98 protein-coding genes and 4 tRNA genes (2 of these 102 cut by a window edge) are annotated in these 114,067 nt (G+C 61.0%); 56 read left to right on the top strand and 46 right to left on the bottom strand.

Annotation, left to right across the window (positions count from 1 at the left end; genetic code table 11):
* The 10 genes from BLU46_RS27515 to BLU46_RS27470 all read left to right on the top strand — a co-directional run.
* Positions 1–1,321, top strand: partial view of a monovalent cation/H+ antiporter subunit A gene (locus BLU46_RS27515; RefSeq protein WP_093208076.1) — the final stretch only. The gene continues 1,601 nt to the left of window position 1, outside the view; only the last 1,321 of its 2,922 coding nucleotides appear in the window; its start codon lies beyond the left edge, outside the window; it ends in the stop codon at positions 1,319–1,321.
* Positions 1,321–1,665 carry a Na+/H+ antiporter subunit C gene (locus tag BLU46_RS27510; RefSeq protein WP_003192163.1) on the top strand — a complete coding sequence of 115 codons (345 nt, stop codon included), beginning with the start codon at positions 1,321–1,323 and terminating at the stop codon, positions 1,663–1,665. The genes BLU46_RS27515 and BLU46_RS27510 overlap by 1 nt, the downstream gene beginning before the upstream one ends.
* The gene (locus tag BLU46_RS27505) at positions 1,662–3,344 is read left to right on the top strand and encodes a monovalent cation/H+ antiporter subunit D (RefSeq protein WP_003211748.1); all 1,683 of its coding nucleotides are present in this window, start codon (positions 1,662–1,664) and stop codon (positions 3,342–3,344) included. The genes BLU46_RS27510 and BLU46_RS27505 overlap by 4 nt, the downstream gene beginning before the upstream one ends.
* Positions 3,341–3,829, top strand: a complete 489-nt coding sequence (locus BLU46_RS27500) for a Na+/H+ antiporter subunit E (protein ID WP_017476996.1) — start codon at positions 3,341–3,343, stop codon at positions 3,827–3,829. Before BLU46_RS27505 ends, BLU46_RS27500 begins: the two co-directional genes overlap by 4 nt.
* Positions 3,826–4,104: a K+/H+ antiporter subunit F gene (locus BLU46_RS27495; RefSeq protein ID WP_003211751.1), complete on the top strand. Its 279-nt coding sequence runs from the start codon at positions 3,826–3,828 to the stop codon at positions 4,102–4,104. The genes BLU46_RS27500 and BLU46_RS27495 overlap by 4 nt, the downstream gene beginning before the upstream one ends.
* The gene (locus tag BLU46_RS27490; protein WP_003211753.1) at positions 4,101–4,469 is read left to right on the top strand and encodes a Na+/H+ antiporter subunit G; all 369 of its coding nucleotides are present in this window, start codon (positions 4,101–4,103) and stop codon (positions 4,467–4,469) included. Before BLU46_RS27495 ends, BLU46_RS27490 begins: the two co-directional genes overlap by 4 nt.
* Positions 4,470–4,574: 105 nt before the next feature.
* Positions 4,575–5,510, top strand: a complete 936-nt coding sequence (locus tag BLU46_RS27485; RefSeq protein ID WP_093208073.1) for an alpha/beta hydrolase — start codon at positions 4,575–4,577, stop codon at positions 5,508–5,510.
* A gap of 115 nt (positions 5,511–5,625) precedes the next feature.
* Positions 5,626–6,555 (top strand): tetratricopeptide repeat protein, encoded by a 930-nt coding sequence (locus tag BLU46_RS27480; protein ID WP_172834553.1) that lies wholly within the window; start codon positions 5,626–5,628, stop codon positions 6,553–6,555.
* A 134-nt stretch (positions 6,556–6,689) separates the two neighbouring features.
* Positions 6,690–7,442: a 3-oxoacyl-ACP reductase family protein gene (locus tag BLU46_RS27475; RefSeq protein ID WP_093208068.1), complete on the top strand. Its 753-nt coding sequence runs from the start codon at positions 6,690–6,692 to the stop codon at positions 7,440–7,442.
* Positions 7,443–7,472: 30 nt separating this feature from the next.
* Positions 7,473–8,060, top strand: coding sequence for a TetR/AcrR family transcriptional regulator (locus BLU46_RS27470; RefSeq protein WP_093208064.1), 588 nt, complete (start codon positions 7,473–7,475; stop codon positions 8,058–8,060).
* Positions 8,061–8,068: 8 nt separating this feature from the next.
* Here BLU46_RS27470 and lepB read toward each other — a convergent pair whose 3' ends face one another.
* The gene (gene lepB / locus BLU46_RS27465; RefSeq protein WP_093208061.1) at positions 8,069–8,737 is read right to left on the bottom strand and encodes a signal peptidase I; all 669 of its coding nucleotides are present in this window, start codon (positions 8,735–8,737) and stop codon (positions 8,069–8,071) included.
* Positions 8,738–8,897: 160 nt separating this feature from the next.
* Here lepB and BLU46_RS27460 point away from each other — a divergent pair, with 160 nt between their 5' ends.
* A complete protein-coding gene (locus tag BLU46_RS27460; protein ID WP_093208058.1) occupies positions 8,898–9,449 on the top strand; it encodes a dihydrofolate reductase family protein in 552 nt (183 codons plus the stop codon).
* Positions 9,450–9,704: 255 nt separating this feature from the next.
* Here BLU46_RS27460 and cysS read toward each other — a convergent pair whose 3' ends face one another.
* Positions 9,705–11,093: a cysteine--tRNA ligase gene (gene cysS / locus BLU46_RS27455; RefSeq protein ID WP_008432427.1), complete on the bottom strand. Its 1,389-nt coding sequence runs from the start codon at positions 11,091–11,093 to the stop codon at positions 9,705–9,707.
* A 20-nt stretch (positions 11,094–11,113) separates the two neighbouring features.
* Entirely contained in the window at positions 11,114–12,814 is a 1,701-nt protein-coding gene (locus BLU46_RS27450) for a glutamine--tRNA ligase/YqeY domain fusion protein (RefSeq protein WP_063028688.1), read from the bottom strand.
* Between the two features lie 246 nt (positions 12,815–13,060).
* Here BLU46_RS27450 and BLU46_RS27445 point away from each other — a divergent pair, with 246 nt between their 5' ends.
* Both BLU46_RS27445 and lpxH read left to right on the top strand, forming a co-directional pair.
* Positions 13,061–13,564 (top strand): peptidylprolyl isomerase, encoded by a 504-nt coding sequence (locus BLU46_RS27445; RefSeq protein ID WP_017476987.1) that lies wholly within the window; start codon positions 13,061–13,063, stop codon positions 13,562–13,564.
* Complete coding sequence (gene lpxH / locus BLU46_RS27440; RefSeq protein WP_063028686.1) at positions 13,561–14,310, top strand: UDP-2,3-diacylglucosamine diphosphatase; 750 nt, start codon at positions 13,561–13,563, stop codon at positions 14,308–14,310. The genes BLU46_RS27445 and lpxH overlap by 4 nt, the downstream gene beginning before the upstream one ends.
* Positions 14,311–14,440: 130 nt before the next feature.
* Here the strand turns inward: lpxH and BLU46_RS27435 are convergent, their stop codons facing one another.
* The 7 genes from BLU46_RS27435 to BLU46_RS27405 form a co-directional block, all read right to left on the bottom strand.
* A complete protein-coding gene (locus BLU46_RS27435; protein WP_063028684.1) occupies positions 14,441–15,970 on the bottom strand; it encodes a DHA2 family efflux MFS transporter permease subunit in 1,530 nt (509 codons plus the stop codon).
* The gene (locus BLU46_RS27430) at positions 15,970–17,187 is read right to left on the bottom strand and encodes an efflux RND transporter periplasmic adaptor subunit (protein WP_063028682.1); all 1,218 of its coding nucleotides are present in this window, start codon (positions 17,185–17,187) and stop codon (positions 15,970–15,972) included. Before BLU46_RS27430 ends, BLU46_RS27435 begins: the two co-directional genes overlap by 1 nt.
* A 15-nt stretch (positions 17,188–17,202) precedes the next feature.
* Entirely contained in the window at positions 17,203–18,666 is a 1,464-nt protein-coding gene (locus BLU46_RS27425) for an efflux transporter outer membrane subunit (protein ID WP_063028680.1), read from the bottom strand.
* The gene (locus BLU46_RS27420; RefSeq protein ID WP_003211792.1) at positions 18,663–19,136 is read right to left on the bottom strand and encodes a MarR family winged helix-turn-helix transcriptional regulator; all 474 of its coding nucleotides are present in this window, start codon (positions 19,134–19,136) and stop codon (positions 18,663–18,665) included. The genes BLU46_RS27425 and BLU46_RS27420 overlap by 4 nt, the downstream gene beginning before the upstream one ends.
* 145 nt (positions 19,137–19,281) lie before the next feature.
* Positions 19,282–22,965: a translocation/assembly module TamB domain-containing protein gene (locus BLU46_RS27415; protein ID WP_093208055.1), complete on the bottom strand. Its 3,684-nt coding sequence runs from the start codon at positions 22,963–22,965 to the stop codon at positions 19,282–19,284.
* Complete coding sequence (locus BLU46_RS27410; RefSeq protein WP_023658973.1) at positions 22,965–24,692, bottom strand: autotransporter assembly complex protein TamA; 1,728 nt, start codon at positions 24,690–24,692, stop codon at positions 22,965–22,967. The genes BLU46_RS27415 and BLU46_RS27410 overlap by 1 nt, the downstream gene beginning before the upstream one ends.
* Before the next feature lie 64 nt (positions 24,693–24,756).
* Positions 24,757–25,407 carry a GNAT family N-acetyltransferase gene (locus BLU46_RS27405; protein WP_093208052.1) on the bottom strand — a complete coding sequence of 217 codons (651 nt, stop codon included), beginning with the start codon at positions 25,405–25,407 and terminating at the stop codon, positions 24,757–24,759.
* 201 nt (positions 25,408–25,608) lie between these two features.
* Here BLU46_RS27405 and xthA point away from each other — a divergent pair, with 201 nt between their 5' ends.
* Both xthA and BLU46_RS27395 read left to right on the top strand, forming a co-directional pair.
* Entirely contained in the window at positions 25,609–26,421 is an 813-nt protein-coding gene (xthA, locus tag BLU46_RS27400) for an exodeoxyribonuclease III (RefSeq protein WP_003211800.1), read from the top strand.
* Between the two features lie 97 nt (positions 26,422–26,518).
* Positions 26,519–27,859, top strand: a complete 1,341-nt coding sequence (locus BLU46_RS27395; RefSeq protein WP_093208049.1) for a substrate-binding domain-containing protein — start codon at positions 26,519–26,521, stop codon at positions 27,857–27,859.
* Positions 27,860–27,999: 140 nt separating this feature from the next.
* Here the strand turns inward: BLU46_RS27395 and BLU46_RS27390 are convergent, their stop codons facing one another.
* Positions 28,000–29,229, bottom strand: coding sequence for an acyl-CoA dehydrogenase (locus tag BLU46_RS27390; RefSeq protein ID WP_063028670.1), 1,230 nt, complete (start codon positions 29,227–29,229; stop codon positions 28,000–28,002).
* 150 nt (positions 29,230–29,379) lie between these two features.
* On the opposite strand from BLU46_RS27390, the gene BLU46_RS27385 reads away from it, so the two are divergent.
* The 3 genes from BLU46_RS27385 (at position 29,380) to BLU46_RS27375 (ending at position 31,693) form a co-directional block, all read left to right on the top strand.
* Positions 29,380–30,315 carry a LysR family transcriptional regulator gene (locus BLU46_RS27385; RefSeq protein ID WP_017476977.1) on the top strand — a complete coding sequence of 312 codons (936 nt, stop codon included), beginning with the start codon at positions 29,380–29,382 and terminating at the stop codon, positions 30,313–30,315.
* A gap of 67 nt (positions 30,316–30,382) precedes the next feature.
* Positions 30,383–30,781, top strand: coding sequence for a MerR family transcriptional regulator (locus BLU46_RS27380; protein WP_003211806.1), 399 nt, complete (start codon positions 30,383–30,385; stop codon positions 30,779–30,781).
* A gap of 12 nt (positions 30,782–30,793) precedes the next feature.
* A complete protein-coding gene (locus BLU46_RS27375) occupies positions 30,794–31,693 on the top strand; it encodes a hydroxymethylglutaryl-CoA lyase (protein WP_093208046.1) in 900 nt (299 codons plus the stop codon).
* A 1,333-nt stretch (positions 31,694–33,026) separates the two neighbouring features.
* On the opposite strand, the gene BLU46_RS27360 is transcribed toward BLU46_RS27375, so the two are convergent.
* Complete coding sequence (locus BLU46_RS27360; RefSeq protein ID WP_081253266.1) at positions 33,027–34,334, bottom strand: IS4 family transposase; 1,308 nt, start codon at positions 34,332–34,334, stop codon at positions 33,027–33,029.
* A 174-nt stretch (positions 34,335–34,508) separates the two neighbouring features.
* Positions 34,509–36,140, bottom strand: coding sequence for an AMP-binding protein (locus BLU46_RS27355; RefSeq protein ID WP_093208044.1), 1,632 nt, complete (start codon positions 36,138–36,140; stop codon positions 34,509–34,511).
* 146 nt (positions 36,141–36,286) lie between these two features.
* On the opposite strand from BLU46_RS27355, the gene BLU46_RS27350 reads away from it, so the two are divergent.
* The 4 genes from BLU46_RS27350 to BLU46_RS27335 are packed head-to-tail and all read left to right on the top strand — an operon-like array spanning position 36,287 to position 41,828.
* Entirely contained in the window at positions 36,287–37,450 is a 1,164-nt protein-coding gene (locus BLU46_RS27350; protein WP_003212472.1) for an isovaleryl-CoA dehydrogenase, read from the top strand.
* 14 nt (positions 37,451–37,464) lie between these two features.
* Complete coding sequence (locus tag BLU46_RS27345) at positions 37,465–39,072, top strand: carboxyl transferase domain-containing protein (RefSeq protein WP_093208042.1); 1,608 nt, start codon at positions 37,465–37,467, stop codon at positions 39,070–39,072.
* A 15-nt stretch (positions 39,073–39,087) separates the two neighbouring features.
* On the top strand, positions 39,088–39,894 hold the full coding sequence (locus BLU46_RS27340) for a gamma-carboxygeranoyl-CoA hydratase (protein WP_093208040.1): 807 nt from the start codon (positions 39,088–39,090) through the stop codon (positions 39,892–39,894).
* On the top strand, positions 39,891–41,828 hold the full coding sequence (locus BLU46_RS27335) for an acetyl/propionyl/methylcrotonyl-CoA carboxylase subunit alpha (protein ID WP_093208038.1): 1,938 nt from the start codon (positions 39,891–39,893) through the stop codon (positions 41,826–41,828). Before BLU46_RS27340 ends, BLU46_RS27335 begins: the two co-directional genes overlap by 4 nt.
* Here the strand turns inward: BLU46_RS27335 and BLU46_RS27330 are convergent.
* A complete protein-coding gene (locus tag BLU46_RS27330) occupies positions 41,825–42,472 on the bottom strand; it encodes a LexA family protein (RefSeq protein ID WP_093208035.1) in 648 nt (215 codons plus the stop codon). The two genes, BLU46_RS27335 and BLU46_RS27330, sit on opposite strands and share 4 nt — an antisense overlap.
* Positions 42,473–42,602: 130 nt before the next feature.
* On the opposite strand from BLU46_RS27330, the gene BLU46_RS27325 reads away from it, so the two are divergent.
* Together BLU46_RS27325 and BLU46_RS27315 are read left to right on the top strand one after the other, a co-directional pair.
* The gene (locus BLU46_RS27325; RefSeq protein ID WP_063028656.1) at positions 42,603–42,965 is read left to right on the top strand and encodes a DUF6124 family protein; all 363 of its coding nucleotides are present in this window, start codon (positions 42,603–42,605) and stop codon (positions 42,963–42,965) included.
* A gap of 466 nt (positions 42,966–43,431) precedes the next feature.
* Positions 43,432–44,583 (top strand): M14 family metallopeptidase, encoded by a 1,152-nt coding sequence (locus tag BLU46_RS27315; protein WP_093208033.1) that lies wholly within the window; start codon positions 43,432–43,434, stop codon positions 44,581–44,583.
* A gap of 54 nt (positions 44,584–44,637) precedes the next feature.
* Here BLU46_RS27315 and BLU46_RS27310 read toward each other — a convergent pair whose 3' ends face one another.
* A complete protein-coding gene (locus BLU46_RS27310) occupies positions 44,638–45,177 on the bottom strand; it encodes a cytochrome b (protein ID WP_093208030.1) in 540 nt (179 codons plus the stop codon).
* Complete coding sequence (locus BLU46_RS27305; protein ID WP_063028650.1) at positions 45,174–46,256, bottom strand: catalase family peroxidase; 1,083 nt, start codon at positions 46,254–46,256, stop codon at positions 45,174–45,176. Before BLU46_RS27305 ends, BLU46_RS27310 begins: the two co-directional genes overlap by 4 nt.
* Before the next feature lie 171 nt (positions 46,257–46,427).
* On the opposite strand from BLU46_RS27305, the gene BLU46_RS27300 reads away from it, so the two are divergent.
* The gene (locus BLU46_RS27300; RefSeq protein WP_010166918.1) at positions 46,428–46,934 is read left to right on the top strand and encodes an RNA polymerase sigma factor; all 507 of its coding nucleotides are present in this window, start codon (positions 46,428–46,430) and stop codon (positions 46,932–46,934) included.
* The gene (locus tag BLU46_RS27295) at positions 46,931–47,683 is read left to right on the top strand and encodes an anti-sigma factor family protein (protein ID WP_003212454.1); all 753 of its coding nucleotides are present in this window, start codon (positions 46,931–46,933) and stop codon (positions 47,681–47,683) included. Before BLU46_RS27300 ends, BLU46_RS27295 begins: the two co-directional genes overlap by 4 nt.
* Here BLU46_RS27295 and BLU46_RS27290 read toward each other — a convergent pair.
* From BLU46_RS27290 to BLU46_RS27260, 7 genes are read right to left on the bottom strand one after another with little or no spacing between them, the layout of a single operon-like run.
* Positions 47,680–48,642 (bottom strand): Csu type fimbrial protein, encoded by a 963-nt coding sequence (locus BLU46_RS27290; protein WP_093208027.1) that lies wholly within the window; start codon positions 48,640–48,642, stop codon positions 47,680–47,682. The genes BLU46_RS27295 and BLU46_RS27290 overlap by 4 nt on opposite strands.
* 37 nt (positions 48,643–48,679) lie before the next feature.
* On the bottom strand, positions 48,680–51,073 hold the full coding sequence (locus BLU46_RS27285) for a fimbria/pilus outer membrane usher protein (RefSeq protein ID WP_093208024.1): 2,394 nt from the start codon (positions 51,071–51,073) through the stop codon (positions 48,680–48,682).
* A gap of 41 nt (positions 51,074–51,114) precedes the next feature.
* Positions 51,115–51,900, bottom strand: a complete 786-nt coding sequence (locus tag BLU46_RS27280; RefSeq protein WP_063028642.1) for a fimbrial biogenesis chaperone — start codon at positions 51,898–51,900, stop codon at positions 51,115–51,117.
* A gap of 26 nt (positions 51,901–51,926) precedes the next feature.
* Positions 51,927–52,427: a Csu type fimbrial protein gene (locus tag BLU46_RS27275; RefSeq protein ID WP_063028640.1), complete on the bottom strand. Its 501-nt coding sequence runs from the start codon at positions 52,425–52,427 to the stop codon at positions 51,927–51,929.
* A gap of 4 nt (positions 52,428–52,431) precedes the next feature.
* Positions 52,432–52,968: a Csu type fimbrial protein gene (locus BLU46_RS27270; protein ID WP_063033935.1), complete on the bottom strand. Its 537-nt coding sequence runs from the start codon at positions 52,966–52,968 to the stop codon at positions 52,432–52,434.
* Positions 52,969–52,986: 18 nt separating this feature from the next.
* Complete coding sequence (locus BLU46_RS27265) at positions 52,987–53,529, bottom strand: Csu type fimbrial protein (RefSeq protein WP_063028638.1); 543 nt, start codon at positions 53,527–53,529, stop codon at positions 52,987–52,989.
* A complete protein-coding gene (locus BLU46_RS27260) occupies positions 53,523–54,023 on the bottom strand; it encodes a Csu type fimbrial protein (protein WP_431038641.1) in 501 nt (166 codons plus the stop codon). The genes BLU46_RS27265 and BLU46_RS27260 overlap by 7 nt, the downstream gene beginning before the upstream one ends.
* Before the next feature lie 220 nt (positions 54,024–54,243).
* Between BLU46_RS27260 and zapE the strand changes: the two genes are divergently transcribed.
* On the top strand, positions 54,244–55,359 hold the full coding sequence (gene zapE / locus BLU46_RS27255) for a cell division protein ZapE (RefSeq protein ID WP_093208021.1): 1,116 nt from the start codon (positions 54,244–54,246) through the stop codon (positions 55,357–55,359).
* A 10-nt stretch (positions 55,360–55,369) separates the two neighbouring features.
* Entirely contained in the window at positions 55,370–56,692 is a 1,323-nt protein-coding gene (locus tag BLU46_RS27250) for a leucine-rich repeat-containing protein kinase family protein (RefSeq protein ID WP_093210200.1), read from the top strand.
* A gap of 122 nt (positions 56,693–56,814) precedes the next feature.
* On the opposite strand, the gene BLU46_RS27245 is transcribed toward BLU46_RS27250, so the two are convergent.
* Together BLU46_RS27245 and BLU46_RS27240 are read right to left on the bottom strand one after the other, a co-directional pair.
* Positions 56,815–57,522: a YebC/PmpR family DNA-binding transcriptional regulator gene (locus BLU46_RS27245; RefSeq protein WP_008431478.1), complete on the bottom strand. Its 708-nt coding sequence runs from the start codon at positions 57,520–57,522 to the stop codon at positions 56,815–56,817.
* Between the two features lie 109 nt (positions 57,523–57,631).
* Complete coding sequence (locus BLU46_RS27240) at positions 57,632–58,945, bottom strand: MFS transporter (RefSeq protein ID WP_093208018.1); 1,314 nt, start codon at positions 58,943–58,945, stop codon at positions 57,632–57,634.
* A gap of 267 nt (positions 58,946–59,212) precedes the next feature.
* Here BLU46_RS27240 and BLU46_RS27235 point away from each other — a divergent pair, with 267 nt between their 5' ends.
* The gene (locus BLU46_RS27235; protein WP_093208015.1) at positions 59,213–60,085 is read left to right on the top strand and encodes a LysR substrate-binding domain-containing protein; all 873 of its coding nucleotides are present in this window, start codon (positions 59,213–59,215) and stop codon (positions 60,083–60,085) included.
* 125 nt (positions 60,086–60,210) lie between these two features.
* Here the strand turns inward: BLU46_RS27235 and BLU46_RS27230 are convergent, their stop codons facing one another.
* Positions 60,211–61,068, bottom strand: a complete 858-nt coding sequence (locus BLU46_RS27230; RefSeq protein WP_093208012.1) for a LysR substrate-binding domain-containing protein — start codon at positions 61,066–61,068, stop codon at positions 60,211–60,213.
* 112 nt (positions 61,069–61,180) lie between these two features.
* Here BLU46_RS27230 and BLU46_RS27225 point away from each other — a divergent pair, with 112 nt between their 5' ends.
* The 3 genes from BLU46_RS27225 (at position 61,181) to BLU46_RS27215 (ending at position 63,829) form a co-directional block, all read left to right on the top strand.
* A complete protein-coding gene (locus BLU46_RS27225; RefSeq protein WP_093208010.1) occupies positions 61,181–62,290 on the top strand; it encodes a 2-aminoethylphosphonate--pyruvate transaminase in 1,110 nt (369 codons plus the stop codon).
* Positions 62,291–62,317: 27 nt separating this feature from the next.
* The gene (phnX, locus tag BLU46_RS27220; RefSeq protein ID WP_093208007.1) at positions 62,318–63,145 is read left to right on the top strand and encodes a phosphonoacetaldehyde hydrolase; all 828 of its coding nucleotides are present in this window, start codon (positions 62,318–62,320) and stop codon (positions 63,143–63,145) included.
* A gap of 123 nt (positions 63,146–63,268) precedes the next feature.
* Entirely contained in the window at positions 63,269–63,829 is a 561-nt protein-coding gene (locus BLU46_RS27215) for a cytochrome b (RefSeq protein WP_017476948.1), read from the top strand.
* Here the strand turns inward: BLU46_RS27215 and BLU46_RS27210 are convergent.
* Both BLU46_RS27210 and BLU46_RS27205 read right to left on the bottom strand, forming a co-directional pair.
* On the bottom strand, positions 63,823–64,716 hold the full coding sequence (locus BLU46_RS27210; RefSeq protein ID WP_093208004.1) for a 1-aminocyclopropane-1-carboxylate deaminase/D-cysteine desulfhydrase: 894 nt from the start codon (positions 64,714–64,716) through the stop codon (positions 63,823–63,825). The genes BLU46_RS27215 and BLU46_RS27210 overlap by 7 nt on opposite strands.
* A gap of 57 nt (positions 64,717–64,773) precedes the next feature.
* Positions 64,774–66,813 (bottom strand): NADPH-dependent 2,4-dienoyl-CoA reductase, encoded by a 2,040-nt coding sequence (locus BLU46_RS27205; protein WP_093208001.1) that lies wholly within the window; start codon positions 66,811–66,813, stop codon positions 64,774–64,776.
* Between the two features lie 211 nt (positions 66,814–67,024).
* Between BLU46_RS27205 and BLU46_RS27200 the strand changes: the two genes are divergently transcribed.
* From BLU46_RS27200 to BLU46_RS27190, 3 genes are all read left to right on the top strand, one after another.
* Positions 67,025–68,155, top strand: coding sequence for a carbon-nitrogen hydrolase family protein (locus BLU46_RS27200; RefSeq protein WP_093207998.1), 1,131 nt, complete (start codon positions 67,025–67,027; stop codon positions 68,153–68,155).
* Between the two features lie 4 nt (positions 68,156–68,159).
* Complete coding sequence (locus tag BLU46_RS27195; RefSeq protein ID WP_017476944.1) at positions 68,160–69,194, top strand: AraC family transcriptional regulator; 1,035 nt, start codon at positions 68,160–68,162, stop codon at positions 69,192–69,194.
* A gap of 300 nt (positions 69,195–69,494) precedes the next feature.
* A complete protein-coding gene (locus BLU46_RS27190) occupies positions 69,495–70,514 on the top strand; it encodes a transketolase-like TK C-terminal-containing protein (protein ID WP_093207996.1) in 1,020 nt (339 codons plus the stop codon).
* A 144-nt stretch (positions 70,515–70,658) separates the two neighbouring features.
* Here BLU46_RS27190 and BLU46_RS27185 read toward each other — a convergent pair whose 3' ends face one another.
* On the bottom strand, positions 70,659–71,129 hold the full coding sequence (locus BLU46_RS27185; protein WP_093207994.1) for a MarR family winged helix-turn-helix transcriptional regulator: 471 nt from the start codon (positions 71,127–71,129) through the stop codon (positions 70,659–70,661).
* A 146-nt stretch (positions 71,130–71,275) separates the two neighbouring features.
* Between BLU46_RS27185 and aceE the strand changes: the two genes are divergently transcribed.
* The gene (gene aceE / locus BLU46_RS27180; protein WP_093207991.1) at positions 71,276–73,945 is read left to right on the top strand and encodes a pyruvate dehydrogenase (acetyl-transferring), homodimeric type; all 2,670 of its coding nucleotides are present in this window, start codon (positions 71,276–71,278) and stop codon (positions 73,943–73,945) included.
* Here the strand turns inward: aceE and BLU46_RS27175 are convergent, their stop codons facing one another.
* The gene (locus BLU46_RS27175) at positions 73,946–74,788 is read right to left on the bottom strand and encodes a DUF2242 domain-containing protein (RefSeq protein ID WP_063028614.1); all 843 of its coding nucleotides are present in this window, start codon (positions 74,786–74,788) and stop codon (positions 73,946–73,948) included.
* An 89-nt stretch (positions 74,789–74,877) separates the two neighbouring features.
* On the bottom strand, positions 74,878–75,777 hold the full coding sequence (locus BLU46_RS27170) for a LysR family transcriptional regulator (RefSeq protein WP_063028612.1): 900 nt from the start codon (positions 75,775–75,777) through the stop codon (positions 74,878–74,880).
* Positions 75,778–75,904: 127 nt separating this feature from the next.
* On the opposite strand from BLU46_RS27170, the gene BLU46_RS27165 reads away from it, so the two are divergent.
* Both BLU46_RS27165 and nhaA read left to right on the top strand, forming a co-directional pair.
* Entirely contained in the window at positions 75,905–77,083 is a 1,179-nt protein-coding gene (locus tag BLU46_RS27165) for an MFS transporter (RefSeq protein ID WP_063028610.1), read from the top strand.
* Positions 77,084–77,198: 115 nt separating this feature from the next.
* Complete coding sequence (nhaA, locus tag BLU46_RS27160; protein WP_063028608.1) at positions 77,199–78,533, top strand: Na+/H+ antiporter NhaA; 1,335 nt, start codon at positions 77,199–77,201, stop codon at positions 78,531–78,533.
* A gap of 91 nt (positions 78,534–78,624) precedes the next feature.
* On the opposite strand, the gene BLU46_RS27155 is transcribed toward nhaA, so the two are convergent.
* The 10 genes from BLU46_RS27155 to BLU46_RS27110 form a co-directional block, all read right to left on the bottom strand.
* Positions 78,625–80,499 (bottom strand): SurA N-terminal domain-containing protein, encoded by a 1,875-nt coding sequence (locus BLU46_RS27155; protein ID WP_063028606.1) that lies wholly within the window; start codon positions 80,497–80,499, stop codon positions 78,625–78,627.
* A 230-nt stretch (positions 80,500–80,729) separates the two neighbouring features.
* Positions 80,730–81,002 (bottom strand): HU family DNA-binding protein, encoded by a 273-nt coding sequence (locus BLU46_RS27150; protein WP_003174819.1) that lies wholly within the window; start codon positions 81,000–81,002, stop codon positions 80,730–80,732.
* Positions 81,003–81,148: 146 nt separating this feature from the next.
* Positions 81,149–83,545: an endopeptidase La gene (gene lon / locus BLU46_RS27145; RefSeq protein WP_063028604.1), complete on the bottom strand. Its 2,397-nt coding sequence runs from the start codon at positions 83,543–83,545 to the stop codon at positions 81,149–81,151.
* A 151-nt stretch (positions 83,546–83,696) separates the two neighbouring features.
* Entirely contained in the window at positions 83,697–84,980 is a 1,284-nt protein-coding gene (gene clpX, locus BLU46_RS27140; RefSeq protein ID WP_003207856.1) for an ATP-dependent Clp protease ATP-binding subunit ClpX, read from the bottom strand.
* Positions 84,981–85,092: 112 nt separating this feature from the next.
* Complete coding sequence (gene clpP / locus BLU46_RS27135) at positions 85,093–85,728, bottom strand: ATP-dependent Clp endopeptidase proteolytic subunit ClpP (RefSeq protein WP_003174822.1); 636 nt, start codon at positions 85,726–85,728, stop codon at positions 85,093–85,095.
* Positions 85,729–85,820: 92 nt separating this feature from the next.
* Positions 85,821–87,131 (bottom strand): trigger factor, encoded by a 1,311-nt coding sequence (gene tig, locus BLU46_RS27130; protein WP_008431940.1) that lies wholly within the window; start codon positions 87,129–87,131, stop codon positions 85,821–85,823.
* Between the two features lie 402 nt (positions 87,132–87,533).
* Positions 87,534–87,609, bottom strand: a tRNA-His gene (locus BLU46_RS27125).
* Positions 87,610–87,691: 82 nt separating this feature from the next.
* Positions 87,692–87,776 (bottom strand) — tRNA-Leu (locus BLU46_RS27120).
* Between the two features lie 53 nt (positions 87,777–87,829).
* A tRNA-His gene (locus BLU46_RS27115) sits at positions 87,830–87,905 on the bottom strand.
* Between the two features lie 32 nt (positions 87,906–87,937).
* Positions 87,938–88,014: transfer RNA gene (locus BLU46_RS27110), tRNA-Arg, on the bottom strand.
* 230 nt (positions 88,015–88,244) lie between these two features.
* Between BLU46_RS27110 and folD the strand changes: the two genes are divergently transcribed.
* Together folD and pbpG are read left to right on the top strand one after the other, a co-directional pair.
* A complete protein-coding gene (gene folD, locus BLU46_RS27105; protein ID WP_063028602.1) occupies positions 88,245–89,099 on the top strand; it encodes a bifunctional methylenetetrahydrofolate dehydrogenase/methenyltetrahydrofolate cyclohydrolase FolD in 855 nt (284 codons plus the stop codon).
* 208 nt (positions 89,100–89,307) lie between these two features.
* On the top strand, positions 89,308–90,240 hold the full coding sequence (gene pbpG, locus BLU46_RS27100) for a D-alanyl-D-alanine endopeptidase (protein WP_093207988.1): 933 nt from the start codon (positions 89,308–89,310) through the stop codon (positions 90,238–90,240).
* Positions 90,241–90,286: 46 nt separating this feature from the next.
* Here the strand turns inward: pbpG and BLU46_RS27095 are convergent, their stop codons facing one another.
* Positions 90,287–90,916, bottom strand: a complete 630-nt coding sequence (locus BLU46_RS27095; protein WP_093207986.1) for a peptidase C39 family protein — start codon at positions 90,914–90,916, stop codon at positions 90,287–90,289.
* 263 nt (positions 90,917–91,179) lie between these two features.
* Here BLU46_RS27095 and BLU46_RS33095 point away from each other — a divergent pair, with 263 nt between their 5' ends.
* Complete coding sequence (locus tag BLU46_RS33095) at positions 91,180–91,341, top strand: hypothetical protein (protein WP_010166825.1); 162 nt, start codon at positions 91,180–91,182, stop codon at positions 91,339–91,341.
* 4 nt (positions 91,342–91,345) lie between these two features.
* On the opposite strand, the gene BLU46_RS27090 is transcribed toward BLU46_RS33095, so the two are convergent.
* Positions 91,346–91,756: a PA0061/PA0062 family lipoprotein gene (locus BLU46_RS27090; RefSeq protein WP_017476929.1), complete on the bottom strand. Its 411-nt coding sequence runs from the start codon at positions 91,754–91,756 to the stop codon at positions 91,346–91,348.
* Between the two features lie 216 nt (positions 91,757–91,972).
* Here BLU46_RS27090 and BLU46_RS27085 point away from each other — a divergent pair, with 216 nt between their 5' ends.
* From BLU46_RS27085 to BLU46_RS27075, 3 genes are read left to right on the top strand one after another with little or no spacing between them, the layout of a single operon-like run.
* Positions 91,973–95,194 (top strand): efflux RND transporter permease subunit, encoded by a 3,222-nt coding sequence (locus BLU46_RS27085; RefSeq protein ID WP_093207984.1) that lies wholly within the window; start codon positions 91,973–91,975, stop codon positions 95,192–95,194.
* On the top strand, positions 95,184–96,350 hold the full coding sequence (locus tag BLU46_RS27080) for an efflux RND transporter periplasmic adaptor subunit (RefSeq protein WP_093207981.1): 1,167 nt from the start codon (positions 95,184–95,186) through the stop codon (positions 96,348–96,350). The genes BLU46_RS27085 and BLU46_RS27080 overlap by 11 nt, the downstream gene beginning before the upstream one ends.
* Positions 96,334–97,752, top strand: coding sequence for an efflux transporter outer membrane subunit (locus BLU46_RS27075; RefSeq protein WP_093207978.1), 1,419 nt, complete (start codon positions 96,334–96,336; stop codon positions 97,750–97,752). The genes BLU46_RS27080 and BLU46_RS27075 overlap by 17 nt, the downstream gene beginning before the upstream one ends.
* 142 nt (positions 97,753–97,894) lie before the next feature.
* Here the strand turns inward: BLU46_RS27075 and BLU46_RS27070 are convergent, their stop codons facing one another.
* Both BLU46_RS27070 and BLU46_RS27065 read right to left on the bottom strand, forming a co-directional pair.
* Positions 97,895–99,178, bottom strand: a complete 1,284-nt coding sequence (locus tag BLU46_RS27070) for a Zn-dependent hydrolase (RefSeq protein WP_093207975.1) — start codon at positions 99,176–99,178, stop codon at positions 97,895–97,897.
* Positions 99,179–99,357: 179 nt separating this feature from the next.
* Positions 99,358–100,845 carry an NCS1 family nucleobase:cation symporter-1 gene (locus tag BLU46_RS27065; RefSeq protein WP_003207834.1) on the bottom strand — a complete coding sequence of 496 codons (1,488 nt, stop codon included), beginning with the start codon at positions 100,843–100,845 and terminating at the stop codon, positions 99,358–99,360.
* 601 nt (positions 100,846–101,446) lie between these two features.
* Between BLU46_RS27065 and hydA the strand changes: the two genes are divergently transcribed.
* The 3 genes from hydA (at position 101,447) to preA (ending at position 105,691) form a co-directional block, all read left to right on the top strand.
* Positions 101,447–102,886, top strand: coding sequence for a dihydropyrimidinase (hydA, locus tag BLU46_RS27060; RefSeq protein ID WP_093207972.1), 1,440 nt, complete (start codon positions 101,447–101,449; stop codon positions 102,884–102,886).
* A gap of 163 nt (positions 102,887–103,049) precedes the next feature.
* Complete coding sequence (locus BLU46_RS27055; RefSeq protein WP_093207970.1) at positions 103,050–104,417, top strand: NAD(P)-dependent oxidoreductase; 1,368 nt, start codon at positions 103,050–103,052, stop codon at positions 104,415–104,417.
* A complete protein-coding gene (preA, locus tag BLU46_RS27050) occupies positions 104,417–105,691 on the top strand; it encodes an NAD-dependent dihydropyrimidine dehydrogenase subunit PreA (RefSeq protein WP_063028584.1) in 1,275 nt (424 codons plus the stop codon). The genes BLU46_RS27055 and preA overlap by 1 nt, the downstream gene beginning before the upstream one ends.
* Before the next feature lie 137 nt (positions 105,692–105,828).
* On the opposite strand, the gene BLU46_RS27045 is transcribed toward preA, so the two are convergent.
* A complete protein-coding gene (locus BLU46_RS27045; RefSeq protein ID WP_003207828.1) occupies positions 105,829–106,449 on the bottom strand; it encodes a TetR/AcrR family transcriptional regulator in 621 nt (206 codons plus the stop codon).
* Between the two features lie 143 nt (positions 106,450–106,592).
* On the opposite strand from BLU46_RS27045, the gene BLU46_RS27040 reads away from it, so the two are divergent.
* The 9 genes from BLU46_RS27040 to BLU46_RS27000 all read left to right on the top strand — a co-directional run.
* Positions 106,593–107,036: a GNAT family N-acetyltransferase gene (locus BLU46_RS27040; RefSeq protein WP_093207967.1), complete on the top strand. Its 444-nt coding sequence runs from the start codon at positions 106,593–106,595 to the stop codon at positions 107,034–107,036.
* A 23-nt stretch (positions 107,037–107,059) separates the two neighbouring features.
* A complete protein-coding gene (gene copC / locus BLU46_RS27035; RefSeq protein ID WP_003207825.1) occupies positions 107,060–107,425 on the top strand; it encodes a copper homeostasis periplasmic binding protein CopC in 366 nt (121 codons plus the stop codon).
* Positions 107,426–107,428: 3 nt separating this feature from the next.
* Entirely contained in the window at positions 107,429–108,286 is an 858-nt protein-coding gene (gene copD / locus BLU46_RS27030; RefSeq protein WP_093207964.1) for a copper homeostasis membrane protein CopD, read from the top strand.
* 148 nt (positions 108,287–108,434) lie between these two features.
* Entirely contained in the window at positions 108,435–109,703 is a 1,269-nt protein-coding gene (locus tag BLU46_RS27025) for an OprD family porin (RefSeq protein WP_093207962.1), read from the top strand.
* Positions 109,704–109,887: 184 nt separating this feature from the next.
* Complete coding sequence (locus BLU46_RS27020) at positions 109,888–110,709, top strand: NAD-dependent epimerase/dehydratase family protein (RefSeq protein WP_093207960.1); 822 nt, start codon at positions 109,888–109,890, stop codon at positions 110,707–110,709.
* A 30-nt stretch (positions 110,710–110,739) separates the two neighbouring features.
* On the top strand, positions 110,740–111,615 hold the full coding sequence (locus BLU46_RS27015) for an SMP-30/gluconolactonase/LRE family protein (RefSeq protein WP_093207957.1): 876 nt from the start codon (positions 110,740–110,742) through the stop codon (positions 111,613–111,615).
* Between the two features lie 51 nt (positions 111,616–111,666).
* Positions 111,667–112,638 carry a TRAP transporter substrate-binding protein gene (locus tag BLU46_RS27010; protein WP_093207955.1) on the top strand — a complete coding sequence of 324 codons (972 nt, stop codon included), beginning with the start codon at positions 111,667–111,669 and terminating at the stop codon, positions 112,636–112,638.
* A 67-nt stretch (positions 112,639–112,705) separates the two neighbouring features.
* Entirely contained in the window at positions 112,706–113,233 is a 528-nt protein-coding gene (locus BLU46_RS27005; protein ID WP_093207951.1) for a TRAP transporter small permease, read from the top strand.
* A protein-coding gene (locus tag BLU46_RS27000) for a TRAP transporter large permease (RefSeq protein ID WP_093207948.1) crosses the window boundary here: on the top strand, positions 113,234–114,067 show its 5' portion. 447 nt of this gene lie beyond the right edge of the window; 834 of the gene's 1,281 nt are visible here — the first part of the coding sequence; the start codon lies at positions 113,234–113,236; its stop codon lies beyond the right edge, outside the window.

Here is a 114,067-nt window from a genome sequence, read left to right as displayed (position 1 = left end):
CCCGCCGATCATCAGCTACTTCAACGGCAAGCGCGGCTTCGAGCGCTGCCTGGTGGTGATGATGCGCGGGGTGCGCAAGATCGAAAAACGCATCAGCACCAAACGCCTGCAAACCCAGCTGTTCCTACTGGTGCTGGCGGCGGTGATCGCCGGGTTGATCCCGATGCTCTACAGCGGCATCAGTTGGGGCGACCGGCCGAAGATCCCGGGTTCCATCGTGTTCGTCACCCTCTGGTTGCTGGCGATCGCCTGTGCCCTGGGCGCCGCCTGGCAAGCCAAGTATCACCGGCTGGCGGCCCTGACCATGGTCAGCGTGTGCGGGATGGTGACCTGCGTGACCTTCGTCTGGTTCTCCGCGCCGGACCTGGCGCTGACCCAACTGGTGGTGGAAGTGGTCACCACGGTGCTGATCCTGCTGGGCCTGCGCTGGCTGCCACGGCGGATCGAAGAAGTCTCGCCACTGCCGAGCTCGTTGCGCAAGGCACGCATCCGCCGCCTGCGGGACTTTCTCCTGTCCACCGTGGTCGGTGGCGGAATGGCGCTGCTCTCCTACGCGATGCTGACCCGCCAGACCCCCAACGACATCTCCTCGTTCTACCTCAGCCGCGCCCTGCCCGAAGGCGGCGGCAGCAATGTGGTGAACGTGATGCTGGTGGACTTCCGTGGGTTCGACACCCTGGGCGAAATCACCGTGCTCGGCGCCGTGGCGCTGACTGTCTACGCCCTGTTGCGTCGCTTCCGGCCTTCGAAAGAAAGCATGGAGTTGCCCGCGCAACAGCGCCAGTTGGCACCCGACGTAGCCACCGACCTGGTCAACCCGCGCCAGGCCAGCGACACCGCCTTGGGCTTCATGATGGTGCCGGCGGTGCTGGTGCGCCTGCTGCTGCCGATTGCCCTGGTTGTCTCCTTCTACCTGTTCATGCGCGGCCACAACCAACCGGGCGGCGGATTTGTCGCCGGGCTGGTGATGTCCGTCGCGTTCACCCTGCAATACATGGTCGCCGGTACCCAGTGGGTCGAGGCACAGATGAGCCTGCGACCGATGCGCTGGATGGGCTTTGGCTTGTTATCCGCAACCCTGACTGGGCTCGGCGCACTGCTCGCCGGTTACCCGTTCCTCACCACCCACACCTGGCACTTCAGCCTGCCGGTGCTGGGGGACATCCACGTCGCCAGCGCACTGTTCTTCGACGTCGGCGTGTACGCCATGGTGGTCGGCTCGACCTTGCTGATGCTCACCGCCCTGGGCCACCAATCGGTGCGTGCCCATAAACCCAGCAACCAGGCGAAAGCCGTTGCCAGCCAAGGAGGAGCCGCCTGATGGAAGAAGTCATCGCAATTGCCATTGGGGTCCTGGCGGCCTCCGGCGTCTGGCTGATCCTGCGGCCACGGACGTTCCAGGTGGTAATGGGCCTGTGCCTGCTGTCCTACGGGGTCAACCTGTTCATCTTCAGCATGGGCAGCCTGTTTATCGGCAAGGAGCCGATCATCAAGGACGGCGTGCCGCAAGACTTGCTCAACTACACCGACCCGCTGCCCCAGGCCCTGGTGCTGACGGCGATCGTGATCAGCTTCGCCATGACTGCGCTGTTCCTGGTGGTGCTGCTGGCGTCCCGGGGCCTGACCGGCACTGACCATGTAGACGGCCGGGAGCCCAAGGAATGACCTGGATGAATCAACTGATCATCGCGCCGATCCTGCTGCCGTTGCTGACCGCCGCGCTGATGCTGATGCTCGGCGAGAAGCACCGCCCGCTCAAGGCGCGAATCAACCTGTTCTCCAGCATGGTCGGCCTCGGCATCGCCGTGCTGTTGCTGTACTGGACCCAAAAAGGCGGCCCCGGCTCCATCGGCGTGTACCTGCCGGGCAACTGGCAAGTGCCGTTCGGCATCGTGCTGGTGGTGGACCAACTGTCGGCGATGATGCTGGTGCTCACCGGGATCATCGGCGTCAGCGCCCTGCTGTTCGCCATGGCCCGTTGGGATCGGGCCGGCACCAGTTTCCATGCGCTGTTCCAGATTCAGTTGATGGGCCTGTATGGCGCCTTCCTGACCGCCGACCTGTTCAACCTGTTCGTGTTTTTCGAGGTGCTGCTGGCGGCCTCCTACGGCCTGATGCTTCACGGCTCCGGCCGGGCGCGGGTGTCGGCGGGGCTGCATTACATCTCGATCAACCTGCTGGCCTCGACCTTGTTCCTGATTGGTGCGGCGCTGATCTATGGCGTCACCGGCACCCTGAACTTTGCCGACCTGGCACTGAAAATCCCCCTGGTGCCGGAGGCCGATCGCGGCCTGCTGCACGCCGGTGCGGGCATCCTCGCCGTCGCCTTCCTGGCCAAGGCCGGCATGTGGCCGCTGAACTTCTGGCTGGCACCCGCCTACTCCTCGGCCAGTGCGCCGGTGGCGGCGATGTTTGCGATCATGACCAAGGTCGGCGTGTACACCGTGCTGCGCCTGTGGAACCTGCTGTTCTCCGGCCAGGCCGGGGCCTCGGCGCTGTTTGGCGGCGACTGGCTGATCTACGGCGGCATGGCGACCATCGTCTGCGCGGCACTGGCGATGATTGCCGCGCAACGCCTGGAACGCATGGCCAGCTTGAGTATTCTGGTATCCGCCGGGATCCTGCTGTCGGCAGTGGGTTTTGCCCAGCCAAGCCTGACCGCCGGGGCGCTGTTTTACCTGGTCAGTTCCACCCTGGCGCTGAGTGCGCTGTTCCTGCTGGCCGAATTGATCGAACGTTCGCGCTCGGCCAACGACATGCCCCTGGACGACGAAATCGAAGCCCTGCCCAAGGCCATGGAATCCCTGCATCCACCGCCCGGCACCAACCTCGACGATGAACAGAAAGCCGTCGTCGGCCAAGTGATTCCCTGGACCGTAGCGTTCCTCGGCCTGAGCTTTATCGCCTGCGCCCTGCTGATCATCGGCATGCCACCGCTGTCCGGGTTTATCGGCAAGCTCAGCTTGCTCAGCGCGTTGATCAACCCGATGGGCCTGGGCAATGCCATCGACGAACCGGTGCGTCCGGCCGCCTGGGGCCTGGTGGCACTGCTGATCTTCTCCGGCCTGGCTTCGCTGATCGCCTTCGCCCGCCTCGGCATCCAGCGCTTCTGGACCCCGGAAGAACGTCCATCGCCGCTGCTGCGCCGCTTCGAATGCGTGCCGATTTTCTTCCTGCTGGGCCTGAGCATCGCCCTGACGTTCAAGGCCGAGCCGCTGATGCGCTATACCCAGGCGGCCGCCGAAAGCCTGAACAACCCGGAACACTATGTGATGGCGGTCATGGCGACGCGCCCGGTGCCGAGCCCTGAAGCCAAGGCCGCCGCCCTGGAGGTGCAGCCATGAAGCGCCTGTTCCCTGCCCCGTGGCTGTCATTGGCATTGTGGTTGTTGTGGCTGGTGCTGAACCTGTCCGTCAGCCCCGGCAACCTGCTGCTGGGGGCGATCCTCGGCTTTGCGGCACCATGGATGATGGCGCCGTTGCGCCCGCTGCCGATCCGCATCCGCCGCCCGGGGGTGATCATCCGTCTGTTCTTCCTGGTGGGGCGTGACGTGATCATCTCCAATCTTGCTGTGGCCTGGGGCATCCTGACCTGCGGCTCGCGCCCGCCGCGTTCGCGCTTTATCAAGATCCCCCTGGACCTGCGAGACGCCAACGGCCTGGCCGTGCTGGCGATGATCACCAGCGTGACGCCGGGCACCGTGTGGTCGGAACTGGCCCTGGACCGCAGCATCCTGCTGATCCACGTGTTCGACCTGGATGACGAAGCGCAGTTTATCGAGCACTTCAAACACGCCTACGAACGGCCCCTGATGGAGATCTTCGAATGAGCGCCCTGCTCTCCAATGCGATCCTGTTCAGCCTGTTCCTATTCTCCTTGGCCATGGTGCTGACCCTGGTGCGCCTGTTCAAAGGCCCGTCGGCCCAGGACCGGGTGCTGGCACTGGATTACCTGTACATTTTGGCCATGCTGATGATGCTGGTGCTGGGCATTCGGTATGCCAGTGACACCTATTTTGAAGCGGCGTTGTTGATTGCGCTGTTTGGCTTTGTGGGGTCGTTCGCCCTGGCGAAATTCCTGCTGCGTGGGGAGGTGATCGAATGATCAATGTCGATGTGTTACCGCTGTGGGTTGAAGTGATCGTCGCGGTATTGTTGGTGCTGAGCAGCCTGTTTGCGCTGATTGGGGCGATTGGGTTGTTGCGGATGAAAGACTTCTTCCAGCGCATGCACCCGCCGGCGTTGGCCTCGACCTTGGGCGCCTGGTGCGTGGCGCTGGCCTCGATCATCTACTTTTCGGTGCTCAAGTCCGGTCCTGTATTGCACGGTTGGTTGATCCCGATCCTGCTGTCGATCACGGTGCCGGTGACCACGTTGCTGCTGGCACGTACCGCGTTGTTCCGCAAGCGCATGGCCGGGGATGATGTGCCGGCTGAAGTCAGCAGCCGTCGCACTGACAGCGGCAGCTGATCCCCACAGGCGCCGCAGTGGTGAAATTCGTTCTCCAATAGAATCCATAAAATAGAACCTCATCGCTAATCCCGGTATCGGGATCACTTTATGAGGTTTTCCCCCATGGCATTCACTCCCCTTGTCCAAGCCCATCTCGACGCATGGGTTGCCTGCGCCGCTGACTTTGGCCCATTTCTCACGGGCCAGGAAACCACCCTCACCCTCAATGAGCAGCGCAAGGCTTATGAGCAGGTGCTTTGTTCCCATCCGATTCCCGCCGGTGTCAGCTTTTGTGACGTCGATATGGGTGGCGTACCGGGCATGATGGTCGTGCCTGATGGGTTTGAGGGGGACCGGGTGCTGCTTTACATCCACGGCGGTGGTTATGTCGGCGGCAACCCGCGGGGCTACCTGGGCCTTGCCGGCCACTTCGCAAAACTGCTGGGTGCAAAGGTCTACCTGCCCGACTACCGCCTGGCGCCCGAGCATCCGTTCCCCGTGCCTATTGATGACACGTTGCAGGCCTATCGCTGGCTGCTCGACCAAGGCAATGACCCCAGGTCCATCGTGTTCTCGGGCGATTCGGCCGGCGGCGCGATGGTGGTGTCGGTGATGGTCAAGGCCCGCAACGCAGGCCTGCCACTGCCCGCCGGGGGCGCCGCCTTGTCGCCGTGGGCCAACCTGGAACACACCGGCGCCTCAATCGACAACCGTGACGGCCTCGACCCGCAAGCCTCCCGCCTGGGGCTGACGCTGCTTGCAAAAGCGTTTCTCAATGGTGCGCTGCCGAATGATCCCGATGCATCGCCGGTGTTCGCGGACGTCAGGGGATTGCCGCCCATTCTGGTGCAGATCGGCGAAAACGAAGTCATGCTCAGCGACGCCATGCGCCTGGCCACCCACCTGGGGGAAAACCGGGTACGCGTGTCGCTGGAGGTTTGGCCCGGGATGTTCCATGTCTGGCATTTGTTTGCGGCAATCTTGCCCGAAGGCATGCAGGCTGTGGCGAATGCGGCGTTGTTTCTGGACCAGGCAATACGTGGCAGCCGTAGCGCTTGAGTGGTTGCGCAGAGCGCGGGAAAGGCAGCGCTCCTGCCGATAATTATCTGTCACCTGGGGCCCCACCGCCCCCCCTACCTTTATCGGACAACGTATCCCGATACAGGTAATGATCATGTATACCCATTCCGATGCACTGACCACGCTGTTTGATTTGCTCAACGCGCTGAATGCGCTGATTTCACATTTGACGAGCCAGCAACAGGCAGCCAAGCAGCGGGGTCTCGAGTTGTATCAACTCGGTGAATTCGAAGAGTGCGAAACCCCTTTGACCATCTCCGCCTCGGCCGGCGATGCGCCGTCCCAATATGCCCTGGGCGAGGCCATCCGGCGCCGGGTCGGCAGTGTCGGCCCCGATGCCCAGGCGTGGTACCGCCTGGCCGCCGCCCAGGATCATGTGTACGCCCTGATGCGCCTGGGTGGCGAAACCGACCTGGCCAAGGCCAAGACCCTCGCCCAGGCAGGTGCCGATGCTGGCGACGGCGAGGCGATGCTGCAGCTGTATGAACTGACCAAAGACCGCTCGTGGCTGAGAAAGGCAGGCGATGCCGGCTGCGCCGAGGCCTATTACATTGCAGCGCTGCTGTATAACAAAAACCCGGAGGCCAGTGACAACCGCGACTCCATGCTCAGGTACGCGGCCTTCAAGGGCTTCCCGCCGGCGATGAAGTGGCTGGCCAACATGCAGACCTATTACCACAACCTCTCCTACCAGCGCATACACCTGGAAAAACGGCTTGCGCTGAATGACCTCGATGGCGTCATGACCTATGCCGGTGCGCTCGGCGGCTTCGATATCGATGAAAGTGGCACCAACCGCTATCACTATCCCGAGAACAAAATCCACGCCTATGGGCTGTACTGGCTGGTCATGGATAGTACCCGGCAGAACTCTCGGCACGGCGAAGCTGCGGGCTACCTGCGACAGCTGGGCGGCGCATTGAATACCGAGGAAATAGAAACGGCCAAGGCGTATGGCCGCCAGTGGAAAACCGAGCACCCGGCGCTATCGGAATTCAGGTTGACCTACAGCGACCTGAAATGACCGGCGACTGATGACGGATTTGAGAGCACATCCGGCAGTTAAAGATTAATTAATCCAAAAACAGCTTGGCTAAGTATTTCCAGGCTGGTACGGTTTAGTGGATTATTTAATCCACTAAACCTCAGGCCTCCCCCATGACAGTTCACACCCCTCGCTTCAACCATAAAGTCGCCCTGGTCACCGGCGGTTCCCGCGGTATCGGCGAAGCGATTGTCCGCCGGTTTGCAGATGAAGGTGCAGCGGTCGCGTTTACTTATTCCTCCTCTGTCGACAAGGCACAAGCTCTGGTTGGCCTGATCGAAAGCAAGGGCGGAAAAGCCTTGGCGATTCAGGCCGACAGTGCTGATGTGGGGGCGATAGAACGGGCGGTCGCGACCACCGTCGAGCATTTCGGCGCCTTGAATATCCTGGTCAACAACGCCGGGATCCTGCTGATGGGCACCGTCGACACCTTCAGCCTGGAAGACTTCGACCGGATGTTTGCGGTCAATGTGCGAGCCACGTTTGCGGCGGCCAAGGCCTGCTCGCCGGTGATGCACAACGGTGACCGGATCATCACCGTGGGCAGCGTGGTCGCTCAACGTTCGGGCTTCCTGGGCTCCAGCGTCTACAGCATGACGAAGTCGGCGATCGCCGGTATGATCCGCGGCCTGGCGATTGATTTCGCCCCGCGCGGCATCACCGTCAACAACGTGCAACCGGGCCCGACCAGCACCGACATGAACCCGGCAGACGGGCCCCATGCGGACATGATCAAAAGCCTGATCCCCTTGGGCCGCGTAGGCACTGCCGATGATGTTGCCGGAATGGTTGCTTATCTCGCGTCCGAAGACGCGGCATTTGTCACCGGCGCCAGCATGACCATCGACGGTGGTTACCTGGCCTGATCCATCAACTGCAATTTCCCCGAGGTAACCATGGCAAGACCCAGAGCATTCGACCGCGACCAGGTGCTGCGCGAGGCCATCCGGGTTTTCTGCGACAAGGGTTTTGCCGCGGCTTCAACGGAAGAATTGATGCAGGCCATGGGGCTGAGCCGCCAGAGCATGTACAACACCTTTGGCGACAAACGTCAGTTGTACCTGCTGGCGATGGCCGAGTATCAGCGCACCGGCGTCGACGACTTGATCGAGCGCCTGAACCAGGGCCCGACCCCGCTGCAGGCACTGCACGACACCCTGCAATCCTTCGCCACCCGCGCCCTGCGGGAAGGAACGGCGGGTTGCATGGGGGTCAATGCCATCTGCGAGTTCGGCGTGGGTGATGAAGAAATCAATCAACTTACCGCCCACAGCGCCGGCCGTTTGCGCAATGCGTTCGAACAGACCCTGGAGCGCGCGCAGCAACAAGGTGAATTGGCCGTCGGCACCGATCTCTCGGGCGCGTGTGATTTTCTGATGGCCACCCTCAGCGGCATGAAAATCGCCAGCAAGGGCGGCGCCACTACTGAGCAGCTGGAGTGCATTGCGGGTTTTGCACTGCGGGCGCTCAGCGCAAAAGCATGATCAGCCCACTAGAGTATCGGCGCGCCAAATCGGCCCAATCGTGGCATCCAATGGTCCAGGATCTGCGCTGAAGCCAGGACATGGTGCGCATGCCCGATCAACAGCCGACGCGGCACGAACCCGATATAGCGGGAGTCATCGCTGTTATCGCGATTGTCGCCCAGCATGAAGTAACTGTCGGCCGGCACCACCACCGGGCCGAAATCGCGTAACGCCCGTACCGTCGGCATGAACTGAATCGTGCGCTGGCTGTTGTTCGCACGCTCTGTCAGCTTGATCCCCGGGACCGTGTGGCCCGGAGCGATGGGCTCGCTGATGTCCTGCCCATTACTGTAGGTGGCCGGCGTACCGTTGACCCACAGCACTTCGTCGCGCATTTCCAGGGTATCGCCGGGGATGCCGACGATACGTTTGATCAAACGAATGCCATCCTTGGGTGATGAGAACGTGACGACATCGCCGCGCTGGGGGTTATCCAGCTTGGCCAGGGAAATATCGGTGAGGGGTAACTTGAGGTCATACGCCACCCGATTGACCAGCACCACATCACCTTCAAGCAACGTCGGGCGCATGGAGCCGGATGGAATGGGGTTCCAATCGGCCAGGGACGTACGGAAAACCCCGAAGCACAGCCAGAAAATGATCGCGTAACGGTAGCGGATTAACCAACGGCGCATAGATCCTCGCAATACGAAAAGGGACACCGGCCTGCGCCGGGTACCCACGGTGATTTTTGGCAATGCTCGCTTATTGCATCGGAAGATTAAATTAACATTAGCGTTGCCGCCCCATGACAGTCGATATTTTCAAGCACACAGAAAAGGAGTTTCACGCCCCATGGATAGCAAATGTTCGGTCTTTATCGCAGCCAGCGTCGACGGCTTTATTGCCGGGCCAGACGGTGATATCGAGTGGCTTCATCGCCCTGAGTACGAAGGCGCCGAATTGAATGGCGTGACCTATGAACACTTCATCGCCACCGTGGATGCGCTGGTGATGGGCCGCAAGACCCTGGAAAAAGTGTTGTCCTTTCCGGAGTGGCCCTATGAGGGCACGCCGGTCATAGCACTCTCTCATCAATCGGTTGAGCTACCTGCGGAGTTGAAGGGCAAGGTTGAGGTGGTGAGCCAGGATGTCACCAGCCTCGTGGCAGCGTTGGCCGACCGCGGGATGAAACACCTGTATATCGACGGAGGCCAGACGATTCAGGCGTTTCTTGAGGCGGGTTTGATCGACGAGATGATCATCACGCGTATTCCGGTTGTGCTGGGTCAGGGGATCCCCTTGTTCAGCCCGTTGAGTGGCGAGCATGAGCTTCGGCATATCGGCACGTATGCGTCGGATAACGGGTTTGTTCAAAGCCGGTATGAGGTCGGTGGCAAGCGCTGATGCTCATTGAGCGATTGGTTTGAATCGAGGTGTCTGCATCACAGGCAAGCCAGCTCCCACAGAAAAGCAGCTCTGCGCTTGATCTTGAACCGGCCTGATCTGTCCTTGAATGTGTCAACTATGTCCCCGCACAGGCGTCCGGCCCGTGGTCCGCCGCAAGCGCGGTCCCCATAGCAGCCAATACCCGAATAACGGATATATAGGCAAAAAAACGCCCCGAACCAGTCGGGGCGTTTTTCATTCAGCATTCACCAATCAAGCCTGATCAGCCAACCGCCACGTCGTCCCGCCCTTCCCGTCTTCCAACACCACACCCATCGCGGTCAGTTGGTCACGGATACGGTCGGACTCCGCCCAGTCCTTGTTGGCCCGGGCAGTCAAGCGTGCCTGAATCAGCGCATCAACTTCAGCGGCATCCACACGCCCTTCAGCGCCCGCCTGCAGGAAGTCATCGGCTTCCATCTGCAGCACGCCCAGCACGCTTGCCAGCTCTTTCAAACGTGCGGCAAGCCCCGCCGCTGCGTCGAGATCGCTCTCGCGCAGGCGGTTGATCTCGCGCACCATTTCAAACAGCACCGCGCAGGCTTCAGGCGTACCGAAGTCATCGTTCATCACTTCGGTAAACCGTGCCACGAACGCTTCGCCACCCGCAGGCGCCACGGAGGGCAGGCCTTTCAGCGCGTGGTAGAACCGCTCAAGGGCGCCCTTGGCGTCCTTGAGGTTGTCTTCCGAGTAGTTGATCGCGCTGCGGTAGTGGCTCGATACCAACAGGTAGCGCACCACTTCCGGGTGGTATTTCTCCAGCACGTCGCGAATGGTGAAGAAGTTGTTCAAGGACTTGGACATCTTCTCGCCATTGATGCGAATCATGCCGCAGTGCATCCAGGCATTGGCGTAGGTCTTGCCGGTGGCCGCTTCGCTTTGGGCGATTTCGTTTTCGTGGTGCGGGAACTCAAGGTCGCTGCCGCCGCCATGAATGTCGAAGGTCTCGCCCAGGCAGCAGGTGGACATCACCGAGCATTCGATGTGCCAGCCCGGACGCCCGGCGCCCCATGGCGACTCCCAGCTCGGCTCGCCAGGCTTGGTGCCTTTCCACAGCACGAAGTCCAGCGGGTCTTGCTTGGCTTCGTCGACTTCGATCCGCGCACCGATGCGCAAGTCTTCGATTTTCTTGCGCGACAGTTTGCCGTAGCCCATGAACTTGGCGACGCGGTAGTACACGTCGCCATTGCCCGGGGCGTAGGCGTAACCCTTGTCAATCAGGGTCTGGATCATCGCATGCATGCCCGGGATATGGTCCGTGGCGCGCGGTTCCATGTCCGGCTTGAGGATGTTGAGGCGTGCCTCGTCCTCGTGCATCGCAGCAATCATGCGCTCGGTCAGCGCGTCGAACGACTCGCCGTTTTCGTTGGCGCGATTGATGATCTTGTCGTCGATGTCGGTGATGTTGCGCACATACGTCAGGTCATAACCACTGAAACGCAACCAGCGGGTCACCAGGTCGAAGGCAACCATGCTGCGGCCGTGGCCGATGTGGCAGTAGTCGTACACGGTCATGCCGCACACGTACATGCGCACCTTGTTGCCATCCAGCGGCTTGAAGACTTCTTTGGTCTTGCTGAGTGTGTTGTAGATCGTTAGCACGACAGTTCCTTAAAACAGAATCACTGGCCCCACGAATCACGCAAGGTCACGGTACGGTTGAATACCGGAGCACCGGGTTTCGAGTCCTTGATATCCGCGCAGAAGTAACCTTCGCGCTCGAACTGGAAACGGTCTTCCGGCTGTGCGTCGCCAAGCGATGGCTCGGCACGACAACCCGTGAGAACTTGCAGCGAGTCAGGGTTGATGTTGTCCAGGAAACTGGCGCTGTCTTCGGCCTTCTCGGGGTTAGGCGAGCGGAACAGGCGATCGTACAGGCGCACTTCGCATTCGACGCTGGCCGCAGCCGGCACCCAGTGCACCACACCTTTGACCTTGCGGCCTTCCGGGTTCTTGCCCAGGGTTTCCGGGTCGTAGGAGCAACGCAGTTCGACGATGTTGCCATCGGCGTCCTTGATCGCTTCGTCGGCACGGATCACGTAGCTGCCGCGCAGGCGCACTTCGCCGTTCGGCTCCAGGCGCTTGTAGCCTTTTGGCGGCTCTTCCATGAAGTCATCGCGGTCGATGTAGATTTCACGAGCGAACGGCAGCTTGCGCACGCCGAGTTCTTCTTTCTGCGGATGACGCGGCAGTTCGAGGTTTTCGACCTGGCCTTCCGGGTAGTTGGTGATCACGACTTTCAACGGACGCAGCACGCACATGGCGCGCGGGGCGTTCGCGTCGAGGTCCTGACGGATGCTGAACTCGAGCATGCCGTAGTCGACCACGCCGTCGGAGCGGTTGGTGCCGACCATCTCGCAGAAATTGCGGATCGACGCCGGGGTGTAGCCACGGCGGCGGAAACCCGACAGCGTCGACATGCGCGGGTCGTCCCAGCCAAACACGTGCTTTTCATCGACCAGTTGCTTGAGCTTGCGCTTGCTGGTGATGGTGTAGTTCAGGTTCAGGCGGCTGAACTCGTACTGACGCGGGTGCGCCGGTACCGGCAGGCTGTCCAGGAACCATTCGTACAGCGGACGGTGGCTTTCGAACTCCAGGGTGCAGATGGAGTGGGTGATGCCTTCGATGGCGTCCGACTGACCGTGGGTAAAGTCGTAGTTCGGGTAGATGCACCACTTGTCACCGGTCTGGTGGTGATGGGCGTGGCGGATGCGGTACATGATCGGGTCGCGCAGGTTCATGTTTGGCGAGGCCATGTCGATCTTGGCGCGCAGTACGCGGGCGCCGTCCGGGAACTCGCCGGCGCGCATGCGGTTGAACCAGTCCAGGTTCTCTTCCACCGAACGGTCGCGGAACGGGCTGTTCTTGCCCGGCTCGGTCAGGGTGCCACGGAATTCCTTGGCTTGCTCCGGGGTCAGGTCGTCAACGTAGGCCTTGCCGGCCTTGATCAACTCGACAGCCCAGTCGAACAACTGGTCGAAATACTTGGAGGCATAGCGCACTTCACCGGACCATTCGAAGCCCAGCCACTTGATGTCGCTTTCGATGGCGTCGATGTATTCCTGGTCTTCCTTGGCCGGGTTGGTGTCGTCGAAACGCAGGTGCGTGACGCCACCGAACTCCTGGGCCAGGCCGAAGTTCACACAGATCGACTTGGCGTGGCCGATGTGCAGGTAACCGTTGGGCTCAGGCGGGAAGCGGGTGACGATCTGCGTGTGCTTGCCCGAATCCAGGTCCGCCTGGATGATCGGGCGCAGGAAATTGACCGGGACGGCAGGTCCGGCCTTGGAATTCGAGGTAGGGTCGACAGTGGGCTTGCTCATAGGATCCTTGAACAGACGAAGTACTTGGCCGGGTGAGGCCGACAAACAAAGGGCTTATCATAGCCGATGCTGTCAAGGCCCTGACAGAGCGTGGCCAAAAACTGCTGCATTTATTGCACGGGCGGTAAAAAACCACCTCGAAATTCCCGCAGGTCACGCTAAACTGCGCGCCTTGGCTGCCGTTTTTGCCAAGCAGGTAAGGCGCAAAACGCCCAAACCCACGAATTCCTTGAAAGAGTAGTGAACATGACTCAAGTCAAACTGACCACCAACCACGGTGACATCGTCATCGAGCTGAACGCCGAGAAAGCGCCGATCACCGTCGCCAACTTCATCGAGTACGTTAAAGCCGGCCACTACGAAAACACTGTTTTCCACCGTGTCATCGGCAACTTCATGGTCCAGGGCGGCGGTTTCGAGCCTGGCATGAAAGAAAAGAAAGACAAGCGTCCAAGCATCCAGAACGAAGCGGACAACGGCCTTTCGAACGACAAGTACACCGTCGCCATGGCCCGTACCATGGAGCCGCATTCGGCCTCCGCGCAGTTCTTCATCAACGTCGCCGACAACACCTTCCTGAACCACAGCGGCAAGAACGTGCAGGGCTGGGGCTACGCGGTATTCGGTAAAGTCACCGCAGGCACCGACGTTGTCGACAAGATCAAGGGTGTGCAAACCACCGGCAAGGCAGGTCACCAGGACGTACCGGTAGAAGACGTTATCGTCGAGAAAGCCGAGATCGTTGAGTGATATTGCTGATTTCAGATTTGCATCTGGAAGAGGAGCGCCCGGACATAACCCGGGCGTTTCTGGATTTATTGAACGGCCGCGCCCGTTCCGCCCAGGCGTTGTACATTCTGGGGGACTTCTTTGAAGCCTGGATTGGCGACGATGGGATGACGCCCTTCCAGCGTTCGATTTGCCAGGCTCTGCGCGAGCTGAGCAACAGCGGCACCCAGATTTTCATCATGCATGGCAACCGGGATTTCCTGATCGGCAAGGCGTTCTGCAAAGCCGCAGGCGCAACCTTGCTCAAGGACCCGAGTGTGGTGCAGTTTTACGGCGAGCCCGTGCTGTTGATGCACGGTGACAGCTTGTGTACCCGCGACCTTGGCTATATGAAGCTGCGGCGCATCCTGCGTAACCCCATCACCCTGTTCATCCTGCGCCACCTGCCCTTGGGCGCGCGGCACAAGCTGGCGCGCAAGCTGCGCAGTGAAAGCAGCGCCCAGGTGCGGATGAAGGCCAACGATATTGTCGATGTGACACCTGAGGAAGTGCCGAGGGTGATGCAGCAGTTCGGCGTGCGTACATTGGTGCATGGCCACACCCACCGCCCGGCGATTCACAAGCTGCAGATTGGCGAGCAAGCGGCCAAGCGCATTGTGCTGGGGGATTGGGACAAGCAAGGGTGGGCGTTGCAGGTGGATGAGCAAGGGTTTCAACTGGCGGCGTTTGACTTCGTCAATCCGCAGTTGGCACTGCCCGGCGCTTGACCCAGATCGTTCCCACGCTCTGCGTGGGAATGCATCCTGTGACGCTCTGCGTCACGACCTTCAAAAGCGGACGCAGAGCGTCCAAAGCGGCGTTCCCACGCGGAGCGTGGGAACGATCATGGATTGAAGCTTAGTGGCCCGAAGCCTCCGGCCCGGCCTTCGCCGCGAACGGCGGTTTCGCCAGCCATACAATCACGATCAACGCCATGAACATCCACCCCAGCAACGTGAAGTAATCCACGGTGGACATCATGTACGCCTGGCTCGTCAGTATCTGGTCCAGTTGCGCATACGCCTTGTGCCCTGCCCCGCCGAGCGCCTGCAAGGCATCCCGGGTGGCCGAGTCGTAGGTGGTCATGTTTTCGCTCATGTAGGCATGGTGCTGGTCCGCCCGGCGAATCCAGATCCAGGTGGTCAACGAGGCCGCAAAGCTGCCGCCCAGGGTCCGCAGGAAGGTCGCCAGGCCCGCGCCGTCGGCGATTTGCGCCGGTGGCAGGTCGGACATCAGGATGCTCAAGGTCGGCATGAAGAACAACGCCACGCCGATACCCATGAACAGCTGCACCAGGGCGATGTGCGTGAAGTCGACTTCATTGGTGAAGCCTGCCCGCATGAAGCAACTCAGGCCAATCGCCAGGAACGCCAGCCCGGCCAGCAAACGCAGGTCGAACTTGTGCGCGTACTTGCCCACAAACGGCGACATCAACACCGGCAGAATCCCGATGGGCGCCACCGCCAGGCCCGCCCAGGTGGCGGTATAGCCCATCTGGGTTTGCAGCCATTGCGGCAGGATCAGGTTGATCCCGAAGAACCCGGCATACCCCAACACCAACACAATCGTGCCGATGCGGAAGTTGCGGTAAGCGAACAGCCGCAGGTTGACCACCGGGTGCTCGTCGGTCATTTCCCAGATCACGAACACCGCCAGGGCGATGGCCGAAATCACCGCGCCGATGATGATGAAGTTCGACTCGAACCAGTCCAGGTCGTTGCCCTTGTCGAGGATGATCTGCAAGGCGCCGACGCCGACGATCAGGCTGAGCAAACCGACGTAGTCCATCGGCTGGTAGCTGGTGACCACCGGGCGTTTCTTCAGTTGCGAGCGCACCACCATCACCGCAAAGATGCCGATGGGTACGTTGATAAAGAAGATCCACGGCCAGCTGTAGCTGTCGGTAATCCAGCCGCCGAGGATCGGCCCGGCAATCGGCGCCACCACCGTGACCATCGCCAGCAACGCCAGGGCCATGCCGCGCCTGGCGGGGGGATAGACCGCGATCAGCAGCGTCTGGGTCATCGGGTACAGCGGGCCAGCAACCAGGCCTTGCAGCACCCGAAAGCCGATCAGCTCAGGCATCGAGGTGGAAATACCGCACAGAAACGAGGCCAGCACAAACAGGATGGTGGCCCACAGAAACAGCTTCACCTCGCCGAAGCGACGGCTCAGCCAGCCGGTCAGCGGCAGCGCAATGGCGTTGCTCACCGCAAACGAGGTGATGACCCAGGTGCCCTGCTCCGAACTCACGCCGAGGTTGCCGGAAATCGTCGGCAACGCCACGTTGGCGATGGTGGTGTCGAGCACCTGCATGAAGGTCGCCAGGGACAAGCCGATGGTGGCCATCAGCAAGCTGGGCGGCGTGAACGAGGCGTTATTGCTCATTAGCGTTGCGCAGCCTTTGGAGCGGCGACGCTGTTGTCATGAATCAACTGGGTGATCATGGCGTCAGCTTCAGCCAGTTGGCGATCGTAGACGTTGGTGCTGAACGAAGCCTTTTGCGGCGCCTGCTGGGCCAGTACCGGGCCGCTCTGGTCGTGCAGGTCGACATTGACCACGGTGGACAAGCCCACCCGCAGTGGGTGCTTGGCCAGCTCATCGGCGTTCACATGGATACGCACCGGCACCCGTTGCACGATCTTGATCCAGTTACCGGTGGCGTTCTGCGCCGGCAGCAAGGCAAACGCACTGCCGGTGCCTGCGCCGAGGCTGTCCACGGTGCCGCTGAACTTCACGTCGCTGCCGTAGATGTCGGATTCGATATCCACCGGCTGGCCGATACGCATATTGCGCAGCTGGGTTTCCTTGAAGTTGGCATCGATCCACAGCTGATCCAGCGGAATCACGGCCATCAACGCAGTGCCCGGCTGGACCCGCTGGCCCAGTTGCACGGTACGCTTGGCCACATAACCGGTCACTGGTGCAATCAGGGTGCTGCGGGCGTTGGTCAGGTAAGCCTGGCGCAACTGCGCGGCGGCAGCCTGCACGTCCGGGTGGGACGAAATCACGGTGTCATCCACCAGGGCGCTGCTGGTCTTGAACTGTTGCTGCACGTTGGCCAAGGCGTTTTGCGCCGAGGTCAGGTCGTCACGGGCGTGGGACAGTTCTTCCTGGGAAATCGCCCCGCCAGCGGCGAGGTTCTTGCGTCGGTTGTAGTTGTCCTGGGCCTTTTGCACGTTGGCTTGTTGCGCCAGCACCTGGGCCTTCATGCCATCGACGTTGCTGTACAAGCCACGCACTTGGCGCACGGTGCGGGCCAGGTTGGCCTGGGCACTTTGCAGGCCGACGGCCGCGTCGTTGGGGTCGAAGTTGATCAGCACCTGGCCTTCATGCACCAGGTCGCCGTCGTCGGCACCGATGCTCACCACGGTACCGGTGACCAGTGGGGTAATTTCCACCACGTTGCCGTTGACGTAGGCGTCGTCGGTGCTTTCGCTGAAGCGGCCATACAGTTCGTACCAACCCCATACGCCCAGGACGCCGAGGATAACGATCAGTGCCAACACAAACAGCATGACTTTGCGTTTGCGCGGGTTGCTGGTGGACGGTTGTTCAGGCTTTTTTGTTTCAGGAGCGTTGTTGCTGGTTTCGGCAGTGGCCATGACAAGTACCTTGAATTATTCAGTGCGCGTGACTGGGGTGGTCGAGGCCACGTTATCGGCGTGGAAACCGCCGCCCAGGGCCTGCATCAGTTGAATCGAAAGATCGATCTGCTCGGCATTCAGGGTGGCCAACTGACGTTGGGCCTGGAGTAATTGCTGTTCGATGCTGAGCACGTCCAGGTAATTACCGATACCCGAGCTGTAACGCTGGACGCCGGTGTCGTAGGACTGCTGGGCAATGTCAGCGGCGTGTTGCTGGGCCTGGATCTGCCGGCCGGTCTCGCGCAATTGCGAGAGGGAGTTGCCGATATCGCCCAAGGCTTGCACCAGGGTTTTGTTGTACTGGGCCACGGCCAGGTCGTAGTCGGCGTCGCGAGCGTCGAGGTCGGCGCGCAGGCGGCCGCCGTCGAAGATCGGCAGCGAGATGGTCGGCGCTATGCTGAAGAAGCGGCTGGCCGAACCAAACATCGCATCCCCCAGCAACGACTCGGCCCCGGCGCTCGCGCTCAGGTTGAGGTTGGGGTAGAAACGGGTCTTGCTGGCATCGATGTTCTTGCTTGCAGCCTCGACACGCCAGCGTGCGGCGATCAGGTCCGGACGACGGCCCACCAGCTCGGCAGGCAATACGGAAGGCACGGCAACCGCGCTGGGCTTGAGCACGTTGGGGCGCACCAGTTCGCTGCCACGGTCCGGGCCTTTGCCGAGCAACACGGCGAGGGCGATCTTGGCGCTCTGCAGTTGTTTTTCCGCATCGATCAGTTGCGACTGGGAGCTGGCTTCCAGGCTCTCGGTTTGCTGGTACTGGTACTGGCTGTCGATCCCGGAGTTCAGGCGACGCTTGCCCAGATCGAGCATTTGCCGGGTGCGCTTGAGGTCATCATTGGCCAGGTCGCGCACGATATGGGCCTGGCCCAGGTCGCTGTAGGCCTTGGCGACGTTGGCTGCGAGGGTCAGGCGCGCGGCCTGTTGGTCGACTTCGGCGGCGCGGGCCTGGCCCAGCGCGGCTTCCCACGCGGCACGCTGGCCACCCCAAAGGTCAAAGTTGTAATTGAAGCTGGCGCCGATGTTGCGCACGGTGGCGTAAGTGCCGCCGACCCCTTGTGGGTCCTGGTCCTTGGCCAAGCGTGAACGGCTGACCCCGGCGCTGGCATCCAGGGTTGGCATGCGGTCGGCGTCGGCAGCATAGGCAGCGGCTTCGGCCTGGTGGGCGCGGGCGCTGGCCACTTGCATGTCGGGGCTGTTCTGCAGGGCTTCCTGGATCAGGCCGTCGAGTTGTGGGTCGCCAAGGCCTTTCCACCAGTCGGCGGTGGGCCAGGCGGCGGTGGACAGGGTCACGCCGCTGAGGGATTTGCCGGTTTGCAGGTTATTGGCTTCGAGGCGTTTGCCTTCTGTGTTCAAGCCGCTGAAATTGGCACAACCGGCCATAGTCATGGCCACCAGCACGAGACTGAGGCCGGCACGCAAGGAGCGATTGTTCATGCACTACCTACCCGCTGAATGGTGATGGGGTCACCCGCAGCTATCAGAATTTTCTTCAAGATTTTTTCCAGGGTTTGCAATTCACCCGGCTCCAGCGCGCCTGCCAACTGGTTCAAGGCCTGGGCACCAATGTGCGGCAGCATGTCGGCCACGCGCTGGCCTTCCGCGGTCAGCACCAACTGCACCTGGCGCCGGTCCTGCTCGGAGCGCTTGCGCGCCAGCAGGTCCTTTTGTTCCAGGCGGTCCAGCATGCGGGTCATGGAGCCGCTGTCCAGGGACAGGTTGCGGCACAGTTCGGCCGGGGTGTCGACGCCGTACTGGGCCATGATGATCAACACCTTGAACTGCGCGGCGGTGATGCCGTGAGGTTCCATGTGGGTGTCGATGATCTTGTCTTTAAGCAGCGCAGCCCGGCCCAGCAGCAAGCCGAGGTGGCAGTTGTGAAAGTTTTCGGGGGTGAAGTGCTTCATCGTGACCAGCCTATTAACTGCCTAAGCAGTGAATGTGTGACACGATGTTACTGCCTAGGCAGCGAATGTCAAACGAATAGTTAGGTTGCTTGCTAATTAGCCGATAAAGGGTGGGAGCCGGGCTCCCACCCTGAACGTGTACCGATCAGAAATCGCGCTTGTAGAAAATATCCAGGGAGCTGGCCACACCGCTAGCCACTTCCAGGTACACCTTCTTGCTCAGCAGGTAGCGCAAGGCAATGGTGTTGGCCGGTTCAAAAACCCCGACGCCATAACGCAGGCTGAGCTTCTCCGAAATCTTGCCGCTGGCCACCACGGCGGTATTGGTGCCGCTGCCCTGGGTGTCCAGTTCAAAGTCCTGGATGCCCAGGTTCTTGGCGATGTCCGAAGTGACCCCGGCACTGCCCATCAACCCAAGACCCAGCGCCGCTTCTGCCAGCATGTTGTTGTCCTCACCGTTGGTGGTGCGTGATCGCCCCAACACCAGGTAAGACAAGGCATCCTCTTGGGCCATCGCCGGCTCCGAGAAGATTTGCGTCGTCGGCTGCTCGGCACTGCCGCTCAGACGAATACCGGCGGTGACGGTCCGGGACGGCTCGGTAGTTATCCGCACCGCTTCGATATCCAGGAACGGCTGGTCAAGCGGCCCGGCGAACAGTAGCCGCGCACGACGCACCGTGAGGCGCTGGCCGTAGGCGCGATAGCGACCGTCGTTGAGCCACAGTTCGCCACGGGTGTCCATGTTGTCGCCGATGTGCACGTGGCCTTGCAGGTTGGCGGTGAGGCCAAACCCGGCGAAGCTCAGCTTGTCCTTGCCGACCTCCACGTCGATGTCCATCGCCATGGCCATGGGCGGCTTGCCCTCTTCGGTCTGGCTGCCGACGATCACGGTGTCATCCGAGACCTTGACCGTCGACGGCGGCAGTTCGCGCACAGTGATCTCGCCTCTGGGAATCTGCACCTTGCCGGAGATCGCCAGCTTGTCGTTCTTCATGCTGATTTTCAGGTCGGGTTCCACTTCCAGGGCCGCGTACGGCTCCACGGTAACCGGCAGTTGCGTGCCTTGCAGGGCGATGTCCACCGCCAGGGCCTGACCCCAATCGATCTGGCCCTTGATAGTGCCCTGCCCGGCCTTGCCGCTGCGCCATCCGCCGCTGAGTTGCACGCTTTCGCCGGCAATCACCGCCTGGATATTCAGGCCTTCGAAACTGGTGGGCAGTTCCGGGCCGGAGATTTCGCCGCCGACCAGGTTGACGCTGCCGTTGACCTGAGGCGCCAGCAGGCTGCCGGCGATTCGCCCGTTACCGTTGAGCTTGCCGTTGAGTTTCTCGACCATGGGTACAAAGGGTCGGGCGACGGCGAGATCAAGGCCGGTCAGGGTGAAGTTACCGGTGATCGGCTTGTTCTTCGCCAGCGGATTGAGCTGCGCCTGCAACAGCAATTCGCCGAGCTTGCCGCCACGGAAATTGAGCTGGGTGTCGATGCGCGTGGGGTTGAGGGTGGTTTCCAGCTTCAGCGTGTCGTAGGGGAAATCCAGCCACTGATCCTTGTCCTTGACCCGCAGGGTGCCGCCACTGGCGTCCACCGAGACCACGCCTTTGGGGCCGCTGGCAGGCAAGTCGAGTTGCACGTCGGCATTGAGCTTGCCCTGCCAGGCGAAATCCTTGGGCAACCACTGCGCCAGGCTGTCGATGGGGAACTGCTTGAGGTGGTAACGCAGCTTCGGCTCTGGCATCAGGCGCTGGTCTTCACCGCACAGGCTCGCCGGGCCGGAGACCCAGCAATGGGCAGCAAAGGTCAGCTTGCCGTCGGCCAGGCGCTCGATTTTCGCCGGGGCTTGCAGCTTCCAGTCCTGGCCACCGGCTTGCACATCGCCACTGGCCAGGCGCCCGCGCCAGTTGCCTTTGTCGAGATTGCCGTCCAGGGCCAGGGCCAGCTTGAGCAACGGGCCGGCCAGGTCGAGCTGGACTTTCTGGCTTTTGATATCGCCCTGGGCGCTGGCAGTGAAGGTGCCGAGCTGGGTTTCACCGGCCTGGATGCCGCTGCCCTTCAGGTCGATCCTGGCGCGCTGGGCGTTGTCGAGGTTCGCGTCCAGGGTCAGGTTTTGCAGACGATTGTCTTCAAACGCCAGTTGTTGACCCACCAGGTTGAGCTTGCCTTGGGGGGCGTGCAGAGTGCCGGCGACGTCGAGGCGGCCGTTCATCTGCCCGCGCAGTTGCGGCCAGAGTTGGGCGAGGCGCGTCAGTTTGATGTCGATCTGCCCAGCAAGCCGTTGTTGCAGGCTGCCGCTGCCATAGATGCGGTTGTCGCCGAGGCGGATGTCGAGGGCGCCGAGGGTCCACTGCTCGCCTGCGCCTTCGGCTTTGGCCTGAAGCACGGCGGGTTGGCCGCGCAAACGGCCCTTGAGGTCGAGGTCGGCATTGAGCTTGAGTTGCTCGTTCTTCATTTCACCCTTGCTGCGCAGCGGGCCGGCCAGAGTACCCGGCAGTTCCGCGACCCAGTACGCCGGGTTGATGGCCGACAGGTCCAGCGCAGTATCCCAGGCAATGCCATCGGCAAATTGCAGGTTCAGATGGCCTTCGGCCTTGCCCTGACCGGCGGCGAGTTTCAGCTCGGGGAGGAACACTTGCTTGAGGTCGCCGCTGAACGGGCTGGCCAGGCTGAACTTGCCCGCCGGGCCGTCGAGGTCGGCCTTGAAGTTGCCCAGGTAGTTGCCGTCCTTGTAGGAGACTTCGCCATTGAAGGTACGCAAGGCGACTTGGGGTTTGTCGATCACCGGGTACAGGCGATGCCAGGGGAAATCCAGCCAGTCGATTTTCGCGTCGGCGCTGAAGCCTTGCTGCCAGTCCAGATTGGCACTGACCTTGAGGCTTTGCTTGTCGCCGGCATTCAGGTCCAGCCCGGCGATCTGCGCGCCCTTGGCGTCGACCTTGCCTTGCAGCAGCAGGTCCACCGGACCTTTTTCCGCCGGCAGAACGGCTTTGCCGAGCAGTTGGTAACCGTTGCTCAGGTCGCCCTTGGCGGTCAGGTCCAGCTGATTGAGTTGCAGGGTATCGGGCAAATCGGCGCTGGGTTTAAAGCCGTCGGCGGTGATGTGCAGTTGCGCCGGCAGGTTTTCCACCAGCGGTTGCAGTTCGCCGCTGAGCTTGGCCGGGAGGTAGCCGCTGCTGTCGGCATTGAGCTTGAGGGTCTTGAGCAAATCGCCATCGACCTTGAGCGCCAGCGTCCAAGGCGCACCGCCCGGCGCGTAAGGCAGGCTCAGGTTACCGCTGGCGGTCAACGGCCAGTTGCCGGTGGGTTGCAGCAGGCCGGACAGGTCAAGGACCAAACCGTCCCGTTGCAGGTGCACCGAGTCGATCTGCATCCCGGCGGCAGTCCAGTGCGCCGCCAGTTGCAGGCCCTGGAGCTCTTCGCTGCCATTGAACAGCAGGCTGCCGATGCGGATGTCGCCCAACTGAATGGCGACTGGCAGTTTCAAGTCCGGCAGGGTAATCGGGCCGCTGCTTTCTTCGGTGCTGGGCGGAAATTGCAGGTTCACCTGCTCCACATCCAGCTGGTTGATGCACAAGGTCATGTGCATCAAACAGGCCGGCGACCAGTCGAACTTCGGTGCCTGCAGCTCCACGCGGCGGCTGCCTTGCTGCCATAACAGATGGTCGGCACTCCACTGCCCGCCCAGGCGACCCTGGAAATTCTCCAGGGTCAAACCCGGCACCTGCCCCAGCACCCAACGGCTGCCGGCTTGGGTACCCAGCACCGTCCACAGTGCCAGCACTATCACCGCGAGGACCGCCAGAATGGCCAGCCCCGCTATTTTCAAACCACGCATCACAGCTCAGGCCCCATGGAAAAGTGCAAACGAATGCCGCCCGGATCTTCGAGGGCATGGGCCAGGTCGAGGCGGATCGGGCCGACCGGCGACACCCAGCGCACGCCCACACCCACACCGGTTTTCAGGCTCGGCATTTCCAGGGTGTTGAACGAGTTGCCTTGGTCGATAAAGGTCGCGATCCGCCATTTTTCGGCGATGGAATATTGATACTCGGCGCTCAGGGCCACCATGTAGCGGCCACCGATGCGGTCGCCACGATCGTTTTCCGGGGACAGGGTCTGGTACTCGTAACCCCGTACGCTTTGGTCGCCACCGGCAAAAAAGCGCAACGACGGCGGCACGGATTTGTAGCCGTTGGTGGCACTGCCACCAAACTGCGCCCGCGCCAGGAAGCGGTGGTTGTCCCACAGGGTGGTCAAGCCCTTGATCGTCGCCGTGCCGTAAAGAAGGTTGGTGTCGGAACCCAGGCCTTCCTTGGCGACCTTCGCGTCGAACAGCAGGCGATAGCCATTGTGCGGGTCGATGCGGTTGTCGCTGCGCAGGTAGGAATAACTGATACCCGGCATCAGCAACGTACTCAGGCCCGAGTCGTTGCCCAGGCGATATTCTTCGCGCTGCCACTTGAGCGAAATCACCCGCGTCCAACCGCTGGGCAACTTGCTGTGCCACTCGGGGCCGAGGGTGAGCAGTTTACTCAGGGTGTCGGTGTTGGCGATTTCCTCATTCTGGTAACCGCCGGCGAAACGCAGTTTGTCGGTGAGCGGCGGGTCCATGGGAATGTCGTACCACAGACCGACGTTCTGCCGGGGCGCCGACAGCTCGGCTTCCCAGCCATAACTGTGGCCCTGGGGGTTGACCCAGTGGCGCGTCCAGTTGGCCTTGCCCCGTGGACCGACGTCGGTCGAGTAGCCAAGGCCCAGGCCCATGGTGCGCGGCTTGCGGGTTTCGAGTTGCACGGCCACCGGGATCACGTCATTGGTCGAGGCCGCCGGGGCGGCGTCCACGCGCACGCCTTCGAAAAAGCCGCTGGATTGCAGGTTCTGGTTGAGTTCGGCGATCAGTTCGGAGTCGTAAGGCGCGCCGCTCTTGAACGGCACCATGCGTTGCAGCAGGTCTTCATCAAACGGCGTATCGCCGGCAAAGCTGACCTTGCCCAAGGTGTAGCGTGGGCCACTGTCATAAATCAGTTCGATATCGGCCACACCCGCCTTGGGGTCGACCGAGAGTTTCTGGCTGGTAAAGCGCCCGCTGAAAAAGCCGTAGCGTGACGCCTGGTTCTGGATGACGCGCTTGGCGTCTTCGTAGTTGCCGTGGTTGAGCACGGCGCCGGATTTGAGTTGGTCGCTGGCGGGCACGCGAAAGGCCTTGAGGTCGGCGGCCTGGCCGTCGACCCGAATGGTCACATTGCGCAAATGCACCGGTTCGCCGGGGTCGATGGTGAGGATCAGGCGCGGGTTCTTGCCGCCCTTCACATCGCTGGCAATCTGCGGTTGATAGTAGCCCAACGCCTGTGCGGCCTTGCGGGCCTGCTCCTCGGCGCCACGGCTGAACCGCAGCAGGGCTTCTTCGTCACGATCGCCGACCCCGCCGATATAGCCTTCGATGTTGGCTTTCAACGCGTCGTTTGAAGGCTTGATGCGCACATCCAATTCGCTTTGCGCCAAGGCGCCGCAGCTCGTGAACAGCAGAATCAAGCCGCTGGTAAATCTTCCTGGAAACTTCATAGGCCGGGATGCTACACGAGCTTGGGAGCGGGTTAGAACCCGGATTTGTCTGAATAATTCTGTCTCAAACCGTTGCAGCCTGTAACACCTGCGGATTTGCGTGAAAGAACACGTGTTCCAGAACAGGTCCTACAGCTACCTCGCCAATCTCTTCATACCCCTGGCGCTTATAGAACTCCAGATAGCGAGAATTCCCCGTATCCAGCACCACGCCGGATGAATGCGGGTCTTCGGCGCACCAGTTGTGCACCGCTTCCAGCAGTTGCTCACCATAGTGTTTGCCCTGGAATTGCGGGTGAATCCCCAGCAGCGGCAGCACGTGCACCGAATCCGAGGGCAGGCATGCCAGCACCGCCTGATGGTATTCCAGGTAGCGCCGGGTGCCGCGCACACCGGTGCTCAGCCACATGCGCAATTGCCAGGCCCAGCTTTCGGTGATGCCCAGGCGGCGGGTCGGTGGCGCGATCAGGGCGATGCCGATCAGTCGGTCGTTGACCAACAGGCCAATGGCCGGGAGTTTCTGGAAGAAGTGCTGCTTGACCAGCTCACGCACCGTGGCGCGCACCCGCTGTTCGTAGCCGGGACGTTCGGCTTCGAAGATGTAGGCGAACGTCGGCTCATGGCGATAGGCCTGGTACAACAGGGAACGGGCTTCGCGGGAATAGCCGCTGTCGAGCATGTGGATCTGGGTGATGGCAGTCGAGGTGTCAGGCATAACAGTGAATCTCCCCTGGGCGCGGCTCAAAAGGTTGCGCTCTTGTTATTACGAACGTCTGCGGCACTGGTTCGTTCAGTGTAGCCACCGGGGGCCGCTTCGCAGCCCAACGCAGCCTCGTGTCTCGGCAGCTGCTACAAGGCTGGCTCCCGTCCGACTTGTCGGCTAGCATCGCCCTTTTGCCAGACTGGACTGCCGACCATGAAAATCGTGTCTTTCAATATCAACGGGCTGCGCGCCCGCCCTCATCAGCTGGCGGCACTGATCGAGAAACACCAGCCGGACGTGATCGGCCTGCAGGAAACCAAGGTCCACGACGACCAGTTCCCGCTGGATGAGATCAAGGCCCTGGGTTATCACGTGTATTACCACGGGCAGAAAGGCCACTACGGTGTCGCCCTGCTCTCGCGCCAGGAACCGCTGGCGCTGCATAAAGGTTTTGCCAGTGACGAAGAAGACGCCCAGCGCCGCTTCATCTGGGGCACCTTCGCCGACGCCAATGGCAACCCGATTACCATCATGAACGGCTATTTCCCACAGGGCGAAAGCCGCGACCACCCCACCAAGTTCCCGGCCAAGCAGCGCTTCTACGAGGACCTGCAAACCTTGCTGGAGTCACAGTTCAGCAATGACCAGGCCGTGGTCGTGATGGGCGATGTGAATATCTCCCCGGAAGATTGCGACATCGGTATCGGCGCCGACAACGCCAAGCGCTGGCTGAAGACCGGCAAATGCAGCTTTCTGCCGGAAGAACGCGAGTGGATGGCGCGCCTGAAGAACTGGGGCCTGGTGGACAGCTTCCGTCATCTCAACCCTGACGTGGCGGACCGCTTCAGCTGGTTCGATTACCGCAGCCGTGGTTTTGAAGACGAGCCAAAGCGCGGGCTGCGGATCGACGTGATCCTGGCCTCCCAAGGGCTGCTGCCCCGGGTGAAGGATGCCGGTGTGGATTACGACCTGCGCGGCATGGAAAAACCCTCCGATCATGCGCCGATCTGGCTGGAATTGAGCTGATTCAGCACTGAGGGTCGGGAAGCCGGCCCTCGTCACATTTATGCAACCTGCCTGACTTAATCTCGCGGCACTCCCTTTGGCTTGAGAAGGTGCCGGCATGATGCTGCGCGTTCTATCCCTGCTGGCCCTGCTCAGCGCATTTCCCCTCGCCGCTTTTTCCACCCCACTGCCCTTCCCCGAATATGGCCCGGCCTTGCGCATCCAGGGTTCCAACACCATCGGCGCGGCGCTTGGCCCGGCGCTGGTCAAGGGGCTGATGGAGCAACAGGGGCTGCAAGCGGTGCACAGTGAGCCATCTGACCAGGCCAACGAACAGCACATCGTCGGCAAGACTCGCCAGGGCCAGAAGGTGACAGTGGAAGTGGCCGCCCATGGTTCCAGCACCGGGTTCGCGGCCCTGAAAAAAGCCAGCGCCGATCTTGCGGCGTCTTCCCGGCCGATCAAGGACAGTGAACTGGTGGATCTGGAATCCCTCGGCGACCTGAAGAGTCCGGATGCCGAACAAGTCATCGCCATTGACGGGGTGGCAATCATCCTCAACCCGCGCAACCCGTTGGGTACGTTGAACACCGAGCAACTGGCGCAGATTTTCAGCGGCGAAGTCTCGAGCTGGGAGCAACTGGGCGGCATCGGCGGCAAGATTCACTTATACGCGCGGGACGATCAGTCCGGCACCTACGATACTTTCAAGGAACTGGTGCTCAGCCGTCGCGGCAAGGCACTGGATGGCAGCGCCAACCGGTTCGAGTCCAGCGAGGAATTGTCGGATGCCGTCAGCCGTGACCCGCAGGGTATCGGTTTTATCGGGTTGCCTTATGTGCGCCAGGCCAAGGCAGTTGCCATTGTCGATGGCGACTCGCAACCCATGCTGCCATTGAGCAGCCTGATTGCCACCGAGGATTACCCGCTGTCACGCCGGCTGTTCTTCTATTTGCCGCCGGTTGAGCACAATCCCTGGGCCAAGGCCTTGGTGGACTTTGCGCAAAGCAGCAAGGGCCAGGCGATCGTGGCCGCCAACGGCTTTATCGCGCAGCAGGTGCAAGCCATGGCGGTGGAGCCGCGGGCGCCAATGCCAGAGGATTACCAGGCGATCGCCCGGCAGGCGCAGCGGCTGACCGTGAATTTCCGGTTTGAGGAAGGCAGCGCCAGCCTCGACAACAAGGCGCGCCAGGACTTGATGCGGGTGGTGGCTTATATAAAGAGCCACGGCAAGCTGGACAAGCAGGTGACGCTGGTGGGGTTTGGGGATGCCAAGAGTGATGCTCAGCGGGCGGCGCTGTTGTCGAAGTTGCGGGCGATGGCGGTGCGACGGGAACTGGTTAAAAGCGGCGTGGTGCTGAGGGACATTCAGGGGTTCGGTGCCGAGATGCCCGTGGCGGCAAATACGGCGGATGAGGGAAGGATCAAGAATCGGCGGGTGGAGGTTTGGGTGTATTGAGGACGCGGAGCGTCCGGGGCAGTATTCCCACGCAGAGCGTGGGAACGATCAACTGGCCTCATCGCGGGCAAGCCCGGCTCCCACAGCTGACTGCATTCCCCTGTGGGAGCTGGCTTGCCTGCGATGAAGACACCTCGGTGTTACTGGCCGCTGCGCATCATCTCCCGCGGCACGTACTTGCCGATCTCGAACTTGCCGATCGCCGCGCGGTGCACTTCGTCCGGGCCGTCAGCCAGGCGCAGGGTGCGCTGCATGGCGTACATGTAGGCCAGCGGGAAGTCATTGGAGACACCGGCGCCACCGTGGATCTGGATCGCACGGTCGATCACCTTCAACGCCACGTTCGGCGCTACCACTTTGATCTGGGCGATTTCGCTTTTCGCGACCTTGTTGCCCACAGTGTCCATCATGTAGGCGGCTTTTAAGGTCAGCAGGCGCGCCATGTCGATTTCCATCCGCGAGTCAGCGATCTTGTCGATGTTGCCACCCAGGCGGGCCAGCGGTTTGCCGAATGCAGTCCGGCTGACGGAACGCTTGCACATCAATTCCAGCGCACGCTCGGCCATGCCGATGGAGCGCATGCAGTGGTGGATACGGCCCGGGCCAAGGCGACCTTGAGCAATTTCAAAACCCCGGCCTTCGCCCAGCAGGACGTTTTCGTAAGGCACCCGGACGTTTTCAAACAGCACTTCGGCGTGACCATGGGGCGCATCGTCGTAGCCGAACACCGGCAGCGGACGTACGATTTTCACACCCGGCGCATCCACCGGCACCAGGATCATCGAGTGCTGCTGATGACGCGGCGCATCCGGGTTACTCAGGCCCATGAAGATCAGGATTTTGCAGCGCGGGTCGCAGGCGCCGGAGGTCCACCATTTTTTACCGTTGATCACCCACTCGTCGCCGTCACGTACCGCACGGGCCGCCATGTTGGTGGCATCGGAGGACGCCACGTCCGGCTCAGTCATGGCGAATGCCGAGCGGATCTCGCCGCGCAGCAACGGCTCCAGCCAGCGCTGCTTTTGCTCTTCGTTGGCGTAGCGCACCAGCACTTCCATGTTGCCGGTATCCGGTGCCGAGCAGTTGAACGGCTCCGGCCCCAACAAGGAGCGGCCCATGATTTCTGCCAGGGGAGCGTATTCCAGGTTGGTCAGCCCGGCGCCCAGTTCGGATTCCGGCAGGAACAGGTTCCACAGGCCTTCGGCTTTAGCCTTGGCTTTCAACTCCTCCATGATCGCAGTGGGCTGCCAGCGGTCACCTTCGGCAACCTGGCGTTCAAACACAGGCTCGGCCGGGTAGACGTAAGCGTCCATGAACGCGGTAACGCGTTCACGCAGTTCCTGAACCTTGGGCGAATAGGCGAAATCCATGGGCAGCACCTTCTCAATGGAGGTTGTTGAGGTCATGAATCGATGCTAGAACAGCGTTGATAATTTACCTAGCCTATTCTCGGCGTGTATTAACATTCATCACCGATATATGATCGGCGTATGGACACCTAACAATAAGAGCGCAGCGAAATGAATCTGAGCAAGGTCGACCTCAACCTCTTCATCGTCTTTGACGCGATCTACACCGAAGCCAACCTGACCCGCGCCGGGCAGATTGTCGGGATTACCCAGCCGGCAGTGTCGAACGCTCTGGCCCGCCTGCGGGAGACGTTCAACGACCCGTTGTTCGTGCGCACCGCCCAAGGCATGGTGCCCACGCCCATGGCCCAGAACATCATCGGCCCGGTGCGTAATGCGCTGTCGTTGCTGCGGGTATCGGTGCAGGAAAGCCGGATTTTCAATCCGCAACAGGCCGCCAAGACCTACCGCATCAGCATGACCGACCTCACCGAAGCGGTGATCTTGCCCGCACTGTTCCAGCGCCTGCGCCGCCTGGCGCCGACGGTGGTGATCGAGAGCTTCCTGTCCAAGCGCCGGGAAACCACCAAGGAACTGGCGGCCGGTCGCCTGGACTTTGCGGTGGATGCGCCGCTCAACACCGACCCGCAAGTGCGCCACGTCAAGCTGATGGAAGACCGCTATGTATGCGCCATGCGCAAGGGCCATCCGATGGCAGGCAAGGACAAGCTCACTCTGGATGACTACCTGTCGCTGACCCACATTCATATCTCCAGCCGGCGCAACGGCCTGGGCCACGTCGACCTGGCACTGGGCAAGATGGGCCTGCAGCGCAAGATTGCCCTGCGCTCCCAGCACTACCTGATGGCCTCGCAAGTGTTGCAGCAGACCGACATGGTGATGACGGTGCCTGAGCGCTTTGCCCGGCGCCATGAACTGCACTGGTTCAACCTGCCGGTAAATGATGTGCCCATGGTGGAAACCCATCTGTACTGGCATGAAAGCACCGACCAGGACCCGGCCAACCGCTGGATGCGCGAGCAAATGATCGAGTTGTGCCAGCAGGTGACCGCCCATGAGAAGAAGCTGGATAAGCAGCAGGCTTGAGCTGCTGCTTGACGTTAACGTCAAGCACCCATTAGCTTAACGCTCAAGACACTCCTTGAGCGCTACCATGAGCACGACCTACAGCATCTCCGACCTCGCCCGCGAGCTCGACATCACCACCCGCGCCATTCGCTTCTATGAAGAACAAGGCCTGCTGTCCCCGGAACGCCGGGGCCAGGAGCGCATTTACTCGCCCCGGGACAAGGTCAGCCTGAAGTTGATCCTGCGGGGCAAGCGCATCGGTTTTTCCCTGGCCGAGTGCCGGGAGCTGATCGAACTCTACGACCCCACCAGCGGCAACCAGAAACAGCTGCACAGCATGCTGGCGAAAATCGCCGAGCGTCGCGAGCAACTGGAGCAACAGTTACTGGACATCGAACAGATGAAGCTGGAGCTGGACACCGCCGAAGAGCGGTGCACCCAGGCGCTGGAACAGACCATTCAGGGCCAGGTTGGCCATTCATAAAAGGTAGCTGCCATGTCCCTTCCCTCTCATGTGCGCCTGGTGGAAGTCGGTCCGCGCGACGGCCTGCAGAATGAAGCGCAACCCATCAGCGTCGCCGACAAGGTGCAATTGGTGGACGCCCTCAGCGCCGCCGGCCTGGGTTACATCGAAGTCGGCAGTTTTGTCTCGTCCAAGTGGGTGCCGCAGATGGCCGGGTCGGCCGAAGTGTTTGCGCAGATCCAGCGCAAACCTGGCGTGACCTATGGCGCGTTGGCGCCAAACCTGCGGGGTTTTGAAGATGCGCTGGCGGCGGGCGTGAAGGAAGTCGCGGTGTTTGCGGCGGCATCCGAGGCGTTTTCCCGGCGCAATATCAACTGCTCCATCAGCGAAAGCCTGGAGCGCTTCGTGCCGATCATGGACGCGGCGAGGCAGCATGGAGTGAGCGTGCGGGGTTATGTGTCGTGTGTGTTGGGTTGCCCCTATGAAGGTCAGGTCGCCCCGGAACACGTCGCGGTAGTCGCTCGCGAGCTGTTTGCCATGGGCTGCTATGAGGTGTCCCTGGGCGACACCATTGGCACCGGCACCGCAGGCGCCACGCGGCGGATGTTCGAGGTGGTCGGCGCGCAGGTGCCACGGGACAAGCTGGCCGGGCACTTCCATGACACCTATGGCCAGGCCATCGCCAATATCTACGCCAGCCTGGAGGAAGGTATCCAGGTGTTTGACAGCTCTATTGCAGGCCTCGGCGGCTGCCCCTATGCCAAGGGTGCCAGCGGTAACGTCGCGACCGAAGATGTGCTGTACCTGCTCAATGGCTTGGGCATCGAGACGGGTATCGACATGGACAAGCTGATTCTGGCGGGCCAGCAGATTTGTACGGTCCTCGGGCGCCCCACGGGTTCGCGTGTGGCGAAGGCTCGCAGCGCGGGTTGAGTAGCGCGCCTGTGACGATGTGTTACCTCGCGGCTACACATCGGGTAACACGGGAACATATCTTGTCGCATTTACTGAAAGAAATTTCCTGCTAAAAAACCAAGCTATTGATTTTAAAGGAATTTAAAAAGTTGGCACGGCTTCTGCTATCTCTATTGCATAACAAGAATAAAAAGCACCAAACCTAATAAAAATAAGACGTAACGACTCTGACATAACAAAAACAACACGGCAGAGACGCAGCTAACAGATTTTTTTGGAGAAGATGTGCTTCGCAGGGTACGGCTAGCCGAAACCCGCAACCGGATAGAGAAGAACAAAAAACTACCTCAAGGTAGCTACCCACTGGTTGGATCGCTTGCGAAGAAGCAGATCAGCGCTCAAAAAAATACGTTTGCTCTTGACCCCGGATGGGGGTCGCCAAAAACAGCGGTAAAGGGCCACGGTTGCCAAAAACAACAACAGACCGCCCCTCAATAATAAAAAAAGAGCACGCAACGACAAATTAAAGGGGACCTTAGGGTCCCCTTTGTGCTTTCTCGTGAAGCTGATTTGGGTGTATATCCGTTTTTTGGGTGATGGCCGCTTATGGTTCCGCTCTTACAGCGGCTCACTTTTGAAAAGCCCCAAAGTAAGCAAAGGGCTCTGCCCCGCCTGTCGGCACCTCGCCTAGGCTCGGTGTTCCCTCACTCCGGCATTGCTCCGCGGGCCGCCGCGACGGGCCATCCTTGGCCCAGCGCGGCTAACCCGGCGTCCTGCCGGGTTACCCACGCTCCAAAGCCTGCGTTCGGCCAGCGTGGTTTAACGGGGCGCCTAAGATCAAAATCAAGATCAAAAGCAAAAGCACAGCGGCCTCCCGGCCGGCTTGAGTGTGGTGAAGCAACAGCAACAGCAAGTGCAACAGCCAAATCAAAAGCAGACACGGTCAAATGTGGGAGCTGGCTTGCCTGCTCCCACAGAAAAGCAGAGCTGCATCCGCTTCAGATTTGGCTTTCGCTCTGGATCTTGCCTTTGCTTTTAACACTCAAGCCGGCCGGGAGGCCGCTGTGCTCTTGCTTTTGATCTTGATCTGACTGCCCCAATAAGCCCGAGGCCGAACGCAGGTATTGCGGAGCGGGTAAACCGGCAGGACGCCGGTTTAGCCGCGCCGGGCCATGGATGGCCCGTCGCGGCGGCCCGCGGAGCAATGCCGGAGTGAGGGAACACCGAGCCTAGGCGAGGTGCCGACAGGCGGGGCAGAGCCCTTTGCTTACTTTGGGGCTTTTCCAAAGTGAGTCGCTGTAAGAGCCATCCCTTTCAAGGTCTGCGTTTAAAAGTCCGTTTAAGGCCATGTTTAAGTACGTTTATCCGACTTGGCCGCCTTAAGCACCCTAGCTGTTGAGACATGCGCCCGTGCTGCCTTACCTTCCAGCCACTCCTTGGGCTTGGCTACTTTGGGGCCACGAGGGCTTTTTGCTACGGACTTAGGTTTGATCATCCTTGCCAGGGCCAGCAATCGCTCTGCCAGCCCTTGCGGAGTCTTTTCAAGAGGGAAATTTTCCGCAGGCAATGCGATCTGCAAGCCTTGATAATCACTGCGAACATGCACCGCCAAATGGAAAATCGAAACCTGCCAACCCTCTGGCTGCGTTTCGCGGTGCGCCTGCTCAACGCTACGCTTGAGAACCGACAAAACGTTGTAAGCCAGGACCGCCGAGGCAAAGCCCAATAGCGCGGCTTTCGGGCTGCCAAGGCCTGTAATTTCACTGTCCAGTACCGACTCAAGGCGCTGAAACATTCCTTCGATACTCCAGCGATGACGGTATAAATCGGCTATCTGCCGGGCACCGATGGTGTCGGGCAAATTGCTCCAGAACCACATCACCAAATCACCTGAGTCATTCGCCGTTTGCAGGCTCAACTCAACACGTCGCCAGCGGCGGCCACCCTTCACTTCGATGATTTGTTCGCGAACGGTTCCGCTATCGACCGTCCCTGAGTCTTGCCACTCACTTTCCTGGACCAGGCGTGGATGCTTGCTGGGTTGGCGAACGATGAACGAAGCCCCCGTGTCCTCGCAGGCTTGCAGGATGGGCAGCGTGCAATAGAGCCGGTCAGCCATCCACAACTGGCCCGCGCATGCGCGGGCCAGCAGCGGTAAAACACTGACTCGCTCACTGGCGTAGGCATCTTCCCACGGCTGAAGATCAACGACTAAATCCAGATCCGGATCGTAGGCAACTACTGAAAATCCTGGGCGCGCTGCGCCGCGCTCATTGCGCAGAGCGCCTAGACGTTTTTCAGTGGCCGGCAAGTGGTTGCCATCCACAATACGCAACTGCCAGCCGGGCAGGATCGATGAATGGCCGAGCGTTTCGACGGTTGGTATCAAACGTTCGGCACTGCCCGAAATGAGGGCGCGAAGCAGCTCGGGTTCGGTTCGCTTGATCTTGTCATAGAGTGCCGAAACACTGACCGAAAGGCCCTCCATCTTGCGCGCCGCCGCGTGCAACGACGGCCTCAAGCCCAATGAAACAAGGGACATCAGCTCAACAACGGTTGAAAACAAAAGCTCACGTGAGTACTGCCGTTGGCGGTGATCATCGAACACCTTGTCAACCCAAGCGGCATCTACTGCCTGCTCTAATATCAACTTGGTCATGACGCTGGCCGGAGCCTGTTTTTCAAACCGTTCTAAAACCTTTTCCCACATAGTTTCGTCGTCCTGACTGGATTGGTTAGGGGATTTTAAACCAAGACCTTGAAAGGGATGGCTGTAAGAGCGAAACCATAGGTAGCCGTTACCTAAATAACGGATATACACCCAGAGCCCCCCTCACCCCTCCTTCAACTCTTCAATCATAATTTCCCGCATCCGAAACTTCTGAATCTTCCCCGTCACCGTCATCGGAAACTCATCCACAAATTTAAAATGCTTGGGCATCTTGAAGTGCGCAATCCGCCCCTTGCACCACATCTGCAGCTCAAGCTCATTAGCCACATGCCCCGGATGAAACTTGATCCACGCCACAATCGCCTCACCATAGCGCTCATCCGGAATCCCGATCACCTGCACATCCGCCACCGCCGGATGAGTAAAGAAAAACTCCTCCAACTCCCGCGGGTAAACGTTCTCGCCACCACGAATGATCATGTCCTTATTACGCCCGGCGATACACACATACCCATGTTCATCCATGGTCGCCAGGTCGCCGGTGTGCATCCAGCCCGCCTCGTCGATAGCCTCACGAGTGCTGTCAGGATTGTTCCAGTAACCCAGCATCACACTGTAGCCACGGGTACACAGCTCACCTATCTGGCCCCGAGCAACCGTGTTACCCGCCTCATCGATGATCTTGCTTTCCAGCTGTGGCTGGGTACGACCGACGGTGGTCACCCGCCGCTCAAGGTCGTCATCCGGCCCGGTCTGCAACGACACCGGGCTGGTTTCAGTCATGCCATAGGCAATCTGCACCTCACTCATGTGCATCTCGCTGATGACCCGGCGCATCACTTCGATCGGGCAGGTGGCGCCGGCCATGATCCCGGTGCGCAGGTGCGACAGGTCGAATTCAGCGCGGCGCGGGTGATCAAGCATGGCGATAAACATGGTGGGCACGCCGTAAAGCCCGGTGGCCTGTTCTTCGGCGACGGCGCTCAGGGTCAGCAGGGGGTCGAAACCGTCATTCGGGTAAATCATTGTGGTGCCATGGGTGATACAGCCCAGGTTGCCCATCACCATGCCAAAGCAGTGGTACAGCGGCACCGGGATCACCAGGCGGTCTTGCGCGGTCAGTCCCAAGCTTTCGCCGACCATGTAGCCGTTATTGAGGATGTTGTGGTGACTGAGGGTGGCGCCCTTGGGGAAGCCGGTGGTGCCGGAGGTGTACTGGATGTTGACGGGTTGATCGAAGTGCAGGCTGGCTTGGCGAGTGTGCAGTTGCTCGGGCGGAGTGCCAGCGCCGAGCGCCGCCAATTGCGACCAGGGCGTAAACCCCGAAGGAGGACTGGGATCCAGGCTGATGATGCCGCGCAGGTCGGGCTTCAATTCCTGCAGCATGCCGTGGTAATCGGAGGCCTTGAACGACCCGGCGCACACCAGCCACTGGCAACCGGACTGCTTGAGTACGTACTCCAGTTCACTGCTGCGATACGCCGGGTTGATGTTGACCAGAATCACGCCGAGCTTGGCGCTGGCGATCTGGCTGATGCACCACTCGGCGCAATTCGGGGCCCAGATGCCCAGGCGGTCGCCGGCTTGCATCCCCATGGCCAGGAACGCACGTGCATGCAAATCAACCGTCTCTGCCAGTTGCCGCCAAGTATAGCGACGCTGTTGATGGCGCACGACCAACGCTTCGCCGTCGGGGTAGCGCGAAACCGTTTGATCAAAGGCTTGGCCGATAGTCATGGCCAGCAAGGCCTTGTCCTGAGAGCCACGGCTGTAGCTCTGATTCGATTGATCCATAACGACCCCTGTTGTCTTTTTTGTAGGTTGACGTAAACGTAAACTACGATTGACAGGTCTGCAACGCAAGCTTACGTTAACGTAAAGGTGATCGCCCTCCCCGGGCGCATTGGCCACACAAAAACAACGTTAGAAGGTGCCCGTCCATGAGTTACCCCTCCCTGAACTTCGCCCTCGGTGAAACCATCGACATGCTGCGCGACCAGGTGCAGTCCTTCGTGGCCAAGGAGCTGGCGCCACGGGCTGCGCAGATCGATATCGACAACCTGTTCCCCGCCGACATGTGGCGCAAATTCGGCGACATGGGCCTGCTGGGCATCACCGTGCCGGAAGAATACGGCGGCGCCGGCCTGGGCTACCTGGCCCACGTGGTGGCCATGGAAGAGATCAGCCGGGGTTCGGCTTCGGTGGCGTTGTCCTACGGCGCCCACTCCAACCTCTGCGTCAACCAGATCAACCGCAACGGCACCCACGAACAAAAACTCAAGTACCTGCCCAAGCTGATCAGCGGTGAACACATCGGCGCCCTGGCCATGAGCGAACCGAACGCCGGTTCCGACGTGGTCTCCATGAAGCTGCGCGCCGACAAACGCGGCAGTGTGTATGTGCTCAACGGCAGCAAGACCTGGATCACCAACGGCCCCGACGCCAACACCTACGTGATCTACGCCAAGACGGACCTCGAAAAAGGTGCCCACGGCATCACCGCGTTTATCGTCGAGCGCGACTCGAAAGGCTTCAGCCGCAGCAACAAGTTCGACAAGCTGGGCATGCGCGGCTCCAACACCTGTGAGCTGTTTTTCGATGACGTCGAAGTGCCGGAAGAAAACATCCTCGGCGCGCTGAATGGCGGCGTGAAAGTGCTGATGAGCGGCCTTGATTACGAACGCGTGGTGCTCTCCGGGGGCCCGACCGGGATCATGCAGGCGTGCATGGATTTGATCGTGCCCTACATCCACGACCGCAAGCAGTTCGGCCAGAGCATCGGCGAGTTCCAGCTGATCCAAGGCAAGGTCGCCGACATGTACACCCAACTCAACGCCAGCCGCGCCTACCTGTACGCAGTGGCCCAGGCCTGCGAACGCGGCGAAACCACGCGCAAGGACGCCGCCGGGGTGATCCTGTACAGCGCCGAACGTGCTACCCAGATGGCCCTCGACGCGATCCAGATTCTCGGCGGCAATGGCTATATCAATGAATTCCCGGCGGGCCGTCTGCTGCGTGACGCCAAGCTGTATGAAATCGGCGCCGGCACCAGTGAGATCCGGCGCATGTTGATCGGTCGCGAACTGTTTAACGAAACCCGCTGAACGGAGCGCGCACCATGGCTACCCTGCACACCCAGCTCAACCCGCGCTCGGCGGAATTCGCCGCCAACAGCGCGGCGATGCTCCAACAGGTCGACGCCCTGCACAGCCTGCTCGCCCAAGTGCAGCAAGGCGGCGGCGCCAAGGCTCAGGAGCGGCATACATCCCGAGGCAAACTGTTGCCCCGCGAGCGGATCAATCGCTTGCTCGATCCTGGCTCGCCGTTCCTTGAACTCAGCCAACTGGCCGCTTACCAGGTGTATGGCGAAGACGTGCCGGCTGCCGGGGTGATTGCCGGGATTGGTCGGGTGGAAGGCGTCGAGTGCATGATCGTCGCCAACGACGCCACGGTGAAAGGCGGTTCGTACTACCCGCTGACAGTCAAAAAACACCTGCGCGCCCAGACCATAGCCGAGCAGAACCGCCTGCCGTGCATTTATCTGGTGGACTCCGGCGGCGCCAACCTGCCGCGCCAGGATGAAGTGTTCCCGGACCGCGAGCACTTCGGGCGGATCTTCTTTAACCAGGCCAACATGAGCGCCCAGGGCATCCCGCAGATCGCGGTGGTGATGGGCTCCTGCACCGCCGGTGGTGCCTATGTGCCGGCCATGGCGGACGAAGCAATCATGGTTCGCCAGCAAGCCACGATCTTCCTCGCCGGCCCGCCGCTGGTGAAGGCGGCGACCGGTGAAGTGGTCAGCGCCGAAGACCTGGGCGGTGCCGATGTGCACTGCAAGATTTCCGGGGTGGCCGACCACTATGCCGACAGCGACGAACATGCGCTGGCCCTGGCCCGGCGCAGTGTGGCCAACCTCAACTGGCGCAAGCTGGGGCAATTGCAACAACGCACGCCGCTGGCGCCGCTTTATAGCAGCGAAGAGCTGTACGGCGTGATCCCGGCCGACGCCAAGCAACCGTTCGACGTGCGCGAAGTGATCGCGCGGCTGGTGGACGGCTCGGTGTTCGATGAATTCAAGGCACTGTTCGGCACCACCCTGGTGTGCGGCTTTGCGCACCTGCACGGCTACCCGATTGCGATCCTGGCCAACAACGGCATTCTCTTCGCCGAGGCTGCGCAAAAAGGAGCGCACTTTATCGAGCTGGCCTGTCAACGCGGGATTCCGCTGCTGTTCCTGCAAAACATCACCGGTTTCATGGTCGGCCAGAAATACGAAGCCGGCGGCATTGCCAAGCACGGCGCCAAACTGGTCACGGCGGTGGCCTGCGCCAAGGTGCCGAAATTCACCGTGATCATCGGCGGCAGCTTCGGCGCCGGTAATTACGGCATGTGTGGCCGCGCCTACGACCCGCGCTTCTTGTGGATGTGGCCCAACGCACGCATCGGCGTAATGGGCGCCGAACAGGCGGCCGGCGTGCTGGTACAGGTCAAGCGTGAGCAGGCCGAGCGCGCGGGCCAGGGTTTCAGCAGCGACGAGGAAGCGGCGATCAAGCAGCCGATCCTCGACCAGTACGAAACCCAGGGCCACCCCTACTACTCCAGCGCACGACTGTGGGACGACGGCGTCATTGATCCGTTGCAGACCCGCGACGTGCTGGCCCTGGCCTTGTCCGCTTCGCTGAACGCCCCCATCGAGCCGAGCCGCTTCGGCGTGTTCCGCATGTAAATGGAGCTGCACCCCATGACCGATTTCAACACCCTCGAACTGATCACCGACCCCCGTGGTTTTGCCACCCTGTGGCTCAGCCGTGAAGCCAAGAACAACGCGTTCAACGCCGAAATGATCCGCGAATTGATCATTGCCCTGGACCAGGTGCAAGGCGACCCGGCCCTGCGCTTCCTGGTACTGCGCGGGCGCGGCAAACACTTCAGCGCCGGTGCCGACCTGGCCTGGATGCAGCAGTCGGCCGAGCTGGATTACCACACCAACCTGGACGATGCCCGTGAACTGGCGGAGCTGATGTACAACCTCGCCAAGCTGAAGATCCCGACGCTGGCGGTGGTTCAGGGCGCGGCCTACGGCGGTGCCCTCGGGTTGATCAGTTGCTGCGACATGGCAATTGGTGCCGATGATGCGCAATTCTGCCTGTCGGAAGTACGCATTGGCCTGGCGCCGGCGGTGATCAGCCCATTCGTGGTACAGGCGATCGGTGAGCGGGCTGCCCGCCGCTATGCCCTGACGGCGGAGCGCTTTGGCGGTCAGCGGGCGCGGGAAATCGGTTTGCTGGCGGAAAGTTATCCCGCTGATGATTTGGACGTACACGTCGAATTGTGGATTGCCAATCTGCTGCTCAACAGCCCGGCGGCCATGCGCGCCAGCAAGGACCTGCTACGGGAAGTCGGCCATGGCGCCCTGACGCCGGCGTTGCGTCGCTATTGCGAAAACTCCATCGCCCGGATCCGCGTCAGCGCCGAAGGCCAGGAAGGCCTGCGCGCCTTTCTGCAAAAACGCGCGCCCAACTGGCAGCCTCAGGAGCCGCGTTCATGAAGACGCTTACCACTGTATTGGTGGCCAATCGCGGTGAAATCGCTTGCCGTGTCATGCGCACCGCCAAGGCCATGGGCTTGACCACCGTGGCCGTGCACAGCGCCACGGACCGCGACGCACGGCATGCCCGCGAGGCGGATATTCGTGTGGACCTGGGCGGCAGCAAGGCCGCCGACAGTTACCTGCAAATCGACAAGCTGATCGCCGCAGCCCAGTCCAGCGGCGCCCAGGCAATTCACCCGGGTTATGGGTTTCTCTCCGAGAATGCCGGTTTCGCCCGCGCCATCGAAGCGGCCGGGCTGATCTTCCTCGGGCCGCCCGCCTCGGCCATTGATGCCATGGGCAGCAAGTCTGCAGCCAAGGCGTTGATGGAGACCGCCGGCGTACCGCTGGTACCCGGTTACCACGGCGACGCCCAGGACCTGGAGACCTTCCGCCAGGCGGCCGAGCGCATCGGTTACCCGGTGCTGCTCAAGGCGACGGCGGGCGGTGGCGGCAAGGGCATGAAAGTGGTCGAAGACGTCAGTCAGTTGGCCGAAGCGTTGGCCTCGGCACAGCGTGAAGCACTTTCATCCTTTGGCAACGCGCAGATGCTGGTGGAGAAGTACCTGCTCAAGCCGCGCCACGTGGAAATCCAGGTGTTCGCCGACCAGCACGGTCATTGCCTGTACCTCAACGAACGCGATTGTTCGATCCAGCGCCGCCATCAAAAAGTCGTGGAAGAAGCCCCGGCGCCCGGCCTGAGCGCCGAACAGCGCAAGGCCATGGGCGAAGCAGCGGTGCGGGCCGCCCAGGCCATCGGATACGTGGGCGCGGGCACCGTGGAGTTTCTGCTGGACGCACGGGGCGAGTTTTTCTTCATGGAAATGAATACCCGGCTGCAGGTGGAACACCCGGTGACCGAAGCCATCACCGGCCTGGACCTGGTGGCCTGGCAGATCCGCGTGGCCCAGGGCGAGCCGCTGCCAATGACTCAGGAGCAAGTGCCGCTGCTGGGGCATGCGATAGAAGTGCGCCTGTACGCCGAAGACCCGGCCAACGATTTCCTGCCGGCCACCGGGCACCTGGCGCTGTACCGCGAATCCACGCCAGGTCCGGGGCGACGAGTGGATAGCGGTGTCGAGCAAGGCGACAGCGTCTCACCGTTCTACGACCCGATGCTGGGCAAGCTGATTGCCTGGGGCGAGGACCGCGAGCAAGCGCGCCTGCGGCTGCTGGGCATGCTCGATGAGTTTGCCGTGGGCGGGCTGAAGACCAATCTGGGCTTCTTGCGACGCATCATCGGCCATCCGGCGTTTGCCGCTGCCGAGTTGGATACCGGGTTTATCCCGCGTTATCAGGATGAGCTGCTACCTGTGCCAGGCGAGTTGAGCGATGAGTTCTGGCAAGCAGCCGGCCAGGCGTTCATGCAGACCCAACCGCTCAATGACGCCCGTTCACCGTGGGCAGATACCCACGGCTTTCGCGCCGGTTTGCCGGCCGAGGTTTCCCTGCATTTGTGCTGCAGCGGCCAGGATCGCCTGGTGACGTTGCAAGCTGGCGTCAACCCGCCACAGTTGCGTGGCGAACAGTTGCTGATCGACCAGCAAGGTGTGCGCCGTTCCCAACTGGCGGTCCGCGAGGGCGGCAGTGTGTTTTTGCGTTGGGATGGCGAGGTGCATAGCGTCAGCCTGTTCGACCCGATTGCCGCCGTAGACGCCAGCCAGTCCCATCAGGGCGGCCTGACCGCACCGATGAATGGCAGCATCGTGCGGGTGCTGGTGGAGGTCGGGCAATCGGTTGAAGCCGGTACGCAGTTGGTGGTGCTGGAAGCCATGAAGATGGAACACAGCATCCGCGCGCCCCATGCCGGAGTGGTCAAGGCGCTGTATTGCCAGGAAGGGGAAATGGTCGGCGAAGGCAGCGCGCTGGTGGAGCTGGAAGCCGCGAGCTAAAACCTCGTGACCGCCTGCACCACCACGCCGATGATCCGGCATTCTTCGCTGAAGAGCATTTTCGGGTAGGTCGGGTTGAGCGGTACCAGGTAAAGCTGGCCGCTTTGCTTCACCAGTTTGCGCAAGGTCGCCTGGGGATTGAATGCCCATTGGGTCACCACCAATTTTCCGGGCTCGGCCTTGATGCCCGGGTCCACGAGAACCATCATGCCCTCGGTGATGCTCAAGCCGCTGGGGGCAGCCATGGCATCGCCAATCACCCGCATCCAGAATGCCTTGCCACGGGCGTGGTAGTCGCTCATCTGGAAACGAGTCGCGCCATATGGCCGAGGTTCTTCCTGCAAGGGGTACCCTCCCTTCCCTTCGCTCACCGGGTAACGGTAATTCGGGTTGTAGTGCGGCGTCAGTTCCAGTTCCTCAGGAGATGGCGCAACCGCCTTTTCGCGGACCACCAGCGCCACCTCGAGGTCATCCAGGCCCAGCTCCTGCATCACCCGGTTCATGTCAGCCAGGCTCGGCACCCGACGCTTGTTCAGCCAATGGCCGACACCGCCCTGGGACATGCCCAGGCGCGACGCCAGTTGATCCTGTGTGACCTTGCGGTCTTTCATGCTGGCCTTGACCAACGCTATCCACTTATCCATGGGGCCTGACAATACGTTGTGTACTCCCAACGACAATAAACAGTTTGTAGTAATCAATAAAACGCCATAAATACGATTAGTATTAATATCGGTTGCAGGCTTTCGACATCCACCCAGAGCGCCGACCTTTATGACGACAACCCCATATTCCCTGCCCGAAATCTGCGATGAAGACGAGCTGCTGTTCATGCGCAGCAGTGGCGCCGCCCAACGCGCGCTGGACTATTACCTGAAAGAGGACGGTACGCCGCCCTCCGTTGACGACACCTTGTTCGAGGTCAAGCCCGGCATCAGCGACGAGGAAGCCCTGGTCCACGCTTCCGACCTGCTGCGCAGCGCGGCGGCCACTGCGTACGAATCGGCAAACAGCGCCCACGGCAATAGCCGGGACCTGGCATTTTCAGTGGTCTATTTGATTGATATGGCGAAGGTGATGGTGGAGCGGTCGCTGCGGCTTTCGGCAAGGGACACCGAACACCCGGCCAGGATGTAGCAGACACAAAGGAAAAATATTTCTATCGGACGGATAAAAACATTTGACTTGCAAATGATAATGATTATTATTGGACCCAGCTGATCGCGAGATCAGTCGATAGACCAAGAGACCTTAGGTCGGACTCTTGGAATATCTCCTCATCAGGCTAATCACGGTTTTTGACCCGGCTCTTTGGCCGGGTCTTTTTTTTGCCAGTTTTTCCTGGCGTGGCTTCAGGCTAATGAAGACTGTGTGTTGCTTGATGGCGCGCATGGTAGCAAAAGACTATCGCCCAATGAAAGTCGATCGAGCGCTCTAGGCCGGTTCTTTCAAAAATAGCACTTGAGAATCAATCTCATAGATTCTAAGCTGCTGCGGCGTCAAGGAGGACGCCCCCTCTTTCCCTTGCAAAAATTGCATCCAGGCTTTACCCCGCTCCGGTGTAAAATGCCCGCCACAACACTCATATTCAGGCAACCAGACTATGACCGTGGCCTTGACCTCTATCAAGATCAGCACCGACTTCGACAGCGGCAATATCCAGGTACTCGACGCCAGTGATGCCCACCAGTTGCTGCTGGCCATCAAGCCCGATACGCGCAGCCAGCACTTCCAGTGGTTCCACTTCAAGGCCGAGGGCATGCATGTGGGGCACACCCACACTTTTCGCCTGAGCAACGCGGGCCATTCTTCCTACAAGCACGCTTGGAGCGGCTACAACGCCGTGGCGTCCTACGACCATATCAACTGGTTTCGGGTGCCCACCCGCTTTGACGGCGAGACGCTGCACATCACCCTCGAAACCCGCGAAAAACAAGCCTGGTTCGCCTACTTCGAACCCTACAGCCGCGAACGCCACGACTGGCTGATCGACCAGGCGCTGAACCGCGCTGGCACGCAATTGCTGGCCACCGGCAAAAGTGCCGAAGGCCGGCATATCCAACTGCTGCGCCGTGGCAAAGGCGAGGCCAATAAGCGCAAGGTCTGGATCATCGCCCAGCAACATCCCGGCGAGCATATGGCCGAATGGTTTATGGAAGGCATCATCGAGCGCCTGCAGCAGGACGGAGACGCCGAGCTGAAAAAGCTCCTGGCCGCCGCTGACCTGTACCTGGTGCCGAACATGAATCCCGATGGCGCCTTCCATGGCCATCTGCGCACTAACGCCATGGGCCAGGACCTCAACCGCGCCTGGCAGAACGCTAGCCAGGAGATCAGTCCCGAAGTGCTGTTCGTCCAGGAGCAAATGGAAAAATACGGCGTTGACCTGTTCCTGGATATCCACGGCGACGAGGAAATCCCCTACGTGTTCACCGCCGGTTGTGAAGGTAACCCCGGCTACACGCCGCGCATCGAGCAGTTGGAGAAACACTTCCGCAGCCATTTGAGCGGCCTCACCCGGGACTTCCAGACCGTTCACGGCTACACCCGCGACCTGCCGGGCGAAGCCAACATGACCTTGGCGTGCAACAGCGTCGGCGAGAAGTTCGATTGCCTGTCCCTGACCCTGGAAATGCCCTTCAAGGACAACGACGACGCGCCCAACCCGCACACTGGCTGGTCGGGTAAACGCTCGATGCAGTTGGGCAAGGATGTGTTGAGCAGCGTGGCGGATATCGTCAGCGTACTGCGCTAGGAATCCACCCTCCCGGCGACGGCTGCACCACGGCAGTCGTCGCCGGGCAAGGCTTCAGTCCTTGCTGCCGGTCATGCTTTGCAGCACGCCGTCACGCCGGATCAAACCGTGGAACAGCGCCGCCGCCAGGTGCAGCAGCACCGTCAGAAACAGCAAATACGCCAGATAACCGTGAGCCTTGCGCAACACCGCAAACAGTGGCGCATTCGCCCCCACCAGCGCCGGCAACTGCACCGAACTGCTGAGCATCACCGGATCGCCGGCCGCCGAAATCATCGCCCAACCCAGCAGCGGCAACACCAGCATCAACGCATACAGCACCACATGGAAGGCCTTGGCCGCCAACGCTTGCCACAGCGGCAAGTCCGCCGGAAGCGGCGGCTGACGGGTTGAAAACCGTACCACCAAGCGCACGATCACCAGTGCCAGGATCGCAATCCCCAGCGGCTTGTGCAGGTGGATCAGCCACTCATGACGTTCCGATACCGAGGCCACCATGCCCGCGCCGATAAACAGCATGGCGATGATCATCAACGCCATCAGCCAGTGCAGCAGGCGCGCCAGCGGGGCGAAAAACCGAGGTTGGACATTCATGGCTTCGACTCCTGAGGGGCGCTGTGCAACTGGCTGACTTCGCTGGTGCGACGCAGGTAGGAACTGGCGTACGCCGCCGAACGGGCGGCCAGCAGTGGGTCATTCGAAGCTTCAATACCGCTCGGCAAAACCAGTGGATCAAAGTTGATGTCGCGGCAATCACCGTCCATTTGCGGCTGGCTGCTTTCCAGCACCAGGGTCCCGGCATTCAGCACCTTGTGCTCGCCGGCCCAGGTCTTGCTGGCATCATCCACCGGGTCTCCCGGGTTGGCCAGGGTGACGTTCAACTGCCAGCGCAACGGCCCGGCCACCAGACGCTGGGCCAGGTCTTTTTCGAGGAAATCGCTGCCGGCAGGCGCCGTGGCCCCCGCGGCATCCTGGCTTTGTGGCACGACGCCCCAGCGCACGGCCTGGCGTTGACCGCTGGCGTTTACCAGGTAGAACGCGTTGATGCCGTTATAGGTTTCGGTGGCGTAGCTGGCAGACGGCTTGGCAGTCTTCACCCAGGCCAGGAACGGCGCGGTCTCGGGGTGCGAAGCGAAGAACGCCGGCATACCCGCCGGGTTCGGCTTGCCGGTGGCCGGGTCAGGTGCGCCAGCCTTGAGCATCTCAAAGAAGGCCTCGGGCGTGCCCACCGGGAACACCGGCATGCTGTTCATCCCGGTGCGCCATTGCTGGCCGTTTGCCAAGCTGAATTGCAAGGCAAAGCTGCGGATCGGCACGCTGCTGTCCGGTGCATACGGGTTGCCGCTGGGCAGCGCAAAACGCCCGATGATCGGTGTACGCGCCTCGCTGAATACCTGGGCACTGGAGTACTGGCGCGCCTCGGGGCTGCTCTCGAAATAACCGGCCACGCACACGCCCTTGGCATGGTTGCGACGGTAGCCAGGGTGCAAACCATTGTTGGTTTCCAGGGCGTTGACCAAGGTTTTGGGGCGCAACCGCTGTGGGTCGAGGCTACCGTTGACGTAGGCAAACGCCCCGGCCACAACCGCAACCACCACGCCGATGCTGGCCAACCGAATTATCAGGCTTGCGGTGCTCAGCGGCGGACGGGGCGGTGATGAGTGATCTACCATGAAATAACTCCAGGGCCAGGGGCCTTGAGTGGGTGAAACATAAGGTCGGAACACTTGGGACGAACGCCAGCGCACTCTATTCCCTGGCCTGCTGTTTATTTTTATCGGCCTGGAATAACCTTCAACGCCGGACGTCTTCCTAGTCCCAGCGTAGTGACTAGCCAGAATCCCATGCACGAACTCGACGAACAGTTACGTGAACTCATCCCCAGACTGCGGCGATTTGCCGTGTCCCTGACGCGTAACAGCAGCAGCGCCGATGACCTGGTGCAGGCGAGCCTTGAACGGGCGATCATCAGTTGGGCCGACAAACGCCTCGAAGGCGACTTGCGCGCCTGGCTGTTCTCGATCCTCTACCGGCAGTTTCTCGATGCCCATCGACGCTCCCGGCGGTACACGCGCATGTTGGAATTTTTCACCGGCCGCGATGATTCGCAGCCGTCGGTCGAGCGCACGGTCATCGCGCAATCGACCCTGCAAGCCTTCGATAAGTTGAACACCGAACAGCGCGCCCTGCTGCTGTGGGTTTCGGTGGAAGGCTTGAGCTACAAAGAAGTCGCCGACATCCTTGAGGTGCCCGTGGGCACCGTGATGTCTCGCCTGTCCCGCGCACGCCAGGCCCTGCGCCAGCTCAGCGACGGCGAAATCACCAGCCCTGCCCTGCGGATACTCAAATGATCAGCCTGCCTCCCAGCGAACGCGATTTGCATGCCTACGTCGATCACCAGCTCTTGGACGCTGACCGCCGCCAACTCGAAACCTGGCTGGCGGCCCACCCGGACGTCGCCGCCCAGGTGCACGCCTGGCAACAGGACGCGCAGCATCTGCGGGCATCGTTGAGCGGCGCACTGCAACAGCCCGCCAACCCCGAGCTGGACCCTGCCCTGATTCGCCAGCGGGTCAAGCGCCAGTCACGCCGCCATCTCGCAACCGCCGCCATGCTGTTGATTGCTGTCAGTGTCGGCGGCCTCGGTGGCTGGCAGGCCCGCCAGGCCACCCTTCTCGAGAGCATGGCGCCCATGAGCGACGCGATGCAGGCCTACCGCCTGTTTGCCCAGGACGGCATCTTGCCCGCCGACTACCACGTGCAAAGCGGTGGCGACATGCAAGGCTGGCTCGACCGTTACTTCAACCAGGCCTACCGCCTGCCGGACCTGAGCCAGGCCGGGTTCAAGGCGGTCAGCGGGCGCCTGCTCAGCACCGAACAGGGTGCAGCGGCCATGGTGCTGTATGAAGACCCTCAAGGGCGACGCATCAGTTTCTATATCCGTCCGCCAGGCCCGGAAAACAAATTCCTGCCCCGTGGCAGCCGCAGTGCCGACGGGCTGCAGGCCGAATACTGGTCAGGCGCGGGCTACAACTATGCGATGGTCAGCCCGCAAGACCCGTCGACCACGCAAATGCTCAAGCAGACGATGCGGTTCTAGAAGGCCACATCCAGCACCACGTTATCGACGTAGGTGCCGGCCGGCGGTGTGGTCTGGTTGGTATAGATCGCGGCGTTGTAGTTGAACACCTGGCTACCGGTACCCAAGCCATTCCCGGGATTCACCTCAGCCGTGGAGCTGGCGCGCCGGGCGGTGCTCACGCTGCCCCAACGGGTGGTGGTGGCGCTTTTGAAAATGTCGTAATTCAGGAAATTGCTGCCAGACACCATCCGCCGCTGCCCACCCACACTCACCGGGTTCTGGCCATCGCTGAAGCCCACGGTGTAGGCGCTGCCCTTGGTGCAGGCAATGGTGGCCTGCCCGTTCACGGTGGAAAAACCACTGACTACCGGCGCACTGCCGAAGGCGATGTTGGGTGCAGAGATTGTGCAGTCGTTGGCCACGGTCATGCTGACGGTCAGGGAAGCCGTGCCACTGCCGGTGTCCCGTATGACACAGAGAGAACCCACACCGAGGACCGAGCAATAATTCCAGGTCCAGGCAATGCTTAGTGTCTCAGTGTAAAGGCCGGCCGCCACATTGCTGCCGATGATGGAACTCAGATAAAGCGGCACGGTTTTCGTGCCTGGCCCGGATACCAGGCCCAGGCTTTGGGCGATGCCGGTGGCGCCGAAATCGAATTGGGTACCACGGGTGATCGGGTAACTGGTGCTGTTATTGCCGTAGATCGTATAGCTGATGATATCCCCAGTGGGGCCGACCATGCCGCTGGTGGCCGACGTGATGGTTGCATAGAAGTGATCATTGGCTGCCAGCAACGAGATCAGCGTGGCCCCACAATTCAAGCCGGCATTGGTGGTGGAACTGGTCTGGGGAGCGGTGCGCACCGTCATCGAACTGATCGAGCCAAAGCCGGCCGGCGAGGTGGTTCCCGGCACCGAGCACGCGGCCATCACCTGTGTCGAAAAGCCCAGCCCCGCCAGCACCAGCAGCCCCACTATGCATTCCTTGCCCCGCACACCCACACTCCTTATCTCATTGGCAAACCAGCGGCCCGATCAGCGGCACCTGTGCTTCGTTGATATCCAGATCGAACGTTGCCTGGCAGGAACGGCCCTCACCCACAGTGACTTGCAAGGTGTTGTGGGCCGCCAGGTTCTCCAGGTATACCAGGCCATCCCAACCCACCACTGCCCGCGCCCCGGTTTGCTCGTGGCGCACCTGGCTGCCCAGGGGCAACTCCTGATGCTGGGCATCCACCAGAGTGATACTGGCCGCGACCACCCGGCGCACCGGGAACTCCAGCAAATAGCCGCTGCCGCGACGTACCGCCACCCGCTGCTCGACATTCGGGGTCTGCACGTCGACCGGCAGGTTCAGCGGGTCGATTTCATACTTGCCGCGGTAATAAGCGCTGCTCCACGGCACCAGCAGATGCCCGTTGCGATCGGTTTCACCCACTAGCTGGTTTTCGTAAAGCACCGGCACCCCGGCATAACCGTCAGTGCTCACCACCACAAACGCGTCATTCACCCGATTAGCCGCGAACACTTGCTTGTCCATCCACACCAACGAGCCACTGGCATCCGCCCAGCGTGTCTCGGCGTCGCTGCTGCCATAGACGCCCGCCTGCAATTGCACCGACTGCATGCGCCAGGTCAGGTCAGCCTGGCGGTAAGCCGGCCCGTCGCCGCTGGCATACCCCAGGTTGTAGCCCACGCCGCCCTCGGACGGCACCGCCCGGCTGTAGTTGACCCGATGGCGACTCTCGCCCGCCTGGCTGCGCTCGTTGCTCAGGGCCAGGCTGCCGTAGACGTCGAACGGAATCACCAACTGCGCCTGCATGGCCCAGTTGCTGTCGCCGACCTCACGGTTGGCCGACAGGTAGAAACTGGTGTTGCGCCACAACTGCTTGCTCCACGTCAGGTTCAACAGCCGGGTGCGGGAGTCATCGGCCGCCTGCACATCGAAATAGCCAGCACCGATGCTGCCGAAATCGTTGAGGTTCAGGCTCAGGGTCACCTGCTCGCTGCGCTTGCTAAGGCTCGCATAAGGAGTGTCGACCAGGGTCAGGTCGGCGTACTGGTCGCGGCGCTCTACCCGTTGGTAAGACAGGCTATAGCGCTGGTTGCTGTATTGATAACCGAAGCTCAGTTGCTGGCCGGTCTCGCCGTCAAACTGGCTTTGGCTGAGGGCCGTGTTGAGCACCCCGAAGTTGCCCAGCCGCACGTTGCCGCCGAGTCCGCCCAGGGTCAGGTCGCCTGCGGCTTCGGCATGGCTTTCCAGAGTGAAGTAGTCCGATACCCCGTAACGAAACGTGCCGCTGGCCACACCTGCGCCGTAGCCAAAATCCCGAAGGGTGTAGTCCCGGCGCAAATTACCGGCCGCTACCGAAAAGTCCGAAAGGCCTTTTTGCAATAACGTACTGGTGACGTAGAACGGCACCGTAGTTGAAACCTGCCGACCCAACGCATCGGTCGTGACTACCACGGCTTCGCCGGCACCGTTGATAAACGGCACGTTGGTCAGGGTGTAAGGGCCCGGCTGCAGGTCGGCACTGCTGGATTTGTAGCCGTTGATAAACAGGTCCACCGACGACGGCACCGCCGCCTCCCCGGCAAACTGCGGCAAGGGGTAAGTCACCAGGTCCGGGCGTACGCCGAAGTCTCGCGACACCTGCACCCCGCCCAGGCGCACCGAGCTGCTCCACGGCAACGCGCCACTGATCACATCGCCCGCCTCGTAGGTCAGCAGGCGTTCATCGTCGGAAAAGCGCCAGGTGGTGTCATAGCGCCGGTAGCCATTGTCCAGGGTACTGCCGCTGGTCTGGCCACCAAAGGTGGTGCGGTACTGGCCGGTATTGGACAGCGTGCCCCACGTGTCGAACAGCCGCACTTCGTTGAAGATCCCCAGGTAAGTGCCGGCATCGTCGGTGTCGTTCAAGTAGGCATCGTAGTTGAGCAACGCACCAAAACTGGTGAGCGCCTGGGTGCGCGGGTAGTTATCGCGGTTGCCGATGAACTGCGCCGGCAACCATGCCGGCGGTACCGTCAGCATCAGGCGCTGGCCCTGGCTGTCGTAATCGGTGTGCAGACCGGGCACGTGGTCCAGCGCGACTTCGCTGGTGATGTCGGCCGGCAGTTTCATGCCGATATCCCGCAAGGTGGCCGCCGGCACAAACAGGCCGCCGGCACGCTGATCCACGGCGACCACCCGGCCGGTGTCCATCTGGTTGACCACCAATTCAAGGAACAACTGTGCATCGGCCACAGCCTCCATGTTGCTGGGGGGCGGCGGCAACGGAGCGGCCACGCCAAGCGGCGCAAGCGCCAGGCCAGACAGGCCGACCACCACCCACACCGATCGCCATCGACTACGAGCCTGCTCAAGGCTCACCAAGGCATTGTGTCCATCAATGGACATCTCCATCCGTTAAGACCAAGGGCGACTCCATGCCCTATTCCATTGCGTTACCGTCCCGGTGCAAGGTTCTCCAGTTGCGTTGCGCCATTGACTCGTACCTGCAACGGCTGGTCGCCGGCGACACCTTCCGGCACCGGCCAACGCATGGTTGCGCCCGGCAGCACGTAGCCCAGCAAGCCGTCCACCAGCGGCCGGGTTTGCCCGCCCTGCTTGAACGCCACGTCGGTCAGCCGCGCATGCACTGCGCCCTGGTTGCGCATCTCCACATAGTTGCGCCCGCCCACCGTGACTTTCTTCCAGCTCAGGTCAGGTTTGCCCGCGCCCTTGGGGTCGCGCTGGCGGGTCGCGTCGTCCTTGCTCCACAGGCCTGCGCCGTAGGCGAACAAGGGCACCGAATAGCGCATTTGAAAGCGGATCGCGGCGGCCGTCTTGCCATCGGCGGCAGGCGTTTCAGGAACGGCGCCAGGAATTTCGTCGATGATGATTCGATACGCCAGCTCCTGGCCCGGCGGTATTTCGCGGGTGCGGGTCAGGCGCACCAGTTGCTTCTGCCCCGGCTCGATCTTCGCCACCGGCGGGCTGCCGATCACGTCACGCTGGTTCTGGTACTGCTCGTCAAACCCGCCCTGGCTCCAGGCAAATACCCGGATCTGCAAATTGGCGGTCTCCGTACCGCGATTCTCCAACCACAAGGCGCTGGCCTGTTGATCGGCCTCCAGTACCGGATCAATGGGCCAGATCAGCACCGAGCTGGCCGCCTGGGCCTGCCCCGCGCCCAACGCCGCCAAGCCAATAACACCCGCAACCCAATACCACCGGGAAGCTGCAAACATAGAGTCCACTCCTCATGCCAATCGCCTTACCAGGACAGCTGCACCTGCAGCACGTCGCTGTACGTCCCCCCAGGCTGGTTACCCGGTAACACCACCCGGCCGTAAATCGGCAGGGTTATATTGTTTGCGTTGCTATAGGCCACGCTGACGCTTTGGCTGATCCCCAGGCTCTGACTGAACGCCGCGTCCCGAAACAGCTGATACGCCACTTGGGCACTGCCGCTATTGAGCTGCATGTGCCGCCCACTGACGTTGTGCAAACCACCATCCACGGTCATGTTCAAGGTGACTCCCGGCGTGCACTGCAGCGTCACCCCGCCGCTCAGCGCCACCGACACCGTGCTGGTGGACAACGATGAGTAGCTGCCGAACGCCAGGCTGCCGTAATTCGTGCCACCGCCCACCACCAGGCAGCCTGCGGCAATCGTCGCGCTGACCTGGATGGTCTGGCTGGTCACGGCCAGCAACGACAACGGCATTCCCCAACCCGTAATGACCGCCAGCGCCGCCCAGCAGGCCCGTTTCATGGCATTAGAACGTCAGTTGCACGGACACCGTATCGGTATAGGTACCCGCCGGCAGTCCCGCCTTGCCCACGGCCTGGCCGTAGATATTCACGGTTTGCGCAACGCCCGTGCTCGCGCCCACGTTGATGGTGCCGTTGATGGCCAGGAGCGTTGAATGCCCGGAGTCGGTGTAAAAGTCATACGGCACATAATTGGCCACGCCGTCATACAGCGCCCGGGTGCCGCCGGTGGACTGGCCGTCATGGGACCCGGCGCCCACGGTGATCACCGGCGAGGTGCCCGAAGAACACTGGATCGACAGTGCGCCCCCGCCGCCGCCCAGCACTTGGCCGGACTGGGTGGTGAACTGGCTGTTGGTGGTGCCGAAATTGATCGTACCGAAGTTCAAACCGGTGGTACCGCCCACCCCGTTGACCAGGCAGCTGTTGGTCAGGATCAGCGTGGAGCTGATCTGCCCGGTCACGGTGGTGGCTGCCTGGATGCCCGATACCCACACCAGCGCCACCAATGGAAAAACTGCTTTCGATACAAGTGCATGCATGATGTCCATCCTCATGTTTTACCAATCCAGAGTCACCGTCAGGGTGTCTGTGTAGATGCCGGCCGGTAAGGCCCTGGTATTCGCCACCACCGAGCCGAATACCGGGATCGGTACCTGTGCGCCCTTGGTCACGACGAAATTGCGTTGCTGGCCGATGCTGTAAGTGCTCCGGCCTGCGGGGTCGGCCGACAGCCGATACGGTATGGTTTGCCGGCCATTGCTCAAGCGCCGGGTGACGCCGTCACCATGGGCGCCGCCGTCGATGGTCACGGTGAAACTGCTCACCACCGACGGGTTGCAGGACACCGCCAGCGCCGCCTTGTCGCCATCGCTGATGCCGGCGCCCAGGCCCTTGTCCCAGGTGGGTCCGTGGCTGCCGAAATCCAGCAAGGCCGAGCCGCCATCCGGGCTCACTGGCGCACTGGCGGTGCCCTTGCTCACCTGACAACTGGCAGTGATCACCAGCCGTGCGTGAATCTGCCCGGCCACCGCCGCCTGGGCGTCCTCGGCCAGCAGCAACAGGCCGCCCAGCGCGATGCAGGCCAGGGCGCGGCTTACCATGTCACCGTCACTTTGAGCAGGTCGGAATAACGCCCCACCGCCGGGATTTCCTTGAGCGGCTCGATGCGTCCGTAAAGTGGCAAGTCCACCGTGCCGGAATCGGGCACGCGGCCGCTCACCGGCACGTCCACGGCCAAGGGGATGCGGCGCGCGGCGTCGGCATAAATTCGGTAGGGAATGGGTTTGATCGAAGGGGCGGCGGCGCCCAGGTAACGCACTTCGCCGACGCCGCCATGCAGGCCGCCGTCGACGCGCATCTGATACGGCGTGTCCGGGTTGCACTCCAGGCGTGGCTGGCGCTGGCTGATCAAGGCTGCACTCAACGGGCCAGCCGGGTCATCCAGGCGGGAGCCGCTGCCAAAATCCAGCACGCCGAGCTGCTCGATGCCGGCCTCACGCGTGGTGCCGACCAACTGGCAACCGCGCTGCACGTCGATGCGCACCTCAACCTGGAGCTGTGCACCATAAACCGTGTTGCAGAGCATCGCGCTCATGATTGCCAAGACTGCTTGTCCCTTCACTGCCCCAAATCCTTATACAGGGGTGACCGCTGTGTATGAGGTTAGTCACTTGAGGGGAATCCGCCAGTCAAGCCGTTGTTTTGGATCCATTCAGCCATGCCGTTTCCAGATAGCTGGCGGTGTGCTTCTCTATTGGTCAAACCGTAACCGGCGCTCTAAAGTGAGCGACCACCGACATACAGAGTGACTGACATTGGCTGCTTTACCGCCCCTGCTCAAACGGTTGCTGGGTAAACCTGCGGCGACCGACGCCGACCCCGGCATCGCGGCTTTTTTTCAAGGCAAGGCCCGGCAACAGGGCTATACCCTCAGCCCCAGCCAGTTGCAGGTCATCGAGGACATGGCCCGACAAACCGCCCACCTGCTGGCCGGGCGCCCCACCCGCAGCCTGTACCTGCACGGCGCCGTAGGCCGGGGCAAAAGCTGGCTGCTGGACGGTTTTTTCCAGGCACTGCCGGTTGCCGAGAAACAGCGCATGCACTTCCACGACTTTTTCGCCCGCCTGCACCAGGGGATGTTTACCCATCGCCAGCAGCGCGATGCCCTGGGCGTGACCCTGGATGAACTGCTCGATGGCTGCCGCGTGCTGTGCTTCGACGAGTTTCACGTGCACGACATCGGCGACGCGATGCTGATCAGCCGCCTGTTCAAGGCGCTGTTCCGGCGCGGGGTGTGGGTGCTGGTGACCTCCAATTACCCGCCTGCCGGGCTGTTGCCGAACCCGTTGTATCACCAGCGATTCAAGCCGGTGATCGAGCTGATCAGTGCGCGCATGGACGTGATGGAAGTCAGTGCCCCCCAGGATTATCGCGGCCTGGCCCAAGCCCATGGCGAGCAGCGCTTTACGGCAGGCCGGTTCGTCTGGCCCGGCACATCTGCGCAGCGCGAGGCCCTGGGCCTGCCGTCAGTGGATCACCCACCACTGAACCTGGCGGTGGGTGCCCGGCAACTGATTGCCCGCAGGCATCAGGGTCGCAGCATCGCCTTCAGCTTCAGCGACCTGTGCGAACAACCGACCGCGGTCATGGACTATCTGCAACTGTGCCGCGACTACGACCGCTGGATCATCGACGGCCTGCCGCATCTGGCGGAGTGCCCGATTGCCACCCAACAACGGTTCATCAACCTGGTGGACGTGCTCTACGACCAGGATAAACACCTGGTGCTGATCGGCGAGCAGCCGCTGGAACAATCCCTCAGCGGCCAGGCCATCGACTTGGCCCGCACCGCCAGCCGCCTGGGGCAGTTGCAGAAGATCGGGCCGCAACCCGCTATCATGAGCGCCATTCACGCCCCCATTGCCGAGTGACGCGCCGTTCATGGATACCCTTGCCCAACTCAAGGCCGGTCAGTTGGCCGGTATCAAGCGCCTGGACCTGTCCTGTGGACTGACGGAGTTCCCCCGGGAAATCTTCGACCTGGCCGATTCCCTGGAAATCCTCAACCTTTCCGGCAACACCCTCAGCAGCCTGCCGGATGACCTGCACCGTCTGCCGCATCTGCGCGTGCTGTTCTGTCCGGAAAACGCCTTTACCGAAGTGCCGGAATGCCTGGGTCAATGCGCGCAGTTGAGCATGATCAGCTTCAAGTCGAACCAGATCAGCAGCGTCCCGGCGGCGTCGCTGCCGCCACTGTTGCGCTGGCTGATCCTCACCGATAACCGCATCAGCCAGTTGCCGAGGGAGCTGGGTGAACGGCCCTTGCTGCAAAAGCTGATGCTGGCCGGCAACCATCTGGAGCAGTTGCCGCAAAGCCTGGCCCAGTGCAAAAACCTCGAACTGATCCGCATCGCCTCCAACCGCCTGACCCGCTTGCCGGACTGGCTGCTGACCTTGCCGAGCCTGACCTGGCTGGCCTACGCCGGCAACCCGGTAGAGATGGCCGTGGAAGAGGCCCGGCATGACGCGACGCCAAACATTCCCTGGTCCGAGCTGGAATTGGGCGAAGTGTTGGGGGAAGGCGCTTCCGGAATCATCCGCAAAGCGTCCTGGACCTCGCCAAACGGGGCGGCCAAGGCGGTGGCGGTCAAACTCTATAAAGGCAGCATTACCAGTGACGGCTCGCCCCTGCACGAAATGCACGCCTGCATCGCCGCCGGACTGCATGCCAACCTGATCAAGGTTGAAGGCCGGGTGGTCGAGCATCCCCAAGGCCAGGCGGCGCTGGTGATGCAACTGATCGAGCCGAGCTACCGCAACCTCGCGGCCTTGCCGAGCCTGGCGTCGTGCACCCGGGATATCTACGAGCCCACCACCCGTTTCAGCGCGGAGGTGGCGCTGCGCATGGCCCGGGGCATCGCTTCGGTGGCGGCGCACCTGCACGAGCAAGGCATCACCCACGGCGATCTGTACGGCCATAACATTCTGTGGAATGAAGCCGGTGAATGTTTGCTGGGGGACTTTGGTGCCGCGTCGTTTCACGCCACGGTCGACAGCCAGGAAACCCGCGCGTTGCAGCGTATAGAAGTGCGCGCGTTCGGCGTGTTGCTGGGGGAGCTGCTGGAAAGGATTGATACGGGATTGAGCGAGGAAAAGCGCGTGGCGCTGGAAGCCTTGCGGGATAACTGCTGCCAGCCGGAGGTGCTGGCCCGGCCTGGGTTCGAGGCAATCACAACCCTGTTGCAGTCTTCCAAACTTCGCTAAACCCATGTGGGAGCGGGCTTGCTCGCGAATACGGTGTGTCAGTCAATACATACTTGGCTGGTACACCGTATTCGCGAGCAAGCCCGCTCCCACATTTGGGCCGAGTTCACATCCGGTTAGGATTAACCCGCCAACCCGACGAACATGTCCTGCACGTCATCATGGTTGTCCAAGCCTTCCAGGAAGGCTTCGACTTCAGCCATCTGCTCATCGCTCAAACCGCTCACCGGGTTCTTCGCGATGTAGCCCAGCTTGGCCGACAACACGGTGAAACCCTGCTCCGGCAAGGCTTTCTGCACGGCGTCCAGGTCGGTGGTCTCGGTGATGAACAGGGTGGTGCCCTCTTCTTCGCCTTCTTCGAAATCCTGGGCACCGGCTTCAATCGCGGCCATTTCCGGATCGGCGTCCGGGCTGTCCGGCGACGCTTCGATCAGGCCCACATGGTTGAAGTCCCAGGCCACAGAGCCCGAAGCACCCAGTTGCCCCTTGCGGAACGCCACACGGATTTCCGCCACGGTGCGGTTGATGTTGTCGGTCACGCATTCAACGATCAGCGGCACCTGGTGCGGGGCAAAACCTTCGTAGGTCACACGGTGGTATTGCACGGTCTCACCGAGCAGACCGGCGCCTTTCTTGATCGCGCGTTCCAGGGTTTCCTTGGGCATCGAGGCCTTTTTGGCCTGCTCCACCACCAGGCGCAAATGTGCGTTGGTGGCAGTGTCGGCACCGTTGCGGGCGGCAATGGTGATCTCTTTCACCAGCTTGCCGAAGATCTTGCCCTTGGCATTGGATGCCGCTTCTTTATGTTTGACTTTCCACTGTGCGCCCATGACTCACTCTCTTCTGTCCATCGCGCCGAGACGTCTACTGGCCGGCGCTTTGGGGGCAGAGTTTATAGCGCTGAAACACTCTAATCCACCAAAAAACCGGCCATGCCCCTCAGGTCCGCAAGGGATTGATTGCGCGCTCACGGTCGGGCACGAAGTCGCCCACCTGTGCCAGCACCGCCGGTCTGGCGTTCCAGTACGGCATCAACACCAGCGAGGAAAACAGCGCGGCGCCGGCAAACACGATAAACACCGTGACCGTGTCGAAGTAGCCTGGCAACAAGCCGCCAAGAATCGCCCCCACCGAACCGCAGCCGTTGACGAACCCCGCCGCCGTCGCGCCAGCCTTGGCGGTGCCGAAGTCGATGGCGGCGGTGCTGCTGATCATCGAGTCCGGCCCATACAGGGTCAGGCCCATCACAAACAGCAACGCCATCACCAGCACCACGCTGCCGGTGTGCAAGGCGCCCATGAACAACGCCAGCGCCACCGTCAGCGCCAACAGGCTGAGGACACAGGCCGGCATGCGCCGGGCGCCGAACAGTTTGTCGGACGCCATGCCGATCATGATCGGCCCCAGCAACCCCGCCAGTTCGAACGCCGTGGGCACAATCGCTGCGCCGACCTTGCCCACCGAGGGCATCTGCTCATACACAATCACCGGCCCCCACAACAGGATCGCGTAACGCGCCGGTTTCAACAGAAAGTACGCCAGCCCCAGGGTCAACACCGTGCGGTTGCGCAAGATGGCCCGCAACGGCTCCAGCACACTGGCACTCTTTTCGGCAGCGGTCTGCTCCGGCTCCGGTTCCACCGCTGGCAATCCCACATCCTGTGGCGTGTTGCGCTGGAAAATGAAGAACAGCACCGCCACCACCGCGACCACGGCCGCACTTGAGATAAACGCTGCATGCCAGGTGCCGATCAGCGTATACGCCCACCAGCCGGCAAACGGCGACGCCACCAGGCCGCCGAAGGCGTAGCACGAACTCCATAGCCCCAGCACCCGCCCACGCTGCTGCGCCGGGAAGAAACTGCCAAGGTTCTTGCACAGCCCCGACCAGCCGGTGGACTGGGCCAGGCCCTGGATCAACATGCAGGTGACAAAGATCGGCAAGGTGGCAAACGTGCCCATCACCAGGGCGGCGGCGGCGGAAATCAGCAACCCGCCGAGTACCACCACACGCGGCCCGAAACGGTCGGCAAGCATGCCCCAGGTGAACTGGCCAACGGCGTAGGCCGCCAGGTAGATGCCATCCAGGTTGGCCATCATCATCTTGTCCAGCGGAAAACTCGGGTCGTCGACGATCCCCAGTTTGGCCACCGAAAAAGCTTTGCGGGTGAAATAGAAGGCCGCGTACGCCAGCCAGGTGATGGCGAAAATCTGCACGCGCCAACGCTTGATGTTACTCAAGGGAGTATTCATGGTGGTTCTGACCTCGGGTGTGAGTGTGCCGGCAGAATGAAAAGCAAACGCCTGTATTTTTATTGTTGAGCACTGCAGTACCGGCGCTTGGAAAGGCGCGGTATTGGTCAGATGAGTCCCGCTGGTAAGCACGCAGAAGACCCATGGCCGCCGAAGGTGGAGGACTCGACTTACGGCGACTGGGGGCTATCAAAGCAATGGCTGACTAATAGGTAAAATCGATTTATCGTATTTCAAATATAAGCTGAGCTTGTAAGAGGATTCGCGATGTCGGTGTCCCACGCCCAACTCAAAGCCTTTCATGCGGTGGCCGTCCACGGCAGCTTTACCCACGCCGCCGAGCGCTTGTTCCTCAGCCAGCCGGCCATTTCCGACCAGGTGCGCAAGCTCGAAGAACGCTTCGGCGTGCTGCTGTTTCATCGCAACAAACGCTCAGTACGATTGACCGACCTTGGCGAGCGCCTGTTGAGCATCACCCAGCGCTTGTTTGCGGTCGCGGCGGAAGCCGAAGAGCTGTTACAGGATTCCCGGGCATTACAAACCGGCACCCTGACACTCGCGGTCGATGCGCCCGTGCATGTGCTGCCGCAGATCGCGCGCTTTTGCCAGCTGTACCCGGGCATCAGCGTGAAGATCGAAACCGGCAACACCGATGAATCGCTGTTTCGCCTCTACAACTACCAGGCCGACCTGGCGCTGCTGGGGCGCGATGTGGACGACGAGCGGCTGCTGTCATTGCCATTGCCGGATGATCAATTGCTCGCGTTTGTCGCCCGCAACCACCCGTGGGCGAGCCGTGAGTCGATCTGCCTGGCGGACCTGGACGATACGCCGCTGGTGTTGCGGGAAATCGGCTCGGTGACCCGTCAGACCCTGGAGCAGGAAATGCACCAGGCCGGGCTGCGGATTCGCCCGGCGATCCAGGTGGAAGGCCGCGAAGCCGCGCGGGAGGCGGTGGTGGTGGGGATTGGCGTGGGGGTGGTGTCGGCTGCGGAGTTTGGGGCCGATTCGCGGGTGTATGCGATGCCGATCCGTGACTGTACGCAGCGGATGAAGGAAACCCTGGTGTGTTTGAAAGAGCAGAGTTCACGGCGGGTGGTGGCGACTTTTCTGGAGATTGTGCGGGAAAGTTTGCGGTGAATTTGAGGGCCCCTTCGCGAGCAAGCCCGCTCCCACAGTTGACCGAGTTCTACCGATGGAATGTGGTCGAATGTGGGAGCGGGCTTGCCCGCGAAGGGGCCAACTAGGCCTTGAGCCAACACCCTCTAAGGCGCCAACTCGAAAAACGCCTGAATCAACCGCAACTCCCGCCGCCGCTCCATGCACCCGATCACATGCCGATTCACTAGCCCCTCACCCTGGATCGGAATCGCATGCACCCGCGGGTCCCGGCTGACTTCCATCGACGACACCACACCAACCCCCAATTCAGCCGCCACTGCTTCCGTCACCGCCTCACGGCTGTCCAGCTCCAGCAACACCTTGGGCTGCACACCGGCCTGGGCGCAGGCATCGTCGAAGGTCCGCCGCGTAATCGAGCTGGGTTCACGCAACACCATGATCACCTGATCCAACTGCTCCAGCCGAATCCCCGCAGGCTCCGCCAACCAAGGATGCCCGGCAGGCACCAACGCGCATATCCGGGACTCGATCAACGGCTGCAAATGCAGGCCCTTTCGTGGCTCCACCTCCGTCAACACCGCCACATCGGCGCGCTCCGACAGCAACGCCGCGAGGGTTTCCTGAGCGTTGCCCAGGCGCAAATTGACGGTAATCCCCGGATACCGCTGCCGCAGGCTAGCCAGCATCGGCATGACCATGTGCGGCCCGTCCGCCGCCACTTCCAGGCGCCCGGTAAGCAATTGCCGGTTGGCCTCCAGCAAGGTCTGCGCCTCCTCCACCAGGCCGAAGATCGCCCGGGTGATCGCCGCCAGCTTGGTGCCCTCTTCGGTCAACTCCACCCGCCGCGCGGTACGCCGCAGCAGGGCAATCTGGTAGTGCTCCTCCAGCGCCTTAATATGCCCGGTTACCGCCGGCTGGCTGATGAACAGCCGCTCGGCCGCCCGGGTAAAACTGCCCTCGCGGGCTACGGCATCAAACGCACGCAGTTGAAACAGGTTCATAGCTATCGGCCTCACTGATAGCTCGCATAACAACAAACAATTTGATTGATGACAAGCCAAACTGCAATTTAGGCGCCGTAACTTCATCCCATTGTTTTGCGAGGACACACGAATGAGCACTGCCGCGCCGATCCTGCTGACCCCCGGGCCCTTGACCACCTCGGCCCGTACCCGCCAGGCCATGATGGTCGACTGGGGTTCATGGGATGACCGCTTCAACCAACTGACCGCCAGCCTCTGCGAGCAACTGCTGGTGATCGTCAACGGCACCGCCAGTCACCATTGCGTGCCGTTGCAAGGCAGCGGCACCTTTGCCGTGGAAGCGGCCATCGGCACCCTGGTGCCACGGGACGGCAAGGTGCTGGTGCTGATCAACGGTGCCTACGGCAAACGCCTGGCGAAGATCTGCGAAGTGCTCGGCCGCGAGTTCAGTACCTTTGAAACCGCCGAAGACGAACCCACTACCGCCGCCGACGTCGACCGCCTGCTGCACGCCGACAAGGGCATCACCCACATTGCACTGATCCATTGCGAAACCAGCACCGGGATTCTGAACCCGCTGCCCGAGATCGCCCAGGTCATCGCACGCCACGGCAAGCGCCTGATCATCGACGCCATGAGCTCCTTCGGCGCGCTGCCGATCGATGCCCGTGAAGTGCCGTTCGACGCGCTGATCGCCGCCTCCGGCAAGTGCCTGGAAGGCGTACCGGGGATGGGGTTTGTGTTCGCTGAAAAGCGGGCGCTGGCCGCTGCCCAAGGTAACAGCCATTCCCTGGCGATGGACCTGTTCGACCAGCACAGCTACATGGCCAAGACCGGCCAGTGGCGCTTCACTCCGCCGACCCATGTGGTCGCCGCACTGCACGAAGCGCTGCTGCAATACAACGAAGAAGGCGGCCTGCCCGCCCGGCACCAGCGCTACGCCGACAACTGCCAGGCGCTGCTGGATGGCATGGCCGAACTGGGCCTGCGCAGCTTCCTGCCTGCCGCGATCCAGGCACCGATCATCGTCACCTTCCATGCGCCGAAAGACCCGCGCTACCAGTTCAAGGAGTTCTACGAGCGGGTCAAGGCCAAGGGTTTCATCCTCTATCCCGGCAAATTGACCCAGGTGGAAACCTTCCGCGTGGGCTGCATTGGCCATGTAAACCAGGCCGAGATGCAAGCCGCTGTCGCGGCGGTGGCCGAGGTGCTGCAAGAAATGAACGTGCTCGACATCTGACTGCCCACTACTCACAGGATCTGAACCATGAACTACGCAAACCCAACCCAGCTTCAAGCCGCGATCCTCGACTGGGCCGGCACTGTGGTCGATTTCGGCTCGTTCGCCCCCACGCAGATTTTTGTCGAAGCCTTCGCTGAATTCGACGTGCAGGTCTCCATCGAAGAAGCCCGCGGCCCGATGGGCATGGGCAAGTGGGACCACATCCGCACCCTGTGTGACCAGCCGCAAGTGGCCGAGCGCTATCGCAAGGCCTTTGGCCGCACACCAACCGACGATGACGTGACCGCCATCTACCAGCGCTTCATGCCGCTGCAGATCGAGAAAATCGCCGAGCACTCGGCGTTGATCCCCGGCGCCCTGGACACCATCGCCAACCTGCGCACGCAAGGGATCAAGATCGGCTCGTGCTCCGGCTACCCCAAGCAGGTGATGGACAAAGTCGTCGAACTGGCCGCCACCAACGGCTACGTCGCCGACCACGTGGTCGCCACCGACGAAGTACCCAACGGCCGCCCATGGCCAGCCCAGGCCCTGGCCAACGTGATCGCCCTCGGAATTGATGATGTCGCGGCCTGCGTGAAGATCGACGACACCGTGCCGGGCATTCTCGAAGGCCGTCGCGCCGGCATGTGGACCGTGGCGCTGACCTGCTCAGGCAACGCTCTGGGCCTGACCTACGAGCAGTTCCGCGCCCTGGACGCCGACACACTCGCCAGCGAACGCACGCGCATCGAGGCCATGTTCGAAGGCTCGCGCCCGCACTACATGATCGACACCATCACCGACCTGCCTGCGGTGATCGCCAACATCAACCAGCGCCTGGCACGGGGTGAAATGCCACAGGGCTACTGATCGAGATCAAAAGATCGTCTATACACCCTTCTCTCACGGGCAAACCTTCTAAAACAGGCTTACATTGAAAGGACTCCGTCGCGAAAGAACGGAGGTTTGCCCTGATGAGTGAGGAAGAAAGCGATGCCCTGGAAGAATTCCGATACGCGTTACAGCACCATGTCGATTGCGTTGCACTGGCTGATGGTGGTGCTGCTGGCGGTGGTTTACGCCTGCATTGAATTACGCGGGCAGTTTCCCAAAGGCAGCGGCGGCCGTACGTTGATTGTGGAAATGCACTTCATGTTCGGCCTGACCGTATTTGTACTGGTGTGGCTACGGTTGTTCGCCCGCAGCCTGGGCGTGGCGCCGAAGATCGTGCCGGCCCCGCCGCAATGGCAATCCTTCCTGGCCACCCTGATGCACATGGCGCTGTATGCCTTGATGATCGGCATGCCCATCGCCGGCTGGCTGATCGTCAGCGCGGAGGGGCATTCAGTGATGTTCTACGGCATCGAGCTGCCGCCGTTGATTGCCGAAAACAAGGCGTTGGCCAAAGAGATTGAAAGCTGGCATGTGCTGTTCGGCAAGGTCGGTTACTGGCTGATCGGCCTGCATGCGTTGGCGGGGTTGGGCCATCACTATGTGCTGCGGGACAATACTGCGTTGCGGATGATGCCCGGCAAGAGAGGGAACCTTCAGTAACTTTGGAATCCCCGGCGGCCTTGCAGGCCACCGGTGTGGACAAAGATCAGACGGGTGCCGGGGGAAAATCTCCCGGCTTCAATCTGCTGCTTCAACGCCAATAACGCCTTGCCGGTGTACAGCGGCTCCAGGGGCAGGCCACAGGCTTGCTCGGTGGCGTCGATAAAGGCCAGCAACTCCGGATCAACCTTGGCAAAGCCGCCCCGGCTGGCCTCCAGCAATTCATAACCCTCTTGCACAAGCGCCCGTACCTGCTGCGCCACGCCGTGGTCGTCGGGCACTGCCAGCGCGCCATATACCGGATGCGCGCCCGCCTCGGCCAGCACCAATCCCGCCAACGTGGTGCCGGTCCCCGCAGCCAGCCACCAACCGTGATAGTCCGCCCAGCCCAGGCCGCCTAACTGCGCCTGCGCCTGACTGACCAACACCCCGCAGCCCAACGCACCGGTCAAGCCACCACCGCCCTCAGGCACCGGGTGCAGGTGCGGATACTGCTCGCGCCACGGTAGCCAGAAGTCCGGCTCATTGCGCGCGCGATAGCCGCCATACCCCAGCCAGTGCAGTTGCATGCCGAAGGCGTTGAGGTCGAGCACCGTGGGAGTGTCTTGAGGATGGCCACGCAGCAAGCCAACCGTAGGAAAGCCGAAGCGTTTCCCGGCCGCCGCCAGTGCATGCAAATGATTGGAGTAAGCCCCGCCCAGGCTGATGATCCCGCTGGCACCCGCCGCCCGGCCTTGCGCCAGGTGTTCGGTGAGCTTGAACCACTTATTGCCGCTGATCAGCGGGTCGATGCGATCCAGGCGCAGCACGGCCACTTCCACCGGCCCCATCCAGTCCAGCTTCAGGGGCTCAAGGGGCGCGTGGGGAAGCCAGTCGAAAGGACCCATAAAGGCAGGTCTGCACAAGAAAAGGGGCGGTAGTCTACCACCGCCCCTTTGGCGTGTTTACAGCTCGGCCGCCAGGCGCGAACCCTGGTTGATGGCGCGCTTGGCATCCAGCTCGGCCGCCACATCCGCACCGCCGATCAGGTGCACGTTCTGCCCGACTGCGACCAGGCCATCCTGCAATTCCCGCAGCGGGTCCTGGCCGGCACAGATGACGATATTGTCCACCGCCAGCACCTGCGGCTCACCCTCGGCGCCAATGCGGATATGCAGGCCCTCATCGTCGATCTTCAGGTACTCGACGCTGTTGAGCATCTGCACCTGTTTGTTCTTCAGACCGGTGCGATGAATCCAGCCGGTGGTCTTGCCCAGGCCGTCGCCGACCTTGGAAGTCTTGCGCTGCAGCAGGAACACTTCACGCGCCGGCGCATGGCGCTCGGGCTTGATCCCGGCCACACCGCCGCGGGCTTCAAGCTGGGTATCGATGCCCCACTCTTTCCAGAATGCCTCGCGGTCCAGGCTGGTGGACACGCCCTGGTGCACGAGGAATTCCGACACGTCAAAGCCGATACCGCCGGCACCGATCACCGCCACGCGACGGCCCACAGGCTTGCGCTCCAGGATCACGTCCAGGTAGCTCAATACCTTGGCGTTTTCCACGCCCGGGATGGCCGGTGTGCGCGGCGCGATGCCGGTGGCGAGGATGATCTCGTCGTAACCGCCCGCAACAAGCTGCTCAACGTCGACCCGAGTGTTCAGGCACAGCTCGACGTGGGTGGTCTGCAACTTGCGCTTGAAGTAGCGCAGGGTTTCAAAGAACTCTTCCTTACCCGGCACGCGCTTGGCGATGTTGAACTGGCCACCGATCTCGCTGGCCGAATCAAACAGCGTCACCTGATGCCCGCGCTCGGCAGCGACGGTGGCGGCCGCCAGGCCCGCAGGCCCGGCACCCACCACGGCGATTTTCTTGATCTGCTTGACCGGCAGGTAGTTGAGCTCGGTCTCGTAGCACGCACGCGGGTTGACCAGGCAGGTGGTCAGCTTGCCGCCGAAGGTGTGGTCCAGGCACGCCTGGTTGCAGCCGATGCAGGTGTTGATCTCATCGGCGCGGCCTTCGGCGGCCTTGTTGACGAAGTCCGGGTCGGCGAGGAATGGGCGGGCCATTGAGACCATGTCGGCGTCGCCTTCGGCCAGGATCTGCTCAGCGACTTCCGGGGTGTTGATCCGGTTGGTGGTGATCAACGGAATCTGCACCGAACCGCGCAACTTGGCGGTGACCTTGCTGAACGCACCGCGTGGCACTTTGGTAGCGATGGTCGGAATCCGCGCTTCGTGCCAGCCGATGCCAGTGTTGATGATCGTTGCACCGGCCTGCTCGATGGCCTTGGCCAACTGCACGATTTCTTCCCAGGTGCTGCCGCCTTCCACCAGGTCGAGCATCGACAGGCGGAAGATGATAATGAAATTCGGGCCTACGGCTTCGCGCACCCGGCGCACGATTTCCACCGGCAGGCGCATGCGATTTTCATAGCTGCCACCCCAGCGGTCGGTGCGATGGTTGGTGTGAGCGGCGAGGAACTGGTTAATGAAGTAGCCTTCGGAGCCCATGATCTCCACGCCGTCGTACTCGGCGACCTGGGCCAGCAGCGAGCAGGTGACGAAATCGCTGATCTGCTTTTCGATGCCTTCTTCGTCCAGCTCTTTGGGCTTGAACGGGTTGATGGGCGCCTGGATTGCGCTTGGCGCGACCTGTTTCGGGCTATAGGCATAACGCCCGGCGTGGAGGATTTGCATGCAGATCTTGCCGCCCGCCTCGTGCACCGCTTTCGTGACGATCTTGTGCTTTTGCGCCTCTTCGTCGGTGGTCAGCTTGGCTGCACCGCCATACACCCCGCCTTCATCGTTCGGGCCAATGCCGCCGGTGACCATCAGGCCCACGCCGCCACGGGCGCGCTCGGCAAAATAGGCCGCCATGCGCTCGAAGCCGCCGGGCTTCTCTTCAAGGCCGGTGTGCATCGAGCCCATCAGGGTGCGGTTACGCAGGGTGGTGAAACCCAGGTCCAACGGGGCCAGCAGGTGCGGGTAGGCAGCAGCGGTCATGGTACAGCTCCACAACGGATCATCACGGGACGTGGAGCGCTCGAATGGCACTCCATCGGTTTATGTCCCACAGCCTAAGAGGCTGCCGGTTGCCGCTCAATGACTGTAACTGACAAGTTATTGATCCAAATGCGCAGCGCCCCTTGGCAACCGTGTACATGAGCCCTACCCTAGGTACCGAACCCTGCACCCGGTCCGTTGTCTTTTTCCCATGCGTAAACTTCTTGGCTTCACCCTCATCATGGCCCTGGTCGCCGCCGTTTCCGCCTATCTGGTCTGGACCCAGGAGCGCCCCGTGGGCCATTACCTGTCCGACCTGCGGATCAACCTGGCCGTCGACCAAGGCGTGCCCGCAGACCGCGGTAACCTGCTGGGCATCCAGCCGGAACTCTTCCCCGCCGACTACCAGAGCCTGGAACGCCTGCACCTGAAGCTGGCGGCCTATCTGCAAAAGGCCCGCGACCAGGGCTTGATCAACGACAAGACCATCGTGGTGCTGCCGGAACATATCGGCACCTGGCTGATGGTCAGCGGCGAGAAGAACGATCTGTATCAGGCCACCAACCTCAAGGACGCGATGAACTGGCTGTCGGCGAGCAACCCGCTGCTGTTCCTGCGGGCATTGATCAGCGCCAAGGGTGATGACCGTATCGACGACGCCTACCTGCGCATGAAGGCTCCGGCCATGGCCCGCGACTATCAAGTACTGTTCGGCGGCCTGGCCAAGGAATTCGGCGTGACCCTGGTGGCCGGCTCCATTGCCCTGCCTAACCCGAGCGTCAGCCAGGGCCAACTGCAGATCGGCCATGGCGCGCTGTACAACACCAGCGTGGTATTCGACCGTGATGGCTTGGCGGTGGGCCAGCCGCAACGCCAGCTGTACCCGATTTTCGATGAGCGCGGTTTTATCGAACCCGGCGACGAAAACACCGTCAGCGTGGTCGACACCCCGGCCGGGCGCCTGGGCATCCTGATCGGCAGCGACAGCTGGTACCCGGACAATTACCGCAAGCTCAACGAGCAAGGCGCCCAGTTGGTGGCCGTCCCGGCCTTCGTGATTGGCCGCGAGACCTGGGACAAGCCGTGGCGCGGCTTCAAAAGCGTGTCGACGCCGCCGGAGATCAGCCTCAAGCCCGAAGAACTCAGCGAAGGCGAAGCCTGGCACCGCCTGACCCTGATCAGCCAACAACCCATCAGCCAGGCGACTGCCGGCATGAGCGTGTTCCTGCGCGGGCAGTTCTTTGACATGGGCAGCGCCGGGCAAAGCTTCCTCAGCAGCAACGGCCAGGTGTTCGCCGACGGCAATGCCCGTGGCGCGCGCCTGCTGAACGTGTGGCTGTAACACGATGAAACCGGTGCGGCTTGGGGATTTGTCGGTGGGCTTCGTCCACACCTTGGCCGATGCGATCCACAGCCATGGCCTGGACCCGCAACCGTTGCTGCTGCAATACGGCCTTGACCCGGCCCGCCTGGCCGAGGCCGGCGCGCGCTTGTCGATCCCGCGCTATATGCGCCTGGGCCACGCCGCCATCCAGCTGACCGGCGACGCCAGTCTGGGGCTGCGCATGGGCCAGCTCAGCCGCTTGAGCCAGGCTGGCCTCGCCGGTGTCACCGCCGCCCAGGCCCCTACCGTGCGCGAAGCCGCCCGCACCCTGACACGCTTCGAAGCCTTGTACGGCTCCAACTATCGTGGCCAGTCGAGCTTTCACGAGGATACGGATGGGGCCTGGCTACGCTTCTATTCCATCAGCCCGTACAACGCCTATAACCGCTTTGTGGTGGACTCGATCATCGCCGGGTGGCTGCATCAGTTGTCGAGCCTGAGCCTGCAACCGGTGCAGGCGCAGCGCATCGAAATCGAATTCGAAGCACCGGACTACAGCGAGCGCTACAGCGTGCTGGGGGACTGCCCGATCCAGTTTGGCGCCGAGCACAATCAACTGCGCCTGAGCCAGCAAACCCTGGCCATGCGCAACCCGGAACATTGCCCGAGTACCTGGCAATTACTGGTGCAATTGTGTGAACGGGAACTGGAGCAGTTGACGCGCACCCGCAGCCTGCGCGAGCGCATTACCCGGTTGCTCGGGCCGATGCTCAATGGTGGCCGGGAACCCGACCTGGAAGAAGTGGCGTCACGCTTGAAACTGCCGACCTGGACCTTGCGGCGCAAGCTGGCGGAAGAAGGGACTCAGTTCCGGGCGATTCTCAATGACACTCGCCGCGACCTGGCCATGACCTACATTCGCGATACCGAACTGGCGTTCGGTGAAATTGCCTATTTGCTCGGCTTTGCTTCAGCAGAAGCCTTTCAACGCGCCTTCAAGCGCTGGAACAGCCAGACCCCAGGGGAATTTCGCCGCAGTCAGCGGCATTCCGCCTGACGTCTGTCTTACAGCTCGGTGGCATCATCGGCCGGATCCAGCGGATCCAGTTCAAAGGCCTGGTACTCCAACAGTTCTTCCTGGTAATCGTCCATGGTTGACTCCTTGTTTTATGAAAAGGGGTTGCTTAATGACCTGCACAACCAGCCTAAAGTGCCGCCATGACGAAAAAATGTCCGTGGCATGACGTTCCTGCACTTCAAGATTAAACGTAGCAGTGTTGCGTTGATTTAGCCGGATGAATTTTAGATGCAACTGCAATCATTGCAATTGCAATCACAAGCAAAATTCCATTAGGGTATGGGCACCCGTTGCCAAGCGACCCTGCTCATGACTGCCAGCACCGAACGCTCTGCCCTGATCTGTATCGACGCCCTGAATGCAATGCAGCAGCCGCGCTGTTCGCCCCTGTATAGCGTGATGAACATGGCCAATACCCTGGAGTCCAGCCGCCAGGCGTGGGTGATTCGCGGCCAGTCGCGCTCGCGCCGGGCGATGAGCTGGCCCACGTGGTTTGCGCGCAACACCGGGGAAAAGCCCATGCTGTACCTGCACACGGCCGCGTCATCAGCACAATTGCGCGCGCTGTCCAGAGAGACCCGCCAGCGGGGCATCTTGTGCAACGACAATGAAACCCGGCCCTCCCCGTCACTGCCCTTGTGGTTGGCCAGTAATCCCCACTGCACACCTTATGACCCGGCCTCCGGCGAGGAAGCGCGGGCGGTAGTGCTGGCGGCTTTGCAGGCGCTGTATGTCGACGGAGAGCCGGGGTTTTATTACCTGGCATTGCACGATCAATACGACGGGCCAGGGCTGAGCCCGCAGGATCGTGACCATGCACTCAGGGGCATGTACCGGGTCCGGCGCTCATACACGAGTGAATTGAAGGTGCGGTTGCTGGGCGCGGGTCGAGCGTTTGAAGAAGTCGTGCACGCCGCGCAGTTGCTCGAAACGGATTGGAACGTCGCGGCACAACTGTGGAGCTGCCCCAGCTACACACGGCTGGCCCGTGAGGCGGAGGCGGCGCAACGCTGGAACCGCCTGCACCCGCTGGCACCGAAGCGCAGTTGTCATCTACGGGATTGCCTGGCTGGGGATGGCGCGCCGGTGGTCGCGGTTACCGGGTATCCGCAGCCAATCGTCGATCAGTTGGCGGGGTATGTGGATGCGCGGTTTGTGGCGTTGGGCGCGGGCTCGGTGGAAACGTCGCCACCCAGTCGATATTGGGTAGCGGTGCTGGCATTGAAGGCGCTGGCGGATGACGGCCGTATCGACGCAGAACAGGTGGAAACCGCCCTGCGTCGGTATCACCTGAAATGACGATCTGTAATCCATCACAAATCAAATGTGGGAGCGGGCTTGCTCGCGAAGGCGGTGTGTCTGCTGATATTTCTTTTGCTGACACACCGCTTTCGCGAGCAAGCCCGCTCCCACACTGGATCTTCGTCGCCTGGCGTCTTTGCTTCAGGTCTTACGCCTTCCACGGGTCTGCACACCCGCCTCCATCGCCAGCCCCGCCGTGCGTTCCAGCGCCTCGGCAAAGCCCCGGCGTTGATCGCTGTCGAGCTGCGACAAAAACAACTCATCCACGCTGCTTTCGTAGATTTTCCACATCTTTTTGCGCAACACCCGGCCCGCGTCGGTGATTGAGACAAAGGCAGCACGCCCGTCACCGTCGGAGCGCGAACGCACCACCAGGCCGTCCTTTTCCAGACGGTCCACCAGGCGCGTCAAGTTGTAGCGCTCGATGGCCAGTACATCGGCCAATTCGTGCATGCGCCGGGTGCCATCAGGGCCACTTTCCAGGCCCCACAAAGCGTCGTACCAGGCATACGGCGGCAGACCGGCATCGGCCAGGCGCCGTTCGATTTCACGGATGACCGTCCTGTGGGCCCGAACAAAACGAAACCAGACATCAGGCTCTTTCGACGACATGCAACACCAATCCGGGGAATTTCAAGAAGGTTGCAATAGTAGCTCATCCCACGCTAGATTCAGCCATGTAGTTGCAATTGCAACTACATTCGCAAAGCTCCCACAAGGAGCCCACACGCTGAAACCCGTCCACCCTGGAGCCTGACATGACCCCGAACACTGCAGTACGCCTCGACGACGATCCACAGGAAACCCGCGAATGGCTGGAGTCCATCGAATCGGTGCTGTCCACCGAAGGCCGCCCGCGTGCGCATTACCTGATTGATCAGTTGCTGGATTTCGATGTGGCGCGGCATGGCGACTTCTACGGGCGGGTGACCACGCCTTACGTAAACACCATCCCGGTAGACCGCCAGTTGCCCTACCCCGGCAACCTGGCCACCGAGCGCCGGCTGAATGCGTTTATCCGCTGGAACGCCATGGCCATGGTGCTGCGCGCTGGCAAACATTCCGGCGTGGGTGGGCATATCGCGACCTACGCGTCGGCTGCCGTACTGTATGACGTAGGCTTTGACCATTTCTTCCGTGGTCGAACCGACAGTTTCGATGGCGACCTGGTGTACATCCAGGGCCACTCGGCACCGGGCATTTACGGGCGGGCGTACCTCGAAGGCCGAATCAGCGAAGCGCAACTGGACAATTTCCGTCGGGAAGCCGGCGGCGACGGCTTATCGTCCTATCCGCACCCACGGCTGATGCCGGACTTCTGGCAATTTCCTACGGTGTCCATGGGTCTCGGACCGATCACCGCCGCCTACCAGGCGCGCTTCATGCGCTACCTGGAGTTCCGCGACCTCAAGCAGCACCAGAGCCGCAAGGTGTGGGCGTTCCTCGGTGATGGCGAGATGGATCAGCCGGAATCCCTGGCGGCCATTTCCCTGGCCGGGCGCGAGAAACTCGACAACCTGATCTTCGTGGTCAACTGCAACCTGCAACGCCTCGATGGTCCGGTGCGCGGCAACGCGAAGGTGATCCAGGAATTCGAAAGCCTGTACCGCGCCGCCGGCTGGAACGTGATCAAGGTGATCTGGGGTGGAGGCTGGGATGCGCTGCTGGAAAAGGACAAAAGCGGCTTGCTGCGCCAGCGCATGATGGAATGCGTGGACGGCGACTATCAGAACTACAAATCGCAAAACGGCGCCTACGTGCGGGAACACTTCTTCGGCAAATACCCCGAGTTGCTGGCGCTGGTGGCGGACATGTCCGACGACGATATCTGGAAACTCTCACGGGGCGGCCATGACCCAGACAAAGTCTACAACGCCTATGCCGCCGCAGTGCGCCACAGCGGCCAGCCGACGGTGATCCTGGCGAAAACCGTCAAGGGCTTCGGCATGGGCGAGGCCGGCGAAGGCCAGAACATCAACCACCAGTTGAAAAAGATGGGCGCTGATGCCGTCAAAGCCTTCCGTGATCGCTTCGGGCTGGAAGTGGCCGACGATCAACTGGCCGAAATCCCGTATCTCAAACCGGCCACCGACAGTGAAGAAGCGCGCTATTTCGCCGCTCGCCGCCAGTCGCTGGGGGGTTACGTACCGGCTCGCCACAGCGCGGTCGAGTCGTTGAAGATCCCCGAACTGGAGGCCTTCGCCACCCAACTCAAGGACACTGGCGAGCGCGCGATTTCCACCACCATGGCCTTTGTGCGCATCCTCGGCACGCTGCTCAAGGACCCGAACCTGGGCAAGTTGATCGTGCCCATCGTGCCGGACGAGTCCCGCACCTTCGGCATGGAAAGCCTGTTCCGCCAGATCGGCATTCACTCCGCGGTCGGCCAGCTCTACACCCCACAGGATGCCGGCCAGCTGTCCTACTACAAGGAGAGCAAGGACGGACAGATCATGCAGGAAGGCCTGAATGAATCCGGTGCCATTTCCTCGTGGATCGCCGCGAGTACGTCTTACGCCAACCACGGGTTGATGACCGTGCCGTTCTACATCTTCTATTCGATGTTCGGCTTCCAGCGAGTGGGCGACCTGGCCTGGGCCGCGGGCGATGCGCGGGCGCGGGGCTTCCTGCTGGGGGCGACCGCCGGACGCACCACACTGATGGGCGAAGGCCTGCAGCATGACGATGGCCACAGCCATGTGCTGTCATCGGTGATCCCGTGCTGCGTTTCCTACGACCCGACCTTTGCCTTCGAGCTGGCAGTGATCATTCGCGAGGGCATGCGCCGGATGTACGTCGAGCAAGAGGACATCTACTACTACATTACCCTGCTCAACGAAAACTACCCGCACCCGGCGATGCCCGAAGGTGTCGAGGATGGGATTCTCAAGGGCATGTATCGGTTGAAGGCGGCTGAAGACACCGTGCAACCACGGGTACAGCTGATGGGCAGCGGTTCGATCCTGCGGGAAGTCATCGCCGCTGCTGATTTGCTGCGGGATGACTTCGCCGTGGCCAGCGACGTGTGGAGCGTCACCAGCCTCACCGAGCTGCGCCGGGAAGGCCATGCCGTGGAACGCTGGAATCTGCTGCACCCGGAAAGCGAACCGCGTGCCAGCTATGTCGAGCAGTGCCTTGAGGGCCAGGCCGGGCCCGTGGTGGTCGCCACCGACTACATGAAGATATTTGCTGATCAGATCCGCCCGTTCGTGCCGGGTCGACGCTTTGTGGCGCTGGGCACTGATGGCTTCGGGCAATCGGATACCCGCGAAGCCTTGCGCGAGTTCTTTGAGGTGGACCGTTACTTCATTGCACTGGCGGCCTTGAAGGCGCTGGCGGATGACGGCCTGATCAGCCGCGCCAAGGTGGCGGAGGCGATCAGCCGCTACGGGATCAACGTCGACAAGGCCAACCCCGTAGCGGTTTAGTTACTGCGCAGGCGTCGGCAGGGGCGGAATCGCTTCGGTCGGCGCCGGCAGCGTCGGGGTGGTTGCCTCTGGGGCTGGTGCCGGGGTTTCCTTGGGAGCAATCGGCGCAGGTTCTGCCGGCGGCACAACCGGCTCCGATGCCGCAGGCACAACCGCCGGCGTCACCGGGGCTGCCGGTGTGGCTGGTGCGTCTTTCGGTACTTCTTTCGAGGATTCTTTAGGCGCCTCAACCTTATCGGCCGCCGGAGCTGCCTTTGGTTCCGGAATGCCCAGGTCAGCCTTGGGCTTCTCTGGAATATGCGCAGCCTTTTTCACTTCCTGGGGCAGGAAAACATCCACCAGCGCGAAATAACGCTCATAGAACTTTGGCGCAGACACCGTCTCGCTGGCCACCTTGACCATCGAATCATCGGTGGAGCCAATCGGCATCGACACCGAACCCAATACCCCCACACCCAGGCTGGCGGAGTTATTGACCTTCTTCAGCGCGTAGCGGTCCTGCAAGGCGTTGGCGAACATCGTCGAGTGATGATTGCCACTGCCATCGTCGGCACAGACCACGTTGAAGCTGATCTGCAGGTGAGTTTCGCCGGTCTGCTGGAAGCTCTTGTTACCCGCCACCAGCTTTGGATCGCTGCTGGTAATGATGTAACCCTGGCTCAACAGCGCACGCCGCGCCGCTTCACAGGCCGCGGTGTCACTGACCGGGTAATCACGGGAAAACGTACCGGAGTCGTCGAAATTCTCATGTTCATAAATAGCGGTCTTGGGTGACGAGCAGCCCGCAGCGCCCGCCAGCACCAGCGCCAACCCGAGGCTACGCAAGTGAAATGATGTCGACATCGAAAATCCTGAGGAAAACAGTCAGGGCGGTATTGTGCAACAGAACGTGGCCTTGGCGCGCGAATTCCTGTCGGTAAAACGTCACAGCCTTACGGGACGGTGTCTGCAGGAAAAAGCCGCTCGCCCATATGGTCGATAAACACGCGCAATTTCGCCGAGGCATGGCGACTTGATGGCCAGAGCATCCAGAAACTGCCGCTGTGGTCCAGGTAATAGTCCAGCACCCGCTGCAACCGGCCCTGCTCCACCGATTCGCGGACCATGAAGTCCGGCAGGCAGGCAATCCCCAGGCCTGCATGGGCCACATGCATCAACGATTCGATGGTGGTGGAGACCAGCGGCGCACGCAGGACCGGCTCCGGCACGCCCGGTTCCGGGCGCAGTGGCCAGGCTTCCAGCTTGCCGGTGGCGCAGAACTTGTGGCGCAGGCAGGCGTGGTCGTTCAAGTCCCGAGGCTGACGCGGCGTGCCATGCAAGCGCAGGTATTCCGGGGAGGCCACCAGCACCAGCCGGTAATACCCGAGGTGGCGTGCCATCAAGCGCGAATCCTCGGGTTTGCCGGTGCGGATCACCGCGTCGAACCCTTCCTCGATCACGTCCACCATGCGGTCGGAGAAGTCCACATCCAGCTCGATCTCGGGATAGCCCCGCATGAAATCCGTCAGCACCGGCATCAACAGGCCGCGCACTTGGGGCAGGCTCACACGCAGCTTGCCTCTGGGTGTGGCGGATGCCTGACTCAGTTCCTGTTCTGCGGCCTCGACCTCGGCCAGGATCCGTCGGGAGCGTTCGAGAAACAGCGCGCCCTCGCTGGTCAACGTGATGCTGCGGGTACTGCGATGGAACAGCCGAACCCCCAGGCGCTCTTCGATGCGCGCGATGCTTTTGCCAATCGCCGAGGACGACACCCCCAGCAGGCGCCCGGCCTCGGTAAAGCTGCGGGTCTCCGCCACCTGCACAAACACTGAAATACTGCCGAGGCTGTCCATCGTCTCGCTCCCAAGGATTGCGGACGTTGGCGTCCGATAAGTTCGGAACCTTAGCCTGTTTTTCTCCAGCGTGCAGCACCCTACTCTGGCTCCCTGCCCTTACGCCTGAACACCGGAGCCACCCAACATGAGCGACAACGCCTTACCTTCCCCGCCCCTTGCGGCCAGCCGTGAACGCTTGCCCCTGGGCGGTCTGCTGGCATTGGCTACCGCCGGCTTCATCACCATCCTCACCGAAGCCATGCCCGCGGGCCTGCTCCCGCAAATGGGCGCTGGCCTCGGGGTGTCCGACGCCTTGGTGGGCCAGTTGGTGACCCTTTACGCCCTTGGTTCCCTGCTGGCGGCGATTCCCCTGACCATCGCCACCCGGGGCTGGCGCAGGCGGCCGTTGCTGATGATTGCCATCGGCGGGTTTGCCTTGGTCAACAGTGTGACGGCGTTTTCCAGCGATTACCTGCTGACCCTGGTGGCGAGGTTCTTCGCCGGGGTGTTCGCGGGATTGCTTTGGGCGCTGCTGGCCGGCTATGCCAGCCGTATGGTTGCGCCGCACTTGCAAGGCCGGGCAATTGCCGTGGCCATGCTCGGCGCGCCATTGGCCCTGTCACTCGGCGTACCAGCCGGGACATTCCTGGGCACCACGGTAGGCTGGCGCCTGAGCTTTGCAATCATGACCGGCCTGACGGTTGTGCTGCTGGCCTGGGTGCGCTGGCAGGTCCCGGACTTTGCCGGGCAACGAGCAGAAAAACGCCTGGGACTGCGTCAGGTGCTGGCACTGCCGGGAATTCGTCCGGTGCTGTTTGTGACCTTCACCTACGTGCTGGCCCATAACATTCTCTACACCTATATCGCGCCGTTCCTGGTACCCGCCGGGATGGCAGCGGAGATTGATCAGGTACTGCTGGTGTTTGGTCTGGCAGCGCTGTTGGGCATCTGGATGGTCGGCGCGCTGATTGATCAACGGCTGCGGGCCTTGTTGGTGCTCAGTTGCGGGATGTTCGCACTGTCAGCATTGGCGCTGGCGTTCTGGATTAGCTCGCCGGCCGTGATCTACACCACCGTGGCGTTATGGGGGCTGGCGTTTGGCGGCCTCCCGGCATTGCTGCAAACGGCGCTGGCCAAGTCAGCCGGGGATTCAGCCGATGCCGCGCAGTCAATGCTGGTGACGGTATGGAACCTGGGCATCGCCGGCGGCGGGCTGCTCGGCGGCATGTTGCTACAAGGTTGGGGAGTGACATCGTTTCCATGGGCGGTCGCCGCATTGGTTGTGCTGGCCCTGATGGCGACGTTGCGTTTAACCGATGTTTAAACGAAACGTGACGTGATGTTTCTTAACTCTTATGATCGCCCTGGGTGCGCTGCTGCATACGGCACAGCGCAGGTTAAAGGATAAGCATTGGTCGGGCCGCCAATGGAGATTTGTCGTGCCTGATAAACACCCTGCTATTCCTCGCCCCCAGGTTTTGGTCGAAGGCGCCCTGTCTGCATTGGAGCGATTTTCACGCATCGAGGCCGTCAGCGGCATCGTGTTGCTGCTGGCGGCGATTGTCGCGCTGATCTGGGCCAACAGCGCGGTCGCCGATTCCTACGAACACTTCTGGAACACCCCACTCACCATCGGGCTGGGAGACTTCACGGTCTCGCGCTCGTTGCACTTCCTGGTGAACGACGGGTTGATGACCATCTTCTTCCTGGTGGTGGGCGCGGAGATTCGCCAGGAGATCAGGGACGGCGCACTCGCCAACCTGAAACTCGCTACCCTGCCCTTGGGCGCTGCGCTGGGTGGCGTACTGATGCCAGCCCTGATTTACACCCTGCTCAATCATGGCACCGAAGCGGCCAGCGGCTGGGCCGTGCCCACTGCTACCGACATCGCGTTTGCCGTAGGCGTGCTGGCGCTGCTGGGTAAATCGATTCCGGCTGGCGTGCGCATCTTGCTCCTGGCGCTGGCGATCATTGATGACATCGTCGCCATCCTGATCATCGCGATCTTCTACACCGCAAGCCTTGACTACATGGGCTTGGTGATCGCGGCCTGTGGGTTGGCGCTGGTGCTGATTTTCCAGCGGATGGGCATCGGCAAGGCCGTTGTGTACCTGTTGCCAGGGGCGATTGTCTGGTTTGGCTTGCTTAAGACCGGCGTCCATCCGACGCTCGCGGGCGTCATGCTTGGCCTGATAACGCCCGTCACTTCCAGACCGACTCGGGAACGCCCTCTGGACACCATCGGGCGCACATTTAACGAACTGATGGACCGGCTTTCGCATCCGTCAGAAAGTGCCCATCAGGTCGCCAAGCCATTGAAGCAATTGAGACAGGCCCAACGGGAAATGTTGCCGCCGGTGCAGCGGATTCAAGCCGGGTTACACCCATGGGTGGCCTTCGGCGTCATGCCACTGTTTGCCCTGGCCAACGCGGGGGTGAGCCTGCAAGGATTCAACCTGAACGACCCGCTGCCCCACGGGGTGTTCATGGGGGTCATCCTGGCATTGGTGCTCGGCAAGCCGCTGGGAGTGATGCTGGCGAGTTTCGTGCTGGTCAAACTGAATATCTGCAAACTGCCGGAGGGCGTGACCTGGAACGGCGTCGCCCTGGTGGGCCTGCTGGCGGGAATTGGTTTCACCATGTCGATTTTCATCTCGTCGCTGGCCTTCTCCGATCCGACGCTGCTGTCGGCTGCCAAGCTGAGTGTGCTGAGCGCTTCAACCCTGGCGGCTGTGATTGGCCTGAGTTGGGGCAAGTTCAAGTTTGCGCGTTGAATCAACGGCTCGTTGAGTCAGCTGCTTGAGTGGATAAAAAAAGACCCCGGTATCTTCAGGCCGGGGTCTTTTTATTGAGGCAGTAACGCGATCAGAACTTCTTGATCTCAGCCTTGGTTTCCAGCTGCTTGCGATAGGCAGCGAAGTCTTGCTGACCGATACGCGAAGCGAGGAAGCGGCGGTACTGAGCCTTCTCGTCATCGGTCGGGGCAGCGGCTTCGTTGACCGCGCTCAAGCGCACGATCACCAGGCTACCGTCTGGCAGGGTCACGCTGGTGAAGGTCGGCTTGTCCTTGGCCGCAGGCTTTGGCATGCGGAACAGGGCTTGCAGCACGGCAGGCTCGACGCCTTCCTGGCCACGGGTGGCCGCTTCGGTGACTTTCCAGGCCTGGCCATCCACCGGCTGGTTCAGCGGTGTCTTGCCATCACGCAGGTTGGCAATCAGCTCGTCCGCGTGAGTCTTCGCCGCAGCGCTTGCGCGCTCCTTGGTCAACTGGGCACGGATGGCCGTGGCAACGCTTTCCAGCGGTAGCTGGGTAGGCTTCAGGTGCTCTTTGGCACGCAGCACCACGATGGTTTCCGGATCCAGCTCGATGGCGGTGCTGTTGGCACCTTCATCCAGTACTTCAGGGCTGAATGCAGCGGTCACCACGGCACGATTTGCAGCAATGCCTTCACCACCTTCACGGCCAAACGGCGCGGAGGTGTGCACGGTCAGCTTCAGGTCCGACGCCGGCTGAGCCAGGTCGGAAGCCTCGAATGCAGCGTCTTCCAGCTGCTTGGTCGCGTCGACGAAACGCTGTTCAACCTGCTGGGTCTTGAGCTCGCGGGTCAGCTTGTCTTTCAGGCTGGCGAACGATGGCACTTCTGGTGCTTCAACGCCCAACAGCTTGATCAGGTGCCAGCCGAAGCTCGAACGCACCGGTGCCGAGACCTGGTCCTTGTTCAACGCGTACAGCGCTGTTTCGAAGGCAGGGTCGTAGACGCCAGGACCGGCGAAACCGAGGTCACCGCCGTTGTTCGCAGAACCTGGATCCTGGGAGAACTCTTTGGCCAGGGCTTCGAATTTCTCGCCTTTGGCCAGGCGTGCCTGGATCTCTTCGATCTTGGCCTTGGCCTGCTCGTCAGTGGTCTTGTCGTTGACTTCAATCAGGATGTGCGCCGCGCGACGCTGTTCAGCGAGGTTGGCGGTTTCTTTCTGATAGAGGGCTTGCAGCTCATCGTCCTTGACCGCGACCTGGTCGAAGAAGGAAGCCTTCTTCAGCTCCAGATAGTCGATGACCACCTGGTCCGGGGTCATGAACTCTTTGGCGTGCTGGTCGTAGTAAGCCTTGACCTCGTCGTCGGTGATCTTCACTGCCGCAGGGTCGGCCTTGATGCTGACGGTGGCGAAGTCGCGGGTCTGTTTTTCCAGACGGGCGAAAGCGAGCACTTCGGCATCAGTCACAAAACCGCTACCGGCAATACCAGCACGCACCTGGCCGATCAGCATTTCCTGGCTCAGCATCTGACGGAATTGCATACGGCTGTAGCCCAGCTGACGGATCACCTGGTCGAAACGCTCAGCGTTGAACTGGCCATCCACCTGGAATTCCGGCGTCTGCAGGATCACTTGATCCAGCGCAGCTTCGGAGAAAGCGAATTTCGAATCGGCAGCGCCTTGCAGCAGCAGCTTGCGATCGATCAGGCTTTTAAGAGCGGCGTCGCGCAGCAGCTTTTCGTCCAACAAGGAAGCATCGAAGTCCTTGCCCAGCTGTTGCATCAGCTGACGACGTTGCATGTCGACGGCCTGGCCCAGTTCACTTTGGGTGATTTCTTCACCGTTGACCTTGGCCACGTCCTGCTTGTTGTTGGTCGAAGCCTGAAAAATAGCCTCGATACCGGTGAACGCCATCAATGCGACGATGATCCCGATAATAGTTTTGGCAATCCAGCCTTGTGAATTGTCCCTGATATTCTGCAGCATGCGTCCCCCAGAAACGGTTGAACTTCAAAATTAGGCAACCGTGGAGCGTGGGTAGAGTCCGGATAGAAGAAAGGCGCATCCGAGGATGCGCCTTCTCGTAACTGGCGGAGCGGACGGGGGTTTGAACCCACACCCCCGGCGTGGCGACCCGATGGATACTTGGGTCAGCTGCCGCTCCGCTGCCAGGTCAGACCTTCGTCCGACCCGGATGGGTAAGGCTTGAGCGAAGCTTAGTTAACAGCTTCTTTCAGGGCTTTACCGGCTTTGAAACCTGGTTTTTTGGCAGCGGCGATTTGCAGAGCCTTGCCAGTCTGTGGGTTACGACCAGTGCGAGCTGGACGATCGGTCACAGAGAAAGTACCGAAACCAACCAGTACCACAGAGTCGCCGGCCTTGAGAGCGCCAGTGACGGATTCGATTACTGCGTCCAGCGCACGGCCAGCAGCGGCTTTCGGGATATCAGCAGATGCAGCGATAGCATCAATCAGTTCCGACTTGTTCACTCTAAGTCCCCTTTTATCTATTGAGTATGATTCTAAGTTTTTTGGTGAAAGCAAAAACCAGTGCTGAATGGCCTACAGACACTTAAGAGCCGCTTTATAACAAGGGCTCTAAAAAGCTGTCAAGGAAGCCCCCAGGCTTAAACGTATTAATGCGTGCTAATTCTTTCCTTAGAGTCAGACTCGCGTTTTTCATCCTTTGCAACTATCTCCGGAGCCACATCCGGCAAGGGCTCCGGCGCGTATTGCAGCGCAATTTGCAGGACCTCGTCAATCCATTTAACCGGTTTAATCTGCAGATCCTGCTTGATATTGTCAGGAATCTCCTTCAAGTCGCGAACATTCTCTTCAGGAATGATCACGGTCTTGATACCACCACGGTGTGCAGCCAGCAATTTCTCTTTGAGGCCACCAATGGCCAGTACCTGACCACGCAGGGTGATTTCCCCGGTCATGGCGACATCGGCGCGCACCGGAATGCCGGTCAGGGCTGATACCAGTGCCGTGCACATGCCTACGCCTGCGCTAGGGCCGTCTTTCGGGGTCGCCCCTTCCGGCATGTGGATGTGGGTGTCGTGCTTCTCGTGGAAGTCCAGGGGAATCCCCAGGCTCTTGGCGCGGCTGCGCACCACGGTCTGCGCGGCAGTGATGGATTCGACCATCACATCACCCAAGGAACCGGTCTTGATCAGTTGCCCTTTGCCCGGGATAACGGCGGCCTCGATGGTCAGCAATTCGCCGCCCACTTGAGTCCACGCCAGGCCAGTGACCTGACCCACCTGGTCCTGCTGCTCAGCCAGGCCGTAGCGGAATTTACGCACGCCCAGGAAGTGTTCCAGCAGGTCAGCGGTGACCTTCACCGAGAAGCGTTTTTCCAGCGCATGTTCCTTCACGGCCTTGCGGCAGATCTTCGCCAGTTGACGCTCAAGGCCCCGCACACCGGCCTCGCGGGTGTAGAAACGAATGATGTCGCGGATCGCGTCGGCATCAAATTCGATCTCGCCTTTTTTCAGGCCGTTGGCCGCAATCTGCTTGGGCGAGAGGTATTTGACAGCGATGTTGATCTTCTCGTCCTCGGTGTAACCCGGCAGACGAATCACCTCCATCCGGTCAAGCAACGCTGGCGGAATATTCATCGAGTTGGAGGTGCACAGGAACATTACGTCGGACAGGTCGTAGTCGACTTCCAGGTAATGGTCGTTGAAATTGTGGTTCTGCTCAGGATCGAGCACTTCCAGCAAAGCCGATGCCGGATCGCCACGCATGTCGCTGCCCATTTTGTCGATTTCATCGAGCAGGAACAGCGGGTTGCGCACACCCACCTTTGTCATCTTTTGAATCAATCTTCCTGGCATCGAACCGATATAAGTCCGGCGATGACCACGGATTTCCGCTTCATCACGCACGCCACCCAAGGCCATGCGTACGAATTTACGGTTTGTTGCGTGAGCAATCGACTCGGCCAGCGAGGTTTTACCCACGCCAGGAGGACCGACCAGGCACAACACCGGGCCGCGAATCTTCTTCACGCGCTTTTGCACGGCAAGGTATTCGAGGATGCGTTCTTTGACTTCTTCGAGACCGTAGTGATCGGCGTCCAGAATATCTTCGGCGCGAGCCAGGTCCAGGCGCACCTTGGTCTGGGCCTTCCACGGCACCTGCACGAGCCAGTCGATATACGAGCGAACCACGGTGGCTTCGGCCGACATCGGCGACATCTGCTTGAGCTTGTTCAGCTCGGCGGTGGCCTTGGTCAAGGCGTCTTTCGGCAGGCCGGCGGCGTCGATGCGCTTTTTCAGCTCTTCGATTTCGTTATGGCCTTCCTCGCTGTCGCCGAGCTCTTTCTGAATGGCCTTCATCTGCTCATTCAGGTAGTACTCGCGCTGGCTGCGCTCCATTTGCTTTTTGACACGGCCGCGAATGCGCTTCTCAACCTGCAGCAGGTCGATTTCGGCATCCAGCAGCGCCAGGACGTGTTCGACCCTGGCCGACAAATCGATGATTTCGAGAATGTCCTGCTTCTGCTCGATTTTCAGCGCCATGTGCGCGGCCATGGTGTCGACCAGGCGGCTTGGCTCATCAATGCTGTTGAGGGAAGAGAGCACTTCTGCAGGAACTTTCTTGCCCAGCTGCACGTATTGCTCGAACTGGGACAGCAAGCTGCGCACGAACACTTCGGATTCGCGCTCAGGGGCGTCGACTTCGTCGATCAGCGCCACTTCGGCGCGCAGGTGGCCGTCCACTTCCATGAAGCGCTCGACCGCACCGCGCTGCTCACCTTCCACCAGCACCTTGACGGTGCCATCAGGCAGCTTGAGCAGTTGCAGGACCGTTGCAACGGTACCAACGCGATACAGGGCGTCTTCGCCCGGATCATCGTCAGCAGGATTTCTTTGGGCCAACAGCAGGATCTGCTTGTCGCCCGTCATCGCGGCCTCGAGGGCTTCGATAGACTTCTCGCGCCCCACGAACAGCGGGATAACCATGTGCGGATAGACGACGACATCACGCAACGGCAGGAGAGGCAATTCGATGGTTGTCTTCATGATTTCGCCTCTATGACAGATGAAAGTAAGCTTGAAACCAAGATGGGGGCTGCCTGCAAAAAAAACAAGCGTAATGGCATCAGTTAAACGCAGTAAAAACAAAGGGGCCCGTCAAGGCCCCTTTATTTTGTACAGCTCGGCGGCGCAACGCTTACGCGTCTGGCGCAGCCTTGGCAGCCGGCTCACTGTTTTCGTAGATATACAGTGGCTTGGACTTGCCTTCTATAACGCTTTCGTCGATCACCACTTTACTCACCTCGGACTGCGAGGGGATTTCGTACATGGTGTCGAGCAGTACGCCTTCGAGGATCGAGCGCAAACCACGGGCGCCGGTCTTGCGCTCCAGTGCCCGCTTGGCCACCGATTTGAGCGCGTCCGCACGGAACTCGAGGTCCACACCTTCCATCTCGAACAGCTTGGCATATTGCTTGGTCAGGGCGTTTTTCGGCTCGGTGAGGATCTGCATCAACGCAGCCTCATCCAACTCGTCCAACGTCGCCAGCACCGGCAGACGACCAACGAATTCCGGGATCAGACCGAACTTGACCAAATCGTCAGGCTCGACTTCACGCAGGGATTCACCGACTTTCTTGCCTTCTTCCTTGCTGCGTACTTCTGCACTGAAGCCAATGCCACCGCGGGTGGAACGGTTTTGAATAACCTTTTCCAGACCGGAGAACGCACCGCCACAGATGAACAGGATGTTGCGCGTATCAACCTGAAGGAATTCCTGCTGTGGATGCTTGCGACCGCCTTGTGGCGGTACGGAAGCAACAGTACCTTCGATCAGTTTCAACAGCGCTTGCTGCACGCCTTCACCGGAAACGTCCCGGGTGATCGACGGGTTGTCGGATTTGCGCGAAATCTTGTCGATTTCATCGATGTAGACAATGCCCATCTGGGCCTTTTCCACGTCGTAGTCGCATTTCTGCAGCAGCTTCTGAATGATGTTCTCGACGTCTTCACCTACGTAACCGGCCTCGGTAAGAGTGGTTGCGTCGGCGATGGTGAAGGGAACGTTCAGCAGGCGAGCCAGGGTTTCTGCAAGCAGGGTTTTACCCGAACCTGTAGGACCGATCAGCAAGATGTTGCTTTTGCCGAGCTCGACATCGTCACTTTTCTTGTCACGCTGGTTCAGGCGCTTGTAGTGGTTGTACACCGCTACGGCCAGAACCTTCTTTGCACGCTCTTGACCAATCACATACTGATCAAGGATGCCGCTGATTTCTTTAGGCGAAGGCAATTTATGCGCGCTGCTTTCGGCCTGAGCTTCCTGCACCTCCTCACGGATGATGTCATTGCACAGGTCGACGCACTCGTCGCAGATAAAGACCGAGGGGCCGGCAATCAACTTGCGTACTTCATGCTGGCTTTTGCCACAGAAGGAGCAATAGAGCAGCTTGCCGTTGTCCTCGCCGTTGCGGGTGTCAGTCATTCGTTCGATCCAAATCCGATAGGCTTGCAACACAAGATGAAGGCTATTGAGGGCTTTTTCAAGCCCACTGGTGGTCGGACCTGCCGACCAGCCCTATTTTGAGCTGCTTATATTAAGCGGGGCGCTTTTCGATCACTGCGTCGATCAACCCGTATTCACGCGCGGCTTCGGCGCTCATGAAATTGTCACGGTTGGTGTCGCGCTCGATCTCTTCCAGGGTATGCCCGCTATGTTTGGCCATCAGCGTGTTGAGACGCTCACGAATAAAGAGGATTTCCTTGGCATGGATTTCGATGTCCGATGCCTGGCCCTGGAAACCGCCCAGTGGCTGGTGAATCATCACACGCGAGTTCGGCAGGCAGTAACGCTTGCCCTCAGCACCAGCGGTCAGCAGGAAAGCACCCATGCTGCACGCCTGACCGATACAGGTGGTCGATACGTTCGGCTTGATGAACTGCATGGTGTCGTAGATCGACATGCCAGCTGTTACCGAACCGCCCGGGGAGTTGATGTAGAGATGGATGTCCTTGTCCGGGTTTTCCGCTTCAAGGAACAGCAGCTGCGCACAGATCAGGTTGGCCATGTAGTCCTCTACCGGACCAACCAGAAAGATCACTCGCTCCTTGAGCAGGCGCGAGTAGATGTCATAGGCGCGTTCGCCACGAGCAGATTGCTCGACAACCATCGGGACCAGGCCGCCAGCGGCCTGGATATCAGAGTTCTGCTGAATATACGAATTACGGAACATGCTCTGCAGTTACTCCCAAATAGTCATGTCTTGAATACGCATAAGCCAGCGCGAGGCTGGCTTATGGGTGTATTTTCAAACGAGTTGAGCGATCAGTCGGCTTGTGCTGCTTCAGCCGGCTTGACTGCTTCTTCGTAAGAGACCGCTTTATCGGTCACCTTAGCCTTCTGCAGAACAGTATCCACAACTTGCTCTTCCAGCACAACCGAACGCACTTCGTTCAGCTGCTGGTCGTTCTTGTAGTACCAGGACACGACAGCCTCAGGCTCCTGGTAGGCCGAAGCCATTTCCTGGATCATTTCGCGAACGCGGGTTTCGTCTGGCTTGAGGTCGAATTGCTTGACCACTTCAGCCACGATCAGACCCAGTACAACGCGGCGCTTGGCTTGTTCTTCGAACAGCTCGGCAGGCAGTTGGTCAGGCTTGATGTTGCCACCGAACTGCTGAACAGCCTGCACACGCAGACGATCAACTTCGTTGGACAGCAGGGCCTTCGGCACTTCGATCGGGTTGGCGGCCAGCAGACCGTCCATCACCTGGTTCTTGACCTTGGATTTGATGGCCTGACGCAGCTCACGCTCCATGTTCTTGCGAACTTCGGTGCGGAAACCTTCGATGCCGGTTTCCTTGATACCGAACTGGTTGAAGAACTCTTCGTTCAGTTCTGGCAGCTTAGGCTCGGAAACGGTGTTGACAGTCACGGTGAACTCAGCGGCTTTGCCAGCCAGGTCCAGGTTCTGGTAGTCAGCCGGGAAAGTCAGGTTCAGAACGCGCTCTTCGCCGGCTTTGGCGCCAACCAGGCCGTCTTCGAAACCAGGGATCATGCGGTTGGAGCCCAGTACCAGTTGGGTGCCCTTGGCGGAGCCGCCAGCGAATGCTTCGCCGTCAACCTTGCCAACGAAATCGATGTTCAGCTGGTCTTCGTTCTGGGCAGCGCGATCGGCCACTTCAAAACGAGTGTTCTGCTTGCGCAGGATTTCCAGCATGTTGTCCAGATCGGAGTCAGCAACATCAGCGCTCAGGCGCTCGATGGCGATCGAATCGAAACCGGCAACTTCGAATTCAGGGAACACTTCGAAGATTGCAACGTATTCCAGATCCTTGCCTGCTTCCAGGGACTTAGGCTCGATGGAAGGCGAGCCAGCCGGGTTCAGCTTTTGCTCGACAACGGCTTCGTAGAAGGAAGCCTGGATCACGTCACCTACAGCTTCCTGACGTGCATCAGCACCGAAGCGGCGCTTGATTTCGCTCATTGGCACTTTGCCTGGACGGAAACCAGCGATCTTGGCCTTTTGGGCAGTCTGCTGCAGACGCTTGTTGACCTGGGTCTCGATGCGCTCGGCCGGCACGGTGATGCTCATGCGGCGCTCAAGAGCAGAAGTATTTTCAACAGAAACTTGCATGGATATTCCTCGTTGCACAGACGTTAGCTGGCCGTTTCCGACCCCAGAATCAAGGGCATGCATTCTAGTGGGTCAAACTCAAGAAGTCACCCTACTGAAAACGGGTAAAAAAACAGCAGGCAATTTATAGGTACGAATGCACGAGTGCAGCTCGCCCCGGTAGCAAATACATCCCATCACGCCAGGGCTCTGCGCCAACCCTTCTATATATAGAAGCAGCTGCCAATCATCTCCCTGACAACCGACCCTGCGGACAAGGCCAGCGAGCAGTGCGGCATCATCGCGAAACATAAATACGACGAAACGCCCTGCCCTTGCAGCCCAGCACCTGCGACTGCGTTGAAACTCAAACCGCTGAAACAAAAAAGGCGCCAGACTATTAATCTGGCGCCTTTCGAAATATGGGGTGGACGAAGGGGATCGAACCCTCGACAACGGGAGTCACAATCCCGTGCTCTACCAACTGAGCTACGCCCACCATATTGCGTGACCAAAAAGCCCGTCAAAATGGCTATTTGTTGAGCCTCGCGACGACCATCCGGCCTTCACAAAACTTTATTTGGTGCGGATGAAGAGACTCGAACTCTTACACCTTGCGGCGCTGGAACCTAAATCCAGTGTGTCTACCAATTCCACCACATCCGCATGAAGCTCTTAAAGCAAAGGCGCCAGACTGTTAATCTGGCGCCCTTTAAATATGGGGTGGACGAAGGGGATCGAACCCTCGACAACGGGAGTCACAATCCCGTGCTCTACCAACTGAGCTACGCCCACCATATTGCGCTACTTGTGCCAAAGCTGCCTAATGGCGCACCCGGCAGGACTCGAACCTGCGACCATCCGCTTAGAAGGCGGATGCTCTATCCAGCTGAGCTACGGGCGCCTTATTAATCTGTACTCTTGGAGGATTACAAACTAACCAGTGCTAGGCTGTGCCCGACAAGTGCGACGAATAGTATAGATGCACCCGAAACCCGTCAAATCCTTTTTATAAAAAATTCATTTTATTTAAGGGGTTAGGGGAATTTGCAGACCAAGCGCCTTTGCCCTCGCGCCATGGCATGCGAGAATGCGCGCACTTTTCTTCCCCCTCTCGATGGTTAATCACGCGTAATGACTGCACAACTTATCGACGGCAAATCAATCGCCGCCAGCCTGCGCCAGCAGATCGCCAAACGAGTCGCCGAGCGCAGCCAACAAGGCCTGCGCACGCCGGGCCTCGCGGTGATCCTGGTCGGCAGCGATCCTGCCTCTCAGGTTTATGTCTCGCACAAGCGTAAAGACTGTGAAGAGGTCGGCTTTATTTCAAAAGCCTACGACTTGGATTCCGACACCACCCAGCAGGCCCTCACCGACCTGATCGACAGCCTCAACGACGATCCGGCCATCGACGGCATCCTGCTGCAGCTGCCCTTGCCCGAGCACCTGGACGCGTCGAAACTGCTCGAACGCATCCGCCCGGACAAAGACGTCGACGGCTTCCACCCTTATAACGTCGGTCGCCTGGCCCAGCGTATCCCGCTGCTGCGCCCGTGCACCCCGAAGGGCATCATGACCCTGCTGGAAAGCACCGGCGTCGACCTGTATGGCCTGGATGCAGTCGTTGTCGGCGCATCAAACATCGTCGGTCGCCCGATGGCCATGGAACTGCTGCTGGCCGGCTGCACCGTGACCGTCACCCACCGCTTCACCAAGGACCTGGCGGGCCACGTTGGCCGCGCCGACCTGGTGGTAGTCGCCGCCGGCAAGCCGGGCCTGGTCAAGGGTGAGTGGATCAAGGAAGGCGCCATCGTCATCGACGTAGGCATCAACCGCCAGGACGACGGCAAGCTGGTGGGCGACGTGGTGTACGAAACCGCCCTGCCCCGCGCTGGCTGGATCACCCCGGTCCCGGGCGGCGTTGGCCCGATGACCCGTGCCTGCCTGCTGGAAAATACCCTGTACGCAGCCGAAACCCTGCACGGCTAATAACCAGCCGCTCTGAAAAAGCCCTGCCTTATCGCAGGGCTTTTTATTGGCCGGATAAAAAGTATTTTTTTCTTTGTTTTTAAGGGCTTTCATCTGTTTTCAGAAGAACATTCGACAGTTTCTGATCCATACTCCTAAAATGTAACGGCATTTATCAGAAAGTCCGTGCAGAACGGTATATTCCTACTTTTTTAGCGAGTTCATCCGCGTGAAAATTCATCTTTCCATCATCAGCCTATTTTTTGCATTTACAGGCACCTTCGCGAGCGCCAGTGAAACCACCATGGCCCCCCGCGACATGTCCACCCTGCACATCGCTTCCGGCAGTGCGATGGTGGTAGACCTGCAGACCAACAAAGTCATCTATGCCAGCAACCCGGATGTCATCGTGCCGATCGCCTCAGTGAGCAAACTGATGACCGGCCTGATCGTGCTGGAAGCCAAGCAAAACATGGACGAGTACATCGACATCAACATCAAGGACACGCCAGAGATGAAAGGCGTGTTCTCCCGGGTCAAGATCGGCAGCGAGATGCCGCGTAAAGAGATGTTGCTGATTGCCCTGATGTCCTCGGAAAACCGCGCCGCCGCCAGCCTGGCCCACCACTACCCGGGCGGCTACCCGGCCTTTATCGCGGCGATGAACGCCAAGGCCAAGGCGCTGGGCATGACCAGCACCCACTATGTAGAGCCCACCGGCCTGTCGATCCACAACGTGTCCACCGCCCGTGACTTGAGCAAACTGCTGGCCGCTGCACGCAAGTACCCGATGCTCAGCCAGTTGAGTACCACCAAGGAAAAGACCGTCTCGTTCCGCAAACCCAACTACACCCTGGGTTTCTCCAACACTGACCACCTGATCAACCGCGCCAACTGGGACATCAAGCTGACCAAGACTGGCTTCACCAACCAGGCCGGCCACTGCCTGGTGCTGGTGACCAGCATGGGCAATCGCCCGGTGTCGCTGGTGATCCTCGATGCCTTCGGCAAATTCACCCACTTTGCCGATGCCGGGCGCATCCGCAGCTGGGTCGAAACCGGCAAGAGCGGCTCGGTGCCAGACGTCGCATTGCGCTACAAGGCTGACAAAAACCTGAAGAACCGTCCACGGGCGAATGTTCAGGTCACCGAATCCCGCTGATTGGTAAACACACACATAAAAAACGGCGCCCTTGAGCGCCGTTTTTTTAGTTGGCCTGACTGGCCAGTGTCTTGACCGCCTGGGCCGCGGCCTGTTCCTGGCCCGCCTGGGCCGTGGCGCTGGCAGCCTGCTGCCAGCGCTGGGCGTCGACCTTGACCGGCAACTGGGTGGGCCGCTGAATCAGTACCGCCCACTTGCCGCCGTCTTTCCACGCCGACTCAAACGCGCTGAAATCCATCGGCATGCGTCGCGCCAAGCCTGAACGCAGCAACACCATGCTCTTCTGCTTGTTGTACCCCACCACCACCACATACCGCGGCCCGGCCCAGAAGGTCGAGCCCTGGGTGATACGCGCCATCACCGGGTACCCGGCCGCGACCTGTGCCAGCAGCGCCGGCAACTGATCTTCCAGCGGGTACACCAACATCCCGTATTCACGGGCCAGCACCTGCATGTTGCGCTCAAGGTCCGCTTCAGCACCCGGCAAATGCAGTGGCTTATCCAATAACCCCGGTGTAATCACAATGCCTTGTTGGGACAGCATGCTGGCCAGAGCGGCTGGGCCACCGAGGTAAGTCTCGCCGCGAAACGCCGGCACGCCCTTGAGTTCGACGCTCTCCGGCAGGCCCGGGATGCTCGTGGGTTTTGGATGCGAGGTGCAGGCCGCCAGCCCCATGAAACAGGCTGCGACCCACCAGGAGGTTTTAATGTTCGAGGGAAACCGCAACTTCTTCACTCACTTGATCAACTGCCGACGTGGGCCCTGATCATAGGACGCTCCGGGGCGCGGGTATAGCCTTGTGCCGCAGTAAAAGGCCCGCCATAGAGCAAACAAGTTGGACGCACACGACCATTGGTCAATAGCAGGCAACCTGCGGATAGCTAGACTGTCCATTGACAAGACAGTGTGTGCCCGGTACCGGGCGAAAGGAGGCACTTATGAGCCTGACAACAACGATTCTGCTTTTGATCTGTGGCTGGTTGGCCGTCGCCGCCGCCATGCTTTGGGGCGTTATGCGCGTGACCCGCCGGCACCATCACCCACAGGTAAAACCCGCAGCACCCGGCAAGCTGCACAAACCCGCCGGGCACCACGCCTGACGCCTTAGCCAGGCATGCAACTGAAGTCATCGGTCTGCGCCAATTCCTTGCCGTGGCTATCCTTCAACTCGGCACGCACCGTCGTACCCAGGCTGGATTCCACCAGGGTGTAATGCTCGCCGGCCTTGAAGTTGCCGTAGGTCACATGCCCGCGACAATCCTGCTGGTTATCATCCCCCGCCTCTTCTTCAAACAAGGTGACATCCAGGCGATGCGCGCCGGGTTTCACTTCGAAGTAGCGGCCATCATTAATGTTTTTACCGTCTACCCGCTCGGCCATCAGGTCGTTGGGCGCCTCCTCTTGCAGGCCGATCCAGGCTTCGCTCGGGTCCGCCTTAGGCATCGGGCCGGCACATGCCGACAACAGCAGGACCGCACTCAAGGCCGGGATCAACAACAAGGGTTTAAGAGACATGGCAGAACTCCAAATGGATAAAGAGTGAACAGGCGAAACAGCTCCCGTTCGATCGGTATCCAGCTTGGTACTGTCACCATTGTTGAACAAATGAATACATATGAAAGGATCTTCAGCCGTTAACTAAATCTTCCTTCACCTGGCTGAAAGGTGCGTGTTAGGTGGGTCGGGCAAGACTGCCGGGGTTTGCAATCCCACTCCTTTGGAGGTTACGGCATGCTCGGGCTGGTAAAGACCGCACTGCTCAAGCCCTACACGTTTATCGTGCTGGCAATATTCATCTGCATCATTGGGCCCATGGCGGCCTTGCGTACCCCCACTGACGTATTTCCCGATATTGGCATCCCCGTCGTCGCGGTGGTGTGGCAGTACAACGGCCTGTCTCCGGACGCCATGGCCGGTCGGGTGATCTACACCTACGAACGCTCTCTGAGTACCACCGTCAACGACATCGAACACATTGAATCGCAGTCGTTACCCGGCATGGGCATCGTGAAGATTTTCTTCCAGCCCGGCGTGGATATCCGCACCGCCAACGCCCAGGTAACAGCGGTGTCACAAACCGTGCTCAAGCAGATGCCACCGGGCATCACCCCACCACTGATCCTCAACTACAGCGCCTCCACGGTGCCGATCCTGCAGATGGCGTTCTCCAGCCCCAGCCTGTCGGAAGCGAAAATCCGCGACCTGGTGCAGAACAATATCCGCCTGCCCCTGAGTGCCCTGCCCGGCCTGGCCATGCCCACGCCGATGGGCGGCAAGCAACGCCAGATCACCCTCGACCTCGACCCGCAGGCGCTGGCCGCCAAAGGCCTCTCGGCACAGGACGTGGGCAACGCCCTGGCCCTGCAAAACCAGATTATCCCGGTGGGTACCGCCAAACTCGGCCCCAACGAATACACGATCTTGCTCAACAACAGCCCCAAGGCGATTGATGAGCTCAACGACCTGCCGATCAAGACGGTCGACGGCGCGATCATTACCATCGGCCAGGTGGCCCACGTGCGTGACGGCTCGCCGCCGCAGACCAACATCGTGCGCGTCGACGGCCACCGTGCGGTGCTGATGCCGGCCCTGAAAAACGGCAGCATCTCCACCCTGTCGATCATCGACGGCATCCGCCAGATGCTGCCGCGCATCAATGAAACCCTGCCGCCGTCGCTGAAGACCTCGCTGCTCGGCGACGCCTCGGTGTTCGTCAAACAGTCGGTGGGCAGCGTGGCCCAGGAAGGCATCATCGCCGCCTTGCTGACCAGTGCGATGATCCTGCTGTTCCTCGGCAGCTGGCGCTCGACCCTCATCATCGCCGCCTCGATTCCCCTGGCGGTGCTCTCGGCCATCGCACTGTTGGCGGCCACCGGGCAAACCCTCAACGTCATGACCCTCGGCGGGCTGGCGTTGGCGGTGGGGATCCTGGTGGACGACGCCACGGTGACCATCGAGAACATCAACTGGCACCTGGAGCAAGGCAAGGCGGTGAAGGACGCGATCCTCGACGGCGCCAAGCAAATCGTCGGCCCGGCATTCGTGTCCCTGCTGTGTATCTGCATCGTGTTTGTGCCGATGTTCATGCTCCAAGGCATCGCCGGCTATCTGTTCCGCCCGATGGCGTTGGCGGTGATTTTCGCCATGGCCAGCTCGTTCATTCTGTCGCGAACGCTGGTGCCGACCCTGGCGATGTTCCTGCTCAAGCCACACGTACCGGAGCAAGGCCAGGGCCATCACCCGGAAGACGAATTCATCAACCATCACGAGGGCGACCAGCACCAACCCCAGCGCAACGCCGTACTGCAATCAGTGCTGAATTTCCAGCAGGGTTTCGAGCGTCACTTCTCCAACGTGCGCGACGTTTACCACAGCCTGCTGACCCTTGCCCTGGGTGCACGCAAGCGATTCATCGTGGGTTTTCTGGCGTGCATCCTCGCCTCGTTCCTGCTGCTGCCAAGCCTGGGCCAGGACTTCTTCCCGGCCACCGACGCCGGGGCCATGGCCCTGCACGTGCGCTTGCCGTTGGGCACGCGGATCGAAGAAAGCGCCGCCGCGTTTGACCGGATCGAAGCGCGGATTCGCGAGATCGTTCCGGCCGATGAACTCGACACCATCGTCGACAACATCGGCATCCCGCTGAGCGGCATCGACATGGCCTACAGCAGCAGCGGCACCATCGGCCCACAGGACGGTGATATCCAGGTCACCCTGAAAAAATACCACGCGCCGACCGCCGACTACGTGAAAAAACTGCGTGAAGCCCTGCCCGAAAGTTTCCCCGGCAGCCAGTTCGCCTTCCTGCCGGCGGACATCAGCAGCCAGATCCTCAACTTCGGTTCACCGGCCCCGCTGGACGTGAAAATCTCCGGGCGCAGCGATGAAGAAAACCGCGCCTACGCCGTGGAACTGGAACGTCGCCTGAAACACGTACCGGGCATTGCCGACCTGCGTATCCAGCAGTCCACCGGCTACCCGTCTCTGCAAGTCAACGTGGACCGGATGCGCGCCAACGGCCTGGGCATCACCGAGCGTGACGTGACCAACAGCATGGTTGCGTCCCTGGCCGGCAGCTCGCAAACCGCGCCGACGTTCTGGCTGAACCCGGCCAACGGCGTGTCGTATTCAATCGTGGCTGCAACCCCGCAGTACCGCCTCGACAGCCTGCCGTCCCTGGAAGCGCTGCCGGTGACCGGTGCCGATGGCCAGTCGCAAATCCTCGGCGGCGTAGCGACCATCTCTCGCGTGCAAAGCCCGGCGGTGGTCACCCACTACAACATCGAACCGACCCTGGACCTGTACGCCAACGTGCAAGGCCGCGACCTCGGCGGCGTCGCCAGCGATGTGCAAAAAGTGCTGAATGACATGGCCCCGATGCGTCCCAAAGGCGCGACCATCAGCCTGCACGGGCAGATCGATGCGCTGCATGAAGCGTTCAACGGCTTGAGCTTCGGCCTGCTCGGCGCGGTGGTGCTGATCTACCTGCTGATCGTGGTCAACTTCCAGTCCTGGACCGACCCGTTCGTGATCATCACCGCGCTGCCGGCGGCCCTCGCGGGGATCGTGTGGATGCTGTTCCTCAGCGGCACCTCGTTGTCGGTGCCCGCACTCACGGGGGCCATCCTCTGTATGGGCGTGGCCACCGCCAACTCGATCCTGGTGGTGAGCTTCTGTCGAGAGCGCCTGGCCGAACACGGCGATGCACTCAAGGCCGCATTGGAAGCCGGCTACACCCGTTTCCGCCCGGTCTGCATGACCGCTCTGGCGATGATCATCGGCATGTTGCCGCTGGCCTTGTCCGAAGAACAAAACGCGCCGCTGGGACGTGCCGTGATCGGCGGCCTGATCCTCGCCACCACTGCCACTTTGCTGTTTGTACCCGTGGTCTTCAGTTTGGTCCACGGTCGTCACCCTACTCGCGCTGCTGCTGGAGAAACCCCACATGTCGTCTGATCACAAACCCTCGCGCAAGCGTCTGATGCTCATGGGTGTCGGCGGCCTGACACTGGCTGCCCTGTTGGTCGCCAACGGCCTGCACGCCCGTACGATGCATGAAAAATCCGTCACCGCCTGGACCGAAACCGCCGCCGTGCCGCAGGTGCTGGTGTTCCAGCCAAAGCAGAACGCGGCCGGCGACACCCTGCGCCTGCCTGCGCACCTGGAAGCCTGGAGCAAGGCACCGATTCATGCGCGGGTCAGCGGTTACTTGAAAGACTGGAAAGTCGACATCGGCAGCCAGGTCAAGGCCGGGCAAATCCTCGCCGAGATCGACAGCCCCGACCTCGACCAGCAAGTAGCACAAACCCACGCGCGCATGGTGCAGGAACAGGCCAACGCACGCCTGGCGGAGACCACCGCCACCCGCTGGAAAAACCTGCTGGACAGCCATTCGGTATCGCGCCAGGAGGCCGATGAAAAAACCTCCAACGCCCTGGCAGCCAAGGCTAACGCCCAGGCCGCCGAGGCCGACTATGCGCGGCTCTCGGCGCTGGAAGACTACAAGACCATTCGCGCGCCATTCGCCGGTGTGATCACCGCGCGCAACACCGACATCGGACAGTTGATCAAGGCCGACAGCGACAGCGATCCCGAGCTGTTCGACATCGCCGACACCCACCAACTGCGCCTCTACGTGCCGGTGCCGCAGAACTATGCGGCGGTGATTCATCCCGGGTTGGCCGCCCAACTGACGGTACCCGAGCACCCCGGCGAACACTTCAGCGCGAAGCTGATGGGCGACTCCACCGCCATCGACCGCCGCTCCGGCACCCTGCTCGCGCAGTTCGTGGCCGACAATCCGGACGGCAAGTTGCTGCCCGGCGACTACGCAGAAGCCACCCTGGCGATTCCGGCAGATACCCATGGCGTGAGCATCCCGGCCAGCGCCCTGATCTTCCGCGCCCAAGGTACCCAGGTCGCGGTACTGGACGCCAAGAACCACGTGCACCTGCAAGACATCCACATCGGCCTCGACCTCGGCGAGCGCCTGGTGATTGACCAGGGCCTGAAACCCGCCGACCGCGTAGTCGACAACCCACCCGACGCCCTGCGCGAAGGCGACGCCGTGCAGCTGGCCGACGCCGGAGGTGCCCATGCGCCCAAGGCTTAAACCCCTCGCGGCCTTGGTGTTGCTGGCGCTGCACGGTTGCTCGCTGGCGCCCACCTACAAGGCGCCAACCCTTGACCTGCCGGCCAAGTACCGCGAACAGACCAGCGATGGCCCGTGGCACAGCGCGCAACCGTCCGACCAACTGGCGCCGAAGTGGTGGCAGCTTTACCAGGACCAGCGCTTGAACGATCTGCAGGAACAACTGCTCAAGGCCAACCCGGACCTGGCGGCGGCGCTGGCGCATTTCGATGCGTCCCAGGCGTATGCCAGCCAGTTGCATGCCGGTTTGTTCCCGCAAATCACCGCCAGCGCACAGCCGTTGCGTCAGCGCCAATCGGATTCTCGGCCGCTGCGGGGCGATACCCAGCCTTCGGTGTACAACAGCAACACGGCGGGGTTTGCGCTGAGTTTTGATCTGGACCTGTGGGGCAAAATCCGCAACCAAGTGGCGGCTGGCGATGCACAGGCCCAAGCCTCCGGGGATGATTTGGCGGTGGCACGCCTGAGCCTGCAGCATCAGTTGGCGACGCTGTACGTGCAGCTCAACGGCCTGGATGCCCAGAGCCGGATTCTCAGCAGCTCGCTGGATGATTTTGGCCAGGCACTGAAACTGACGCGCAGCCGGTACGAAGGCCAGATCGCCTCGGAACTGGACCTGACCCGGGCGCAGAATCAGCTGGCTGAAGCCGAGGCGCAGCTTGACGATGTACGCGGTCAACGCAATCTCACCGAGCATGCGATTGGGGAGTTGGTGGGTGTGTCGGCCAGTGAATTCCAGCTGCCGCCGAGCCAGCAATTGATCGCCTTGCCGGGAATTCCCCAACAGCTGCCGAGCCATTTGCTGCAACGTCGACCAGATATTGCAGCAGCGGAGCGGCGGGTGTTTGCAGCCAACGCGAATATCGGCGTGGCCAAGGCGGCGTGGTACCCGGATTTCAGTTTGACCGGCTTGATTGGCGGGCAGACCCAAGGTGTGGGCAACTTGTTCTCCGCCGCCAATCGGTACTGGGCGCTGGGGCCGCTGGTGAATCTGCCGATCTTTGATGGCGGCCGGCTGAGCGCCAATGAGCGCCAGGCCAAGGCGGAGTTTGAAGAGGCTTCGGCGCACTATCGCAGCCAGGTGTTAAGAGCCGTGCGTGAGGTGGAAGACAACCTTGGGCAACTGCGTGATTTGCAGCAGGAAGCAATGGATGAACAAGCCGCCGCAAATGCTGCGGAGCACACCCAGGCGCTGGCGATGAACAGTTATCAGGCGGGGGCTGTGAGTTACCTGGATGTGGTGACGGCACAGACCGCAGCGTTGCAGGCACAGCGCACATTGCAAGCGGTGCAGACGCGGCAGTTGCAGGCAAGTGTGGGGTTGGTGACGGCGCTGGGCGGAGGCTGGAAGCCCGACGCCTGATACCTGTCTCAAGAACGACAGTGATCAACTGTGGGAGCGGGCTTGCTCGCGAAGGCGGTGGGTCAGCACCGGATATGCTGGCTGACACACCGCCTTCGCGAGCAAGCCCGCTCCCACATTTTATCGCAGTGACTGGACGTACTCAGGCAGCCAGTTTGCCGCTGGCAATCGCCACCGACGCCGCCACCATCGCCCTCAGCAACACCGCACACCCCGCCGCCAGATCATCCGGCGCGGCATTCTCGATTTCGTTATGACTGATGCCGCCTTCACACGGTACAAAGATCATCCCCGCCGGCCCCAGCTCCGCGACGAAAATCGCGTCATGCCCTGCCCCGCTCACAATGTCCATGTTCGACAGGCCCAGTCCATTGGCGGCATCACGCACGGCATCCACGCAGCCTTTGTCGAAGTACAGCGGCGGGAAGTCAGCGGTGGGTGTCATCTCAAACGTGAGGCCGTGCTTGGCGCAGGTCTCGTCGATCACCTTGCGCACTTGGGCAATCATTGAATCCAGTCGTGCCGGTTCCAGATGACGGAAATCCAGGGTCATGCGCACTTCGCCAGGAATGACGTTGCGTGAACCGGGATACGCTTGCAGGCAACCGACGGTGCCGCAGGCGTGAGGCTGATGACCCAACGCAGCCGCATTGACAGCGGCGACCACAGCAGCGGCACCTACCAATGCGTCTTTGCGCAGGTGCATGGGCGTTGGGCCGGCGTGCGCCTCAACTCCGCGCAATTTCAGGTCGAACCATTTCTGGCCAAGGGCGCCCAGCACCACACCGATGGTTTTCTTTTCATCCTCAAGAATCGGGCCTTGCTCGATATGCGCTTCGAAATATGCACCTACCTTGTGCCCGCTCACGGGACGTGATCCGGCATAACCAATAGCATTCAGCGCATCGCCCACGGTCACGCCGTCGGCATCCGTCTTGGCCAGCGTATCGGCCAGGGTGAATTTCTCGGCAAACACCCCGGACCCCATCATGCATGGCGGAAAGCGCGAGCCTTCTTCGTTGGTCCACACCACCACTTCCAGCGGTGCTTCGGTTTCCACTTTCAGGTCATTGAGGGTTCGCAGCACTTCCACCCCCGCCAACACCCCAAAACAACCATCAAACTTGCCGCCGGTGGGTTGGGTGTCGATATGGCTGCCGGTCATCACCGGCGGCAACTTGGGATTGCATCCCGGCCGACGGGCGAAGATATTGCCGACGCCATCGACGGTCACGGTACAGCCCGCCTCCTCGCACCACTTCACAAACAGGTCGCGGGCCTGGCGATCGAGGTCGGTCAGGGCCAGGCGGCAGACGCCGCCCTTGGGCGTGGCGCCGAGCTTGGCGAGTTCCATCAGGGACAGCCACAGACGATCGCGGTTGATGTGCTGATGGGTGGATTGCAGAACGTCTACGGCAGCGTTCATGGGGATCTCCTCAGGCAGTAGTTCTTATGAATTTGACCAGACTCTCACTGGCAGACTGCGATCAAAAATGTGGGAGCGGGCTTGCTCGCGAATACGGTGTGCCAGTCGCCCGATGTGTTAGCTGAATCACCGCCTTCGCGAGCAAGCCCGCTCCCACATTGGATTGCATTCCACATCGATTAAAGCGGTGTTTTCACGGCGACCACACGGGCCCCGCGCTTCATGCACAGGGCGTAATACAGCAACCCGCCGAGCGCCGAGCCGGTGAACCAGCCGTAGCTGTAGAACCAGCTGAACGCGTCGCTGCCCAGCGACAACAGCGTCAGCACCACCGGCACGCCAAAGGCCAGGAAGCCATGCCAGTTCCACGCCGGGTACACGTCATCGCGGTACAAGCCGGCAAGGTCCAGTTGCTGTTTCTTGATGATGAAATAGTCCACCACCATGATCCCGGCAATCGGCCCCAGCAGGCTTGAGTAACCCAGCAGCCAGTTGGAGTAGACGGTTTCCAGGCTCACGTCGGAGATGATCAGCCCAAGCTTTTTCAGCAGTTCGTGGGCCATCAATGCCAGGCCCACCAGGCCGGTGAGGACCACCGCCGTGGTGCGGTTGATCAGCTTGGGCGCGATGTTCTGGAAGTCGTTGGTGGGCGAGACGATGTTCGCTGCGGTGTTGGTGGACAAGGTGGCGATGATGATCAGCGCCATGGCCACGGCTACCCACACCGGGCTCTGGATATGGCCGATCAGGGTGACCGGATCGGAGACGCTGACGCCCACCAGTTTCACCGAGGCGGCGGTCATGATTACGCCGAGGGCGGCGAACAGGAACATGGTCAGCGGCAGGCCGAAAATCTGCCCGAGGATCTGGTCTTTCTGGCTCTTGGCGTAGCGGCTGAAGTCGGGGATGTTCAATGACAAGGTGGCCCAGAAACCCACCATCGCCGTCAGGCCCGCCATGAAGTAGCCGGTGAGGCTGGCGCCTTCGGGACGTTTGGGCGGGATCGCCATCAGCTCGGTCAGCGAGACATTCGGCAGCGCCCACACCAGCAGCCCGATCCCCACGGCCACCAGCAGTGGTGCCGACAGGGTTTCCAGCCATTTGATCGACTCGGCGCCACGTAATACCACCCACAGGTTCAGGGTCCAGAAGATCATGAAACCGATCACTTCACCGGTGCCACCAAGGGATTTCCAACCCTCGAAAATCGACCCCAGGAACAGGTGAATCGCCAGGCCGCCAAACATCGTCTGGATGCCGAACCAGCCACACGCCACCAGGGCGCGAATCAGGCACGGCACGTTGGAACCGAGCACGCCGAAGGACGAGCGCAGCAACACCGGAAACGGGATGCCGTACTTGGTACCGGGGAAGGCGTTGAGGGTCAGCGGGATCAGCACCACGATATTGGCCAGCAGGATCGCCATCAGCGCCTCGCCCACCGACAACCCGAAGTACGCAGTGAGAACGCCGCCAAGGGTGTAGGTCGGCACGCACACCGACATGCCGATCCACAGCGCGGTGATGTGCCACTTGTTCCAGGTGCGTTCGCGCACCTTGGTCGGTGCCATGTCGTGGTTATAGCGGGGGCTGTCGAGGACGTCGGGGCCGGCGTCGAGTTCGTACAGGCCGTTGCGCTCAATGACTTGCGATCTGTTCTGTTGCATGGCCGCTCCACGGTTTTTTCGAATTATTTTTGCTCACCCCGTGACGTGCACGGGATGGCCGGAGTACCTCGTTGACAACATGACATCCGGGACCCGGCCAACCGCCACCGCACTCAATAACCGTGCCGTAAACCGTTGCCCTTCCCGCACCGCTTATATAACTCGCTGATGTTTATCAGCTTTATTGTCTCGACCGAAGAGCCCCTCGTTACTTTCAGCGTTACTCAGGCCAAATAACGCAGAAGTTGTCCGAACCCTCAGGACTCAATCTGGTGCAACACAATTATTTTTATTTACCGGCCCCGTCAAGAGGCATGTCTCAAGCGTCTGATTTGCAATAGGAAATGTTGCTCATATTGGGAACCTGTCAAGTGCGTCAAAATGGTGAGAGGCCGCTACATTTTGGTGATTTTGTTTTTTTATCATTAAAATTCAATTACTTAACCTAGATATAAGCTTATAAAAAATATTCTTGCTCATTCGAAAAACTCGGGCTAGTTTCTATTCCTGTCACCGCTGACAGGAATTAAATCTCCAGCGGCGCGATGCATGACAACACTTAGAACTGGCACAAGCCGGTCAAGCCTGTGAGGAACTCGACATGTCGCTGTTGATCCGTGGCGCTACCGTTATTACCCATGATGAAAGTTACCGAGCCGATGTTTTATGCGCAGACGGTCTAATTCGCGCCATTGGCACTGATCTGGATATTCCCGCCGGCACCGAGATACTCGATGGCAGCGGTCAATACCTGATGCCCGGCGGCATCGACCCCCATACCCATATGCAATTGCCCTTCATGGGCACCGTGGCCAGTGAAGACTTTTTCAGTGGCACGGCCGCCGGGTTGGCGGGCGGCACCACGTCGATCATCGACTTCGTGATTCCCAACCCGCAGCAATCCCTGTTGGAAGCCTTCCACCAGTGGCGCGGCTGGGCCGAGAAGTCGGCGTCGGACTACGGTTTTCACGTGGCCATTACCTGGTGGAGCGAGCAGGTCCGCGAGGAAATGGCCGAGCTGGTAAGCCAGCACGGCATCAACAGCTTCAAGCATTTCATGGCGTACAAAAACGCAATCATGGCCGCTGACGACACCCTGGTGGCGAGCTTCGAACGCTGCCTGGAACTGGGTGCGGTGCCGACGGTGCATGCCGAAAACGGCGAGCTGGTGTATCACCTGCAACGCAAGCTGATGGCCCAGGGCATTACCGGGCCTGAAGCGCATCCGCTGTCGCGGCCTTCGCAGGTGGAAGGCGAAGCCGCCAGCCGGGCTATCCGGATTGCCGAAACCATCGGCACGCCGCTGTACCTGGTGCACGTGTCCACCAAGGAAGCGCTGGATGAAATCACCTATGCCCGCAGCAAGGGCCAGCCGGTATACGGCGAAGTCTTGGCCGGGCATCTGCTGCTGGACGACAGCGTGTATCAACACCCCGACTGGCAGACCGCTGCCGGCTATGTGATGAGCCCGCCCTTCCGCCCACGCGGGCATCAGGAGGCGCTGTGGCATGGCCTGCAATCCGGCAACCTGCACACCACCGCCACCGACCATTGCTGCTTCTGCGCCGAGCAAAAAGCCGCCGGGCGGGATGACTTCAGCAAAATCCCCAATGGCACCGCCGGTATCGAAGACCGTATGGCGCTGTTGTGGGATGAGGGCGTGAACACCGGGCGCTTGTCGATGCAGGAGTTCGTTGCGCTGACGTCTACCAACACGGCGAAGATCTTCAACCTGTACCCGCGTAAAGGGGCGATCCGCGTGGGAGCCGATGCTGACCTGGTGCTGTGGGACCCGCAAGGCACACGGACCATTTCCGCGAAGACTCACCACCAGAAAGTCGACTTCAACATCTTCGAAGGCAAGACCGTGCGCGGCGTGCCGAGCCACACCGTCAGCCAGGGCAAGCTGGTCTGGGCGGATGGGGATTTGCGCGCCGAGCGAGGTGCGGGACGGTATATCGAACGGCCGGTGTATCCGCCGGTGTTTGAGCAGTTGAGCAAGCGGGCGGAGCGTTCCAGGCCGGTTGCTGTGAAACGCTGAGGCCGCCATTCGCGAGCAAGCCCGCTCCCACATTCGCCCCCATTCCAACAGAATAAATGCAGTCGAATGTGGGAGCGGGCTTGCTCGCGAAGAGGCCGGTACCGGCAACAAAAAAACCACTGCCCACCAGAGGCAGCACCTCAAAAACCGTGAGGCCAATACCGTGATCCAGACCCTGAACCATCTTCCCCACCCCCATGAAGATGCGGCAGCCCTCGCCGCGCATTTCACCGACCTGGCGCCGCCGCTCAATGCCCGGCAAGCCCAACTGGAAGCTTCGCGCTGCCTCTACTGCTACGACGCGCCGTGCGTTAACGCGTGCCCCAGCGAGATCGATATCCCCTCGTTCATCCGCAATATCCACACCGAAAACGTCCAGGGCGCCGCGCAGAAGATTCTCTCGGCGAATATCCTCGGCGGCAGTTGCGCCCGGGTCTGCCCGACAGAAATCCTTTGCCAGCAAGCCTGCGTGCGCAACAACGCCGAAGAATGCGCCCCGGTGCTGATTGGCCTGTTGCAGCGTTACGCGGTGGACAACGCGCACTTCAGCGAACACCCGTTCCAGCGCGCCGCGCCCACCGGCAAGCGCATCGCGGTGGTCGGCGCCGGGCCTGCGGGCTTGTCCTGCGCCCATCGCAGCGCCCTGCACGGCCATGACGTGGTAATTTTCGAGGCCCGGGAAAAAGCCGGCGGCCTGACTGAATACGGGATCGCCAAGTACAAACTGGTGGATGACTTCGCGCAGAAGGAACTGGATTTCCTCCTGCAAATCGGCGGCATCGAAATCCGTCATGGCCAGCGTCTCGGCGACAACCTGACCTTGAGCGAGCTGCACCAGCAGTTCGATGCGGTGTTTCTCGGCCTCGGCCTGGCCGCCAGCAAACAGCTCGGCCTGCCTCACGAGGACGCCCCCGGCCTCCTCGCCGCCACCGACTATATCCGTGAACTGCGCCAGGCCGATGACCTCAGCCAACTGCCCCTGGCCGACCGCTGCATTGTCCTCGGCGCTGGCAACACGGCCATCGACATGGCCGTGCAAATGGCCCGCCTCGGTGCCCGTGACGTCAACCTGGTGTACCGCCGTGGCCTGAGTGAAATGGGCGCCACCGGCCACGAACAGGACATCGCCAAGGCCAATCAGGTGCGCCTTTTGACGTGGGCTCAACCGGAGGAAGTGCTGCTCGATGATCAGGGCCATGTGCGCGGCATGCGTTTCGCCCGCACCCGCATGGTCGATGGCCGCCTGCAGGCCACCGGTGAAACCTTCGAACTGGCCGCCGACGCGATCTTCAAGGCCATCGGCCAAGGCTTCGACGACGCCGCGCTGCACGACCCGCTGGCCCACCAGTTGCAACGCCAAGGCGATCGCATCTTCGTCAACGAACAACTGCGCACCAGCATCCCAGGTGTGTACGCCGGCGGCGATTGCGTCAGCCTCGGCCAGGACCTCACCGTCCAGGCCGTGCAACACGGCAAGCGGGCCGCGCAAGCCATGCACGCTCAACTCATGCTGAATGTGGAGGCTGCGTAATGGCCGATCTCTCGATTGTATTCGCCGGCATCAAAGCCCCCAATCCGTTCTGGCTGGCCTCCGCGCCGCCTACCGACAAGGCCTACAACGTGGTCCGCGCCTTTGAAGCAGGCTGGGGCGGCGTGGTCTGGAAAACCCTCGGCGAAGACCCGGCCGCGGTCAACGTCTCATCGCGCTACTCGGCGCACTTTGGCGCCAACCGTGAAGTGCTCGGCATCAACAATATCGAACTGATTACCGACCGCTCCCTGGAGATCAACCTGCGGGAAATCACCCAGGTGAAAAAGGACTGGCCGGACCGCGCGCTGATCGTGTCATTGATGGTGCCGTGCGTTGAGGAGTCGTGGAAACACATCCTGCCGCTGGTGGAAGCCACCGGCTGCGACGGCATCGAGCTGAACTTCGGCTGCCCCCACGGCATGCCGGAACGCGGCATGGGCGCGGCGGTGGGCCAGGTGCCGGAGTACGTGGAACAGGTGACGCGCTGGTGTAAGACCTATTGCTCGCTGCCGGTGATCGTCAAGCTCACGCCGAACATCACCGACATACGCGTGGCGGCGCGGGCAGCGTATCGCGGGGGCGCGGATGCGGTGTCGCTGATCAACACCATCAACTCCATCACCAGTGTCGACCTGGAGCGCATGGTCGCCCTGCCGATGGTGGGCACCCAAAGCACCCACGGTGGCTACTGCGGTTCGGCGGTGAAGCCGATTGCGTTGAACATGGTGGCGGAGATTGCCCGGGATCCACAGACACAAGGCTTGCCGATCTGCGGCATTGGCGGGATTGGCAACTGGCGCGATGCGGCGGAATTCGTCGCACTGGGCTGCGGCGCGGTGCAGGTGTGCACGGCGGCGATGCTGCATGGGTTTCGGATTGTCGAGGAAATGAAGGATGGGCTGTCGCGATGGATGGACAGCCAGGGTTACAACAGCCTGCAGGAATTTTCCGGGCGGGCGGTGGGCAATACGACGGATTGGAAGTACCTGGATATCAATTACCAGGTGATCGCCAAGATCGACCAGGAGGCGTGTATTGGCTGTGGGCGTTGCCATATTGCTTGCGAAGATACGTCGCACCAGGCGATTGCCAGCTTGAAGCAGGCGGATGGGACACATAAATACGAGGTGATCGATGATGAGTGCGTGGGGTGCAACCTGTGCCAGATCACTTGTCCGGTGGCGGACTGTATCGAGATGGTGCCGGTGGATACCGGAAAGCCGTTTTTGAACTGGACGCAGGATCCGAGAAATCCCTACCGCGAGGCGGTGTAGCCCTCCAAACAGACGCCCTATGAATGATCGTTCCCACGCTCCGCGTGGGAATGCATCCGTTGACGCTCCGCGTCACGACCTCAAGAGCGGACGCAGAGCGTCCAGGGCGGCATTCCCACGCGGAGCGTGGGAACGATCTAGGGCTCCAACCCAATCCCCCGCAGGATCACACTCGTCACCGTCTGCACTGCCCGTTCAAACTGCATGTCCGACAACGGCTGATGGTCATTCAGGATCTTCACCTGGTGATCAAAGTCGGCATAGTGCTGGGTCGATGCCCAGATCATGTACAGCAGGCTCGACGGCTCCACCGGCAGGATGCGCTTGTCCTCCACCCACTGGCGAATCTTCGCTTCCTTCATCTTGGCCCAGTCATACAGGCTCACATCCAGCGCCTCCCCCAGGGTTGGCGCGCCGTGGATGATTTCGTTGGCCCAGACTTTGGAACCATAGGGTCGGCTGCGGGAATGTTGCATCTTGGCGCGGATGTAGCTGCTGAGCACCACCCGCGGGTCGTCGAACATCTCGAAGCACAAGGCGTCCTGTTTCCACACTTCCAGCAGGTCGAACAACACCGCGCTGTACAGCTCGCTCTTGGTGCTGAAGTAGTAATGCAGGTTGGAGCGCGGCAGCTGCACTTCTTCGGCGATGTCGGCCATGGCGGTGCTGCCATAGCCCTTCTCGGCGAAAACCTTTTCCGCCGCCAGCAGAATCTTTTCGACGTTGACCCGACGAATACCGATCTTGTGATTGCCCATAAGGGCTCCCTGACAACAACATGGCTTCAAGACTACCATCCGCTCTAGGTCGCGGCGACACGCCACTGTGAAACTTCGTACAAGCACCTTCCCCGTGGAAAGCGGATTGGTTAGCATCGCCATCCCCTCGAAGGATCATCTCCATGACTATTCGACTGCGAGACGCGTGCGACGACCCGGTGCTTGGCACACTGTGGGAACGCTCGGTGCGCGCCACCCATGACTTTCTCAGCGAAGACGACATCCAGCGCCTGCTGCCCCTGGTGCGCGACTGCTACCTGCCCATGCCCGCCCTTGAGGTGTGGGTGTACGAAGACGCCCAAGGCATTGCCGGCTTCGTCGGCACCGGCGGCAACAATGTCGAGATGCTGTTTATCGACCCGAGCCGGCGTGGCCAGGGCATCGGCCGACAGTTGCTGGACTTCGTGCGCGCCCGCCACGACACCCTGCGGGTCGACGTGAACGAGCAGAATCCACAGGCCGTAGGTTTCTATCTGCACTATGGTTTTATCCAGACTGGCCGCTCGCCCGTCGATGGCGAAGGCAAGCCCTTTCCCTTGTTGCACATGGCACTGCCTAACGACTGACTCTCACCTGAAGGTATTGAACAATGTTGATCAAGAAAACCCTCACCACCGTCGCCCTGCTCGCTTCCCTGCTGGGCGCCTCGGCCGCGTTTGCCCACGCCCACCTGAAAAGCTCGGAGCCTGCCGCCGACAGCAGCGTCGCCGCCCCCAAGGACCTGCGCCTGACGTTCAGCGAAGGCGTTGAAGCGACCTTTACCAAGGTATCCCTGAGCAAGGACGGCACCGAAGTCGCGATCAAAGGCCTGGAAACCCCGGATGCCGACAAGAAAGTATTGGTGGTGACACCGGCCGCACCACTGGCCGCTGGCACCTACAAAGTGGTGTGGAACGCCGTCTCGGTGGATACCCATAAAAGCAACGGTGAATACAGCTTCAAGGTCGGCCAATAATCCATGGCCACCCTGCTGGTGCTGTGCCGTTTCCTGCATTTCATCGTGGTGCTGTTGATGTTCGGGGCCTGTGTGTTCAGGCCCTGGCTGCTGGGCGCGGGACCGCAACCGGTGCTGGACCGCCAACTGGCGCGCATCACCCAAGGGTTGGCGTGGCTGGCACTGGTGTCGGGGGTGGCGTGGTTGCTGTTGATCAGCGCGAGCATGGCCGGAGTCGGGCTGGGCGCGCTGGAGTGGTCGACGGTGCAGTTGGTGCTGGGCAAAACCTTCTTCGGCCAGGTCTGGACCTGGCACCTGCTACTGAACGTGCTGCTGGTGCTGGGCCTGATGACGCCGTGGAAGGCGTTGCGCCTGCCGCTCTGTGCATTGCTGCTGGCGACACTGGCACCGGTGGGCCATGGCGCCATGCTCAATGGCATGGCCGGACAGTTGCTGATCCTCAATCAGGTGGTGCACCTGGTGTGTGTCGGTGCCTGGCTGGGTGGCTTGCTCCTGCTGGTGCTGATCCTCAGGCAATCGCCCCACTATCCACTGGAACCGATCCTCAAGCGTTTCAGCGGCATTGGTTATGGGCTGGTGACGGGATTGCTGGTGACCGGCCTGATCAACGTGCGGGTGCTCACCGGGCAGTTCTGGCCAACGCCCTTGTTCACTGGGTTCGCCCTGATCCTGCTGATCAAGGTGCTGCTGGTGTTCGGCATGCTCGCACTGGCGCTGTTGAACCGCCTGCGGATTCACAACTGTGAGCAGCGACTGCCTGCGTTGAAGGCCAGCGTGATGGTTGAATGGTTACTAGGTGTTTCAGCGGTAGCCGCCGTTTCGCTGCTTGGTACCTTGCCGCCCATGGTTACAGCAGGATAACTCCTCCTCCACTGGCGCCCTTCACACAGGGAGTCATCGTATAACTTTCGATTGACAACCCCCTAAAACCTCGCAAATATCGCCTCCAATGTTGTACGACAACGTATAACAAAAAATAAAAACAACAAAAAGACAACGGAGCGTCCCTGTGAGCCAACACGTCCGCCATTTCTCCTGCACCGCCCGTTTTGCCGCCATCGGTTTGAGCAGCCTGGCCCTTACCCTCCCCGTCACCGCCTCGGCAGAAGGCTTCATCGACGACGCCACCGCTACGCTCAACCTGCGCAACGCCTACTTCAATCGCAACTTCACCAATCCCGCCTACCCCCAGGGCAAGGCCGAGGAGTGGACGCAAAACTTCATCCTCGACGCCAGGTCCGGCTTCACCCAAGGCACCGTCGGTTTCGGCCTGGACGTGCTGGGCCTGTACTCGCAGAAACTCGACGGCGGCAAAGGCACCGCCGGCACACAGTTGTTGCCGATCGGCAGCGATGGCCGCCCTGCGGACAATTTCGGCCGCCTGGGCGTGGCGCTGAAAACCCGGTTGTCGAAGACTGAATTGAAAGTCGGCGAATGGATGCCGGTGCTGCCGATCCTGCGTTCGGACGACGGTCGCTCACTGCCGCAAACCTTCCGAGGCGGCCAGGTCACCTCCAGCGAAATCACTGGCCTGACCCTGTACGGCGGCCAGTTCCGCGGCAACAGCCCGCGCAACGACGCGAGCATGGATGACATGTTTCTCAACGGCAAAGCCGCATTCACTTCGGACCGCTTCAACTTCGGCGGCGGCGAATACACCTTCAACGACAAGCGCACCCAAGTGGGCGTGTGGTACGCCGAGCTGAGCGACATCTATCAGCAACAGTATTTCAACCTCACCCACAGCCAACCCGTGGGCGACTGGACACTGGGCGCCAACCTCGGGTACTTCACCGGCAAGGAGGACGGCAAGGCCCTGGCCGGCGACCTCGACAACAAAACCGCATTCGCTCTGCTCTCGGCTAAATACAAAGGCAACAGCTTCTATATCGGCCTGCAGAAACTCACCGGCGACAGCGCCTGGATGCGGGTCAACGGCACCAGCGGCGGCACCCTGGCCAACGATAGCTACAACGCCAGCTACGACAACGCCAAGGAAAAGTCCTGGCAGGTGCGGCACGACTTCAACTTCGTGGTGCTGGGCATTCCCGGCCTGACCATGATGAACCGCTATATCAGCGGCGATAACGTGCACACCGGGGCGATCACCAACGGCAAGGAATGGGGCCGTGAGTCGGAACTGGCCTACACCGTGCAGAGCGGTCCACTGCGGGACCTGAATGTGCGCTGGCGCAACGCAACAATGCGCCGGGATTTCAGTACCAACGAGTTTGATGAAAACCGGATATTCATCAGTTACCCGCTGTCGTTGTTATAGCGGTTTACAAACAACCGGAAAGGCTTTTGTGGCGAGGGAGCTTGCTGGAGTGAGGGAGCTCCCTCGCCACAGGACAGCGATGACCCTCTATCAACTTCGACCAATAGCGCGTTGACAAGTGTAGGAAACCCTAACGATACTTCGGAATAGTCATACGACAACCTACAACAATAACGGGACCACCATGACCACCACGACCGCCCCTACCCCGTTCAACCGCTTGCTGCTCACCGGCGCCGCCGGTGGCTTGGGTAAAGTCTTGCGCGAACGCCTGCGCCCTTACGCCAAGGTACTGCGCCTGTCGGACATCGCCGACATGGCCCCGGCCGCCGACGACGGCGAAGAAGTGCTGCCTTGCGATCTTTCCGACAAACAGGCCGTGCACCACTTGGTGGAAGGCGTCGATGCGATCCTGCATTTCGGCGGCGTGTCAGTGGAGCGCTCCTTCGAGGAAGTGCTGGGCGCGAACATCTGCGGGATCTTCCACATCTACGAAGCCGCCCGCCGCCATGGGGTCAAGCGCGTCATCTTCGCCAGCTCCAACCACGTCATCGGCTTCTATAAGCAGGACGAGGCCCTCGACGCCCACTCCCCGCGCCGTCCGGACAGTTATTACGGCCTGTCCAAATCCTACGGCGAGGACATGGCCAGTTTCTACTTCGATCGCTATGGCATCGAAACCGTCAGCATCCGCATCGGCTCGTCGTTCCCGGAACCACAGAACCGCCGGATGATGCACACCTGGCTGAGCTTCGACGACCTCACCCAACTGCTCGAACGCGCGCTGTACACACCCAACGTCGGCCACACCGTGGTCTACGGCATGTCGGATAACCTCGACGTCTGGTGGGACAACCGCTTCGCCGCCCACCTGGGTTTCACCCCGCGAGACACCTCTGAAGTGTTCCGCAAACAGGTGGAAGCCCAGCCGCTGCCCGCCATCGACGACCCGGCGCGGGTGTACCAGGGTGGTGCGTTTTGTGCCGCCGGCCCGTTCGGTGACTGACCACAGACCAACCCAAGGGAATGAGTGGCCATGCAAGCAGAACTGATTGTCGACGCCCGCAACGCCGTAGGTGAATGTCCGGTGTGGGTGCCCGAGGAAAACGCCCTGTACTGGGTGGATATTCCCAACGCCGAGCTACAGCGCTGGAGTGCCAGCAGCGGCCAGGTGCAAGCCTGGAAAACCCCGCAGATGCTCGCCTGCATCGCCCGCACCACGACGGGCAACTGGGTCGCGGGCATGGAAACCGGGTTTTTCCAGCTGACGCCCTGCAACGACGGCACGCTCGACACCGCGCCGTTGGCCAGCGTCGAGCACGCCCGCCCGGACATGCGCCTGAACGATGGCCGCTGTGACCGCCAGGGTCGGTTCTGGGCCGGCAGCATGGTGCTGAATATGGGCGCGAATGCGGCTGAGGGTGTGCTTTATCGCTATCAAGCCGGCCAACCCGTTCACACGGAACTCAACGGTTTCATCACCCCCAACGGCCTGGCCTTCAGCCCCGACGGGCGCACGATGTACCTCTCGGACTCGCACCCGCTGGTGCAGCAAATCTGGGCCTTCGACTACGACATCGACAGCGGCACGCCGTCCAACCGCCGGCTGTTTGTGGACATGCACCACTTCCTTGGCCGCCCTGACGGAGCCGCCGTGGATGCCGAAGGCTGCTACTGGATCTGCGCCAACGATGCCGGGCTGGTCCACCGCTTTACCCCCGACGGTCGCCTCGACCGTTCACTGACTTTACCGGTGAAAAAACCCACCATGTGCGCCTTCGGCGGCAGCCGCCTGGACACCTTGTTCGTCACCTCGATCCGCGACGACCACAGCTCGCACTCCCTCGCCGGCGGCGTCTTTGCCCTGAACCCTGGCATACAGGGAATGCCCGAACCGCAGTTCATCCTCTAGCTGCATCGCTGTGCCTTGAACAAAACAATAACAAGACTGGAGAGACACCCCATGGACTTCAAACGCACCTTGCTCGCCGCTGCACTCCCGTTCGTGTTTACCCTCGGCAGCACCGCCCACGCACTGGAAATCAAATTCGCCGACATCCACCCCGCCGGCTACCCAACCGTCGTCGCCGAAGAACAACTGGGTAAAACCCTGGTCGCCGAAAGCAACGGCGGCCTGACCTTCAAGATGTTCCCCGGCGGCGTGCTGGGCTCGGAAAAGGAAGTGGTGGAACAGGCCCAGGTCGGGGCGATCCAGATGGCCCGAGTCAGCCTCGGCATCGTCGGCCCGGTGGTGCCGGACGTAAACGTGTTCAACATGCCGTTCGTGTTCCGCGACCAGGTGCATATGCGCAAGGTCATCGACGGCGAGATCGGCGATGAAATCCTCGCCAAAATCACCGACTCCGAATTCAACCTGGTGGCGCTGGCCTGGATGGACGGCGGCACGCGCAACATCTACACCAAGAAACCGGTGCGCAAGATCGAAGACCTCAAGGGCATGAAGATTCGCGTGCAGGGCAACCCAATCTTCATCGAAACCATCAACGCCATGGGCGGCAACGGCATTGCCATGGACACCGGCGAGATCTTCAGCGCCCTGCAGACCGGGGTGATCGACGGCGCGGAAAACAACCCGCCCACCCTGCTGGAACACAACCACTACCAGAACGCCAAGTTCTACAGCCTGACCGGCCACCTGATCCTGCCCGAGCCCATCGTGATGTCGAAAATCACCTGGAACAAGCTCACCCCCGAGCAACAGGTGCTGGTAAAAAACACCGCCAAGGCCGCGCAGATCCAGGAACGCGAGCTGTGGGACACCAAGTCCGCCAGCAGTGAAGCCAAGCTCAAGGCTGCTGGCGTTGAGTTCATCGACATCGACAAAAAACCGTTCTATGAGGCCACCGCTTCGATCCGCGACAAGTACGGCGCGCCTTACGCCGACCTGATCAAGCGCATCGAAGCCGTCGAGTAACCCAACCGCCTCTCATAGATAAGGCCCGGCGCGGTCGGCATCGACGCGCCCGGTCACGGTGAACACCATGAAGAATTTACTGCTGCGCATCAACGACCGCATTTACATGAGCTGCATCTGGGTCGCCGGCCTCGCCGTTCTCGGCGTCGCGCTGATCATCCCCTGGGGCATCTTCGCCCGCTACGTCCTCGGCACCGGCTCCAGCTGGCCGGAGCCCACCGCCATCCTGCTGATGCTGGTGTTCACCTTTGTCGGCGCCGCCGCCAGTTACCGCGCCGGGGCGCATATGTCGGTGGCCATGGTCACCGACCGCCTGCCGCCTGGCCAGCGCCAGATCGTCGGCATCCTCTCGCAATTGCTGATGGGCACCATCTGCCTGTTCATGACGATCTGGGGCAGCAAATTGTGCCTGTCCACCTGGAACCAGTTCATGAGCGCCATGCCGACCTTGCGGGTGGGCATCACCTATATGCCGATCCCGATTGGCGGCTTGCTGACGCTGATTTTTGTGCTGGAAAAACTCCTGCTGGGTGACCAGAGCAACCGCAGGGTGGTGCGCTTCGACCTGGTTGAAGAAAGTGAAGGGGCTGCCTGAATGGACGCATTGATTCTGTTGGGCAGCTTTATCTCCTTGATCCTGATTGGCATGCCGGTGGCCTACGCTCTGGGGCTTTCTGCGCTGATCGGCGCGTGGTGGATCGACATTCCGTTCCAGGCCCTGATGATTCAGGTGGCCGGCGGAGTGAACAAGTTTTCGCTGATGGCGATTCCGTTCTTCGTGCTGGCCGGGGCGATCATGGCCGAGGGTGGCATGTCTCGACGGCTGGTGGCATTTGCCGGGGTGCTGGTGGGCTTTGTACGCGGCGGCCTGTCCCTGGTGAACATCATGGCCTCGACGTTTTTTGGTGCGATCTCCGGCTCGTCGGTGGCCGATACGGCCTCCGTCGGTTCGGTGCTGATTCCGGAAATGGAACGCCAGGGCTATCCCCGTGAATTCGCCACCGCCGTCACCGTGAGCGGCTCGGTGCAAGCCTTGCTGACGCCCCCCAGCCACAACTCGGTGCTCTACTCCCTGGCGGCCGGCGGCACCGTGTCCATCGCCTCGCTGTTCATGGCCGGCGTGGTCCCGGGCCTGCTGATGAGCGCGTGCCTGATGGTGCTGTGCCTGATCTTCGCGAAAAAACGCAACTACCCCAAAGGCGAAGTGATTCCTCTGAAACAGGCACTGAAAATCTGCGCCGACGCCTTGTGGGGCCTGATAGCCATGGTGATCATTCTTGGCGGGATTCTGTCGGGTATCTTCACCGCCACCGAGTCGGCGGCGATCGCCGTGTTGTGGGCGTTCTTCGTGACCATGTTCATCTACCGTGACTACAAATGGAGCGAGTTGCCCAAGCTGATGCACCGTACGGTGCGCACCATTTCCATC

The organism is Pseudomonas yamanorum (assembly GCF_900105735.1).
Classification (GTDB): Bacteria; Pseudomonadota; Gammaproteobacteria; order Pseudomonadales; family Pseudomonadaceae; genus Aquipseudomonas; species Aquipseudomonas yamanorum.
This window is presented reverse-complemented; position numbering and strand designations above follow the sequence as displayed.

What these genes read in the sequence shown, in the direction of transcription:
- BLU46_RS27315 (WP_093208033.1), top strand. Translation starts at nt 43,432, where the DNA reads ATGACCGTGGCCTTGACCTCTATCAAGATCAGCACCGACTTCGACAGC.
- BLU46_RS27185 (WP_093207994.1), bottom strand. Translation starts at nt 71,129, where the DNA reads ATGTCGTCGAAAGAGCCTGATGTCTGGTTTCGTTTTGTTCGGGCCCAC.
- BLU46_RS27200 (WP_093207998.1), top strand. Translation starts at nt 67,025, where the DNA reads ATGCGTAAACTTCTTGGCTTCACCCTCATCATGGCCCTGGTCGCCGCC.
- BLU46_RS27190 (WP_093207996.1), top strand. Translation starts at nt 69,495, where the DNA reads ATGGGCACCCGTTGCCAAGCGACCCTGCTCATGACTGCCAGCACCGAA.
- lon (WP_063028604.1), bottom strand. Translation starts at nt 83,545, where the DNA reads ATGAAGACAACCATCGAATTGCCTCTCCTGCCGTTGCGTGATGTCGTC.
- BLU46_RS27230 (WP_093208012.1), bottom strand. Translation starts at nt 61,068, where the DNA reads ATGAACCTGTTTCAACTGCGTGCGTTTGATGCCGTAGCCCGCGAGGGC.
- BLU46_RS27505 (WP_003211748.1), top strand. Translation starts at nt 1,662, where the DNA reads ATGACCTGGATGAATCAACTGATCATCGCGCCGATCCTGCTGCCGTTG.
- BLU46_RS27480 (WP_172834553.1), top strand. Translation starts at nt 5,626, where the DNA reads ATGTATACCCATTCCGATGCACTGACCACGCTGTTTGATTTGCTCAAC.
- BLU46_RS27260 (WP_431038641.1), bottom strand. Translation starts at nt 54,023, where the DNA reads ATGAGCGCGATGCTCTGCAACACGGTTTATGGTGCACAGCTCCAGGTT.
- BLU46_RS27500 (WP_017476996.1), top strand. Translation starts at nt 3,341, where the DNA reads ATGAAGCGCCTGTTCCCTGCCCCGTGGCTGTCATTGGCATTGTGGTTG.
- BLU46_RS27280 (WP_063028642.1), bottom strand. Translation starts at nt 51,900, where the DNA reads ATGTTTGCAGCTTCCCGGTGGTATTGGGTTGCGGGTGTTATTGGCTTG.
- BLU46_RS27460 (WP_093208058.1), top strand. Translation starts at nt 8,898, where the DNA reads ATGGATAGCAAATGTTCGGTCTTTATCGCAGCCAGCGTCGACGGCTTT.
- folD (WP_063028602.1), top strand. Translation starts at nt 88,245, where the DNA reads ATGACTGCACAACTTATCGACGGCAAATCAATCGCCGCCAGCCTGCGC.
- BLU46_RS27475 (WP_093208068.1), top strand. Translation starts at nt 6,690, where the DNA reads ATGACAGTTCACACCCCTCGCTTCAACCATAAAGTCGCCCTGGTCACC.
- aceE (WP_093207991.1), top strand. Translation starts at nt 71,276, where the DNA reads ATGACCCCGAACACTGCAGTACGCCTCGACGACGATCCACAGGAAACC.
- BLU46_RS27490 (WP_003211753.1), top strand. Translation starts at nt 4,101, where the DNA reads ATGATCAATGTCGATGTGTTACCGCTGTGGGTTGAAGTGATCGTCGCG.
- phnX (WP_093208007.1), top strand. Translation starts at nt 62,318, where the DNA reads ATGAACTACGCAAACCCAACCCAGCTTCAAGCCGCGATCCTCGACTGG.
- BLU46_RS27295 (WP_003212454.1), top strand. Translation starts at nt 46,931, where the DNA reads ATGATCAGCCTGCCTCCCAGCGAACGCGATTTGCATGCCTACGTCGAT.
- BLU46_RS27305 (WP_063028650.1), bottom strand. Translation starts at nt 46,256, where the DNA reads ATGGTAGATCACTCATCACCGCCCCGTCCGCCGCTGAGCACCGCAAGC.
- BLU46_RS27015 (WP_093207957.1), top strand. Translation starts at nt 110,740, where the DNA reads ATGCAAGCAGAACTGATTGTCGACGCCCGCAACGCCGTAGGTGAATGT.
- BLU46_RS27355 (WP_093208044.1), bottom strand. Translation starts at nt 36,140, where the DNA reads ATGGATCAATCGAATCAGAGCTACAGCCGTGGCTCTCAGGACAAGGCC.
- BLU46_RS27020 (WP_093207960.1), top strand. Translation starts at nt 109,888, where the DNA reads ATGACCACCACGACCGCCCCTACCCCGTTCAACCGCTTGCTGCTCACC.
- BLU46_RS27240 (WP_093208018.1), bottom strand. Translation starts at nt 58,945, where the DNA reads ATGAATACTCCCTTGAGTAACATCAAGCGTTGGCGCGTGCAGATTTTC.
- BLU46_RS27335 (WP_093208038.1), top strand. Translation starts at nt 39,891, where the DNA reads ATGAAGACGCTTACCACTGTATTGGTGGCCAATCGCGGTGAAATCGCT.
- BLU46_RS27080 (WP_093207981.1), top strand. Translation starts at nt 95,184, where the DNA reads ATGTCGTCTGATCACAAACCCTCGCGCAAGCGTCTGATGCTCATGGGT.
- BLU46_RS27425 (WP_063028680.1), bottom strand. Translation starts at nt 18,666, where the DNA reads ATGAACAATCGCTCCTTGCGTGCCGGCCTCAGTCTCGTGCTGGTGGCC.
- BLU46_RS27385 (WP_017476977.1), top strand. Translation starts at nt 29,380, where the DNA reads ATGAATCTGAGCAAGGTCGACCTCAACCTCTTCATCGTCTTTGACGCG.
- BLU46_RS27485 (WP_093208073.1), top strand. Translation starts at nt 4,575, where the DNA reads ATGGCATTCACTCCCCTTGTCCAAGCCCATCTCGACGCATGGGTTGCC.
- clpP (WP_003174822.1), bottom strand. Translation starts at nt 85,728, where the DNA reads ATGTTCCGTAATTCGTATATTCAGCAGAACTCTGATATCCAGGCCGCT.
- BLU46_RS27300 (WP_010166918.1), top strand. Translation starts at nt 46,428, where the DNA reads ATGCACGAACTCGACGAACAGTTACGTGAACTCATCCCCAGACTGCGG.
- copC (WP_003207825.1), top strand. Translation starts at nt 107,060, where the DNA reads ATGTTGATCAAGAAAACCCTCACCACCGTCGCCCTGCTCGCTTCCCTG.
- BLU46_RS27360 (WP_081253266.1), bottom strand. Translation starts at nt 34,334, where the DNA reads ATGACCAAGTTGATATTAGAGCAGGCAGTAGATGCCGCTTGGGTTGAC.
- BLU46_RS27380 (WP_003211806.1), top strand. Translation starts at nt 30,383, where the DNA reads ATGAGCACGACCTACAGCATCTCCGACCTCGCCCGCGAGCTCGACATC.
- BLU46_RS27005 (WP_093207951.1), top strand. Translation starts at nt 112,706, where the DNA reads ATGAAGAATTTACTGCTGCGCATCAACGACCGCATTTACATGAGCTGC.
- BLU46_RS27010 (WP_093207955.1), top strand. Translation starts at nt 111,667, where the DNA reads ATGGACTTCAAACGCACCTTGCTCGCCGCTGCACTCCCGTTCGTGTTT.
- BLU46_RS27250 (WP_093210200.1), top strand. Translation starts at nt 55,370, where the DNA reads ATGGATACCCTTGCCCAACTCAAGGCCGGTCAGTTGGCCGGTATCAAG.
- xthA (WP_003211800.1), top strand. Translation starts at nt 25,609, where the DNA reads ATGAAAATCGTGTCTTTCAATATCAACGGGCTGCGCGCCCGCCCTCAT.
- BLU46_RS27045 (WP_003207828.1), bottom strand. Translation starts at nt 106,449, where the DNA reads ATGGGCAATCACAAGATCGGTATTCGTCGGGTCAACGTCGAAAAGATT.
- copD (WP_093207964.1), top strand. Translation starts at nt 107,429, where the DNA reads ATGGCCACCCTGCTGGTGCTGTGCCGTTTCCTGCATTTCATCGTGGTG.
- BLU46_RS27155 (WP_063028606.1), bottom strand. Translation starts at nt 80,499, where the DNA reads ATGCTGCAGAATATCAGGGACAATTCACAAGGCTGGATTGCCAAAACT.
- BLU46_RS27195 (WP_017476944.1), top strand. Translation starts at nt 68,160, where the DNA reads ATGAAACCGGTGCGGCTTGGGGATTTGTCGGTGGGCTTCGTCCACACC.
- BLU46_RS27435 (WP_063028684.1), bottom strand. Translation starts at nt 15,970, where the DNA reads ATGAGCAATAACGCCTCGTTCACGCCGCCCAGCTTGCTGATGGCCACC.
- BLU46_RS27065 (WP_003207834.1), bottom strand. Translation starts at nt 100,845, where the DNA reads ATGCAACAGAACAGATCGCAAGTCATTGAGCGCAACGGCCTGTACGAA.
- BLU46_RS27235 (WP_093208015.1), top strand. Translation starts at nt 59,213, where the DNA reads ATGTCGGTGTCCCACGCCCAACTCAAAGCCTTTCATGCGGTGGCCGTC.
- BLU46_RS27040 (WP_093207967.1), top strand. Translation starts at nt 106,593, where the DNA reads ATGACTATTCGACTGCGAGACGCGTGCGACGACCCGGTGCTTGGCACA.
- BLU46_RS27085 (WP_093207984.1), top strand. Translation starts at nt 91,973, where the DNA reads ATGCTCGGGCTGGTAAAGACCGCACTGCTCAAGCCCTACACGTTTATC.
- BLU46_RS27410 (WP_023658973.1), bottom strand. Translation starts at nt 24,692, where the DNA reads ATGAAGTTTCCAGGAAGATTTACCAGCGGCTTGATTCTGCTGTTCACG.
- BLU46_RS27420 (WP_003211792.1), bottom strand. Translation starts at nt 19,136, where the DNA reads ATGAAGCACTTCACCCCCGAAAACTTTCACAACTGCCACCTCGGCTTG.
- hydA (WP_093207972.1), top strand. Translation starts at nt 101,447, where the DNA reads ATGTCGCTGTTGATCCGTGGCGCTACCGTTATTACCCATGATGAAAGT.
- BLU46_RS27350 (WP_003212472.1), top strand. Translation starts at nt 36,287, where the DNA reads ATGAGTTACCCCTCCCTGAACTTCGCCCTCGGTGAAACCATCGACATG.
- BLU46_RS27170 (WP_063028612.1), bottom strand. Translation starts at nt 75,777, where the DNA reads ATGGACAGCCTCGGCAGTATTTCAGTGTTTGTGCAGGTGGCGGAGACC.
- BLU46_RS27205 (WP_093208001.1), bottom strand. Translation starts at nt 66,813, where the DNA reads ATGACCGCTGCTGCCTACCCGCACCTGCTGGCCCCGTTGGACCTGGGT.
- BLU46_RS27265 (WP_063028638.1), bottom strand. Translation starts at nt 53,529, where the DNA reads ATGGTAAGCCGCGCCCTGGCCTGCATCGCGCTGGGCGGCCTGTTGCTG.
- BLU46_RS27225 (WP_093208010.1), top strand. Translation starts at nt 61,181, where the DNA reads ATGAGCACTGCCGCGCCGATCCTGCTGACCCCCGGGCCCTTGACCACC.
- BLU46_RS27070 (WP_093207975.1), bottom strand. Translation starts at nt 99,178, where the DNA reads ATGAACGCTGCCGTAGACGTTCTGCAATCCACCCATCAGCACATCAAC.
- lepB (WP_093208061.1), bottom strand. Translation starts at nt 8,737, where the DNA reads ATGCGCCGTTGGTTAATCCGCTACCGTTACGCGATCATTTTCTGGCTG.
- BLU46_RS27165 (WP_063028610.1), top strand. Translation starts at nt 75,905, where the DNA reads ATGAGCGACAACGCCTTACCTTCCCCGCCCCTTGCGGCCAGCCGTGAA.
- BLU46_RS27430 (WP_063028682.1), bottom strand. Translation starts at nt 17,187, where the DNA reads ATGGCCACTGCCGAAACCAGCAACAACGCTCCTGAAACAAAAAAGCCT.
- BLU46_RS33095 (WP_010166825.1), top strand. Translation starts at nt 91,180, where the DNA reads ATGAGCCTGACAACAACGATTCTGCTTTTGATCTGTGGCTGGTTGGCC.
- BLU46_RS27175 (WP_063028614.1), bottom strand. Translation starts at nt 74,788, where the DNA reads ATGTCGACATCATTTCACTTGCGTAGCCTCGGGTTGGCGCTGGTGCTG.
- BLU46_RS27345 (WP_093208042.1), top strand. Translation starts at nt 37,465, where the DNA reads ATGGCTACCCTGCACACCCAGCTCAACCCGCGCTCGGCGGAATTCGCC.
- tig (WP_008431940.1), bottom strand. Translation starts at nt 87,131, where the DNA reads ATGCAAGTTTCTGTTGAAAATACTTCTGCTCTTGAGCGCCGCATGAGC.
- BLU46_RS27285 (WP_093208024.1), bottom strand. Translation starts at nt 51,073, where the DNA reads ATGGAGATGTCCATTGATGGACACAATGCCTTGGTGAGCCTTGAGCAG.
- BLU46_RS27310 (WP_093208030.1), bottom strand. Translation starts at nt 45,177, where the DNA reads ATGAATGTCCAACCTCGGTTTTTCGCCCCGCTGGCGCGCCTGCTGCAC.
- BLU46_RS27390 (WP_063028670.1), bottom strand. Translation starts at nt 29,229, where the DNA reads ATGGATTTCGCCTATTCGCCCAAGGTTCAGGAACTGCGTGAACGCGTT.
- BLU46_RS27405 (WP_093208052.1), bottom strand. Translation starts at nt 25,407, where the DNA reads ATGCCTGACACCTCGACTGCCATCACCCAGATCCACATGCTCGACAGC.
- BLU46_RS27375 (WP_093208046.1), top strand. Translation starts at nt 30,794, where the DNA reads ATGTCCCTTCCCTCTCATGTGCGCCTGGTGGAAGTCGGTCCGCGCGAC.
- BLU46_RS27090 (WP_017476929.1), bottom strand. Translation starts at nt 91,756, where the DNA reads ATGTCTCTTAAACCCTTGTTGTTGATCCCGGCCTTGAGTGCGGTCCTG.
- BLU46_RS27325 (WP_063028656.1), top strand. Translation starts at nt 42,603, where the DNA reads ATGACGACAACCCCATATTCCCTGCCCGAAATCTGCGATGAAGACGAG.
- clpX (WP_003207856.1), bottom strand. Translation starts at nt 84,980, where the DNA reads ATGACTGACACCCGCAACGGCGAGGACAACGGCAAGCTGCTCTATTGC.
- BLU46_RS27445 (WP_017476987.1), top strand. Translation starts at nt 13,061, where the DNA reads ATGACTCAAGTCAAACTGACCACCAACCACGGTGACATCGTCATCGAG.
- preA (WP_063028584.1), top strand. Translation starts at nt 104,417, where the DNA reads ATGGCCGATCTCTCGATTGTATTCGCCGGCATCAAAGCCCCCAATCCG.
- BLU46_RS27075 (WP_093207978.1), top strand. Translation starts at nt 96,334, where the DNA reads ATGCGCCCAAGGCTTAAACCCCTCGCGGCCTTGGTGTTGCTGGCGCTG.
- BLU46_RS27395 (WP_093208049.1), top strand. Translation starts at nt 26,519, where the DNA reads ATGATGCTGCGCGTTCTATCCCTGCTGGCCCTGCTCAGCGCATTTCCC.
- BLU46_RS27450 (WP_063028688.1), bottom strand. Translation starts at nt 12,814, where the DNA reads ATGAGCAAGCCCACTGTCGACCCTACCTCGAATTCCAAGGCCGGACCT.
- BLU46_RS27095 (WP_093207986.1), bottom strand. Translation starts at nt 90,916, where the DNA reads ATGGGGCTGGCGGCCTGCACCTCGCATCCAAAACCCACGAGCATCCCG.
- BLU46_RS27510 (WP_003192163.1), top strand. Translation starts at nt 1,321, where the DNA reads ATGGAAGAAGTCATCGCAATTGCCATTGGGGTCCTGGCGGCCTCCGGC.
- BLU46_RS27495 (WP_003211751.1), top strand. Translation starts at nt 3,826, where the DNA reads ATGAGCGCCCTGCTCTCCAATGCGATCCTGTTCAGCCTGTTCCTATTC.
- BLU46_RS27270 (WP_063033935.1), bottom strand. Translation starts at nt 52,968, where the DNA reads ATGCATGCACTTGTATCGAAAGCAGTTTTTCCATTGGTGGCGCTGGTG.
- BLU46_RS27470 (WP_093208064.1), top strand. Translation starts at nt 7,473, where the DNA reads ATGGCAAGACCCAGAGCATTCGACCGCGACCAGGTGCTGCGCGAGGCC.
- BLU46_RS27330 (WP_093208035.1), bottom strand. Translation starts at nt 42,472, where the DNA reads ATGGATAAGTGGATAGCGTTGGTCAAGGCCAGCATGAAAGACCGCAAG.
- BLU46_RS27415 (WP_093208055.1), bottom strand. Translation starts at nt 22,965, where the DNA reads ATGCGTGGTTTGAAAATAGCGGGGCTGGCCATTCTGGCGGTCCTCGCG.
- BLU46_RS27340 (WP_093208040.1), top strand. Translation starts at nt 39,088, where the DNA reads ATGACCGATTTCAACACCCTCGAACTGATCACCGACCCCCGTGGTTTT.
- BLU46_RS27210 (WP_093208004.1), bottom strand. Translation starts at nt 64,716, where the DNA reads ATGGGTCCTTTCGACTGGCTTCCCCACGCGCCCCTTGAGCCCCTGAAG.
- BLU46_RS27245 (WP_008431478.1), bottom strand. Translation starts at nt 57,522, where the DNA reads ATGGGCGCACAGTGGAAAGTCAAACATAAAGAAGCGGCATCCAATGCC.
- BLU46_RS27275 (WP_063028640.1), bottom strand. Translation starts at nt 52,427, where the DNA reads ATGAAACGGGCCTGCTGGGCGGCGCTGGCGGTCATTACGGGTTGGGGA.
- BLU46_RS27215 (WP_017476948.1), top strand. Translation starts at nt 63,269, where the DNA reads ATGCCCTGGAAGAATTCCGATACGCGTTACAGCACCATGTCGATTGCG.